Here is a 106,710-nt window from a genome sequence, read left to right as displayed (position 1 = left end):
ATTATTACAATACAAAACGGATAAAGGCAAAATTAAAAATGAGCCCGGTGCAATACCGGACTCATTTTTATCAAGCTGCCTAATGAAATAACCGTGTCTAACTTTTAGGGGTCACTTCAATTTTCCTTGGCTTTTTTCAATGTAGTTAATTAATTTTTTGAAGTCAAACCATCAGCTGCAGCGTGATCAGCATCTTCAATTGTTGTTTCGGGCATCCCGTATAAGCCGTTCATTGCTTGTTCTTCGATAGTAAGATTTGCAGTATTATTATTTTGAATAGATGTAGTGTTTTCAGTAACATTTTCTTTTTTATTCATATTTTTGTTATTCATGTATGTATCCTCCAAATTTCATTTGATTTATCTATAGTATGTGGATGGATTTCCAGAAATATGTGAATTGATTCTTACATATGTTATATAATTAAATGAATAATTAGGGTGAGTTGTAAACTGTTAGGAGTGAACAAGTATGGTAAGAGCAAGGGAATTAGCCTTCTAAAATAAAAAGAAAATTTTAGGAGGCTATTAGAATGAAGTTTCATGTAATTGATAGAGAAGATTGGAATAGAGAGCGGTATTTTGAGCATTATTTTAAGTTGAAATGTACATTTAGTATGACTGTGAATGTTGATATCACGATTTTATTAGAGGAAGTATATCAAAAGGGAATAAAATTTTATCCCGTTTTTATATATTTAATTTCTAGAGTAGTAAATAATCATAAAAAATTTCGAACATGTTTTAACGATGAAGGAGTTTTAGGCTATTGGGAGGAAATGATACCGAGTTATACAATCTTTCATAAAGATGATAAGTCTTTTTCAAGTATATGGACGGATTATTCAAGTGATTTCCGCACTTTCTATAAAAAGTATGAAGACGATATGAGATACTATGCTAGTGTTCATGGTCTTTTCACGAAAGAAAATATTCCGCCTAATGTATTTCCGATTTCTAGCATACCTTGGACTAGTTTTACTGGATTTAATCTTAATATTAATAATGATGAAAATTTTCTATTGCCAATTATAACTTGTGGGAAATATTTTAACGAAGGAAACAAGGTTATGCTACCAGTTTCATTGCAAGTACATCATTCGGTTTGTGATGGATATGATGCGAGTCAATTTATAGAAGATTTACAGCAGTTAAGTAATACTTGCAATGAGTGGCTTAAGTAATATCTAATTTTTAATTATATAAAGTGAAACTTTAATCAGTGGGGTGTCAGCCCCCGCTGATTATTAGCCCGACCCCCACCTAACTTCTTTGCTTTCGCTGAATTTTGAGGTGGGGGTCTTACTGCCCGGCAAATAGCGGGATAAAATTGAAAATGAATAAAAGAAGAGAACATGTTTATATTACATGGTCTCTTTTTATTATTCATTAATATTAAGTAATCGTGGAAAATATAGGGTGATTTGTAGTTTAATAGAAAAGAGAGTGATTAGTGTTAATTTTCTTTGTTTTTAAGAATTTAAGGATATAAATGTTTTAATAGGGGGAATAAAGTGAAATTCGTAAGCATTGAAAAAGATGAGATCTTAATTGGGAATATGGCAAAATTGTATTGTAAAGTATTTGAAAAAACAAATTTCAATGAAATGATCGAGCGAATGAATAGGCATATAGAATATACAGGTTTTAAAGGTATAGTAGCAATAAATGATGAAAATGAAGTAGTTGGCTTTACTTATGGTTATCGCTCAATGGAGGGACAGTACTATAATCAATTAATGAGAGAAGCGTTACATCTAGAGCAAGTAGACGAATGGTTACAAGATTGTTTTGAATTTGTAGAGTTAGCAGTCCACCCAGAATATCAAAATGAAGGTCTTGGAACGAAATTACATAATGAATTACTAGAAGGGATTCCAAATAGAACGAGTGTTTTAACAACACAAATAAACAATGAAAAAGCACGTTCGTTATATGAAAGATTAGATTGGGTAAATGTATTAGAACCATTTCATCCAAGTAAAAATGATGTTCCATATGTAATAATGGGAAAAGCATTAAAAACAAAAGTGAATTGATAATTATGCCATTCACAAAAATGGTTGGTTTGTAATAATGAAGGGGAAAACGAAAATGACGAAAATATCTATAGAAAAAGCTACAATTTTAGATGCTGAGAAATTAACAGAAATAATGAAAAGAACATTTGATGCAGAAGCAAAACAATGGCTATATGGCCAAGATGATGTCATTGATTATAACATTCAACCGCCAGGATATTCTTCAGTTGAAATGATGGAATATTCCATTGAAGAATTGGATTCTTTCAAAGTTGTAATGGATAAAGAAATAATCGGAGGGATAATAGTTACGATTTCTGGTAAGTCGTACGGTCGAATTGATCGTATTTTTGTAGATCCTGTTTATCAAGGAAAAGGAATTGGATCACATGTTATGAAATTAATAGAAAAGGAATATCCGAACATAAAGATTTGGGATCTCGAAACATCTAGTAGACAAATTAACAATCATCACTTTTATAAAAAGATGGGTTACCAAATGATTTTTGAATCGGAAGATGAGTATTGTTACGTGAAAAGAATAAAAACAAGCTCAAACAAAGCGAGTGTAGTTACAAATAAAGATATGAAAAATAGTCAATACGAAAACTGTAATTTAGCAAATACAGAGTATTATCAAGTGAATTTAAAAAACAGTTCATTTGTTGGTAGCAATATAATGAATATGAATATGAGTAATTGTAATGTAAGTCAATCCAAGTTTAGAAATATAAATTTTAGATGGTCATCATATGCAGATTTAAATCTTTCTGGTAGTAAATTTAATTTGGTGACTTTAGGTGGAGTGCAATTTAAAAATACAAGTCTTGGAGATGAGAAGGAACCTATTGTATTCGATAAATGTGATTTGGAATGTAGCACTATAAGTAATAGTAATCTGAAAAATATTGAAATAGAAAATTGTGATATAGTCGGCATGAAACTAAATGGTATTTTGATTGAAAATTTGCTTGATTTATATAACAAGGTGAAAAGTTAACCAAATCCATATCCATATAGTCTTTAATCTTTTTGGAAATTAAGTATTATATCGAAATAATTATGTAAAAATGACATAAAGAAATCCGGGCGAGAAGGTCATTCGTGAACGTTTCTAGAATACACACAAATATATTGTTATTTATATGGAGGAGAGAAAGATGGGAATCAACGTTAGAGCAGTAGAAATACAAGATGCTAGAGCAATTCATCGTATATGTATACAGGATGACGTTTTACCGTATATGGTTTTCTTACCTAGCATGCGTGTAGAGGCTATGGAAAATAGAATTCGAAATTTAGCACCAAATCAATTTGAATTTGTTGCAGAATATGATGGAGAAGTTGTTGGGTTTGTAGGTTTAACACAAAGTCCGGGCCGAAGATCTCATTCAGGCGATTTATTCATTGGGGTAGACAGTGAACATCATAATAAAGGAATTGGGAGAGCACTTCTTACGAAGATGCTTGATTTGGCTGATAATTGGTTAATGTTAGAGAGAGTAGAACTAGGTGTATTAGAAACGAATCCAAAAGCAAAAGCTTTATATGAAAAATTTGGATTTGTAGAAGAGGGAGTAAAGATAGGGAATTTGAAAGCTCATGGAAAGTTTATTAATGAAATTATGATGAGTCGTTTTAGACCGAATGGTTTAATTGTACATAATGAATAGTTAAAAGCATGACAGTATACTGTCATGCTTTTTTATTAGAACTTGGCTGCAATAAAAATAATACTAAACCAATAAAAATAACGGTAATTCCTAGTCCTTGTTGTAAAGAAATGGTCTCATGTAATATAAAGTACGCTAGTATACAAGTGCCAATTGTTTCACCTAAAATACTCATTGAAATTACAGTAGCACTCATCCATTTTAATAACCAATTAAAAATGGTTTGTCCTAAAATTGTAGCAATGAAAGCTAATCCAATAAAGCACAACCAAGTTTGTGTAGAGTAATGGATGAAAGATTCTTGTTGCGTGAAAGCAAATATGCCAAGAAAGCCAGCACTACTTCCATAACTAATTACTGAATAGGGTATAAGTGACAAATCTTTACGAACGTGTTGGCTAATGAAAAAATAAGCAGTAATGATACCGGCAGCAATAAATGCTAAAATATCTCCATATAAAGCTTCTCCACTAATTTGGAAATCTTGCCAGCCAATGATGATACTACCTGAAATAGCGATGAGGCAACCAATAACCGCTCCTTTCGTAAATCTTTCCTTAAATAAAAAATAACCACCAATCATTGAGAACAAAGGTTGTAACGTTACGATAACTGTAGAGCTTGCTACAGAAGTATATTGTAATGATTCAAACCATAGTACATAATGTGCAGCTAAAAATAGCCCAGATATGAATCCGAATGTCCATTGTTTTTTCGTTAAAGTTTTTAGCTCATTTCGACTATTTTTATTAAATAGTAATAACGGTAACAGGATCAGTGTGGCAAAGAATAATCGGTAAAAAGCAATGATTGTCGCAGGAGCATCTGCCAATTTTACAAAAATTGCTGAAGTTGATAAGGCGAATACACCAAAAAATAAGATGAAATATGAAAGAATAGGTGATTTCAAAGTTTGTCCCTCCTATAGAGTGTTTATTATAATAAACTTAATACGATATAATGTACAAAGGTAAGTATATAAGTCCCGGAGATAATAGGAAAGGATTATTTGCCTTTGTTTAGTATGTCAGCACAAAGACAATGAAATATGCATTATGATGGATGAAAGGAAGTTTTACTATGATACATGATAGGCTTGGACAAACAGTATTAAGTTATCGTAAGAAAAATAATATGACAATTCGTGAATTCGCTGATTATGCAGGAATTAGTACATCACTAATTAGCCAAATTGAAAGAGGACATGCTAATCCTTCTTTAAATGTTTTGGAGTTAATTGCAAAAGCATTAAATGTACCGCTGTTTACACTTTTTATTAATGATATCGATACAGATTCGCTCATTTCTAAGAAAAAAGATCGAAAAAAAGTATATCGGGAAAACAATGATCACATTGTATATGATGTATTAACACCTGATTTTATGAAAGCACGTATTGAAATGTTAATGATGGATTTAAATAAACGAGCAAACACAACAGAAAGCCATTATTCCCATGAAGATAAGGAAGAGATTGCTGTTATTATGAAAGGGGAAGTGTATGTGGAATTGGAGGGAAAAGAATATTATTTAGAAGAAGGCGATGTTGTACGTATTCCACCGAATGTGAAGCATCGATTTTTGAATAAAAGTGATGAATCGAATCACATTTTATTTGTACTGACACCATCTTTAGGATGAAAATATAGTGATTTTTAATAGGGGAGAAAGAAAATGGAAAAAAGTATTTTGAAAGGCGGTCTTTCAATTATTTCTCAATGTAAAAAAGAAACAAATGATATTTGGCATGCACATTTTGGAGCAGCTGCAATTGCTAGTTATTTTTTTATGAAAGATAATAATATTGATGAAGAAACAGCTCGTAATATGTATTCGCAAACAAGGATGATGCTGAACAAGAAAAAAATTGGTGAGATGATTGATGATAAAAAAGAAATAGATTTTAAAATTGCGGAAAATATGATTATAAAATCTTTAGAACAAACGATTGATGAGCTTCATTGGGTGGGGCATAACGTCATTTATGCGTCATTAAGTTTATTAGCTATGAAAGAGCTACAAAAATGGGGTGATAATCAAGCAATTGAAGGGATTACTACTCTTATTTTATCATTTCGAAAAACAATTCCAGGTAGATCGTGGATTGGTTATACGACGAAAGAAGTAAAACAATTAAGTTTTGAAGAGGAGATACAAAGTGAATTGAGTAATCCAACACAAGTATCTCAGTTCATTTTAAATGAGTTATCGAAATTTAATAGTATTTATCGAGCGGAATCACATCATGATTTAATTGGGCATTTGCTTACATACTCCCACGCAATTAATATAATGTACGATTTAGGACATATAGATATATTTCAACGAGGGATACGTCCGCTGTTAAAACTAGTATACGTACTAAGAGCTAGCCAAAAGCTCAAGCTGAATACGGAAATAACTTTACACTCACCTATAGATCGATTACCTTTAATTCAATCTAAACGTGCAAATATTTTACCAACTGAAAATATATTTTGGATAAAAGACTATAGTGAATTCGATTGGGATTTTGGTCATGTATTTAAATTCTCATATAGTTATTTTAATCATATACAGAGAGCTCCAAATTATAAAGATATCACATTAGAAAAATTCCGTTATGTTATTCATTCTTAATGAACGTTAATGATCTGTAAAAGGATGTTTAATCTAGTTTCTTTTTTTGTTAGTAGTATATTATTTTTTCAAATATGTAAGATTTTACATGCGTATTTTACTTTTACTAATTATGTAAGTAGGCTATACTGAAATACATACATTTTATTTTTGGAGAGATGTAAAACGACATGGAACTAGCGAAATTGGAAAAAGTAATTGAAATAAAAAAAGAAGAACTTTTATATTTAGTATCGGATTATGGAATTCAACATGAAAAAGTATTGGCATTGAGTCAAGAACTAGACAAATTAATCAATTACTTTATGTTTTTAAAATAAAGAGAACTATGACGGGGTTTGTAAATGTTATAGTTCTTTTTTATTAGGTAATTTGAAAATATATTAAAATATATTGTCTAATTTCTTACAGAATGCGCAACTTGCTAGTCGAATATAAGGACTTTTGGTTATAATAAAAAGGAATTATTAATTGTATCGGTTAGGAGCGCAGCACATATGAAAACAGTTGTTGTTATCGGTGGAGGTATAACGGGACTTTCTACTATGTTTTATTTAGAAAAATTAAAAAAGGATTATAATATCGATTTAAATTTAATTCTTATTGAGAAAGAAGAGTATTTAGGTGGTAAAATCCATAGTGTGGAAGAAAAGGATTTCATTATGGAGTCAGGGGCGGATTCAATCGTTGCTCGTAATGAACACGTTATGCCACTTGTAAAAGATTTAAATTTAGAAAATGAAATGGTATATAATGAAACGGGTATTTCTTACATATATTCTGAAAACATGTTACATCCGATTCCTTCTGATACTATATTTGGGATACCGATGAGCGCCCAGTCGTTGTTTAGCAGTACGCTAGTCTCAACGAAGGGGAAAATCGTAGCTTTAAAAGATTTCATAACGAAAAATAAAGAGTTTACGAAAGATACATCACTTGCTTTATTTTTAGAAAGCTTTTTAGGGAAAGAGTTAGTGGAAAGACAAATTGCTCCTGTGCTTTCAGGTGTATATTCTGGTAAATTGAATGAGCTTACAATGGCATCTACATTACCGTATTTACTGGATTATAAAAATAAGTATGGAAGTATTATTAAAGGTTTTGAAGAGAATAAAAAACAATTTCAATCAGCAGGAAATAAAAAATTCGTATCATTTAAAGGTGGACTATCTACGATAATTAATCGCTTAGAAGAAGTGCTGACTGAAACTGTCGTAAAAAAAGGTGCTATAACGACGGCTGTAAGTAAACAAGAAGATCGATATGAGATTTCTTTTGCAAATCATGAAACAATACAAGCTGATTATGTTGTTTTAGCAGCTCCACATGATATTGCACAAACTTTATTACAGTCTAATGAGTTAAATGAGCAGTTTAATACATTTAAAAACTCATCTCTTATAAGTATTTATTTAGGATTTGACATACTAGATGAACAACTACCAGCTGATGGTACGGGGTTTATTGTAACGGAAAACAGTGATTTACATTGTGATGCTTGTACATGGACAAGTCGAAAGTGGAAACATACATCGGGTAAACAAAAATTATTAGTTAGAATGTTTTATAAGAGTACCAATCCGGTATATGAAACAATCAAGAATTACAGTGAAGAAGAATTAGTACGAGTCGCTTTATATGATATTGAAAAGAGTCTCGGAATTAAAGGTGAACCAGAAGTAGTTGAAGTTACAAATTGGAAAGATTTAATGCCGAAATATCATTTAGAACATAATCAAGCGGTTCAAGCATTACAAGAAAAAATGACGAATCTTTATCCAAATGTATATTTAGCTGGTGCCTCATATTATGGTGTTGGAATTGGTGCGTGTATTGGAAATGGAAAGAATATAGCCAATGAAATAATGGATACATTAAATAAATAATACTGTAGAATAAATAAAAACTGTCCCTTCAGCAAAATGGAGGAACAGTTTTTATTTATTTTATTTGAATGGAAATTGTATTGTTTTTTGCATTGTTTTCTTTTATTGTTAATATTATTTCTCCAGACTCTTTAAATGAATACGGTGATAGTTGATAAATATCTTTTATATCAAGTTTTTCTTGTAATTTATTTACCGGTATTGATACGATATTTGACTTCCATGTTTCTTGTTTTCCTGAAGGATATTCTATAAGTATTACCGGATTTTTTAACTTTATTGTTTTCCAAGAGACGAAATATAGTTGTACTTCTGTATCTTTTTTTAATAATTCTTCGGAGAAATAACCGAATTCGCCTACATTACCGAAAACAGTATAGTTTTGATTTTTTAATTTAATATCTAAATAACTAGGTTGATATGTTACTGCATGATAAGTTCCATATGAAAGTGAGAGTATGGCAGCGATTAAAATACCGATTGAAAATGTCTTAAAGCTATTGCCTTTAAAGCTAGTCATCATGAATGAGTTTGGTGTGAATTTTTTTGCGAATAAAAAAATAAGTAATATGAGTAAGAGGGATAAGCCGATGAATATATACATAGATTTTTACACCTCCATAGCGTAAAATGGATTAACTATATTTTACCATAAATGTATGGGTTAGGGTGGTTGTTTAGAAGGAAAAAATGAAGGAACAAATTCTTTACAGTTCTTGATAATTTAAAATTTGATTTATGAAAATTATAGCGTCATGTTTGAGTCGCAATCAGAAGGTATCCAATTCGTGTATATAGAATAAAGAGGGAATGCGCCATTAGAAATGTTTGACTTATGGAACAATAAGGACTTTACTAATTATACATATTTTTTCTGATATAATGAATGAGTAGAGAGAAAGGAATGATCCTATGGCATTTCCTATATTAGAAACAGAACGCTTACGTTTAGTTGAAATAGAACAATCTTATTGTCAAAAAATATATGAAATCTTTTCATTGGATGAAGTGACGTGTTATTACGGTATGAATTCTTTTACGGAGTTTGGACAAGCTTCACGTATGATCGAATCTTTTTCAAAAAATTACTTTGAGAAAAAGGCAATACGATGGGGAATTGTGTTAAAAGAAACGAACGTTTTAATAGGAACAATTGGACTAAACAATTTACAATTATGGAGTAAACGATCTGAGATTGGATATGATCTGCATCCTCGTTATTGGGGAAATGGTTACGCTTCGGAAGCAGCTCGAGAAATTATTGATTATGGATTTAAAGATTTAGGTTTGTTTAGAATTGGAGCTATTACATATCCTGAAAATGATACTTCTTGTAGAATGTTATCTAAAATTGGCTTCCAAAAGGAAGGTCTATTGCGTGGATATATTCATCAAGGAAATAAGCAACACGATGCATTATTGTATTCTATAGTACGAACTGATATTGAGGACATAAATTTATAATAAAAAAAACCTCTTAATTAAAAGAGGTTTTTTTTATTATAAATTAACCTAATTTAGGTAATAAACGTTCTCCGCTTTTCATGCTACTTTTACATAAAGGGCATTTAGGCTCTTCTTCAAATGAAAAGTTCTTTCTCATCCATCCTAAACAATCCTCTGATTCACATTCCCAAACAGGGGTTTGTTCTGGTGGTACTTCTGCTACATCGTTCTTTCGATTGCGATACATGTAACCACTCCTTTTATGTAAAAAATTTTAGTTATATATTAAAAAGGTTGTTAACCTTGCTGGTAACAACCTTTTTATTGTTTGAATTATAGCTTTACAACGTTTTTAGCTTGAGGTCCGCGGTTACCTTCTTCAACTTCGAAGCTAACTTCTTGACCTTCGTCAAGAGACTTGAAGCCGTCGCCAGTGATAGCTGAGAAGTGAACGAATACGTCGTTACCGTCTGCAACTTCGATGAAACCGAAACCTTTTTCGCTGTTAAACCATTTTACTTTACCTGTTAATGTCATGGTAATGCCTCCTAAAAGTAGAAAAATTACAATATGATCGGCCTTATTTGAATGAAAATAAAAGTTCACATATTATCAAAAACCCATAAGGAATACAAAATGTCCCTGATTGATACTTGATAATATGCAAAGAAAATATAGTGTTAAATTGACCTTAATTACTATCTTACAACAAATGGTTGGAAATAGCAAGTGCTGGTAATACCACTGAGTAATCTGGGTGATAATAGTAAAGGCACAAAGGCACCTCTTTTATTTATATATTATTCCTAATTTGGATTTATGCAAAATCATGTAAGAAAAACTTAGAGTAAATATTAATATTGCATTTTTTATGGTAAAATATGGTTGTTAACTGTTGGTAGTTAAATATTATAAAAGGAGAAAAGAAAGTGAAAAATAATTCATTTATAATAATTGAAGCAGCAAAAGCAGGGAGAAAAAAGGTGCATCCAGTCTTTGCTGTAATATTAGCCATTATATTTTTGACTTTAGGCGAACTTTTTATGTTATTTATGTTATTTTTACCAAAAGCTGAAACGATATTCATGAAAGGTATTTATGACAATGTTAGAATGGTGTTAACGTTTGGCGGAGCTATATTTATTTTATTTATATGGGTTCGTTTTGTAGAAAAAAGACCTTTTTCATCCATTGGCTTTTGGAAAGAGAAATGGATGAGAAAGTATTTAAAAGGTGCGTTAATAGGGTTTGTATTTATTTCAACGCCAGTTATTCTACTATTATTAATGGGGAGTGTGAAATTGCAAGTACAACATATTACCTCAACAGTAATAGTAGGAATAGTAGGATCTCTAGTTGCATTTTTAATACAGGGGGCAACGGAAGAAATTATTGTACGAGGTTGGTTATTTCCGGTTCTTTCTGTTAGAAGTCGTATATGGGTTGGAATAATTGTAACTTCATTTTTATTTGGATTTCTTCATCTACTTAATCCGGGAATTACAATATTATCTATATCGAATATAATATTAGTGGGTGTTTTCGCAGCTTTATACGTATTGAAAGAAGATGGTCTGTGGGGAATATGTGCATGGCACTCAATTTGGAACTGGGCTCAATATAATGTATATGGCTTTGCAGTTAGTGGCACAACTGTATATTCTACTCCAATTTTTAAGTCTATAACAAATGGACCAGCAACATTGCATGGAGGCACGTTCGGAATTGAAGGTAGTATCATTACAACAATCATGCTCACTATCGCTTCAATTGTTTTATGGAGAAAGTTATGGGGAAGAAAAGCGAAACAACGAAATTTTAGTTAATGAAAGAGGGGGAAACTATGGGGATAATAGCATTTGAGGGAGCAAGCGCTGTTGGTAAAAGTACCACGTGCAGTGAATTAGAAAAGAATTATGGTGCTTATATAATACCTGAAGTGAATTCTTTATTTGAAAGGCCAAAAAATGAACATAGAACATGGTATTTTGAAAAACAAGTTGAGCGCTGGAATATAGCTGTTCAGAAGTCAGAGCAATATGAATTAGTAATACTCGATGGGGATATATATCAACCACTTAGTTATAATTGGTGCTTTCATTTTGGTATATTTAATCAGCCATTATCTTTAATAGAAAATTTTTATAAAGAAAAGATGATAAATAGGGAAATTGGTTTTCCGGATCAATATTTTTATTTATATACGAACGATGAAGAACTTAGAAAGCGGAAAGTATCTGATGAGACGAAAAGAAGAAGAAACTTTGAAAAACATTTACATATATCAAAATCGTTTCAGCGTTATTATGAAAATTTAAATACTGTTACAGATGGGTATTGTAAATTAATTGAGGCGAAAAGTGTAAGAAATAATGAATTAGAAATAGTGAGAAACTCAAAAAATTTGAATGTGTGTGAAGAAAGACGTTTTGATGTTTCGAGGTTAGATGCGATTACGAAGTGGTTAAAAGAAAATCGTGCATAAAGTAAAAACAACGAGTGTTGTAGAACGCGCTCGTTGTTTTTTTGTTTCTTTATAAATATAAAGGAAAAATTTGTAGAATATTTTCATTATTTAACAGAATAATCTTTCAATTTTAAAGAAAAAGAAATACAATATGAGGAAGTATATATAAATAATATGATAGGGGATGCGATATTTTGAATGAAGTAACAGTTTTTATATAAGAAATAATTAGGTAGTCAGAACAGAGATATTTGGGAGGAAACAAGCGAAATGAAAACATTTTTGAAAATAATAGGTGTTATAGCTGGTATGGCGGTAATCGGAGTAGGTTTAACATATGGTATGCTGCATTATTTAAATAATAGTAAACCAGCTGCGAAAAAGGCATCACCAGCTGCTCCAGCAGTAGAAGTATTAGCTGATAGTAACGTAAAAGCAGAAGATGCAAAGCTTTTAGAGAATGGCAATTATTCATTGCCAAATAGTGGTTTTAATAAAAATTTTAAATGGACAGATGAGAACATACAGACAGCATTACATGAAATGGCACATCAAAAAGCGAAAGCTGATCAAAAGTGGGGCTATATTTTTATTACACAAGAGCGGATTGAAAGCTTAATTGATATTGTAAAGAGTAATGATCTTGTGCAGGGAAGTACATATGTAGAAATTTTAGAACGATGGAAACAAGGGAAATATGAAAAGGTTGATGGGGATCACAATAAGATTTGGAAATTACAAAGTGGGAATTTAGGAGAAGGAAAAGGAGTAATGTCGGAAGCTGAGCAAAAAGAATTAATTAATCAATTGTTTATGAACAAAGGTACATATTCAGGTAGTAAATTAATTGCAGGTGGCGGACAGACTAATAAATAATATACTAATTAATGTAAGAGAGTAATTGCTTATTAGGCAATTACTCTTTTTAAATGTACTTCTTAATATCTTAATCTCGTTCAAGTAAGGAAAGAAACGACTGTAACACCGGGGAAATCCATCTGGATTTATGATAGATTACATGACTTTGAATAACGGATGGAGTTTCGATAGGCTGAAAACATAGTTGTTCTTTTTGACAACTTTCCTGTACAACGATATAAGGAAGAATTGAAATGCCTAACTCACACATGACGGATTGTTTAATGACTTCAACATTGGAAGTTTCAAATGTTTTAGCTGGAATATTTCCGCTTTGACGTAAAAAACGATCTACCATTGTCCTATAGCCGCAGCTTTGTTCTGTAAAAATGAACTGGGTTTCCTGTAATAACTGGAATGGATTTGTATGTGCAGCGGAATAAGCTGGTAAAATCCATCCAAATGTTTCATTACTAAAAGTACGCGTAATAAAATCATTATGTTCTATACTTTCTCCAATTATAAAGACAACGTCTGTTTCTCCTTCACGTAATTTTTGTAATGCTTGTTCATTTGTGTTTGTTTCAAGTACGATATTTACTTTCGAATTTTTCTGTTTGTAAGTACGTAATAATTGTGGTAATCGGTATACTGCTAATGATTCATTAGATGTAATACTTAATGTACCTTCTAAATAATCTGTATTTTGGGGGATTTCTTGCGCTTTTTCATATATTGAAAGTAATTCTAATGCATAAGGATGAAATTGATGACCGGCTTTTGTAAGTAGCACTTTTTTCCCTAACCGATCGAAAAGAGGAATATGTAAATCGTTCTCTAAAGCTTTCATATGTGCTGTAACAGTAGATTGCGCATAACCTAGCGCGTGCGCAGCTTTAGAAAAATTACCATACTTCACAATGGCGCAAAATGTTTTAACATGTCTCATTTCCATAAGCGATCCCTCTTTTATTATCATGATTTGTGAATGATTATATCATGTATTTTAATTTTCCAAATGATTAAATTCTGTATAAAATGAAATTGTAGAAATATTCATTCAGGTAATATTGGAGGAGAAAAGATGATCAAAAAGGGCTATCATGTAGCTGTTGTTGGGGCTACAGGTGCGGTAGGGCAAAAAATTATTGAACTGTTAGAGAATGAAATGAAGTTTAATATAGTTGAAGTTACATTGCTTTCGTCAAAACGATCCGCTGGTAAGAAAGTAAGATTCAAAGGACGAGAGATAATTATACAAGAGGCAAAAACAACTAGCTTTGAAGGTGTAGATATTGCCTTTTTTAGCGCTGGGGGAGAAGTATCTAGACAATTTGTAACTCATGCAGTTTCTAGTGGTGCGATTGTAATTGATAACACAAGTGAGTACCGAATGGCACAAGGTGTACCGCTCGTTGTTCCGGAAGTGAATGCGCACACTTTAAAACAGCATAAAGGTATCATTGCAGTTCCAAATTGTTCAGCACTACAGATGGTAACAGCACTTCAGCCGATTCGAAAATCATTTGGTTTAGAAAGAATTATCGTTTCAACATATCAAGCTGTATCGGGTTCTGGCATTCATGCGATTCATGAATTACGAGAGCAGGCTAAGTCTATACTTGCAGGTGAAGAAGTGAAGAGTGATATATTACCGGTGAAAAAAGATAAAAAACATTATCCAATAGCATTTAATGTACTGCCTCAAGTAGATATATTTACAGACAATGATTTCACTTTTGAAGAAGTCAAAATGATTCAAGAAACGAAGAAAATATTAGAAGATGAAAACTTGAAAATGGCAGCTACTTGTGTACGTGTTCCAGTTGTATCGGGGCATTCAGAATCGGTTTATATAGAACTGGAAAAAGAAGCAAGCGTTGCGGAAATCAAGGGAATACTAATGGATGCACCAGGTGTTATTTTGCAGGATAACCCTAGTGAACAGTTGTATCCAATGCCATTATATGCAGAAGGGAAAATAGATACATTTGTCGGAAGAATACGTAAAGATCCTGATACGCCAAACGGATTCCACCTCTGGATTGTTTCCGATAACCTATTAAAAGGTGCGGCTTGGAATTCAGTTCAAATTGCAGAGACTTTAGTGGAAAAGGGGATACTTTAATATAGTTTAAAAAACTGGGGAATCGTTAATGACTCCCCAGTTTGTATTTCATAATTGTTTTCTTTATTTCGGCCGACTTTAATTAAAATTAGTCGTTATTGAATTTTTATAAATGTCTACTTTATGTGCAGTGAAGCGTAAGGTTTTGGATTCTGCATGAATTGTAAGATTAATAATAATCGATAACGGCATTTCGACCGTTTTCACAATATCTTCTATAGCAATATACTCATTTTTTGCTTCCTTATAATAAACAACAGAACGAATTACGGCCTCGTCACCTTCAATATCAATTTCACACATCATAGGGAATTTTTCACCATTATGTAAGAATAATTCGCCTAGTACGATTGAACCGTTTAATTCTTCTGTAAAATTAGTAGTTGCCGCTGGTTTTACCCATGTTTCGTCATGTTCTTCGTTTTCCTCTTCATCTATTGCCCATTCCCAAATGGGGTTTTGTTTTAGGTCCTCAATAGTTAATTTATCAATTGGTTTGCAACTACTCATACATAAATTCTCCTTTTATTTTGATAAATAAGTTTTTTGATTTCATGAATTAGATGATTGCTTATAAGTGGGTTTAACAAAGTATTTTGCTCATTTGATATCCAAACTACTTTATTTTGAAATAAAGCTATTACAGCAATATTAACAAAACTTTAATTGTCTAGTAAATAATTATTAGTGGAGATATTAAAATGGGATGGTGTTAAAGAAAGATAGTAAAAAACATCAAGGATGAATGAAATCCATTTGGTACGATATGGATATATCCAATGTGAGGGGGAGTTTGATGTATCAAGTAAAGGGGTATTTTTCATCATTAAAAGGAAGTTATTATGAGATTGGAAAGCAACAAGGGGAATTCGTGAAACAAAATCCGTATCTCATCCCGCAATTTATACACGAAGAAAATGTAATATCTAATAACCATTGGACAGAATCGAGAAATATAATAAACAAACATTGTCCAGGCATAAATGAAGAAATTGAGGGGTTTTGTGAAGTGTTAAAAATTCCTTCAAAAAATATGATGTATTACTATCAAACACTATTGAAAGCAGGTTGTAGTCATTGTGCAGTATTACCTAAAAAGACCGATTTAGAGCACACATATGTATTAAGGAATTATGATTTGTCACCAGTAATAGATGATATGCGTTTTTGTTCAACTCATGTTGAAGGTGCGTATGCACATAGTGGCTTTTCTACTCAATATTTTGGCCGAACGGAAGGGATAAACGAGCATGGATTAGCTGTTACATTTTCAGCATGTGGTCAACCAGTAGGAAATATTGCAGGTTTAAGAAAGCCAATGGTGAGTGGTTTACAATGTTTTGCGGTAATTCGATTGTTGTTGGAGAAATGTAAAAATGTGCAGGAAGCTAAGTTACTAATAGAAGAAATCCCAATTGCTAGTAATATTAATTTAATAATAGCTGATCCTTTAAATGCAGCATATATTGAAATATTGGACGGTCATAAATCCACAATAACGATTGATGATGAAAAACAAGCTTTTATTGTATCAACAAACCATGCAGTTAGTTCATCAATTCAGAAATTAAATAATAGGAAATTAGAACAATCAACAAAGAGATATTACCTTTTACATGAGCATTTAAATAGATGTGAACAAGTAAGCATAGAGTCTTTAAAAAAGTTAGTAGAAGAAGAATATCCTGCTGGACTTACTGTGCATAACTATGAAGAATGGTTTGGAACTTTACATTCTGTATTATTCGATTTACATGATCGTACAATGAAGATTTGTTTCGGATCACCACTTTTAAACGACTGGTATTCATTGAAAGTTGGAGGAAGTATGCCGTTTTCTGAGGTGAACGTGAACTTTAAAAATAAAACTTATACTGACTTTTGGAAGGAAGATAAGAATGAATTGATACCTAAAAGATAAATGGGATAAGATGGTGATGTAAAGAGTGCATTTATACTGGAGGGATTACCAATGCTGAAAGTTATGTTACCATTTGTTCTTATCTTTTTTCTTATTATTGCGATGTATATTGCTTATCAAAAGAGAAAAAAATCTGGGATAAAAGGATTGAAAAGTGCGTTAACTTCTATTTGCTTCTTTTCACTTGCAATCTTAAATATGTTTGCATATTGGTTTCATTTTGGCGGTGCTTTTACTTGGTTATTTTCAATTGTATTATTGCTAGTTGGTGCATATTTTACTAAATATATTCCAATATCTAAAAGGGTACATTAAAGTTTATAGGAGTTAAATATAATGTTTACTTTGTTTTGAAAAGAGATTATTCTACTAGATCGTTGTGAAACGGTTTCATAGGATAATCTCTTTTGTTTAGTTTTGGAAAGAACGTACTGTGCTTTTTAGTTGCTCAATAAATTCTCGAGTTGCAGCACACATATATTTATCTTTTCTATAAATTAGCCCTATTTCAATTGTTGGAGTAGGCTTTTCTATTTTAATAGCTTGAATGTTATTATTTTGTAAAAAGTCTATATATGGTTTGGGTAACACTGTAATTCCCATTCCTTTGGAAACCATTTGGATTAAAGATTCCATCGTGCTAATTTCTAAAATTGGTCTTGGTTTAAAGTTGAATTTTTGACAATGAGATGTAATTAGTTCGGTTAAAAAGAAATTTTTAGGTAAAAGAATTAAAGGATAGTTCTGTAATTCAGCAATAGATACATGATTACGTTCAGCTAATCGATGACCAGTGGGCACGACTAATGTAAGATCGCTTTTGTATAGAGGGATGGAGATAATCTCTTTATCTTGCACCGGGAGAAATGTAATTCCAATATCTAGTTCGTTTTGTAATAATTTTTCACGAATATCTCCTGTACGAAGCCCTAATACAGAAAGCTCTATATTAGGATATAAATTATTAAAATTTAAAATAGCTGGTGGTAGTAAATAATTTACGACGGTTAACAAAGCCCCTATTGTTAAGGAACCTTGCTGTAATCCGTTTAGGTCTTGAATAGCTGAACGAGCTTGTTCGACTTCATGAAAAATGGTTTTACTATGTGATAATAAAACCTTCCCTGCTTCAGTTAAAGATATTTTTTTACCAATTCGATCGAAAAGTGGCATTCCTACTTCATGCTCTAATGCACGTATTTGTTGACTTAGTGAAGGCTGTGAAATATTTAATTTCTCAGCTGCTTTTGTGAAATGTAATTCTTTTGAAACAGCTAAAAAGTATTCAAGTTGTCGTAATTCGATTGGAATCACCTCAAGTATAATAATAGGTTATACCTATCATTATTATATAAATAATTGAATTGAACAATGATTTTAGAGGTTTTATAATCATCTTTATATAACAGAGAGGTTTGTAAAAATTAATCGAGAGAAAATACATGTAACACCTTTAAAGGAGGAAATAGAATGGCTAATGAATATCAATTATTATCTTTAAATATAGGATTACCAAAAGAGGTTACATACGGCGGAAAAGTAATTCATACAGGCATAAATAAGAAACAAGTAAAGGAACCGGTATATTTATCCTTTGTAAAATTTAATGGGGATGGACAAGCTGACTTAGTTCATCATGGAGGAGTAGATAAAGCAGTTTGTGTTTATACTGGTGATCACTATCCATATTGGGAAAAAGAATTGAATCAAGATTTTGTATATGGGGCTTTCGGAGAAAATATAACAGTTAGTGGTATGCGCGAAGAGGATGTTTGTATTGGTGATACGTTTGAGCTAGGACAGGCAATCGTACAGGTAACACAACCAAGGCAACCTTGTTTTAAATTAGCAAAAAAATATAATATTCCAAAGTTACCACTATATTTTCAAGAAACAGGATATACAGGATTTTATTTTCGTGTATTAAAAGAAGGATGGGTATCATCAGTCGATACCTTAAAAAAACTACAGTCTGATCCAAAAGGTGTTTCAGTAGCGTTTGCTAATCGTATCATGCATAAGGAAAAACAAAATATTGAAGGGGTAAAAAGGATATTAGAAGTAAATGCACTTTCATGTAGTTGGAGAAAGTCTTTTGAAAAGCGTATAAGTGGAGAAGAAATTAATACGAAGGAAAGACTTGAAGGAATAAAAGACTAAAAATATTTTATTATAAATAGTGTATTTCTATTAGTAAAAGCTAATTAGAAAGCGCTATTTTTGTATAATAAACTAATTAATATCCAAAAATCTTAATATCGTTTTATTCGACTTATTTTCAAATAGTCAAAACATAAAATTAATTAGACTTTTTTTTTATGTTTTGTGATAGTATATTGATTGGTAAGACCTCTATTTTTAAGAGTAGGTCATATAAGTATATCTAATTTAATGGAATTTAACATTTGGAGGTACAACATGGGGAATGTTGAAAAATTGGCAAGTCTTCTAATAGAAGAACCGAAAAGAGAGCAGTTATTTCCTTTATTTGAAGAAGTGTTTGGAATTACAACTCAAACATTGAATGATTTTTCGGATAAAGGATATTGGGATGATACATATAAAGCTTTATCATTTTTACAAGAAGATAAAGTGATTGCAAATGTTGCGGCATTTTCACTCCCATTATTAATTAATGGTGAAAAAATAAATGCAGCGGGTATTCAATCAGTAATGACACACCCTAATTTTCGTAGACAAGGGTTAATGACACAATTAATGGGTAAAATGATAGAAGAAATCGATAAGAAATGTGAATGTGCATTATTGTTTACGGAAAACCCTGAACTATATACAGCATTTGGATTTAAAGTTGTGCAGGAATATTTGATGACTATACCATATGATAAAAATATTAATAATAACGATTCACTACTTAAAAAGTTAGATTACTATAATATAGAGAATAGACAGTTAATACATGAAACTATTGATAGTAGCCAAAGACTTTCAAATAGTTTTTCAACTTTAAACTTCCATCCTTCATTTTATTTGAATATGTATGATTCGGAATGGAATGAGAAATTGTATTATTCAGAGAAACTAGATGCTCTAATCGTTTATGAAGTAGAAAATGAAAAGTTGAAATTATTTGGAGTATTTGCGCCAGTACTTCCGGTTTTAGATGAATTATGTGGAGAAATCAATGAAAGGTTTACGGAAATCGAATTTTATTTTTCTCCGGATCAATTAGGGGTTGAGGAAGTACAGTTTACAGAAGTACAGTCTAGCAAGTATTTAATGGTTCGAAGTGATAAAGAGTTAGATTTTAAAGGTTATAAATTCCCAGTATTAGCGGAGTTTTAAATGTCTATATAAATGCTTTATTATGGAGGAGCTATGAATATATCGTATATACCAGAACATATTGAGCAACTCACTATAATGAATGTACCTGAATACTATAAAATTAATGATAATCATGCGTTTATTGTCCGTTCGAAAGCAGAAACTGATTTTTGGCTTAAAACACATTATGGTTTTGAAGTAATGAATGGTCATGTATTTTATAATGAGATGATGACAGACTTTCAAGCTGAAGTTCAGTTACGTATGAATCCAAATTCAAAATTCGATCAAGCAGGTCTTTTTGTTATGATTTCGGAGAACTGTTGGCTAAAAACATCTTTAGAATATATCCCCGAAGGGCCATCTCACTTAGGTGCTGTCGTAACGAATAATGGATATTCTGATTGGTCAACGCAAGATTATCCAACTGAAGCAGCTAAGCAACAACTTCGTTTTCGAATTATTCGAAAACGCGGTGATTATACAATATATGTGAAAAAGAGACATCAATGGGAACAAATAAGAATCGCTCATTTAATGGAGGATATAGGAAATGAGCCTATTAAAATAGGTTTTTACACGTGTAGTCCTTCTAAAAATAAGGGATTTGAGACTGAGTTTTTACATTTTACAATTGAAGAATTATAGATGAAAAACCGTATTCTTTTCATTAAGAATGCGGTTTTTGTATTTACATAATATAAAGCATATGTATTGACCAGAAAGTCATTAATACTTATCATTTAATAATGTTAAATATTAATTTACATAATATAATAGAAGTAATGAAGAAATTACAAAAAATATCGCTTAAATAAGGAGGGATATGAATTATTCAGTGGTAATTTCATGGGAAAAGGAGACTATGTATGAAATCATTTCGTAAGTTATTACAGTATTTAAAACCATACATGTTCTTCGCTATTATTGGACCGCTATTTATGGTACTTGAGGTTGCGATGGACTTAATTCAACCGACTATTATGCAACATATCATTGATGTTGGGATTGCAAATCGGGATTTAAATTATGTAATAAAAATGGGGCTTCTTATGATAGGAGCAGCAGCACTCGGTTTAGTTGGAGGGCTTGGGTGTATGATGTATTCTACAAAAGCAGCTGTTAATTTCGCTACTGACATACGAAAAGATGTGTTTGCGAAAATAGAAACATTTTCTAGTAATAATCGTGATTCATTTGGAACAGGTAAATTATTAACGATCGTGACGAATGATATCACTTCCATTCAATCAGCAATGACGATGACATTACGTGTTCTCGTTCGTGGTCCGCTGTTATTTATCGGAAGTATAATTATTGTTTTTGTAACAGCAAGAGAGTTATTTCCAATATTACTTGTAGTTGTTCCGATTTTATTACTTGCGATTATTTTAATTGCAAGTAAAGCAAGTGGTACATTTAAAAAGGTGCAAGAGGCATTGGACAAAGTGAATACAAAGTTACAAGAAAATTTATCTGGTGTACGTGTTATAAAAGCGTATGTAAGACAAAAATATGAAATCGCTCAATTTGGAAGTGTAAATACAAATTTAACGAAGATAAATATTCGAGCTGTGCAGCTTATTTCTTTAATGATGCCAATCATTATGCTAGTTGTAAGTGGCGGGATTGTCGCAACATTATGGATTGGTGGAGAAAAAGTATTCAATGGAACGCTTCAAGTAGGAGCGATTTTGGCATTTATTAATTACTTGAATATCATTTTAATGTCACTTATGTCGATTAGCATGGTATTTATTCAAATTGCGAGAGCTTTTCCATCTGCGGATCGTGTACAGCAAGTGTTAAATACCGAGGTTGATATAATAAGCGAAGCGAATGCAATCGAACCTGAGAAAATCGAGGGGAATATCGAATTTAAAAATGTTAGTTATAGCTATACGAAAAATAATGAATACGTTTTAAAAGATATTTCGTTTAACATACAAAAAGGTGAAAAAGTAGGGATTATTGGATCAACTGGAAGTGGTAAATCTACCTTAGCAAAACTGTTACCACGTCTATATGATGTGGATCAAGGTGAAATATGTATAGATGGAATAGATGTTAAAACATATGATTTGCAAAAACTCCGTGCTTCAATAGGGTTTGTACCTCAGAAGGCTTTGTTGTTCTCAGGTAGTATAGAAGAGAATTTACGTTATGGTAAAGAAAATGCAACACATGATGAGCTGGAAGTAGCAGCTGCATCAGCTTGTGCGACTGAGTTTATCAATAAGCTGGAAGAATCTTATCAATATAATTTAACACAAGGTGCGACAAATCTATCAGGTGGACAAAAACAACGTGTATCAATTGCAAGGGCACTTGTGAGAAAACCACCGATTCTCATATTAGATGATTCTACATCAGCAGTTGATGCAAAATCAGAGGCTACTATTCAAACAGCTTTAAAAACAAAATATAAAGGCACAACGACTTTATTAATCGCGTCCAAAATTTCTTCCATAATGGATGCGGATAAAATACTTGTATTAGATAATGGTGAATTAGTTGGCAATGGTACACATGAACAATTGTTAGAACGAAGTGAGGTTTATCAGGAAATTTATCTTTCCCAAGGTGGTAATTTGCATAAAGAAGGTCGGGAAGAACATGCGTAATTTTCAAGGGCAATTTGCTAATAAAGGTGGACGAAACACGCCAAAGATGGGGAAAGCTAAAAATGCTCAAGGAACTGTAATGCGGATATGGAACTATATGGGCTACCAAAAAGCTGCTCTTATGTTTGTTATATTTCTAGTCGTTGTTACTACTTTACTTGGATTATTAGGTCCCTATTTTATGGGGGTCATTATAGATCAATATATTGTACCGAAAGATTTAAGTGGTACAGCAAGAATGTGTATGTTACTTATCGCAATTTACGGTGTAACTGTACTTTTAACATGGTTACAAACATTTGTCATGATTAACGTTGCATTAAAAACAATTCAAAAAATACGACAAGATATTTTTGAGAAAATCCAAACGCTTTCTTTACGGTTCTTTGATGTGCGTTCCCAAGGTGATTTAATGAGCCGTGTGACAAATGATATAGATAATTTGAATCAAGCTTTGACACAAAGTGTTGTACAAATTATTTCATCAGCGTTAACTTTTATAGGTGTAACGATTGCGATGTTCGCTTTAAATTGGATTTTAGCAATTGTAACTTTAATTACAGTACCTATTATGTTTTACGTTACAAAAAAACTAGTTGCATATAGTGGTAAAAACTTTGCGAAGCGTCAAAAAGATTTAGGTGAATTAAATGGATTTATTGAGGAAGCAATTACAGGTGCGGATGTTACAACGTTGTACGGAAAAGAAAAAGAAACTGTACAAAATTTCAATAAAATTAATGAACAGCTAAGAGTTTCAGCTACGAAGGCTGATACATTTTCAGCTTTTATTTTTCCAAGTATGAACTTTATTAATAATTTAGGTATGGGCCTTGTCATTGGGACTGGATCAGTTATGGTCTTAAACGGAATGACAACAGTAGGAGTTATTGCGGCTTTTATTAATTATTCTCGTCAATTCTCAAGACCGCTAAGTCAATTTGCGACTTTAATGAATACAATTCAAGCGGCAGTTGCTGGTGGAGAACGTGTTTTTGAAATTATGGATGAGGTACCAGAAATTCAAAATAAAAAAGACGCATTCGTTGTACAAAATTTACAAGGGCATGTTGCACTTGAGAATGTTTCATTTGGCTACGCAGAAAATAAAACGATTTTAAAAGAAGTGAGTCTTAAAGCGCAGCCAGGAGAGACAATTGCTTTAGTTGGTCCGACTGGATCAGGGAAAACAACAATCATTAATTTATTAACTCGTTTTTACGATATACAGCAAGGACAAATTCATATTGATGGAAAAGATATAAAAGATTATGATATTAATTCTTTACGAAGTAAAATAGGAGTAGTTTTACAGGATACGTATTTATTTGCTGGTTCGATTATGGATAATATCCGTTATGGACGCTTAGATGCTACTGATGAAGAAGTTATCACTGCAGCTAAGGCAGCATCTGCACATTCTTTTATTAAGCATTTGCCAAATCAATATGAAACAGAAATTGCTTCAGAAGGATCGAATTTAAGTCAAGGACAAAAACAACTTCTAGCGATTGCACGAGCAATTTTAGCAGATGCAGATATATTAATTCTCGATGAAGCGACATCAAATATTGATACAAGAACAGAATTACAAATACAAGCAGGACTAAATAATTTAATGAGAGGTCGCACAAGTTTTGTGATCGCTCATCGACTTAAAACAATTGAAAAAGCAGATCAAATTCTTGTTATAAAAGATGGAAATATTTTAGAAAGAGGGAATCATGAATCTCTCATGGAAGATAGAGGGTTTTATTTTGATTTGTATACGAGCCAGTTTAAAATATAGTAAAAGCATTGATATGTTGCGGTTTCTCTTGAGAGGAGAAACCGTATTTTTATATTTGTAAATGTTACTATTCGAATGGTCTTTCACTACATATTTTAACAGCACCCCCTTGTATTCTAGGAAAAACATGTGAATAACGATTTAATGTTATGAACATATCTTTATAACTGAAGTGTTTACTTACAGTCTTTGGATGTATACCTTGTTTCAAAAGTAGCGTAGCATGTGTATAACGTAAATCATAAAATCGAACTTTAAAAATTGGAATTTAAATAAAAAGAGCGCTGTTAAAAGCGCTCTGAGACAAATCATATATTTAGAGAGGAGTCAAGATAATATATGGATATTGTGTGAGAATGTTGTAGGTTTTAATGAAAAATAAAGCACACATATAAGTGTGCTTTTATGAACGCTTTAGATTTGTATGACTATATAGTCATACAATAAAATATGCTTGTTTAATATAAATGTGTGTCAAATCTATAAAAAGATATTGTGTATAAGGAACAATAAATGTTAATTAGCCAAGTCTTTTGTTTTTATCCTGCTATTTGCCGGGTAGTAAGACCCCCACCTCAAAATTCAGCAGAAGCAAAGAAGTTAGGTGGGGGCTGGACTGCCCGTAAAGTCCGATTGGTGAGGGCTGATTAAAGTTTCACTTTATTAACGAATTTGTGCAACTGTTAACGCTGCAGAACGAATATCTACTGTACCTATTACTTCAACGGGGACAATTTGAATTAAATCACCAGGGTTTAAGTTAATTAGAATGACACCACTTGATACATCGACTTCACCAGTTCCTATAATATTAGAACGGACTGCGGTTCCGGATCCTGCAATAACATTAGTCGATGAATTTAATGTCAAGAAAAAGCGTGCTGCTTCCGGGGCTAATGGAACGTTATCAAGGCTAATCGTTAATGTATAGCTAATTTGATAAATACCAGCTACCTGAATTTTAATACCAGTTCCAGTACTAATTGTATCATTGATTACAGGGACAGTAATATTAGGATTTGGGCCTGTACTAGGTAATAGTAGTGGTGTAAATAATGTTGCGAATTGAGGTGAAGTAGCATTGAATGCAAAACCTAGGGCAGGTAGTGTACTAGGTGCGTGTGCTTCACAATTAAAATTAGCGAATTTACGAATGGATGAGCGCATATTTTCACTCCTTTCTTGTATTTAGATTTCGTGAGTATTAACTTCACATTTTGGACAAGCATAATACAATATATGAAAATTTATAGTAGATAGTGCACAAGCTTCACTATTACGAATAAAGCAATGAATAATAATAAATACTATATGGAAAAGCAGTTAGCTAACTGCTTAGTAGGTTCTCCAAGAGCAAATAGGCGCAAAATTATTGCACTCTCAAAAAGATCAATACAGATAAGTGCTCTTTTTGAGAGTGAGTATAAATTTCTATCATTCTATCTAGTATTTGCACTGTATTATGTAGTTGCTACTAAAATTGATGTGAATTTTTAAAATTAGAGGTTTCTTTTAATGAAACCTCTAAAAAGACAACTAAATTTACGTTATAGTAAATTCAATTGCGATAGGAGTGCCTCCATCTAGGACTGCTCCTCCTACAATAGTAGCAGCTGTAGTAGTCACACCAGTAATAGTATCACCTGTTTGAATAACACCATTAATATAAAGTGTTAAAAAGGCATAAGAAGCAGGGAATGTTGTTACAGCACCAGTGTCATCAGTGAAGTCTGTGTTAGCAAAAGTTAAATCTGCTCCAGCAGCAGTTCCTGTTGCTGCTGTACTTACAAATCGTCTTCCTGCTATAAAAGGTTTAACGATAGGCATTTATATTCACCCCTTTTTGAGAATTAACTTAGACAAGTTTTTTGAAAGTTTTGTCCTGTATCGTATATTATGCTGTGCTTCTACTAAGAGATACGGCTTGTATACTAGTAAATAAATATAATTATTATGCGTTTTATAAGTTAGGTTCTTATAAGTAATTAAGTGGTTAAGGTTGGATTTTGTATATGGTATGTTTATGTTAAAAAAGAGAGCTCTTTTAGAAAGAGCTCTTAATCAAATTATTATCTTAGTGTTGGAGGGAACTGGCGGCCTCAGTGACAGATGGTAGAAATAATTTACGTGGTATTGTAATAAATTCAAGCGCAATTTGCTTTGGATAAAAAAGTATTTGAGTTAAATCTAGAGCATGTATTAATAGTATCATGAAGCTTGTAAGAATGATAAAACTACCCCAAAAGAAACTTTTTGAAGTGTTGCGGAAATCTTTTATTAAAGAAAAGAATGAAAAAAATGCGGTAACAATGAGAATAAAAAATTTATACTTATCAGCCATTGTGATCCTCCTAAAGAACAGTAATTTATATTATATCGTATTTTTCAATATTATTATAAAAAGATTTTAAAGTGAATAATAAGAAAAAAATAAAGCCATAACTTAAAATCTTAGTTTAGGTTCTATTGTTTGAATTCTTTGTTTTAGAAGGTATAAAATCTGAAATTGAAAATTTTCCAAATGAACTACCATTTTTTATTTCTGATCCAACATCAAGTGCTTAATGAAATGGTATGAAAGATTATAGGCTAGTGATACGAGATTAAATAAGAGGAATTTCCGTGCAGCAAGAGTTCTAGCTCAGATTTCTACTAGAGAAAAGTATTTAGTTGGAGTTGGTATGTTAATAAAAAACGGATGGATGTCGAAACTAAATATTCATGACATTAAGGACAAAGATCAGGAAATATAATTTGGTATTCTGGGAATAACCGGAGATCCGTAGTTAAGGTTGCATAGTATTTGTATTTTTTTTCTAATTTTTCAATTGTTGTTAAGTGATGAGAACCTAATCCACGTCGTACACTATGTTGAGAAAGAGTAGGCCCGATTTGTAATTTTCGTTTTTTCATTGCATCGTTCCATGGACTATAAAAAAATTTAAAAATAAAAGCAGGTTCCATGTAAATGCTATAAGGATAATGCGAACCATGTCTCCCGACTCTATAGTTCCCGTGCGAATTATTGTGAATTAATCTACCGTTAAGATATAGTTGGTTTGGATTAGGTTGAATTATTATGCCGTGATAACGTTGTTTAACAAGCGGAGAGCTATATCTTGGATTAGTGTAGCCATGAGTCGGTTCATCAATCATCATAATCATTCTTATTGAAAACATATTGCCGCCCATAGTGTTAAGTGATTTGAAAAATTGTTCTTTATTATAACAGCACAGGAATTCTGTCGTATTCAATACCATTTTCCATCCTGTAATTTCTCTTTCAATTTCCATAACTTCTTGATCAACTAAATAAGCATCAAATTCGAATGATTTTGAGTTTCGTATTTCCCAATTAGGAGCGAATGTTTTACAGATTTCAACTGAACGATCAGTGGATCCACGGTTAATAAGAATGCCATGATCAAATAGCTTTGTATGGTGCATTAACCACCACGGAAGTAAATATTCTTCATTGTAAAAATGAGAAATTAAAGTAGTCTTAATCAAAATCACCTCCGTATTTAACCTGCTTCTTATTTAATATAATATGGAAGGAAACCTATTGTTAGAAGGTTTCCTCTTAAAAGTTTTAAACCACATAGGGTATGTGGATGGATTAGTATGTAAAGTAGTCTGAATGATAAAGAGTGGTATTAAAAAGTACAAAATCTAAAATGAGCATCGAATTAGTGTATAACGATTGAAACGGCACTGAAAACTAATAAAACAGCCATAATGATGTTAAATAATTGATTATGTTTTAATAAAAGTTTTTGGAACATGGAACCAAAAAGGCTCCAACTAAATGTACTCAGTAAACCGACTATACCTAGAAATAATGAGAAAAGTAGAAAACTTGAATATGAATTGTAGTAAGGGAGTATAAAAGTAGAGACTACTGTGAGTCCGAATAATATTCCTTTAGGGTTAATAAATTGAAGGAAAATACCCACTGTAAATAAGTTTTTATTATTTTTTTCATTGTGACCGGCACCGCCTTTACTAGTAATTATTTTAAAGGCTAAATATAGCATATACGCGACACCTAAAATTTTTAAAGGAAATTCAATTATAGGGATAATATTAATTAATACAATATTAAAGAAACTGCATAAAGAAGTGAGGATGAAAAAACCGAATGCTACTCCAAAGCAAAAGTTTATGCTTCTCTTTAATCCATGTTGATTTGCGTATGTCATAGCTAAGAAATTGTTGGGACCAGGTGTGAAGCTACTTATAAATACAAATAACAAAAAAGAAAATATAGGCATTTCAAAACCCCCTATTTTTTGTGTGTTATAATGACCGAAAAGAACAATATAACGTGTGCTTTTTATTATACATAACGGTCGTTATATTGTATACAGTGTAGGAGTGTTTTTTATGGAAGAAATTCAACTTATTCTGGCAAAAAATTTAAAATCAATACGTGAAAAAGAAAAATTAAGTTTAGAAAAGGTCTCTCAATTAACAGGTGTAAGTAAAACAATGATTGGACAGATAGAAAGAGGAGATTCAAGCCCGACACTAACAACAATATGGAAAATTGCTAATGGTTTGAAAGTATCATTTACCTCTTTAATTAATAATCCACAGCCTGATACGAAAGTAGTTTTACGAAATGATGTTCAAGTATTGTCTGAAGACAATGGGAGATATAAGGTGTATCCCTCATTTCCTTTCCAAGATAATAGGAATTTTGAAATCTATATGGTTGAAATTGATACAGGAGGGAAATTAAGTTCAGAAGCGCATAAAGAAGGAACAGAAGAGTTTATAACGGTATTTGAAGGGAAATTGACAATTGACATAAACGATTGTCAATATACGTTAAATAATGGAGACTCAATTCGCTTTAAGGCGGATAGACCGCATACTTATACTAATTCAGGAAGAACATTAACGCGGTTAAGTATGACTATTTATTATCCAGCTTTATAAGCTGGCAATAATATAAAGAGTAAATGTGTATTGTTAAAACCATCTATAAGAGATGGTTTTATTTTTTGAATATAAAAAAAGACACTCAATTGAGTGTCAATATAGTATTGCTCTCGCGTATAGGATTGGAGATGTTCCTCAAATACATATTGAGATGGTCTGTAAAGAAGAAACGATCTTCATCTTTAATGTAACACCGACATGGGGGAAGTGTAAATTGATAATATATATACGGAAAATTTAGTATAGATGTTTTCTACTATGGATATAGTACAATTTATTTTTATTACGTCATCACTCTTGTAATATTTACCAATTGAGTATTTAGATTGTTTATTATAAAAAGAATGAATCATTTTTTAATCAATTCGTATAATTGTAAGAGAGGCACCTGTTGATCCACCTCCAACTAAATTCACGACAGATAATATACCAAATAATTGTAGTGAAATTGTATTACCAGCATTTAAATTAGTAATTAAATTATTACTATAATTTGAAGTTGATAAAGCGGGAGAAAAAATAGAGCCAGGAATTGGCGTAGAAGCGTTTAATAGTAGTCTAGTTCCAGCAAGTAGAGCGGTTGTCGTATTAACTTGATAGGTTAAATGATATCTTCCAGTTACAGGAATTGTAAATACGTCATTTGAAGCGTTAACTGTAAAATTACCAAGACTTTGGTTATTTGAAAGTGGAATGTTTGTTCCTCCTAATATGACTGAAACAGGACCACCTGATGTATTATTAGCGAACATAGAGTTTGTTGTAACGATAGACCCAGTACTTCCGGTAGGCCCAGTACTTCCGGTAGGCCCAGTACTTCCGGTAGATCCAGTACTCCCGGTAAGCCCAGTAAGCCCAGTACTTCCAGTAGGCCCCGTAGGTCCAGTAAGCCTGTAAGGGAAAATAATGTCAAGGGCCATTGACATTATTTCTTTTTTTCTAATTTCATTATTATCTTGAATATAAATCACCTCATCTTTTTAAATAAGAATGTAATAGATTTAGTACTTTTTAAATAGAATGATTAATTTATTATATTAATTAAAGCGGTTATAGCAACGGTAAAATGTTTAATATATGTAATAATTCTTTGGGAAGAAAAAAGAGAATAGTTATAAAGTTATTCTTTAATGATAGGGTCATAATGATGTGTATGAATTAAAAAACATGTGGAATGAGGTATTAAATTGAAACGCAATGACAATTTATCATTGAATAAGGGGATGATAGGCCCAGAAAATATTGGACCTACATTTCCGATTCTTCCACCAATTTATATTCCAACCGGAGCAACAGGCCCGACTGGAATAACGGGGCCGACCGGAGAAACGGGGCCGACCGGAATAACAGGCCCAACCGGAGTAACAGGCCCAACCGGAATAACGGGCCCGACCGGAGCAACAGGTCCAACTGGAGAAACGGGACCGACTGGAATAACGGGACCAACCGGAGCAACAGGCCCAACCGGAATAGCGGGCCCGACCGGAGCAACAGGTCCAACTGGAGAAACGGGACCAACCGGAGAAACGGGGCCGACCGGAGTAACAGGCCCGACTGGAATAACAGGCCCAACCGGAGCAACAGGCCCGACTGGAATAACGGGCCCGACCGGAGCAACAGGTCCAACTGGAGAAACGGGCCCGACTGGAATAACGGGACCAACCGGAGCAACAGGCCCAACCGGAATAACGGGCCCGACCGGAGCAACAGGTCCAACTGGAGAAACGGGCCCGACTGGAATAACGGGACTAACCGGAGTAACCGGGCTAACCGGAGAAACGGGACCAACCGGAGCAACGGGCCCGACTGGAATAACGGGACCAACCGGAGCAACAGGTCCTACCGGGGGGATTGGCCCTATAACAACCACCAATTTGTTATATTACACTTTTGCGGATGGAGAGAAGCTTATATATACAGATGCTGACGGGATACCCCAATATGGTACAACGAATATTTTGTCTCCTAGTGAAGTTTCTTATATTAATTTGTTTGTTAATGGAATACTGCAGCCACAACCATTATATGAAGTGAGTACTGGTAAATTAACTTTATTGGATACGCAACCACCATCGCAAGGATCTTCAATTATATTACAATTTATTATTATTAATTAAAAGGACAGATCCTTAATGAAAAGGAATCTGTCCTTTTTGTTTTATATTTAAATAGTTAAAATTAAGTGAAGGTACATTCAATTTCTAGCTGTCATAAATGGTTGAATGATAGGAATTTTAACTTCAATTCTTTTCATAGTGTATTGGAATAAAATATAAAATGAATTTTTCAATATAGTATATGAGAGTTCTCTATAATACAAAGGGCTTCATGTTTAAAAAGAGAACACAATCTTAGTAAAGAAATAATGTATATTTATATGAAAAAATGGCACTGTTAATTGTTGAGTATATTCAAATTAATATGTGTATTTAAACCTAAGAGATAAACGTGGAAAAATAAAATAAACCCGTAAGTTTAGGTATTTAATCTAAGCAGTCAATTATTAAAAACATATAATTAATATGTGAGTCATGAACATAATTAAATAACGTTTTTAAGTTTAATTATATTTCATGTTTCCTATTTTAAGTCAATATATAACACATACTCTTTTACAACTTTATGATCCTTATAATAGGAAAAACTCAAATATAAAACAAGTAAGGAGGACATAAATGACAAGTAATAATTGTTTCGGTCATAACCACTGCAATAATCCGATTGTTTTCACTCCAGATTGTTGTAATAATCCACAAACAGTTCCGATTACTAGTGAGCAATTAGGTAGATTAATTACTTTACTAAACTCTTTAATTTCGGCTATTGCAGCGTTTTTTGCAAATCCAAGTGATGCAAACAGATTAGCTTTACTCAATTTGTTTACTCAACTATTGAACTTACTAAATGAATTAGCACCTTCTCCAGAAGGGAATTTCTTAAAACAATTAATTCAAAGTATTATTAATTTACTACAATCTCCTAACCCAAATCTAAGTCAATTACTTTCTTTATTACAACAATTCTACAGTGCTCTTGCACCATTCTTCTTCTCTTTAATTATTGACCCTGCAAGTTTACAACTTTTATTAAACTTATTAACTCAATTAATTGGTGCTACTCCAGGAGGCGGAGCAACAGGTCCAACAGGTCCAACAGGTCCAGGAGGTGGAGCGACAGGTCCAACAGGTCCAACAGGTCCAGGAGGCGGAGCGACAGGTCCAACAGGAGCAACAGGAGCAACAGGAGCGACAGGTCCAACAGGCCCAACAGGAGCGACAGGTCCAGCAGGTACTGGTGGAGCAACAGGTTTAACAGGAGCAACAGGCCCAACGGGAGCAACAGGTTTAACAGGAGCAACAGGTTTAACAGGAGCAACAGGCTTAACAGGAGCGACAGGTCCAACAGGAGCAACAGGCCCAACGGGAGCAACAGGTTTAACAGGGGCAACAGGCTTAACAGGAGCAACGGGTGCAACTGGTGGCGGAGCTATTATTCCGTTTGCTTCAGGTACAACACCAGCAGCGTTAGTTAATGCGTTAGTAGCTAATACAGGAACTCTTCTTGGATTTGGATTTAGTCAGCCTGGTATAGCATTAACGGGTGGAACAAGTATCACATTAGCATTAGGTGTAGGTGATTATGCATTTGTAGCACCACGAGCAGGGGTTATTACGTCATTAGCAGGTTTCTTTAGTGCAACAGCTGCATTAGCTCCATTATCACCTGTTCAAGTACAAATACAAATATTAACTGCACCTGCAGCAAGCAATACGTTTACAGTACAAGGCGCACCTCTTTTATTAACACCAGCATTTGCCGCAATAGCGATTGGTTCTACAGCATCAGGAATCATACCTGAAGCTATTCCAGTAGCGGCTGGGGATAAAATACTGTTATATGTTTCATTAACAGCAGCAAGTCCAATAGCTGCAGTTGCTGGATTTGTAAGTGCAGGTATTAATATCGTTTAATTTGTTACATTTAGTAGGAAATTAAACAGGGGTTTGTATATAGTCCTTCCTAATAAATTTAGGAAGGACTATATTTTTTTGAGAAATAAGTAATAAATCCATTGAACAATTACTCTTTGTTAAGTTCGTATAAAAAAGTATAATTTACCCTTTCTCATTTAAGGCATAAGTTATGTAACTTTAAAAATTTCCAATCAGCAAAAAAAGATGAATTCTTTTAAAAAAGAATTCATCCATAAAATAAACTATTTATTTTTATTACAGTTACATCCTTTTTTCTTTACATAGCCTTGCTCGGCTAAGTCTCTTTGCGATTGGGAATTGGAAGATTGAGAATTGGAAGATTGAGAGGATGCTGAAGAGCTACTATTTTTATTATAAGAGTAGTTTTTTCGATAGTTATAATTACTCATAGTACTATCACCTCCAATTTAATATATAAATATTATATGTATGTACACTATCAATTGTTACTATTATTAATAGGAAGAGAACATACAATAAAAAAATCTCCTCGGTATTTTCCTAGGAGATAAATGATGATTCTTTTAAAAATTTACAAATTAATAGCCCCAGTAAAGAGGAAAGTAATAAGAATCTTGGGGATACGGATTATGTTGTTGAGGGAGGGGCTGGGTTGGGTAATTTTTCATTCCACGGTTTTGATTGCAGTTTGCCGGAGGGCCAATAACAGTAGTTGATTGAATAGGAGAAACCGCTTGTTTCCATTGTTGTTCATTGAGGCAGTAAGTATGGGCCATCATATGAGCCGGAGTTAATCTTAAAATATCAGAACCGAAAATAACTTCTGGCGCTGGGGCATTGAAAATAGCTAATAAATGAGTATTATCAGCTGTAGCAATTTCATAATGCCACCACGCTTGTGGAATGTTGGCAACTTGCCCCGGTTTTATCGGTAAGTTTAATATTTGATTCGTAAATGGATTAAGTAAAGAAACAACAGCAGACCCTGAAATACAATAAACAAGTTCAGCTGCATTTTGATGAATATGTGGTTCTACAACATTTCCTGTACTTAAATAAATATCTAATAAAGAAGTATTTTCTAAAGTGTTTAATTGTTTAATACCAAGTACATTTATATAATTTTGGGCATCTTTCCGAAAAAAATTACTTTTATTTACATCATAAGTAAAATTGGTTGAGGGGGAGGTATAGTCGATGTTGGCAGTCAATTGTATTACCCGCCTTTCTATAGGTAAGTTAGGTTACAAAATTAGGATATGTGTCTAGTCTTTGTTTTGTGCTGTTGTCGGTAGCTTAATAAATTCACTTATTCCATAAAGAATAAAGTATAAAGATTAAACTATATTCGTATTCCCATTCATACTTTGGATTGATGGAAAAAAGTAATGAAAATGTTAATTTAAAAGTACATCAATCATTTATAAGGAGTGAATGTTCATGTCATTTAGTGAAATGATTAGAAATGAAGTACTCAGCTGGGCGGGTGTTTCTGAAAAGCCGCATCGATTTGGTGGTATTGAAATAAATTATGGTAAGAAAGAACTTGGCCATCTTCATGGTGATAAATTAGCTGATTTACCATTTCCGAAGTTAAAGCGAGATGAATTAGTGAAGCAAGGATTGGTAAAACCACATCACGTATTACCTGAATCAGGATGGATCAGTTATTATATAAAGAGTGAAGAGGATATTCCATTTGCAATTGAGTTATTTCGTATGCAATATGACCGAATTAAAAAGTAATGAAATAAAGTAGGGTAATAAAAATTTATTTTCATGTCACATCCCTCCTTAATCGTTCGTCTTGTATGTAGAACGATAAGGAGGGATTTTATTATGAATACATTTGATGTAGCAATTGTTGGCGGTGGGCTTGCTGGATTAACAGCATCTATATATTTAGCGAAAGCTGGAAAGAAAGTGATTGTATTAGAAAAATCCAGTCAATTCGGTGGCCGAGGGATGACTATAAATAAAAATGGAATCTGCATGAATCTTGGTGCACATGCTTTATATAGAGGCGGGGCAGCGTTTATAACTTTTAATGAGCTCGGTTTGAATCTTCCAGGTGGAATACCATCTACAAAAGCACATGGAATATGGAAAGGGGATATATTCACCATCCCAACAGATTTTCGCTCAATTTTATCAACACCACTACTTTCGTGGTCTGCAAAAGTACAATTCTCACGTCTTATGATTCGTTTAGGAAATTTAGATGTAGGAGAAGTTCCGAAAATGAGTCTAACTACATGGGCAGAAAATGAAATAAAAGATCCAATGGTTCGTAATATATTTTATGCGCTATGCCGGACAACAACATATACGTTTGCTCCTACAATACAATTAGCATCATCTGTACTAAAGCAAATACAGCTTTCTATAAAAGAAGGAGTACTTTATGTAGATGGTGGTTGGGAGACGATAATAACAAAATTAAGAGATTTAGCGAATGATGTCGGGGTAAAATTTTTGGCTAAAAAGCATGTTTTGGAAATAGAGCATTATGAAGATAAACAAAGAATACATTGTGTTGATGATGAGGTTTTTGCAGTAGATACAGTCATCGTGACGACTCCGCCAAAAGAGGCTTGTAAAATAATAAAAGGTGCAGAAGGAACAAGTTTGCATAGATGGAATGAACAATCGGTACCGGTTACTGTTGCTGCATTAGATATTGGCTTGAGACAATTACCCAATCCTACACATCAATTTGTATTAGGATTAGATCAACCTATATTTTTCACAAATCAATCGAGAGCAGCTAAATTAAGTGAAGATGGATCAATTGCAGTGAGTCTAATTAAGTACCATAATCCTGTGCTAGAGATGAATCATATTCATGAAGATAAAGAACAGTTGGAAAGTACGATGGAGTTGTTACATCCAAATTGGAAAAGAGAAGTTGTTGCACAGCAATATTTACCGAAAATAACAGTAGTACATGATTTTCCTCATATTGACCGTGTTGAAAAGCCGGGTCCTAATATACCTGAAATGCCAGGTGTTTATGTTGCAGGAGATTGGGCAGGGCATGATGAAATATTAGCTGATGCTGCGGTAGCAAGCGGGAAACGAGCAGCGTTACACATTTTAAAGCAATATGAAAGTGAGGCAGTTCATCATGGAAACGGAGCAGTTATATGAAGCGTATCAACCATTATTATTTTCGTTAGCATACAGAATCCTTGGGAGTGTTATGGATGCTGAGGATATCGTTCAGGATGTATTTATCTCGCTAAATAATATAGAAGATCCTCAATCTATAGAAAATATGAAAGCATATTTATGTAAGATGGCGACAAATCGTTCAATTGATAAATTACGATCGGCAGCGCATAAACGTAACGTGTATGTAGGGATGTGGTTACCAGAGCCACTTGTAGACGAGAGTGATGAGCCATCAAAGTCATTTATAATGAAAGAATCCCTTTCCACCGCATATTTATTACTTTTACAACAACTATCTGAGGTAGAAAGGATTGTTTTCATATTAAGAGAGGTTTTCAGTTATGAATACGAAGAAATAGCTTCAATTGTTGATAAGAGTAGTGTGAACTGCAGGAAGATCTTTCAACGTGCACGAAAAAGCATGTTGGAGAAACCGAAGCAATCAAAATTAAGCACGGAGAAAATGGCTTCTTATGTTGAAAAGTTTGTAGCATCATTACAGTGTGGGGATACGGAAGGTATGTTGGAAGTATTAAAAACAGATGCTATACTCAAAGCTGATGGTGGAGGTAAAGTTACAACTGCGATCAATCCGATTTATTCTGCAGATCGAATTATTCGCTTGTTCTTTGGGATTGCACAACGATTGACAGAAGAGTACACTGTTGATTTTAAAATGGTAAATGGTATACCAGGAGTTATAGTTACAATAAATAATAAAGTAACGTATGTTCTTTCGTTTGCATTTGAGGATGAGAAGATTTCAAATATTTATATGATGGTTAATCCTGAAAAACTTATGCATTTAAATGTAAAAATATAAAAAAGCGCATTTCTTTAGAAATGCGCTTTTTTATTATTTTTCTAACATTTCAAGAGGTACATCTTTTTCGCCAGCTACCTCAAATTTAATTTCCCCGTCTTCTTCATAAATACGTGTAATAATCGGTATAGTAATCATTAATTTTTTATGCTGCTTTCGTTTTCGAGCAGCATCTAAGCTAATCACGTTCATTTGTAAGCATCCTTTCTTCTGGAAATATATAAACAAAGAAAATGCGTCCGAAAAGGGCGCTTAATTGAATTTGAAATACCGATTCATTTAAATGGGGTTTATATAATTTAATAACTGCAATTTTAATATGAAATAATATGAATGGAATAATTGCACGTAGAAATTAACTTTACCAAAAAAAGAAACAATATGCTATAAAAAATTATAAATCTTTGTCATATAACGGGAAAAAGGATTTCGTTTCGCATATAATAAAAGTAGACGGGCAGCAAGAGCTTTTTCATCATATTGCTTGGAAAGGCGATGAAAAGAATGGATACGTTAGATTCATTATTACTTCAACTTGAACAATATGGAGAAGAGCATGATCGGAATAAAAAAATACGGGAAGAAAAATTACGGAATATTTCTCGTGAGATGGGGCAATTTTTATCAATTTTAGTAAAAGGGTGTAATGCAAAAAACATTTTAGAAATCGGAACTTCTAATGGTTATTCTACATTGTGGTTAGCTAATGCGGTAGAAGAAACAAATGGAAATGTAACAACTGTAGAGCTTTCTTCAGAACGAGTTGGAGAGGCACTTGTCAATTTTGAAAAGGCAAACCTTTTACAAAGGATTGATGTTCACAATCAAGAAGCAGGGGCATTTTTAGATTCCCAATTAGATCATTCATTTGATTTTATTTTCCTAGATTCAGAGCGCACGCAATACATGTGGTGGTTTGAGCATATAAAACGTATGTTACAGCCAAAAGGTTTTCTTGTTGTTGATAATGCAACTTCTCATGCAAGTGAATTAGATGAGTTTATAAAAATGATTGAAGAAGATGATACGTTTGAAACAGTGTTATTAGCGTTTCAAAAGGGAGCATTTGTAGCTCGCAAAAATAAATAGAAGTGAGTGTAATAGAATTATCACATTGAAAACGGGTGAATGTCAAAAGATTGAGTGTAGCACGATTAAAAGAACGTAAATTATTTAGGAAATATATGAAGAATCCGCCTTCAGCATGTAGTTCTCTAGGTCTTAAGTCTGAGGAAAATTATGTTGATTACAGGTATACTTATAGTAAGAAACAGGGAATGACTGCATAAACAGACATTTCTAAAAAAATCGATTCAAGCAATCAGAATGTGTATGAAATACGATATAATTGATGAAATATAGTGCATATAAATTCGCACATATAAATAAAGGAGCGATTTTGTTGACTGAACTCGAGAAAAAAGAACCTGTATCCATTGTGAAAGATAATAATGTAGAAGTAGTGGTTGATACAGTTATAAAAGATGAAGAACTTGATGAATTAAATAAAGAAGCCGATCTTTATGTACAAAAGTTAAATAGCGAGCAAAATACAGATTTATCAAAAGTATTGTCGCAGCTAGGAGATTTGGGGGATAAAGAACAACAAGCAGCAGGACAAACGTTATCAGCATTAAAACGTCCTGTCACAGCGATGATGAATGGAAAGAATGAAGAAATTCCAAATACATTGTTAGAATTACGCAAAGTAGTATCAGAGCTTGATCCCAATTCACTTAAAGCAAGTGGTATGAAGAAAATTATGTTTAAAGTATTTAAGAAAAATCCACTTGAAACATACGTGCATAAATATCAATCTATAGATAAGCAAATTGAGGAAATTATTAGATCCCTTCTAATTGGTCGTGATAACTTACAAGAGGATACAGTTGGTCTTGAAATGTTAAAAGAACAATCGCACGATAAAATTCATGCTCTTGATAAACAAGTATACTTAGGGAAAAAGCTTGCTGGCATGCTTGAAGCTGAGAAACAAAACCCAGAGCGTCAAAGGGATATTCCGTTAATTAACGATGCATTAGAAAAGATACTTGTACGTACACGTAATATGCAGCAAGCGAAAAGTGTATTATTACAATCTATAGCTTCTGTAGACATCATTAAGAAAAATAATGAAAAATTAACAGAGGCGATACGTAATGCGATTACGATGACACAAAACGTTGTAACAGTTTCAGCTGCTATTCAGCTTGCATTAACGAATCAACGGAAAACAATTGATGCCGTAAATGCGACGAATGAAGCAATTGAATCGATGGTATTAAGTAATTCTCAAGCGTTAAAACAAAATACAGAAGAAACGACGAAATTGCTTGAAAACCCTGCTATTAGCATGGATAAATTACGTGAATCATTCCAAAATGTGTTCGCTGCAATTGAAGCATCTGAAAAATCGTCAGAACGTATTATTGAGTCAAGCAAGAAGTTCGTTATTGAACTAGACACATTTAATGATGAGATGAAGCAGAAACTCATTCAGCGTCCAAGGAAATAACGGATTATTAGAGGAGGTGAACAAATGAGTTTCATTCAAACAGTACTATTACTACTCGGTACATTGCTTTTAATAGCATTTACTGTCGTTGTTTTAGTCGTATACTTCGGGCGGAAACTGTATTTTTCATGGACGAAGCCATATAAAAGAGCGCAAGATTCTTTAGATAAGATATCAAACAAATCAATACCGTTTCTACAAGAATTTACACAACATCCACTGTTTTATCGCTGGATTCGCACCGAAGGAAAGAAAGAACAAAATACATTAAATACTCTATTTTGTGCATCAGGTCAACGTACGAGAGAGCAAGTCTTCTCGATGTTACCGAAAGAAAAGCAGAAAAAAGTGCATGTAATGGCAAAAACTACGAAAAAGCTTACAAATGAAGATATTGATGTGGCTGCGATGAAAGTGAAAGATTTCTTAAGACAAGAAGCGCAGCAAACTGTAAAACCGACAGACTTATCATTTTACAAATTGTATTTTTATGACCGTTATCCAGACGCACTAAATACAATTCAAGCGTATAAACGCTCAATAAATCCTTCATTACAAAGAACGGTTGATGATATTACAATTTCAGTATTAAATGCACTTCCGTACTATCAAGAGCAACGCATGTTTGAACAACAACATAAACTTGAAACGTTCTTAATGAAAGATTTAACGGCCATGTTATCGTTGGTAGTACAATTACCACCTTCACAAAGACCAGAGAAGGAAGAAGAACTGAAAATCTACTTGGAAAATTTCCAAAAAGAAATGGAAGTAGTAGAGCGAGATATTCGCGACTCAATTGATCACGATTTAAATGTGAAGATGAGAGCAGCGACTGAGAAGTTTAAGAATAAATAACAAAAAGCGCCTTAAAAGCTAAGTATCACGGCTTTAAGGCGCTTTTTTTATGAGGTTTTATTTTGCTCTAACGGTAGTATGACTAGAAGCCACACTTTCATTATGCAATCGATCAACTGCAGTTACGACATAGGTATACGTTTCTCCGGAAATAGCGGTTTTATCTACATAAATTTCTCCAAGTTTTGTTTTTCTTACAGTGGTAAGTAAATTTTTGGGATTTTGTATATCCACTTCATTTTTCCCATTCACGCGGTAAATAGCGTAATAAGCAGAATCATTATCTCTATTGTCAATGATACCGATTGCAATACCTTCATCTCTTGGAATGGCGCCTTTTAAAGTCGGTTGTTTTGGTGGATCATGATCAAGCCAAGGCATAGGCGGGATTAATGCAGGATGTTTATATATGTTTTTTGAAAGGCTATCTTTAACTCCGAGTGGATTGTTATTAATATCTTTTAAGCTAAAATGCATACTACCTTTTATATCAGGATATAGCCGGTTTAATGCAATTTGTTTTGGATATTCTTCTGGATCAGACCAAGCAGGGACGGAGTTATTATTAATTTTATAGGCCGCTTGACCGATGTATAGGTGAAGCGGTTTGTTATTTGTTTCTTTAACCCACCAATCTACTAATATGTCATATGCAGCTGGGGTGAAACCTATATTCCAATATATTTGCGGTGTAATGTAGTCAATATATCCTTTTTGTATCCACTCACGTGTGTCAGCATAAAGGTCATCATAGTTTCTTTGGCCTGCGGTTGTGTTAGAGCCAGTGGGATCGTCAGCTATATTTCGCCATACGCCGAACGGACTAATGCCAAACTTTACATATGATTTTTCTTGTTTTATAGCAGTATTTAAATCTTTTACAAGTTCATTTACATTATTACGTCGCCAATCTTCTATATTTGTAAATCTACCATTATTATATGTTTCGTATGTTTTCTGATCTGGAAATTCTTCACCGGCTACTTTATATGGGTAAAAATAATCATCCATATGCAGCGCATCAATATCGTAATTTTGTACGATTTCTAAAGCACCTTCTGTTATAAATTTTTTCACTTCCGGAATACCGGGATTGTAATATAACTTTCCGCCATAAGGGACAACCCAATCGGGATGTTGCCTTGCAGGGTGATTATTTGATAATCGATTTATATCGGTGTGATTCATCGTTATTCGGTATGGGTTAATCCAAGCGTGGAATTCTATATTTCTTTTATGAGTTTCTTCAATCATAAATGCGAGCGGGTCATAACCAGGATCTTTTCCTTGTGTTCCTGTAATGTATTCAGACCAAGGACCGTAATTTGAAGGATAGAAAGCATCAGCGGTTGGTTTAATTTGTACAACAACTGCATTCATACCAGTGCTTTTTACATCGTCTAATAATCTTATAAATTCTTGCTTCTGTTTTTCAATAGGTAAGCCAGTTTTTGAGGGCCAATCAATATTCAGAACTGATGCGATCCATACAGCACGTAATTCATGTTTTTTGTACGTAGTATTTACTTCAGCATAAGTAGAGTGAGGGGGAATGAAAGAGAAAGGGATGAACAAGATAACGATACAACATATCATTAATAAACGTTTAACGATCATTTATACGCCTCCCTATCATATGATTATTTAAAATAATATCTGAGGCGAGGTTGACCTTGCAATAGAGAAAATTGCATATTGAAACATTAATTTAATAAGAAAAATATTTTTAATGAAATTTACTTTCATTATAACTAAATTCATTTACTACTTCATATGCTTGTTAGTAAAGTGAAACTTCCTTTCATTTGAAGGGTAATAAATTATAAGTATAGGAGGATTAATAAATGAAAGTTTTGTTCGTCTGTTCTGGAGGAATGTCCAGTGCAATTGTTGTAAACGCTTTAAAAAAAGAAGCGGAGAAAAATGGTGTGAACATGGAAGTGCATGCAATTGGAACGAATGAGGTAGAGGAAGAAGTAAAGAATGGCTGGGATGTCGTAATGGTGGCACCTCAAATAAGACACCGATTTGACTCTGTAAAAAAATTTGCAGAGGAGGAATCTATTCCGTGTGGCATCATACCGCCGCAAGCATACACACCGCTTGGCGGCCCGACTTTATTAAAAACTGTAAATGAATTAATCAGTTAGGGGGAAACGTTATGAATAAGTTTGTCACGTTTCTTGATAAAAACTTATCTGGACCGATGGCAAGGCTTTCTGAGCAGAGACATTTACAAGCAATCCGTGATGGAGTTATTTCGGCGTTACCATTTATTATAGTAGGAAGCTTCTTTTTAATAGTAGCATTTCCACCACTGCCGAAAGATAGTTTCATATCAGTTTGGGCATTAAAGAATCAAACAAGTATATTGATACCATATCGTTTAACCATGTTTATTATGTCTTTATATATCGCATTTGGAATAGGATATAATTTAGCGAAAAGTTATAAGTTAGATGCTTTATCAGGAGCACAGCTCGCGGTATGTTCACTACTTTTAACATTAACGCCTGAGTTAATTGATAAAAAAGGATTCATGCTTCCGATGACAAATCTCGGAGGTCATGGATTATTTGTGACGATGATTGTTTCTATTTTATCCGTAGAGATTTTAAGATTTTGTAAGAAGAAAAATGTAATGATTAAAATGCCAGAACAAGTACCGCCATCTGTATCGCGTTCATTTGAAGCACTTATACCTGCAGCATTCGTTATTATTATAATGAGTCTAGTAACTGTCGTTTTTAGCATTGATTTACACCATGTTGTTGATAAATTAGCAGCACCATTAGTAAAAGCTGGGGACAGTTACTTCGGTGTAATGATTCCAGTGTTTTTAATTACGTTTTTTTGGTCATTCGGAATCCATGGTGTGTCGGTTGTTGGAACTGTTGCTAGGCCATTATGGGAAGTATACCTAGGGAAAAATGGTGAAGCAGTTGCTAGTGGAGCAGATCAGTTGCCATTTATTTCACCAGAGCCGTTATATCAATGGTTTATATGGATTGGCGGTTCTGGTGCGACGTTAGGGCTTGTATTAGCTATGATTATATTTGGTCGATCGAAATATTCAAAAGCATTATCAAGAACTTGTATTGTTCCAGGTATTTTTAATATTAATGAACCAGTCATATTCGGATTACCGATTGTACTAAATCCAATTTTAATTATCCCATTTATCATTACACCACTTGTAACAGCAACTGTTGCATATTCAGCAACTGCGATGGGATTTGTAACACCAACGCATATTATGCCGCCATGGACACTACCTGCTCCAATTGGTGCATATTTAGCAACAGGTGGAGATTGGCGTGCGATTGTATTAGTTTTTATAAATATAGCAATATCATTCCTTATTTATTTACCATTCTTTAAAATGTACGACAAAAATATGCTTGAAATTGAAAAAAATGGTGACGGGGAATCTGTTAATCCTTAATCTGCACGCTGTTATTTTGAGTGATAGACTTTTTGTCTATCACTTCTTTCACATTAAAACTAGAAAGGGGGAAATAGAATGAATATAAAATTTAGTTATAAAGGCGTATTTTTATTATTATTTGGAGTGATTTGTGCAAATTTACTTTTTGTCCCTTTATTAGGCATGCTAAATCTATCACAAATGCATAGTATCTGGCTTGTTACAAGTATTGCGGCAAGCGTTTTGCTTACGGTAGTTGTTTCTTTCATTGATGGATCGTTTGCATCGAAAGCTCAGTTGTTTTTTAGATTTATATTGTTTTCGATTTGTTGTACGTTCGTTACTTACATGATTGTTTTTTAGTAAATAGGAGGTCATGCACGTTATGTATATTGCAGGGGTAATGTCTGGTACTTCATTAGATGGAATAGATGTAGCGCTCGTTCATATAGAAGGAAGTGGTGTAGATTCTAAAATCCAACTCATCCATTTTACTACTGTTCCATTTTGTAATGATATGAAAAATGAGATCCAACAAGCGTTATCAATTGAAACTTCGAATGTCCAACTTATATGTAGTTTAAATTTTAAACTTGGTTTATGCTTCGCCAATGCTGTAAAGGAAGTTTGTAAAGAGGCCAATTTTCCTTTGAGACAATTAGATTTAATAGGCTCTCACGGACAAACGATTTATCATCAGCCAAAGCAAGAAGGGAATATTATTTCTTCAACATTGCAAATTGGGGAACCAGCAGTAATAGCATATGAAACGAACACGACGGTTATCTCGAATTTCCGAACGATGGACATGGCGGCAGGGGGACAAGGTGCACCACTTGTACCATATTCAGAGATTATTTTATATCGGCATCAAACTAAAAATAGACTACTACAAAATATTGGTGGGATTGGTAATGTTACAGTGGTTCCAAGTAAACGAAGTAAAGAGAGTGTTATTGCTTTCGATACTGGACCAGGCAACATGGTAATCGATGAAGTATGTCAAAAATTATTTCATGTACCATATGATCAAAATGGTTGGATTGCAAAGCAGGGGGTAGTTGTAGATGAAATTTTAACATACTGTATGAACCATCCATTTTTGAACATGAAACCACCAAAATCAACAGGTAGAGAACAGTTTGGAGAAGCGTTTGTGACTGAATTATTGAATCAATTTAAAAAGCATAGTAAAGAAAATATATTGGCAACTGTCACGATGTTTACAGCATGTTCAATTGTTCATCATTATAAGGCGTTTATTTTGCCGTATTATGAAATTGATGAGGTGATTTTAGGTGGTGGTGGAAGTTATAATAATACACTTGTTGAAATGTTACGGAATGGATTAAGAGAAGAGAAATGTAGCATATGTATACAAGAAGATATTGGTCATTCTTCAGCAGCGAAAGAAGCAATTGCATTTGCTATTTTAGCAAACGAAACGTATCATCGTAATCCGAGTAATGTGCCGAGCGCAACAGGTGCTAAGAATTCCATAATTTTAGGGAATATAACATTCCCTCCATACGCAAATGAAAATGAGGCGAACATATGAAGTATATGATTGGAGTAGATGGCGGGGGAACGAAGACCGAGGCAATTGCATTTGATAAAGACGGAAATGAACTTGTAAGGGCTACCAGTGGTTTTGGAAACATATTAATAGATTTTGAAGAAGCTCTTGTGCATATTATGGAAGCAATTAATCAATGCCAGAAGAGTTTAATAAATGGGCATTGTGTTTGTGTTTGTTTAGGATTAGCTGGTATAAGCGGAGCGAATACAAATGAATTAACATTACGTTTAAAAAAGAAATACGGAACAAAAATTGAAATTTTTAATGATGCAATGATCGCACATGCAGCTGCTTTAAAAGGTAAGGATGGAATATTAACTATAGGTGGTACAGGTGCAATTTGTATAGGAAAAAAAGGAGAAGTATATCAGTATAGCGGTGGATGGGGACATATTTTAGGAGATGAGGGGAGCGGATATTGGATTGCATTACAAGCTTTGAAGAAAATGGCAATTCAGTTCGATCAAGGAATCAGTCTTTGTCCATTGAGTTTGAATATTCAAAGGCAGTTTCAACTTTTGACACCGTCTCATATAAAAAGCTTAGTATATACTTCTTCTAAAGATAAAATTGCAGCAATCGCCCCATTAGTTATTCAGGAAGCGAGAGATGGCAATGATGATGCGCATGAAATTATGATGCAAGCTGGAAAGGAATTAGCAAGGATTACAGTAAATGTTTATAACAAGTTGAACTTTAAGCACTCAACGCCAATTGCAGTAAGTGGCAGTATATTGCGTTTAGTTCCTGAAATATTTGCTGTATTTAAGAAATGGTGTGAAGAAAGTATGAAAGAAATTACACTCGTATCACAAGCAGAAATGGCAGTGAAAGGAACATATTATTTAATGAGGGATATATATTTTTAAAAATAGGTATGAGAATTTTTGTATGATTTGTAAAAATATGATGTTAAAATGTATAAAGGGATGTATGTTAAAAACGTACAATATACGTAGTAATTGAATATTGTATATGTATTCCCATGTAGAAAGTGAATGATTACATGATTAATAGTATGCAGTTTTTATATTTGGTGGCTTCTTATTTAATTGGAAACATATTGACCGCTTATATAGTAACAAAATTGAGACATAACGTTGATATTAGGGATGAAGGAAGCGGAAATCCTGGCGCAAGAAATATGGGGCGCGTATATGGAAAAGGGTATTTCATTGCTACATTTTTAGGTGATGCAATTAAAGGGGCAATCGTTGTTGCTGTAGCAAAATACCTTTTTGAAGATCCTACATTCGTAATGTTAACATTATTGGCCGTTATTATTGGACATATTTATCCAGTTTTATTTAAAGGCAAGGGCGGTAAAGGTATTTCAACATTTATAGGAGGACTAATCGCATTTGATTATTTGATAGCGCTTACCCTCTTAGGCATTTTTATTGTATTTTATTTAATATTTAAAGGGTTTACGAAGCCAGGACTAATTACGATTGCTTGTTTACCAATTTGTATGATTCTTTATTCTTATTCTATTGTTACCACTATATTAAGTGGAATAATTATTGTACTCATTCTATATGTAAATCGAGAATAAAATGAATGTTTAATAAGTGGGGATAATCTCCACTTATCATTTTTTATTAAATAGATAAAGGAGATAAGGCATGGGGTTAATTTATAAAGTTGCTGATCAAGATTGGGAATTTGAAAGTATACATAAATTGAATTATAAAACTTTTGTAGAAGAGATACCACAACATGAAGAAACGAAAGAACGGTTTCGTATAGATCGGTTTCATATAGAAAATACATATTTAATTTGTTTAGATGAGGATAGATTAGTAGGTATGGTCGCAGTGCGGGGAAAACGACCATTCTCGTTAGATTATAAAATTTCAAATTTAGATATTTATTTGCAAGAGCATGGAGAAAAAGTGTATGAAATTCGTTTACTTTCAGTAGAACGTGAATATAGAAATGGAAGAGCGTTGTTAGGATTAATTCGTTTTCTACATCGTTATTTGCTTCTAAATGGATATGAATTAGCACTCATTTCTGCAACAACACGTGAACTAGCTTTATATGAGCAAATGGGATTCAAATCTTTCCATACGTTAGTTGGTACAGAAGAAGCAGCCTTCCAGCCAATGTATGTTACCCCTGCTATGTTTGAAGAGTCGAGTGTTGGGGGGATTATGACGAAAGAATATACGTTTTTACCTGGTCCAGTAGATATTGAAGAGAACGTTCGAAAGGCATTTTCTACGCGACCTATTTCCCATCGCTCTAAGTCATTTCAAGTGATGATGGACAATGTGAAAAAACGGTTACTTCACATGACAAAAGCAAAACATGTACAGCTTATGTTAGGAACAGGGACGTTAGCAAATGATGCGATTGCTTTACAGTTACGTTCTTTAAAAGGGAAAGGACTAGTATTAACAAATGGGGAATTTGGTAATAGATTAGTTGGACATGCAAAACGAGCACGGTTACATTTTGATACGTATAAAAAGGAAATGGGAGATCCATTTATTTATACCGAATTAGAAGAAATTATGACAACTGGAAATTATGAATGGATTTGGTTTGTTCATCATGAAACATCTACTGGAATGTTAAACGATTTAAACGAGCTAAATACTCTTTGTAACGAGAATCAAATGAAACTGTGTGTAGATTGCATAAGCTCAATTGGAGCAATACCATTAGACTTGAAGGATGTGTATTTTGCAAGTGGTGTTAGCGGTAAAGCGATTAAATCATATACAGGAATTTCTTTCGTTTTTCATAACCACATTGTAAAAATAAACGAGGCTGTGCCGGCCTATATGGACATTGGCATGTATGAAGAAAATGAAAGTATTCCATACTCACAATCATGGAATTTAATTTATGCATTGCAAGAAGCGTTGAAGAGATTTAAAGATGAAAAGGCATTTGTAAAAATTAAAGAGACATATGATTATGTTGAAGAAGTTATTACTGATATGGGTTTAAAGCTTGTTTCACCTAAAGAACATGCCGCGCCAATTATACTTACTATTGTATTGAGCGAAGATTATTCTTCTAAAGTAGTAGGCGATACATTAGCATTACAAGGATACATCGTTCATTATGAGTCATCTTATTTACAAAAGAATAATTGGATCCAAATTGCATGTTTAAATCATTATAAAGAACGCGATATGAAGAGGATGTTAAATTGTTTGCAAATGTGTTTATTTCAGAGTGGGGTACATATATAAAGACTTTTTCTTTTCGTATAAAGGAGCTACGACTTACGAAAACTTAGGAATAGAACATTGGAAGAGGTGTCAGTATGATAACTAGAAAACTACCATTACATATAGACGATATTAAAAAAGCTCACAAAATTCTAGATAGAAATGCTCGTAAAACGCCATTAGTAAAATCTTTTTACTTGACTAGTAAAACGGGTGGAGAAATTCATTTGAAATTAGAAAATATGCAATTAACGGGTTCTTTTAAATTTCGTGGCGCATTTAATAAAATGTCGCGGCTCACGGATCAAGAAAAAGAAAGAGGTGTAATTGCATGTTCAGCAGGTAATCATGCACAAGGAGTTGCATTATCTGCTCATTTACTCGGTATTAAGAGTAAAATTGTTATGCCAATTTCTGCACCTCAGGCAAAAGTTGAAGCAACAAAAGGATATGGATCTGAAGTGATTTTACATGGTGAAACCTTTGATGATGCAAAGGTAAAATGTGAAGAAATTATAAGGGAAACAGGTGAAACATACTTACATCCATATGATGATGTAGAGGTAATGGCTGGTCAAGGTACAATTGGATTAGACATTCTTGATGATATGTGGGATGTAGATACTGTCATTGTACCAATAGGTGGAGGCGGAATTATTTCTGGTATTTCTGTAGCATTAAAATCTTTTAATCCATCGATTAATATAATTGGTGTCCAAGCAGATAATGTTCATGGAATGAAGGCATCTTACGATAAAGGAGCAATCGTAGAACACTATGAGGCGCCTACTATTGCAGATGGTTGCGCAGTTAAAATACCAGGTGAATTAACATTTGAAATTGTAAAAGAATTAGTAGATGATATTGTAACTGTATCAGAAAAAGAGCTGGAAGTAGCGATGAAAGATTTATTACAACGTGGGAAAGCTGTTGTAGAAGGTGCAGGTGCATTAGCAACTGCTGCACTTCTTGCAGGAAAAGTTGATAGTTATATAAAAGGGAAAAAAGTAGTGGCTGTTATATCTGGTGGGAACGTGGACTTACAGCGCATATCAAGTGTATGTGAGCACTTTTTTGTCGCTAATGAAGTGAAATAGTTTTATGAAAGAAGAGCTAAGAGAAATGATCTTAGCTCTTACTTTTTGTCTACCGTTTACTGTAAGTAGAAATAAACTTGCAAAATTTGCTGTTTAAAAATTATTTTATTTAAGCGCCTATTTTCACACATATCTTTAATGTTATAATAATTATTTCAATATTGTCGAAACGTAAGCAGAAATTTAATATAATAGTTTTAATGTGCTAATGAGCGGTGAGGAGGGCAGGGCATGAATAAAGAAGAACAGGTCATGAACGGTTTCAGGGAATTATATAATAAGCTGGTTTGGCTTAATAAAGATAAGATGGAAGAGGGTCTTAAAGGTTTTAAGTCTTCTGAAGTCCACTGCATTGAATATATTGAAAACAATGCAGATTCTAACGTGACACAACTCGCAGAGGCTTTTTATGTGACTCGCGGTGCTATAAGTAGAATGACTAAGAAGCTCATACAAAAAGGCCTTGTTGAAAGCTACCAAAAGTCAGAAAATAAGAAAGAAATTTATTTTAGGCTTACCGAACAAGGGAAAGAAATTTATAAAATCCATGAAAATTTGCATAAAGAGTTTCAAGAGCGAGATAAAGCTGTATTTGAACAAGTGACTGAAGAAGAATTCAACAGTATAATTAGCTTTGTGGAAAAGTATAGTAGACATTTGGATGCAGAAATAAAGAAACAAGGTATACATATTAAATCGTAATATATTTTAATAATAAAGTGAAACTTTAATCAGTGGGGGGCTTCATCTCCACTGATTATCAGCCCTCACCAATCGGGCTTTTACGGGCAGCCTTACTCTAATGAGAATAGGCTGCTTTTTTATTATTTTATTTTTGTTGACTAATCAACAAAAATAGAGTTATTATTTTGTTGACAAAGCAACAAAATTTTTAGGAGAGAAGTTAAATGTCTATATTTAGATCGAAAAATGAAAGGGGAACTGAAAAAAGCATAGATAAACATGCTTTACTATTCGGACTTATTTCTGTATTTCTTTGTGGTATAGGTTTCAGTATCATCATGCCTGTAGTCCCATTCTTAGTACAGCCATATACAAGTAATCCGGAAGAACAAGCATTGGTTGTTACACTACTAACTTCCGTATATGCGGCCTGCGTGTTTTTAGCTGCACCAGTACTCGGAGCTTTAAGCGATAAGTATGGCCGTCGTCCACTACTTTTAATATGCTTATTTGGTTCTGCAATTGGGTACTTAGTTTTTGGAATAGGAGGAGCTTTATGGGTACTATTTGCTGGACGCATAATAGAAGGAATAACAGGCGGGAGCATAAGTACTATCTTCGCATATTTTGCAGACATCATTCCAAAAGAACAGAGAACGAAATATTTTGGATGGGTGAGTGCAGTTGTAGGTGCGGGAACTATCATTGGCCCAACCATTGGGGGGATACTTGCCAAGTTTGGTGATACTGTACCTATATATTTTGGTGCAATCATAACGTTAATAAATGTTGTATATGGGATCAAATATATGCCTGAGAGCCTTGAAAAAAATAATAGGTTGAAAGAGATTACTTTTGTAAGGTTAAATCCTTTTGTACAGCTAGCAAACATACTTTCCATAAAAAATTTAAAGTGGTTACTTGTCTCAGCGTTTTTACTTTGGATACCTAACGGATCTTTACAATCAATTTTCACGCAATTTACAATGGATACTTTCAGTTGGAAACCTGCATTAATCGGACTTATGTTTTCAATTTTGGGCTTTCAAGACATTGTTTCACAAAGTTTTATCATGCCAAAGCTTTTGATCAAGCTTAGTGATAAACAAATAGCAATTCTTGGGATGGTTTCGGAGATTATAGGATACAGTTTTATTGCGGCATCAGCTTTGTTTTCACTCTATCCACTACTTATCGTTGGGATGCTGATGTATGGTTTTGGGGATTCAATTTTCGGACCTTCATTCAACGGGATGCTTTCAAAGTCTGTCAGTTCTAGTGAACAAGGAAGGATTCAAGGTGGAAGCCAATCTATTCAAGCTTTAGCAAGAATGATTGGTCCTATTCTTGGAGGACAAATCTATGTATCACTTGGTCATGCCGCACCTGCTTTTATGGGTATGATTCTTATAGTAGCGGCAATAGCAGTTTTATATAAGGGAACGCATGAAACTGTATAACAGATAGATATAAGAATAAATAAAAGGGAGTCAGAACTTAGGAACAAGTGCTGATTCCCTATTTGTTTACGGTTTGAGGACTAAGAGAAATTCTTTTACTGTTTAGGAATTTATTCTGCAATGCTCTCATGGTAAATGACTAGATAGTTTCATTATGCTTGTGCTGAAGTAAATAATGACTCCATCTTTACTTTGCTCTTCTCTCGAATTTCAGCATCTGCGTGTCTCATCACGTATTTATGCGCTACAGCGATTGCTAAAACATCATCTAATAAGCCGATCCCAATAATAGCAGCTATATCTGGAATGAAATCAATTGTTAATACGTAATAAGATAAAGCGGCTAATATTATGAATTTCGCTTTATTAGGTAATTCTTTCTTTTTCATTGTATAGAATAAAATAATACTTTCATATACGCTGGATTTACCGAGGTTTACAGAGCTTTTTTTGAACTTTTTCCAAAGGGTCTGTTTCTCCATATAAACACTCCTTTTACAAAAACATAGATTTTTTAAAAGGATGGACAAAGAAGAGAGAGATTAATCAATTTTATTGTTTTTCTTAATTATATATTTCCATAAAAATAGGGGAATACCTGTTCAAAATATTATAATGTGGATTATTTTGAACAGTGTTCCGTTACATAGTATGTGTTCGTTCCAAGTAAAGGTACTACGCAGGTAACGTTTGGTGGTAATACGTATTAAAGTTCATTTTCTACATTAATCTCTGCATTCGTACAATATTGAATTACTTCTAAATAATCTAAGGGTGCATTTATTGATGAGAACTTTTGTAATTCTTAAATAGCCTCTTTACTCGCTGGTGATTCATAGGCTTCTAATGTAATTCTGGTATTAATTGCAAGATTAGCCACTTCATCTAGCATTTCAGGTGTTACTTTGGTTCGAACCATTTTTCCTCTCTATTCTCCCATTTTCTTAAAAGTTGTCGCTTCGGTGATGGCTTTTTTATTTTCTCAAATGAAGCCGATGAGTTTGAGTTTTAGAATTTTATCGTGGTATTATTTATGTAACAAGGGGATGTTGTAAGAAAAAATACAATTTGAGGGGAAAATGAGAATGGGAATTTATAACTATGAAGCGAAAGAGGATTTGCAAGTAGGAGAAGTTTGTTTAGAACGAGATATTTATGAAATTATAAATTTTTATAAGAAAGGGTCAATAGTTTTATGTGATTCAGTATCTCGTTTCAGTGCGAATTCAGACAGAATGTTTAAAGTGATAAATAGGATAGAAACATATATGCATAAAAATGAAGACTATACATATCAGGTTTCGGATAGACCCAATTTGATTTATGTAGTTGAGCAGGTAAGATAAGGAAGTATCCATAACGGGTGCTTTTTTCTTTGTTATATAGAAATTACACATTAAACGTGAATTCTAACAAAATGGATATTTGGATTCAAATTATTTGTGATATGTACAGTAAAATGTATGTGTATGATTTAGTTATTATTATGCATTTTATAAGCGGTATGGGGGAAGAAAAATGAAAATAATAGAACTACCAATTGAATTCGAATTTAACGGGCAAAAACAATGTATTTATCCAAGTTTAATTATATTACATAATGAATTAACGTTAGTTGATACAGGATATCCAAGTTTTTTACCTTTAATTGAAAATGCAATATTAAAACATGGATATGAGATGAAAAACTTAAAGAATATAATTATTACCCATTATGATGACGATCATATAGGGGCTGTATATGATTTTAAAGTGAAATATCCAAATATTAATGTTATTGCTAGTGAAATTGAATCTAACTATATTAATGGTGATATAAAATCAGAGAGGTTAGTTCAAGCTGAAGAAATGTTAGAACGTATGCCCAATGAAGAAAAAGAATTTGGCAAATGGTTTATACAACAGTTAAAAAATATAAAACATATTTCCGTCGATGAAAAAGTACATGATGGTCAAATGATTTTGAATAATGAATGTCAAGTAGTGGCAACGCCAGGACATACTTCGGGGCATATTTCATTATATTTTCCGAATTTAGACTGTGTAATTACGGGAGATGCGGCTGTTCAAGAGAATCGTGAGTTAGTAATAGCTAATCCGAATTTTTGTTTGGATATAGAAAAAGCGAAACAGTCTTTAAATAGGATTAAAAGTTTTAAAGCAGCACAGTATTATTGCTATCATGGAGGAAAGCTTACTGTATAAATTAATGAAAACCGGTCTTTCCTAAATCGAAAAGATCGGTTTTTTAGTTCATATATTTTGCGATTTCAACCAAATCAGTAACATTATATTTCGGTAAAATTGAAATATATATGTAAAGAAGAATATATATAATTTGAACAAGGGTATAGGGGGGGAGAAAATGGGTTCGTTATTTGATGTAATAGCAGATATCATTTTATTTTATCCTCGAAATGACATGAAATTGAAACACCATATCGCAAAATTAAGTGAATTAGAGTGGTTTCGAAATCTACATGAAGATCCGAAGTATACAAGTTTAATTTGGAGTAATAGAAAAATTAAGAAGTTCATTTTGTCTTCTACTAACATGGAAACATTAATAAAATCTGAGAAAAAGCAAAAAGAATTTGTTCATCTAGTACAGGATGAATATAAAAAAAGAAGATAAGAATTTTTTTATTTTTCATATTTGGCGAAACAAATGGTACAATGAAAGCTAATGTGAAAAATAAGGAAAAGAAGTGGTCTATTTGAAAAACTTTTTAGAATTAGGAATTAGTGAAACTTTTAATCATACATTACGTGAAAATGGAATTACAGAAGCAACACCAATTCAAGAGAAGGCAATTCCAGTTATTCTGTCAGGTAAAGATATTATTGGGCAGGCGAAAACAGGAACGGGTAAAACGTTAGCATTCGTGTTACCGATTTTAGAAAAAATTGATCCAGAGTGTAGTGATGTCCAGGCTTTAATCGTTGCGCCAACAAGGGAATTAGCCCTGCAAATTACAACTGAAATTAAAAAAATGCTTGTTCAAAGAGAAGATATTAATGTACTAGCGATATATGGTGGACAAGATGTTGCGCAACAGTTGAGAAAATTAAAAGGTAATACACATATTGTTGTAGCAACACCGGGACGATTATTAGATCATATACGCCGTGAAACAATTGATTTAAGTAATCTTTCAACAATTGTATTAGATGAAGCGGATCAAATGCTTTATTTTGGTTTCTTATATGATATTGAAGATATTTTAGATGAGACACCAGGTAGTAAACAAACGATGTTATTCTCAGCAACGATGCCAAAAGATATTAAAAAATTGGCGAAGCGTTATATGGATGAACCGCAAATGATTCAAGTACAAAGTGAAGAAGTAACGGTTGATACAATTGAGCAGCGTGTCATTGAGACGACAGACCGTGCAAAGCCAGATGCACTTCGTTTTGTTATGGATCGTGATCAGCCATTTTTAGCTGTTATTTTCTGTCGTACAAAGGTTAGAGCGAGTAAGCTTTATGATAATTTAAAAGGATTAGGTTATAATTGTGCTGAACTTCATGGTGATATACCTCAAGCGAAACGTGAAAGAGTTATGAAGAGTTTCCGCGAAGCTAAAATTCAGTACTTAATCGCAACGGATGTAGCAGCTCGTGGACTTGATGTAGATGGTGTAACGCACGTATTTAACTTTGATATCCCTGAAGATGTAGAAAGTTATATTCACCGCATTGGCCGAACAGGACGTGCAGGTGGATCAGGTCTTGCAATTACGTTCGTTGCAGCGAAAGATGAAAAACATTTAGAAGAAATTGAAAAAACGCTTGGTGCACCAATACAAAGAGAAATAATCGAACAACCGAAGATAAAACGTGTAGATGAAAATGGAAAACCGGTACCAAAGCCGGCTCCGAAGAAATCAGGTCAAAATCGTCAAAGAGATAGCCGCGAGGGTTCAAGAAGTGAATCAAGACGTGATTCGAGAAATAGCTCGAGAAGTGATTCAAGAAATAGTTCGAGAAATAGTTCTAGAAATGAAAATAACCGATCATTTAATAAACCAAGTAATAAAAAAGGTAGTACAAAGCAAGGTCAGCAAAGACGTGGCCGTTAAATAGTTATAATTGTAAAAGAGTCGCAAAATATTGTGGCTCTTTTTTTGTTTGTATACAACAAGGATGATGGTAAGAAAAAAACAAAAATTTCATTCACCGTATTTGGAATTTATAAAGGAAATTTTATAGTCCAAAACCATTAGAGCGAGGGTATTACTATCATTCAGCAGAACACTTTGGTTAAAAAAAGGTATTGAAGCGAGCGAGTATTTTCATTACACATTCCGCAATTATCGAAATAGAACAAGAGAAGTTTATGAAGGATTAAACTCGTATTGGTGTACGATCGTTGGAAACTGGAAAACTAATTTGTTAGTTTTGATCGATGAGGAACTCGAGAAGCAACACTGCCATCCTTATGAGGAAATTGCTTACGACGATGAAGGTAATGTAGTGATAATATGCGAAATAAGAAAAAAGGACTAGCAGTCGTACCTGCCGTCCTTTAATAGGAGAAAAAGTAATCTTGTTTAGAACTACGCATAAACAGAAAATCTGCTTGTAATTAGTTTTACCCTAAATATACGTGTCTATACAAAAAAGGGATAAGTAAAAAATACTTATCCCCGGAAGGGAAATCCCAAGCACAAAAATGGCTCGTATTGGTCTGCAGGTTCAAAAGTAGTATATGTAAAACGAAAAATCTCATACAAAAAGCAGACAACGATTTTGGTTGTCTGCCAGTGAGTTCAATGAGTTAGCTAATTGTGATAATTTGCATCCCCATTGCGAGAAGAGTGAAGCTGCTAGTTCAAACAGCTTGTTGGTATTATTTTCGATTTCTTAAAAAATATACAGAGAAAGCAGATAAGTGAAGAACCTACCTGCTTTTGCTGTAACAAAAGAAAGAGGTATTAGCCGTGGACACGGCGGCTTGAAAATAGTATGTATTTTTATTTGAAAAATATTCACGGGGTGAAGAAACGTGGAATGTTTGATAAAGGTGTTTGTGAAATTAATCAGCTAATTAGTAAAACAAAATAGTTATTTGGAAGAAAGGGAAAATGAATATGAGATGAATTGAAGTTGTTGAAGAATTACTTGAAGTGATGAAAGAATGCTTTTGGAACGGAACATCTTTAAAGGGTGATGCTAATGATTTTAATATTGTATCCTGGCTGATTGAAGAAGCGACGCGTAAAACAAAATAAAGATTTCATTTTGTAGTAATGGGGAATAGATAAGATATGTGTACTTATTAGGGGGAAAGTAGATAAAGAGTTCTTTAAGAGGCAAGAACCGGAACAAAATAAAAGAGCGGCTAGCAAAAGCTAACTGCTCAATACAAGGAGATACAGAGAAGACTACTTTAAATGAATGTTGGCATACAGCCTACATACAGTATTGACCGAATATTTATTTTAAATTCAATTTATTTAAAGTAAATATTCCAACAGATAAAATGGTTGCGCCTGCTACAGAACCTAGCCAGTCTCTCCAGCCTAATGTATTTAAAGATGCATCTGTTAAATCCGTAATTAAGAAGATAGCAAACATTAATACACCAAATGCTAAGCATCCCCAAAATGTTTGCAAATATTTAATCATTTTCTTTCGGAACTTGCTCATATAAATTACCCTTATCAATAATTATATTTTTATAAATAAATTATCGCATGTGCAAAAATTAAAAGTACAAAATATGCAATATTACATATCGGAACTCAACAAAATACTCCATTGATAAGAACATAGATCGAACGGAGGGGAACCGTGTCGTATGAATCAATTGTCATTTTTTGAAGTCATCGATGTAAAGGAGATGCGCTTACTTGTGGTGAAGGAGCTGAAAAACTACAAAGTGTTGTGCGTCTGGATGAAGAATTGAGAAAAATAGGATCAAGCGGAGGGCATCGTTCTTTTCCTAAAATGAAAGGTGACGATAAGAAACATGAGATACGTTTTAAACAAATTGAGCGGACGTTAAAAAATAAAAATTTATAAAGGAAATAGAAAGTATGGTGTTGTATATGTACGATAATAGGAAACTTTTTGCAAACTAAACATATAATTTTAATAGACCGACAGTCGGTCAGGTGGGAAGGAGAACTTGAATGCGAATTGTAAAGGAGTATGAGGAGCGTAGAAAGGAAATTTTAGAAACAGCTGAGCGTTTGTTTCTTACGAAAGGTTATACGAAAACAACCGTAAATGACATTTTAAAAGAAATAGGTATAGCAAAGGGGACGTTTTATCATTATTTTAAGTCGAAGGAGGAAGTAATGGATGAAATCATTATGAGGATTATTAAAGAGGATGTCACTAAGGCGAAAAGGATTGTCTCCAATCCCGATATCCCCGTTTTAGATAAGTTATTTAAAATTTTAATGGAACAATCACCAAAATCAGGAGATGTCAAAGAAAAAATGATTGAACAATTCCATCAACCAAATAATGCAGAAATGCATCAGAAAAGTTTAGTGCAATCCATTATACATTTATCTCCTGTATTAACGGAAGTTTTAGAGCAAGGAATAGAAGAAGGCATATTTTATACTCCATACCCACAAGAAACAATTGAATTATTACTCTCTTCAGCACAAGTCATATTTGATGATGGTTTATTTCAGTGGAAACCGGAAGAAATGATGAGAAGAGCTAAGGCTTATATTAAAATGATGGAAGTATCTGTTGGAGCGAAAGAAGGGTCCTTTGATTATATGATCGAGGTTTTAATGAAACAGAAATAGCTTTTTTCTGTTTGGGTGTTATAGACCGGCAGTCGGTCTAGACTAAATGAAGGATGTGATGAGGATGCCAGCAAGTATTCAATCTTCCTTGAAAGATTTTCACTTAATGGTAAGTGGTCAAATTATTACTATTTTAGGTTCAACACTATTACGTTTTGCTCTCTCACTATATGTGCTAGATATAACAGGGCGTGCAGATATATTCGCAGGGTTATATGCGGTAACGAGTATTCCGTTTCTGCTAGCACCTCTTGGCGGAGCAATAGCAGATCGTTTCAACCGCCGTAATGTAATGGTCATTTTTGATTTTATAAACGCTGCTATTGTATTAAGTTTTATAGTTTTGTTATTAACTGAATCGGTATCTATTTTATTGATTGGAACAATTATGTTTTTACTAGCAGTCATTAGTGCAATGTACGCACCAGTTGTAATGGCGAGTATTCCGCAATTAGTTCCAGAGAAAAAGTTAGAACAAGCAAACGGTATCGTAAATGGTGTGCAAGCATTATCTAATATAGTTGCACCTGTACTAGGAGGAATATTATACGGCATAATTGGTTTGAAAATGCTCGTAATAACAAGTTGTCTTGCTTTCTTTTTATCTGCGATTTTAGAAATGTTTATTACAATACCATTTATAAAAAGAATACAGGAAGGCCATATCGTACCGACAATTGTAAAAGATATGAAAGAAGGTTTTCTTTATGTTTTAAAGCAACCTTTTATTTTGAAAGCTATGTTACTTGCAGCTTTACTAAACTTAATTTTGACACCGTTATTTGTTGTTGGAGGACCTATTATGTTACGAGTAACTATGCAGAGTAGCGATACGATGTATGGAATTGGAATGGGATTAATTGATTTTGCAACCATATTAGGGGCATTGTCAATCGGTTTCTTTGCTAAAAAGTTACAGATGAAAACATTATATAATTGGATGCTTATCATAGCTTTATTAGTAATGCCAGTGGCACTATCAGTTACACCGTTTATTCTTAATTTAGGATACTATCCACCATTTATCCTCTTTATACTTTCTTCTCTTCTAATCGCAATGATTATGACAATTGTATCCATCTATGTGATTACTGTAGTCCAAAAGAAAACACCAAATGAAAATCTAGGAAAAGTGATGGCAATTATAACAGCGGTATCTCAATGTATGGCACCAATTGGGCAAGTCGTATATGGTTTTATGTTTGAAGGATTCAGTACGAAAATTTATTTACCTATATTTGCTATTAGTTTCATAATGATATTAATAGCTATAGTGACGAAGAAAATATTAAGAAATGAAGGGAACTAGCTTCATATGATTAGGAGAATGTTAAAAAGAGATTTCTCTAAAAATAAAATGATAATTATCATTTTATTTATGTTTATCAAGTTATCAAGTTTTTAATGGCTAGTGCTTCAAGTAACGTTATAAATCTATGATCGATTGTTTAAAGTATCAAGCGCACCGCACGTCGTACAGATTCATACCGGAGAAATAAATCAAAAGTCAATGGATTCATTTGTAGAAAAAACTCCTTTTGTAAAAAAGTAGCAAACGGCAGAGATGATCCAAGTACAAGTAAACGGGTATAACATTTTTATACAAAATAAAAATAAGGCGAACATAATAGCGTAATAGATATTAGTTCCGTGAAACAAAACGCTAATTTTAATTTTTTATTAGATTTAAATAATAAAGTGATACAGATTAGTAAAGGGGAAATAGGTGTACCGATTTATTTTATGCAAAAATACAATCTGCATATTGGAGATGAAATATGGATTATAAAAAATAATATAGAACAAGAATTTACGATATCAGCATGTGTTCGTGATGTTCAAATGAATCCATCAATCGTTAGTTCAAAGCGATTTGTAATAAGCAATGAAGACTTAGAAAGATTAAAACGAAATTTGGGAAAAAGAGAATATCTTATTGAATTTCAGTTAACAGATGTAAATTAGATAAATGAATTTGAAGATTTATACCAGTCATCGAACTTACCTCAAAAAGGATTAGGAATTTGCTAAATAGGAAGGGGAAAATAAAATGAACGCTATGGAAAACGGTGTATATGAAACAACCAGATTAGTTAGTGAATCAATGGAATGACAAGCTGTAATGAATATCAATCAAATTTGTGAATTAGATCAATATCAAGAAGCGACATTATGTACATGGAATACAAATAACGATTTTGGTAGAGTTGTTTTAAATGCAGCATTAGGGCTTACGGGAGAAGTTGGTGAGGTTGCTGATGTTGTAAAAAAGCAATTTTTCATGGTCATGGATTTGATCCAGCTTATTGTCCAGGAGAAGAAGAAGGAAATACACATAAAATCGCTTTAGAGATAGGGGACATCTTGTACTACATTTCAATCATGTCTCACGAAAGGGAATATACCCTAGGAGATATTGCTCAAATGAATATATCTAAATTAGCAACAAGATATCCAGACGGATTTAGTCGAGAAGCTAGTCAAAATCGTGTAGATGTGAAATGAAAATCGTAATAAAAAAGAGCCATGAGTGGAAAGGCTCATGGCTCCTTATATAAGGGTAATGATTTTATAGGTAAATATTATTATGAAATCCCAAAAAATTAAATATAAGTCAATTAATTGGTATAGAATTTGGATTTTATTTAAAAGAAGGAACGGAGGAATATGTAAAAGACTTTGAAAGGTCCATAAAAAAAGAATTCAGTAAAACTCTGAATTCTTCTACACGTGATTTTATTTGTTAATCCATTTAGAAATAATAGGATAATGAAACTCTTTTTCTTGTAGCGCATATAAAATCCCTTTTATAGACCCGAAAATTAACAAAAGGAACAGTATTAGATATAAAGGAGCTATGCCGAAAATAATCAAAGTATTATTTGAAGTCAAGTCTAAATTAGACAAGGATAGCATTAAGATTCTTATTGCGAAGAGATTCCAAATTACTGTAATTATCCAAATGAATAGTTGATAAAACACAGCTTCAAGGATATTTTTTTGAATGTTTTGTGATTTGTATACAAAATAAAAAATCAACGGTATATAAAAAATTGTGATGCTAAAGAAAATAAGAATAAAAAAAGATAATAAGGTAAGAAAATGCATAATTAATTTTATGTTCTTTTCTTGAGCTAGAATCATTAAGGTCCTCCTATATGTATGAGATTTGTTGTAGCTATTATATTTTAAGATTTTCATTATGGTAATAATGCGCTACTAAAAAAAATTACTACTGCCTACAGTTAAAGTTCCGCTTTCTGCTGCAGAAAATTGTATATCTATTGTTTGGCTAGCAACGGATACTAAATTTTTTCTTATAGTTATTCTTAGAGTAGAAGTCGTACCTAAAGTTGGATTAAATCCTATATTGGCACTGAATAAATAGATACCATTTATAGGGGCTGTAAATGTATTCGTTACTGAAGAATACCCTCCACCATTATTAAATATTATATTACCATACGATACTTGAATATCTGCAGGAGGAGTAAAAGACTGTGCACCATTTTTTTCTGCACGAAAATTAATGTTAAATGTGGGTCCGATAGGTCCAGTGTCGCCGGTAGCCCCAGTGTTGCCAGTAGGTCCGGTAATTCCAGTAGGCAGAGTAAATGATGGGATTGGTGGGAAAGTAGGCCCGACTAGGTCGGGAGAAATTGAAATTTCAGATTTTATTTTAGGTGAATTGAATCTGTCTTTTCTAGACATATGTATATCATCCTCTCTAAGAATAGCAGATTATATCCAGTAGATGCATGATATGAATTGGGTGTGATTGTATTTTGAGATAATAAGAAATAAATTTATCTAATCTAACTATAAAAATTAGAACTAAACAAAAGCGTTAATTTATTATAAAAAATGGGTGACTCAGCAATTGTGTCAGCCGAGTCACCCAATACTATTGATTTTAGATAATAATCTTTTTCTATATGTAGTTATAGTGAGTTCTAAGAGGTTAACTCCAAACCGCAGTTAAAGGACAAAGAAATTTATTTTAGAAAGTATTAGATTTAACTATGTTAATGCTACAACAGCAAGAGTCAAGCCCAATGTATTTAATGTATTAGAATATGGTCCTACATTAATAGTAAGAGTACTTGTTATACCTGAAGGTGTAGTGAAAATTGCGGGTGCTGATACAGAAGTGAATCCTGCAGTATATCCCAGAGAAGTACCAGATCCAATGATTGGATTATTATTAAGATACATAGTGATACCTGCCAAATTACCTCCTGGTTGAATGATAACTTGTACTTCATAGATTGCCAAATAGGTTCTTCCACCTTCAAGTAAAACAGTTGTTGGTGGTGTGAACGAGATTGCTGTACCATTAGAATTTACCACGGTATCTAGTGGAATCGCGGAATTTACAGAAACTATTGATGGGGTAGTTTGAACAACATTTAAGCTATTAGCCGTGGGGGATGGACAAGTGCAAGGTTTGTGAATGTTAGAGTTGTTATCATTTTGAAAATTCACAAATAATCAAGCTCCTTTGCGTAAAAAAATTTTTATCCTATATAAAACGTAGCTTTTTTGTATCTAAGTTATTTTTAATAAATTTTTAAAGATAAATCGAATATTGTTGGTCAGTCGACTCATAAAAGTATTCGATACTCTGGGATTTCAAAGTGCATCTGATAAATATATATGAATGTTTTTTTAAGGACATTACTGTAAGTTAGGAAAACATAAATCTGGAAATAAAACTTGATATTCCGGGTTTAACCGAAGATCAGTAGTTGAGGTTGTAAAGTGTATATAATTTTTTTCTAATTTATCTAGTGTTGCCAGATGATGAGTACCTAAGTCACGCTGGATGCTATGTTTAGAAAGAGTAGGCCCAATTTGTAATTTTCGGTTTTTCATAGCAGTATTCCAGGGACTGTAAAAGAATTTTAAAATGAAAGCAGGATACATGTAAACGATAAATGGATGAGGTGACCAATGTCGCCCTGCCCAATAGTTACCATGCGAATAATGGTGGATTAATCTACCACCATAGTATGGAGCAGGTGGATTAGGAGGGATTATTCTCCCATGATAACGCTGTTTGACAAGGGGAATTCCGTATCTGGGATTGGTATAACCGTGAGCAGGGTCATCCACCATCAGAATAGTTCTAATAGCATACATCTTTTGCCCTAAATTGGCAAGAGATGAGAAAAAGGCTTCCTTATCAACACAGCAAAGAAATTCAGTGGTATTTAGTACCATTTTCCATCCCGTAATTTCTTTTTCTATGTTCATTACTTCTTGATCAACTAAAATGGCATCAAACTCTAGTACCTTTGATTCACGGATTTCCCAATGAGGTGCAAATAATTTGCATAATTCAACCGAACGATCAGTAGACCCACGATTAATAAGAATGCCATGATCAAATAATTTTGTGTGGTGCATTAACCACCACGGAAGCAGATACTCTTCGTTATAAAAATGAGAAATTAAAGTAGTGTTAATAAAAAGTCCTCCTTTCAAAATTTTGTGGAATATATCCTTATCTAGTAAGATATGTTACTTGATCTAAAAAGAATGAAGAAAGATTTTTAACAAAATAGTTAGTTTAATAAAAACCGGAAAATGTGGGGGAGTTAAAGGAGAAGAACCCTTTATATAAAGGGTTCTTCTGGTGATTTAATCTATCAATTACATTCGTGGTAATATTTATCACATGAATCGTTATTATCGTTACAGCATATACAGAATGTTTTTTGAACAAATAAACTAACTACACTAGTAGAACCTTCTTGCTTTGTAAGAGTAAGACTTTGAAAATCTTCAACTTGAAATATTTTTGTTTGAACAGGTTGTAATGTAGTAGTAATTGGTACGTTAGATCTTCTTGTTAGAATAGTTACTTGAACGGGTGCACTCATACCGACAACGAATAACTGAATTAATGTTTTATTATGATTGTTTGTAAAATCCTCAAATACAGTTTGTGGAGCGGTGGTTTCAAGGAAAACAGATACAGGTATATTCCCATTTGCATTTTCTGCAGAACCAGCTATCGTATGAGTTTCAATAAAACAGTTGTTTTTTTGATTGTTGGAATGCGATTGATTTTTATAATATTTTTTACCATCTTTATAAAAGTAATCAGCCATATGAATTTAGAGCTCCCTTCTTTTAGATATCTATATAGTCTATTTAATAAAGTGAAGTAGTGCTTGTACGACATAATAAAATCCGCTCTCGTAATTACCTGAAAATGTTATTTAGAAATTAAAGAGCGCCATTCAAGGCGCTCTCGGATAAAAAATAATATTGAAAAAGAATACCACATTATATTTTATGCATGTTCTTAATAAATGTGTAGTTTTTAACAAAATCCTTATTTGAAAACAAGAAGCCCTAGATTTAGGGCTTCTTGTTTTGGTATTCTCACATGGTTTTTCAAAAAGAATAGAACATATTGAAGATAACATGTGAATGTTTCATAAATGTATCAAAAAAGTGAACAAAATCGTTATTTTAATTAGTTCAGCCCCTTGAAGGGCGCTCCAAGGGGCGAAGATTCGAGAACTTGTAAACTCTTGTTTAATTACATGAAAACTCCCTAAGGAGAATCTATGATATTTTAACACTCAACTAACTATTTTGACAAATATATATTGATAAAAGAAACCCCGATTGTCCGCGGGGCTTCTAAGGGGAAGTGCCAAGTAATGACGTACTCGACTAATTAACCATATCATGAATTTTTTGGTAAAAATACTAGTAAATCCGTCCAATTGTATGATCGTTAATTTGAACAAAAACTCTATTTTGTAGAGCTTTAATTCCATGGGAAAAGAGCACTTTGTAAAAGTGCTCTTCTGACCAAAATCCATTTTGTAAAAGAGAGGAATAATATCATATGAATTTATTTTTAAATGTGTTTAAAATCGTATAAAAACTTCATTTTGCACAACAAAGCAGCCAGCTTAATTAGCTAACTGCTTGTTGTACAAAAGAAGATTAGGCCCTACAAGTAAATGATATGTAACTTTAAGTTACAACTATATTATAAGCAGAATTAAACATGTTATGCGGTAGTAAAAATAAGCTTAATCAAACTTTCATTTTGTATTAAGTTGGAATATAAAAAGAGCACTTAGTAAAGTGCTCTCGTGACGAGTCTCATTTTATAACGACTATTTTATAAAGAAAGGAACTCAGGATATTATATGTGCGCCAGTCAATTGAGTACCTTGTACAAATAAAGAGCAGCTAGCAAAAGCTAACTGCTTATATAAGGAAATCGGAGAAAGATAACCATGTGTCTACAGTATTGACGGAATATTGGTTTTTATTCGTGAAGAACTACGATTAACTTAATGCATAGCCCACAATCAAAGTTAGTGTTAAAAACACTGATAATAACATTGTTAGTAGAACTGTTACTATGCTTCTAAGCATTGATATCCAATTATCTACTTTAGAGAATCCTTTAATACCAGCAAAAAAAGTTCCTATTGAAAAAATGAGTACGAAAAATAAAGGGTGAAAATAAACGGCGTTTATAAAAGATGCATTTATTTCAGGTGTACATACTTCAAGATATAAAAGAAAACAAGCAATACAAACGAATGAAAAAATAAAGGACCATAGATTTATATTATGTTTCATAGGTTGCTCCTTTGTTATCGGAATATTTCTATTAAATTTTAATGGGAAATATAAGAAAAAGATAGTGTTTATAAGTTAGAATGAATTTTTTAACAAAATAATCCTTTTAAAGTAAAACAAACAGAATATAGTCCGGCTAGAAAACTAGAGGGCACCAATTCATTAAAGCAGCAATTAAAGCTGTTTTAGGAATAGGTGTTCTTTTTATTTTGAAAAGAGGGATGGGGAAATATGAGGGCACTAAAAGAACAATTACGCGAGTGGAAAAAGCAATCCAAGCAAGGAAAGAAGAAAAATAAGAAAAAACAAAAAGAGAAATTAAGTACTCGTGAAATTGGTGATTTAATGGGAATACATAGACCTTGTTATGAACGAAGACACGGAGTATTAAGACAAAAATAATTTAAAAATAAAAAGGAGTGGTCTTACATGACTAAACAATTATTTTTCTTACCAAAAATCGATAGAGTAGCAACGCAGAAAAAATTAGAAGGTGCTCTCGAAAATGTACATTTATATAGACAGTTTGGAATGATGCGTGAAGAAATGAAAGTTACTCCTTCTTATGAAATTAGATATCACGGATCTACAAATGATGTAGGAAAGCCATTAGAAGATGTAGCGATGGCTAATATTCAACAAAGTAAAAGAGAAGAATGGATTAAGCAAACATCATTTCGTATTGACCAGTTTCTTAGTCGTTTGGGTAATGGGCGTGCAGGAAGGGAGCAAAGAGACATCATCATTAAGCGTTATCTAGAAGATGAAGATGTATGTGATTATATGGTATATAACGAAATCGGCATGAGTGAGCGTACTTATCGACGTGTTAAGGCTAGAGTATTTTATAAACTTGCTTTTGCTCTTAGATTAGAAGTTTATGAGACTGAAGAAACTGGAGGTAATGAATAATGAATTTTGTTTAGCCAATACGTGATCCAGAACAAATACAGCAGCTTAAAGAGTATTTTAAGGAAAAGAGCTTACGCAATTACATCCTCTTCATTATGAAAATCAATACAGGCCTGAGAATCTCGGACATTTTGAAATTGAAGGTAGGAGATGTTAAAAGTAGTCATATATCTATGAGAGAAATGAAAACTGGGAAACAGAAACGAATACAAATTACTGCAGCACTGAAAAGAGAGCTTAAATGGTTTATCGAAGAAAGGGAAGATAATGAGTATTTATTGCAAAGTAGACAAGGTAGGAATCGTCCAATTGGTCGTAGTATGGCATATAAGATATTAAGCGGAGCAGTGGCAGAGTTTGGATTAGATGAAATAGGAACACATACATTGAGAAAAACATACGGGTCTCACATGTACATGCAAACGAAAAACATAGCATTGCTCATGGAGATATTTAATCACTCGTCAGAGAAGGTCACGTTACGTTATATAGGTGTAAATCAAGATGCAATGGATAAGGCAATGACTAGGTTTAAAATTTAATCATTGCTTTTTCTTTTGGGATAGTTTAAAACCTTAGCCTGATTGCGATGGGATCGCCACATCAAAAAAATTCGCATGTTACGTTAAGACATATTTTAGGCAGAAAATCAGTAGTTCTCTGAAGAACTACCATTATCAATCCTGTTTTATTGGATAATCTTGAGAAAATATTTATCTGGATGAAAAATTAACATTTTTTCAATTTCCTGTAATTATAATTAAAGGTATTCTGTTAGTGTTATACAAATGTATCTTTCAATCTATTCCATGTATGAATCTAGTCTGGCTATCAACAGAATATTTCACACACAATTGAAAAAGGGGGAATGTTTATGCAAAGAATTTTAAAGTTCCTGTTCATGTTCGTTTTTTCTTTGATTTGTGTTTTGTATGTTCAAACGAACGCTTTTGCCGCACCAGCATACGAGGGAGTTGTCAAAATGAAGCAGCCGTCAGGCGAAACTTTTGAAGGCACGTTACATGGAGATGAATGGTTCCACTGGGTAAGTACAAAGGATGGCGACATACTTTTACAAGATCAGAAGGGATATTGGAATTACGCTGAGCTTACATCAGATGAACTGATATCAACGGGTACAAAATATAAAATCGATAAGAAGCCTTCAATCGCGTTAAATGAGGACAATTTGAATAAGTGGATAAAAAAATACAACCCTCAAGTAAAGAAAAAACAGGTGCACATGAATAAATTACAAAAAGAATCACCCAAAAATATTGATGGAACTGTCACTCCAGTTGTAGGAACCAAAAAATTACTTGTTTTGTTAATTGGGTTTACAGATGTTAATATTGCATATAACGATAACGACTGGAGTAACAAATTCTTTTCTACAAATCAAAAGTCAGTTAAGAATTACTATAATGAAGTAAGTAACGGAAAAGTACAGATAACTCCAGCTCCTGAAACATATGGTACTCAAAATGATGGAGTGGTTAAAGTGAAATTAGATTACGCTCATCCGAGTACATCGGGAAAAAGTATGGGTACGGTTATAACAGATGCACTGGCTAAAGCTGATTCTCAAGTGAATTTTGCTAGTCTTGATACTAATAATGATCAAGTCATTGACTCTAAAGATGGCTTCTACATTGTAAGTTTTCTTGCTGGTAATGAACAGGCTGCTCCTGGTGCTCCACTTCCTTATATTTGGGCACATCAGTCGTATGCTCCAAATACAAATCACGATGGTGTTACGGTATCAGGCATGTATACGGCGCAGGGTGAAAAACAATATGGTCATATGGCAACAATTGGTATCCCTGCTCATGAGTTAGGTCATTCCTTTGGCCTGCCAGATCTATATGGTGATAATAATCGTGTGGGTAGCCTAAGTATAATGGGTAATGGATCTTGGAATAGTCTACAAGGAGAAGATTATGGAGCTACACCGGGTCATATGGATGCTTGGTCAAAAGTAAAATTAGGATTTGTAACACCAAATGTAGTAAATACCACTAATAACTTTACTCTAAATGCTATCCCAAATAATTATAATGTGTTAAAGATTCCTTTAAAGGATAATACGTATTTTTTAGTTGAGAATCGCGCAAAGGTTGGGTATGATGCGAGCTTACCAACAAATTCTGGTGGTATTGCAGTTTGGCATATTGATGAATCCATGAATAATAATTCCAGTGATCCGCATCCTTTCATTGATATAGAACAATCAGTCAGTGAATACCAAGACCCGTTCTATTACACGAATCAAAATCATGCTGCTACCTTTGGTCCAGACACTAATCCGAATAGTAATACCTACACGGGAGAAAAATCAGGAGTAACGATTACAACGACAAGTACAAGTAATTCTGCTATGAATGTAGCAGTCACAACAAAAGAAGCTAGTTTAATTCCGCAAACAAACTGGACACTAAAATATGTAGATAGTTATAATTGGTACAATTTAGGTACGTATGCCTTTGATGGAAACAAAGACACATTTTGGCATACAAACTGGAGCCCCGTAGCTCCAATGCCGCACGAGATTCGAATTGATTTAGGTGCAACTTATAACCTCTCCAAATTCAGCTACTTGCCAAGGCAAGACGGCCAAATAAATGGAACGATTAAGGACTATGAGTTTTACGTCAGTAGTGATGGAGTAAACTGGGGAACAGCGGTATCCATAGGTGCTTTTGCAAACAATATTAACTTGAAAGAGGTCAGCTTTGTAAATAAGACAGGTCGTTATATTAAACTACGTGCATTAAGCGAGGTAAACAACAATCCATGGACAAGTGCCGCTGAAATTAATGTATTTGGGGTGGTTCAATAATATATTTGTGAGGTTATCTAATTAAATTATTGATACGCTAGTTCAAAGGGTTATCATCTGCTGAGAGTTCCCTCGGCATTTGATAACCTTTTGTTCTATACTAGCCAATATGCAAAAGAAAAACATGGATTGATAAAATTCATATTCTTAGCTTGGTAGCAATGTGGTGGTATTCCTTACAGTTACTCATAAATTTTGTACTATGTAACTCAAAAAAGAAAGTGTTATAAATTCAATGATACCAAGGGATTCAGCAAAGGGTTCAGTTACACACAATATAAGATATGGGTAAGTCATAGAGAAATTGAAATAATATATTAATTACTTAGTGAAAATAGTATGGATTAAGAAGATAATGATTTCAAATCGTCAAAGTAGAGAAAAAGATACGAATGATTAAATTTAAATGTGGGTTATAAAATTAGTAATATAAATATAACGATTTTAAAAATGGTCAATGACATTTTCCTCAAAAATGGAAAAGTTGATATAAAAGCACATAACCGTTTACAGCCCAATACATATAGTGTCAGTGTAGTGATAAGCAAGTACAACATGACTGCAATGAAAAATTATTTTTCTGTTAGCTTGTTTTCATTACGAGTTAAATTAATAGAACTTCTGTTAGTTATTATGAAACGCATCTTTGTTATAGGATCGGGGGGGAATATCTTGGCTGCAGAAAAAGGATATAGAAGTGGTTGTGGTTATGGCGGAGGATTTGCATTACTAGTCGTATTGTTTATCTTGCTTATTATCGTTGGCGCTGCTTGTTTTTGCTAGTTTATGAACTTCATTTTTTTCTAGAGAGGAGGAGTATATCTTGGCTGCAGAAAAAGGATATGGAAGTGGTTGTGGTGGTTATGGCGGAGGATTTGCATTACTAATCGTATTGTTTATCTTGCTTATTATCGTTGGTGCAAGCTGGTGCGGATATGGTGGTTTTTAAGTAACAACCTTCTTATATCACCAAGAATAAATAAAGGGTTGCTTCACGTAGTGTGAAGTAATCCTTCATTAATATAGTTTAATATATGTTTAGAATATATAATGTGTTCGTTATGAAAGGAGAAAAAAATGGGATCTAGCCCATATTTTAATAAAAATGTTTCGTATCAAACTTCATCTATTCCAATAACCGAAGTAACTCAGAAGAAAAGTCGAATAATAGCGGCCGAAGCTGTTACACTTTCCAAAACGAATAATGAAACAACCAATGAAGCAATCAATGGAACGACTGATGAAACATTAAAAAAACAGAAAAATAATTCATCTGATTATTCGCCATTCCAAATTAATATTCCTTATTTTAATATAAAAATAACTTCGACAGAGATATTAGGTGTTGCTAAATCCGTATTTATGCAAGCTCTTATTCAAAAGGTTCAAGATCCGGTATTTTTAATGAATCTTTTGAATAGTGAAGGTGGAAAGAAACTACTTAATTTAGCAGGTGATTTTTTTAAAGATACTGCTACGAAATCAGAAAATGATAAAGATGAAAACTAACATCAGCCTTTATTGATATACATCTCTTTGATAGCTCTAATTTCATAAATACTACAATCACAAAAGATAGGGATTAAAAATAATCCCTTCTTTTGCGAGCATAATTGCATTTTTTATTGTAATTATATGTAAATCAGATAATAAAAAGTGAAAGGGTTATGGCCGTTTTTTGGCAGGAAATGTGCCGGTCGTTTTGGAGTTAACGTGATATATTTGTATTGTGAGAAGTGGCGAAAAACACAACTCATAATATACCTTTATAATCTATAAAATCAATTAATGGATAATATGAGCCGTATGATGGCTACTTCCGCAAGCCAATTGGGAGGATTAAAGACCGTCATGAGTGGTGTATATGGAAGTATGTCAAACAGTAGACAAGCCATGACAAATAGTGTATCAAATCAAGTCATTAATAATTCTTTCGGATCATCTGGCGGTGGAGTTATTCCAATGCTTGGTGGAGATTTATTGAAGTACCCGTAAATTTAGAAGGAAGAGACGTGGCACGCGGTACTTATCGGCTATACAACCGAGTATCAAGAAAGAGAAGAAAAGAGAAACTCAGCCTTTTAGGTTTGGGTTTCTCTTATTTTATAAAAAAACGGAGTGTCAAAATGAGCTCTTTTACATTCAACAATCAACGAAAAGAATATATCCAACTAGAAAGAGGATGGAGCCCGCCAACATGGGAACCTCTAAAACGTAAATTCTTAAACACGCCTGGATATCCAGGCGCAAGATTATTAGGAATGGAAACAGATCCTCGTCGACTTTCTGTCCCTGTGGGAATTATCGTTCCAGATGGAACAGATTTAGAAACGTTAAAAGAAGAAATAGCGACATGGTTAATTACTGAACAAGCAACCGAGCTAACTTTTGATACAAAACTAGATAGAACATATATAGCTGTTATTGATGAAGATTTTAATGTTGATAATTTTATGAGTTTAGGAAAAGGCACCTTAAAATTCATTTGTCCAATGCCTTATAAACTAGGCCCAAGGAGAAAAATAGATTTCAAATTACAAGGAAGTAGATTAATTACAAATATATCGAATAATGAGAGTAAATATTCTGATCCTACGTTCATAGTTAAGGTAGAAACTCCCTCTACTTTTATTGATATTTCACGAAAAAAGGAAGAAGAAATTCAACATTTTCGTATGGGATACCCTGTTTCTGTGGAAGAACGAACAGTCGAGAAAGAACAGCTTGTTATGCACGATGAAATGAAAACAATGGTTGGTTGGAATCAAAATGGTCCAAACACTAACGAAGGTGAAAACACAGGAACTCTAAAGTCAGATAGTGAGCGCTTTGTTATAGATAACTTTGGTGCAGGTAGTACATGGCATGGCGGAGTGGCTAGGAAAAGTTTAAAAGAACCGCTACAGGATTTTACTGTTGAAGCAAACGAAGAAACAGGTGAGTATCTAACTTTTGAAAAGATTAACGGTGGGAAGTTATACGTCGCTGATGCAGATGCCTTACAACGTTGGACAGAAGATGGTTCACACAAATATGACATCTATAGTCCACAAACAGAAGATCAAAATATGTCAGCCGAAAGATTAAAACAACTAACGGAAGCGGAACTAAAGAAACGTATTAATAGCACTGTACAGTATGAAGTAACTCCAATTGCATTAGAAAAGATATTTGGTTTATCTCATGAAAAAGTAAATAAGGGCGATATTGTCCATTTCAAAGATACAAAATTTACGCCACCTTTGTTTTTAGAAGCACGTCTTATCGCAGCGGATGAATGTGATACAAATGCGGCAAATGATAAATATTATTTTGTTGATTTTAAAGAAGTAGAAGATACGAGAAGTCTGTTAGATCACATGTATGCCCAAGTTATGGGCAGTCTAGCTGGAAAAGCAAATAAAGGCTTGTTAGATAAGTTGGAAGAACTTGTGAAAGAGACAAATGAACAAGTTGATGTTGTGAAAAAGGAATCAGAAGCAGCAAAAAAGTTAGCAGAAAAAGTACAAGAAAACCTTAAAAATTATCAAACAAAAATTATTGAAAGCGCAAAACCACCGACAATCGGTTTAGAAAATGGAAAAACCTTATGGTTAGATATTTCAAACGGCAAGCCTGGCATCCTCAAATTATGGAAGAATGGCAATTGGGAGTCGGTTGTCCTGATATGGACAAAGTAAAGGAAGATACCTTAGAGCAAGTCAACAAAGATATTGAAACCACAAAAACAGAGTTGAATAAAAAAGTTCAAGAAGCACAAAATCAAGCAACAGGACAATTTAATGAAGTGAATGAAAGATGTTGAAGATTACGTTGGTGGAATTGGTAACCAAACGGTTTTACGCAATGTCTTGTAGAAGAACGACACGAAATATTGGCAATTAACTTCAAACGCAGTAAGAGATACACAAGTCACTTATAAGAGGTGCAATTCACTTAGTGTTATTACTACAGGTAATATGACTTATTTTTTATCCTGTTTCTTTCTTAGTTGTACCTAGCGCGTTTTTATAATTCTTTATTTAATTCCTAATTTAAAGAACAAACTATCCAAAATAACATGATTTATATGACTATGTATACTCTTTTTGAAAAATATTGTAATTAATTAACATTTGAAACTATAACACAAATTATTTAAATAATATATCTAAATTTATCGTCATCACAATGGTGCTTGTCTTTAAATTTTCAGCAATCATTATTCCAGGAAATCTTTTATGCCTCCCTTCAATTAGGGTCAGTATTATTCTATGTTTTAGTAAAAAAACTGCTTGTTTATTAACCTATTATTATACTTTTATATGATAGAGAGCTTTCTACTAGATATAGAATTCATAAAAACTATGCTAATTTTTAAGGGAGAGTGGATAGAACTACTGATTATGAAATTAATCAACACACATTTATCAAAGAAAATATTCTAATTTAAAATAATTTCTTATTTTGGAGTATACTGTCTTGAATGTATATTTCAAAATTGAATAGGTAAAAGATTTTATGTAACAACAAATAAAACTTCAGTATATGTAAAGCGATTTTTTACGAATATATAGCTTGATAAAAATAAAAATCATCATTTGGTAACCATGTTCATATCGTGATATCCAAAATTAAATTCAAGATAACTCATGTAATAAAGACTTCATGATTTTACCGAATCTGCGAGATACGTTGAAAACAGAATTTGTATTCCTCTAAAAATATTAATTTTCAGAATTTTCAATAAAAATGATTAGATTATACTAACTTAATGATAATGATTAAAAAGGCTACTATAGAACCCAAACATTAGTAGAAGAAAGACATATACAAGTATTATGAGTTTGAAAATTTCATAAACTCTAAAATCTTATGAAAAGAGGAGCATAAAACATGAGCGAACAATGTCCAATTAATGTACCATGTCAGGTAGCGGGACAAACCCAAACACCATTAAGTGATGAGACTGCAACACCAATTGTTACTCCAGGAGCACCTATTGTAAAGATTCCAGTTGTATTAGCTGAAAGAACGCTTCAAATTGTTGTAGAGTCCGATATTTCATTAGAGCCTCCAGCAGTCGAAATTAAACGCATCTTAAAAAACGTATTTTTAACACAATGTAAGTTAGTGCCTGTAGCATTCGTACCAGTACCAGGTACACCTTACCGACGAGTTACAAGAGCGAAATTATTTGTACAAGGCTATATTCGTAAAAATATTGAATATGCAAATGACGAGTGTAATGGAGTTCTATATGATCGTATTGCAAATGTTCCATTTTCTGGTTTTGCAGATCTGACAGAAGGTGATTTTCTATCATTAGCTTTAGTAGCTTCTTCTTCGGACACTACTTCTCATTTTATAAATCCTAAAAACGGTGATTTACCACGTCTAGACAAATATTTCTTTGAAAATGCAGTTTTTTATAATGAACAACCATATTGTGAATTAGTAAGCGCTCAATTTTTTGAATTAGACTTTTCACCTTGTCCTACAAACCTAAACGAACCATTTGATACGCTTCGTGAAAAAATTGTACTAGATCTTACTTTAAAAGTTTTACAAGTACAACAAGTACAAGTAGCACTATAAAAATAAAAAGAAATTGTCTTTGTTAAAAAGACAATTTCTTTTTTATTTTTATACAACATATATAATGATGAAATGGTCACATACAAAAAACAAATTTTTTGAATTTCATCAGACGGGGGGATGGTGATGAAAAATCCATGGATTGGTAAGGGGATATGGGATGAAATTTACAAGTATAAAAAACTGAATATACAAGATAATTTACACGAAAAAAGAGGGGGAAAAGAAGAAATACCACCTGAATTAAAGGGAGAATATGTAGCATCAAAATTAGAGAAAGAAGGTAAAGCGTCTGGATCACAAATAGGGCCTTTAATACGCTCACTGGTGGTCAAAACTCCATTTTCTATTTTTTCAGAAGTAACTAGTTTTAAAATATTTCCAAAAATAAATGTTAAAAATCAAGAAGCATTTGTATTTAGGAATGAAAAAGGTGTAGAAGGGCGTGAATTAGATTGTAAGTTATTAACTACAGTGCAACAATATTATTCGGATAGTTATTGTAAATTAGTTTCTTTAAATCTTCATGAGAAGAGAATTCATTTTGAATTATATAACCAAAAAAATAAAGGGAATAAAGAAGAGAATAAGGTAGAGGCATCTTCATGGATTCCTATTCACAGTATAATATTAGAGAGTGAAAATGGGGAAGACGTAAATAATTTTATTACAGCGAAACTACCAATAGAAATAGGAAGATATAAAGGTGAAATTAGTTTACGAGAAAAGGTTGTATTTAAAGAAAAAGTCATTGGAATAAAAGAGGTTGAACAGGAGATTATTTTGACAAAAACCGAATTTTTAATACCAAAGGTAAAAAAGAATGAGCAAAATACACTTACAGTTGAAAAAGGGAGCTTATTGGTAGAAGGGTATATATATCAATGTATTGAATACATATCAGAACAAAGTAAACTTCATGATAATGAGCATCAGTTAATACAAAATATTGTATTGGAGTTAATCATTCAAGTAATACAAGAACAAGAAGTACAAGTGCGAATTAAATAAAAATAATTATATTCCCTCGATTAGCTGATTATTTTTATTCGTAGTGTATCGATGGGTATTCTTTTGTAAATCATTCAGTGCTGCAAACTATTTGTTAAATGGTTTATCCTTGATAAATACAATTTTACATTGTTACTAAATTGTATGAATCTCCTCTGGTTTAAGTTTTAAAAAAGTGCTAACAAGTTTGCAAACGATCTTGCTAACACTTATACAGAATAGACATAAATTATCGCTGATATGTCGTTTTTAAAAATAGTCTTAATCAGTTAAATCACACTTATACGAAATGCTCATAAAAACCGTCTTAGTATCAAGAATATAACATGTTAGGTCAAACAAACCTTGATATAACAATGTTTGTTTAACTTGAATTTGTAAAACATTTACATTTTATAAATGCAAGTTATCCAAATCAACGTAATTATAAACATAAACATGATTAACACCAATCGGTTTACGTGACATTCGTATATTTTAAGTCTTTGATAAATAATACAATTTAAATTTTGCAGATCAGTAGAATGAGGAAATATGCTTAGAGTATTAGCGAAACCCAATCCTAATCAATTCTTTATCATTTATTTCAATTACGAATCTATATTCTTTGTCTAATATCCAGTAATAAAAACTGACTGCATCAACGTCAACTAGTGATTGGAATACTTTATCAAGATTTGTACTTACTACAGGGATTTCATAGTTATCCCATATTATAAAAATCTGTTCGTCAAAATCTAGTTGGTTTGCTCTAATAAGGGAAATTAGTTGTTCTTTGTTCGAAGCTATGAATTGGTTATCTATCTGTTCCCAATCTATTCTTCCCGAGACAGTTATAGGAAATGAATTCATTAAAATAATAGCAATCTGCTGGCTTTTTTCTTGGGAGAAAATGAGAGTTTCGTTTCCTAGGGATTCAAGGCATTCACTAAACAAAGGGTTTGTGTCATTGTTGTTTTTGGTTTTCAGTGCTCTTAACTTTTGTCGCAATTTCCATTGTCTTGACGATCTATCATCCATTTTTAACATTCCTTATACAATTATTTAAGAATGAGTATAGCATATAAGGGAAGTCTTTATGAAAAGGAACTTTTTAAATATAAATTAAATAAAAGCGTTATTTGAAAAAAAGCCTTTTAAGGAAAGATAAGAGGCCATCAAAAAATATAACAACATGAAAATTTTATATTATGTATATACAATTTAAAGAGTTAGTGGAAATAATAAAATGTATAAAATTCTTATAAAAAAGCCCTAGGATTAGGGGATCTAGGGCTTCCTCTGTTGGTATATCTCACACGACATTATAAAAAGAAAAGAACTTAATGAAGGTAACACATGAATGTTTCGTAAATGTATCAAAAAAGTGAACAAAAGCGTTATTTTATTAGAAAAGTATGATTGTATGAAATAACATGTATGAAAGAAGAGGCGTTAGCAAAAATATTCCTTAACGAAATCGGCTTTATTTTTCAGCAAAGTAACCTTCTTAAGTGACTCATGTTGTATAGGTAGCAGAGAAAACAGAAAGAGTTCTTTTTATGGAGGACGGAGAAGTTGTTAGTGAAATACAACTAGGCAAGTTTAGGAATGATGATTTAAAAGCGCGAGAAGAGAAATTGTTAAAATGGTTAGCTGTACTCGGATTTTAAAGACAAAAACTCCTATTGAATATAGGAGTTTTTTCTTTGTTTGAAAGTTCGAAAAGATATATAATAATTTTCTGACTATTAATTTATGGAGGGGTATTAATGAAAACTGAAACGTTACACACACAAGAAGACATTTTAAAAATGCTTGATTCATTATTAAGACCTGCAGAACCATTTTGGAATGAGTTTTATGAGAATAGAGAAAAGGATGTTCCGTTTTTTGAAAATGTTCCAGATGAGAATCTAGTTTCGTATATACAAAAAGAGAGAGTTTCAAAAGGGAAGGTATTAGAACTTGGATGTGGTCCAGGTAGAAATGCCATTTATTTAGCGACTCAAGGATTTGATGTAACAGCAGTGGATTTATCTGTAGAAGGCATTAATTGGGCTAAAGAAAGGGCATTGGCAAAAGGGGTAGCAATTCATTTTATTTGTGATTCAATTTTTAATTTAGAGGTTCAAAACGAATTTGATTTTGTATACGATTCGGGCTGTTTGCATCACATTCCACCGCATAGAAGAATAAATTATGTGGATTTAATTAAAAACTCATTAAAATCGGGTGGTTATTTCGGATTAACATGTTTTGCGGCAGGCGATTTAGATGAGCGAAATGGATCGGAAATAACAGATTGGGATGTATATAGAGGATGGAGTCTACAAGGTGGTCTTGCATACTCGGAAGAAAAGTTAAGAGAGATATTTAAAGAATTTGAGGTAATTGAGATTAGAAGGATGAAACAAATGAAACAACCGAAAGAAATGTTTGGAGAATCATTTCTTTGGACAGCATTATTTAAGAAGAAATAATAAAGTAGATAATTGACAAACTCATCGTTTTTATAGACAATACACTTATAGGAATGTACGTTCGGTTTTTTGCCGACTTATGTTTTACATAAATATATAACAAGGGGCTGTCTCCATATGAGTAACACAAATCAAAAAATTACTACGTTTTTAATGTTTGAAGGCAAAGCTGAGGAAGCAATGAATTTTTATACGTCGCTATTTGATCAATCGGAAATTGTAAGTATTTCTCGCTACGATGAAAATGGACCTGGTAAAGAGGGAACTGTAATTCATGCAACTTTTACGCTAAATGGCCAAGAGTTTATGTGTATTGATAGTTATGTAAATCATAATTTTACATTCACTCCAGCTATGTCTCTTTATGTAACTTGTGAGACAGAAGAAGAAATTGAAACGGTCTTTCATAAACTAGCGCAGGATGGAGCAATTCTCATGCCTTTAGGTTCTTATCCGTTTAGTAAAAAGTTTGGCTGGTTAAATGATAAGTATGGTGTATCTTGGCAGTTAACTCTTGCTGAATAAAAAAGAAAAAGCGTAGCTTATTTTTGTTTGTAAAAGATGTTCATCTTGTATGGAATGAAGTTTCTAGGGTTTTAAAGAATAAAGGTATTCTTATTGCTGGATTTACAAATCCGTTACTATGGATTTTTGATGATAACCAAGAGCAAAAAGGTATTCTTGATGTTAAACATTCAATTCCTTCATCAACATTGGATTATTTACCAGAGGATGATGTTCAAGATTACATCGATTCAAATCAAACAATAGAATATGCGCATACTTTAGAAGACCAAATCCAAGGCCAAATTGAAGCTGGTTTTGTTATAACAGGGTTTTATGAGGATGATTTTGGTGGGACAAGGATATTAGATAAGCATATTAAAACATTTATTGCGACAAAATCTATAAAGTTAAAGATGGATTAAGAATTTTTGCTTGTCATACGGGGCGTTAGTCGAAGAATGCTCTTAAAATAGAAAAGGATGGTGCTTTCCATCCTTTTCCTTATGTATTTTGAGTGTCGAAACTATTCTCAAAACAAGTTTTACACTACCAATTGTATAATTAGGTTATGCTTTTATATTAAGAATTTTGCTGACCAAATCTTTTCCCGAGTTTAGCTAACAATTCAGGTTGATCGCTTTGGCTCATTATAACTTCAATAAAGATAAGTTGATTCTTATTAAAAGTTATATTTGTTAAGACTTCTGCTAATTCTGCTTCATTTTCTACTTTAAATGTTAGACTTTTTTCTTCTGACCCAAATACCATTGATAGTTTATTGTAATCCCACATTTGTATATCATTATAAGGTTGGTTTTGGCCGTGAATGGCACGTTCAACGGTGTATCCGTTGTTATTGATTAAAAATATAATCGGTTTTAAATTTTGACGTAGTATAGTTGATAACTCTTGGGCAGTTACTTGGAAAGAACCATCACCAATAATTAAAATGTTGCGCCGTGATAAATTGGCGAGCTGTGTACCAAGTAGAGCGGGCAGTGTATATCCGATAGATCCCCATAACGGTTGTCCTACATATGCAGTGTTATTAGGTAGAGGGATAGCAGCACTACCAAAGAAAGGTGTTCCTTGTTCTACAATTAAGATGTCGTTTTCTTGTAAGAAATGGTACATTTGCTGCCAAAAACGTTTTTGTGTGACCATTTGTGCTTTTGGATTGAACTCTTCAGTAAAAGGTGATGGTGCTGAAATAAATGGCTTAATTTCAAGAGTATCTTTATTACGATGCGCAATTGAATCACTTAAATGTTGTAAAACATCCTGCATTACAACTGGACCGTATTTTTTATCTATAATTTTCACAGTGTAGGGATGGATTTCTATAACTTGTTCTTTTGTAAAACCTTGTGTGAAGCCGCCTGTAATAGTATCAGTTAACTTCACACCAATACTAATAATACAATCAGATTCATCAATTCTTTTTCTCAAGTACGGAGAACTTACATCACCAGTATAAATCCCTATAAATTGAGGGTGTTTTTCTGGGAATATTCCTTTTCCCATACTTAACGTCGCGATGGGAAACCCAGTTTTTTCTACAAATTGATGTAAATTTTCTTTAGCGTGAAATCGATCTACTTCAAAATCAGCTAAAATTACAGATTTTTTGGCGTTATTTATTATTGAAGTGGCATGTAGTAGCATTTTATCCAACGCTTCTTTATTACTTAAAATCGGTTTATATAAAATTGGTTCTGTAGGTTTATTAATTGGTTTATTATATACATCAATCGGCAAATTAATATGAACCGGGCGTTTTTCATTCCAACATGCACGTAAAACACGGTCAATTTCCTCAGCAGCATGCTCAGGTTTTACATTTGTTTGTGCCACAGTGATTTCTCGATACATATTGGAAAAGTGATCGAACTTTCCATCTCCTAACGTATGATGGACGATTGCTCCATTTTCCATTACTTTTGTTGGTGGCGTACCCGTGATTTTTATAACTGGTACGTTTTCCGCATATGAGCCAGCAATACCGTTAATAGCGCTTAATTCTCCAACTCCGAAAGTAGTAATAAGAGCAGCGATTCCTTTTATGCGAGCGTACCCATCTGCTGCATATGCAGCATTTAATTCGTTACAATTGCCAATCCACTTTAAATTTTCATGTGCTACCACATCATCTAAAAAAGCAAGATTATAATCACCAGGAACCCCAAATATATGTTCAATTCCTAATTCATGTAGTCTATCCAATAAATATGTACTTACAGTATATTGTTTTTTCAAATGAATCATCTCCTAATTATGCAATGAATGTTTCAATAGACTAAATAAGTTCTAATGCGTTGATTAAAATATTCATTACTAGATTGTGGTATAATTTACATACAGGGGGAAAGTAGATGAAACAACATAAAGAAGAACAGATGAATGAGGCATTAGCATTATTTTATTTTGCATATAAAACATTTACTGAAAAGCCAGATGAAATTATAAAAGAATATGGCATTCAACGAGTACATCATCGAATTTTATTTTTTATCGCACGTTTTCCAGGGATAAGTGTAAATGAGTTATTATCACTATTAGAAATAAGTAAACAAGCTCTCCACGGACCGCTACGTCAACTTGTGGAAAAGGGCTTAATTGAGAGTAATGAAGCTATGCATGATCGACGTGTGAAACAGTTGTCTTTAACAGAAAAAGGTACAGATTTAGAGAAAAAACTGAGTGATGTACAAAGACAACAAATGGGTGCTATTTTTTCAAAATTTGGTGAATCATGTGAGGACAATTGGCACCAAGTTATGAATGAAATGGCAAATAGCCGATCAGGTTTTGATGCTTGGATAACGAAACGTGAACTACCAGTCGATCAAAAATAATGAAAAAACTTCTGTTTTTATCGTTTGAAAAAGAACAAATTTTATCCATACATTTGGCAACTATGATTTGGTCATAGAGTGAATGGATAAAAAGATACATTACTAGATACTTTATACGTGTACGCAATGGAACAATAAAATTCACATTTCCGAAAGGGGAATTATAATGATAAAACTTGTACTTATTCGTCACGGACAAAGTTTATGGAATCTTGAAAATCGCTTTACTGGATGGACAGATGTTGATCTATCAGAGAATGGATTAAGTGAAGCGAGAGAAGCAGGAGCAATATTAAAGAAAAACGGATATACTTTTGATGTGGCTTATACATCTGTATTAAAACGCGCAATTCGGACGTTATGGATTGTACTTCATGAGATGGATCTTACTTGGATCCCAATACATAAATCTTGGAAGCTAAATGAAAGACATTATGGTGCATTGCAAGGGCTGAATAAAGATGAAACTGCACAAAAATATGGTGAAGAGCAAGTTCATATTTGGAGAAGAAGTGTTGATGTAAGACCACCGGCTCTTACTGAAGACGATTCTCGATATGAAGCGAATGATCCAAGATATAAAACACTCAAAAAAGGTGAATTTCCGTTAACTGAATGTTTAGAGGATACGGAGAAGAGAGTACTTGCTTATTGGCATTCAGAAATTGCGCCGACATTAAAAAGTGGTAATAAAGTAATTATTTCATCACACGGTAACACAATTCGCTCGCTAGTAAAATATTTAGACAACCTTTCAAGTGATGGTGTAGTTTCATTAAATATTCCCACTAGCATTCCGCTTGTTTATGAATTAGACGAAAACTTACGTCCGATTCGTCATTATTATTTAAGTATGGATGGAGAAGTACCTGAAGGGGAAATTCCGAAACATATTTCTTTTTAATACGAAAATTTGAAATGAATGCTTGTCTACATATACAATATAGACTCATGGTAAAGTGAAATTTTAATCAGTGGGGGTCTTACTGCCCACAAATAGCAGGATAAAAGAAGTGGTACTTTCTAATGTATATGCGATGTAGCTAATTTTAGAAGCTTGTCCACGTCTTTTGTCATAAAGAGAGCAGCTTGCGCATGTAATGATATCGTGAGTAGTTTTTGAATGGAGGGTGATGTGATTAATGATCTCTAACATTCGAATTGGCTTATTTGTTTTAGCGATTGTCTTTGTAGTCCTTGTTTTCTTTTATTGGAAAAATGAGGAGTTGTACGAGGAGAAAAAGCAACGTATTAGAAAGACTTGGTATGGTTTGTTTATCATATCTGTCACCGTGTATTTCATGATAAAAGGAATTGATTTAACCCTCTGGAAAAATCTTTTAATGTTTACTGCAATGGTTATTTTTGTTGATATTGCGTTCATTTTAACACCTAATATTTCAGAAATATGGGGTGCGAAATTTAGCGATATTGGCAAGACAGTTCAATCAATAAAACGATCATTAATTGCATCTAAAGCGAGAGGAGAAATATACACGACAATTATTCAAAATGTTAATCCATCAGTATTCGGTACGATGGAATGGCATACGGAAGAGGAATATACAAAGAGCTTAAATGCATTTTTAGATTCATATGGGGAAAAGATTGGTGCGAAAATTGTTGTTTTTGAAGCCGCGAAGGAATTAAATACAAACTTTCGTGGTATTCGCTCGCAATTTAGTATTATCGTTCCGTTAGAACATATCGAGCAATTGAATGAGCAGAAAGCGGTGCAAGTAGAAAATGTCGGGATTATACCAGCAAAAATAGTAAGTGACGTTTTCATTGTTATTGATGGAAAGAAAAATAACCTGCAAGATCGGGATTTTGAAAATGTATATAATTTAACAATACATCATAGTTATTTTAGTAAATAAGGACAGAATCTTTTTCTGTCCTTTTCTTATATACATAAATTAAAAACAAAATCCGACAAAGTTGAATAAAATTGGACAATCATTCCTACACTAGTATGTAGAGGTGATTGTAGTGGTAAAAGATTATGACAATGATTTTTTTAAAGAAGATAACGAAGATACAACAGATTTCTCTTTAATAAAAGGGGATACGTTGCAGCAAGTAGAAGAATTAGAAGAAGAATTAAAAAGAAAATCATAAGTGTACACTCTTTCTACATTTGCTATATAATATAAATAAAAGGTTGTATCTTTTTGAAAAGGGGGAGAAGAGATGGCTGAAGTCAATGTGCAAAAGTCTTCGTTTTTTAAAGAAAAAAAAGAAGAATCAAATACAGATTTCTCTCTTGTGAAAGGTGCATTAACGGAGAATATAAATCGGTTAGAGAAACTGATGAATAATAGTAGTTCAAAATATATACAGGTGAAAAGAACAAAAGAAAATGCATAGAGCATTTTCTTTTTTTTTTATTTAATAGTAAACTTTTCTCTTATTTTTTCAGGCAAATCTGCTTTCTGAATCTCTTCATAGGACTTTACTTCAATTGATGATATTTCATTTTTATTATTATCATCTTGATCTACATAAAGGCGTAAAAACGCGTCTGCATTTAATTTATGATTGTTTTCTTTTTTTGTACTTCTAAATGTAATTTGTTTTTTGACGCCATCTTCATCATATGCGGGCAGCGTATAGTTTCGTAAGTTTCTACCATCTACCTTTTCGATAGTTCCTTCGCCTTTTATCTGCATGTAATATACATCTTTACCAATTCTATTTAGTGACGCTCTCTCACAGCCAATAGTAAAACTAGAAAATAATAAACATAGTGTAATAATTGCTAAAAACTTTTTCATTTTCTTTATCTCCTTTAATGTGTTTCTTTAAAAAGTATACGGCTATTATTAAATGAGAAAAATCGATATAGATTACAATGCCCTTACAATGTTGTAAGAGTGTTTTACATAAAATGAACAATAAAAGTTAAAAGAAAGGTAAAATAATGAATCATGGTATAATGATAAAAGACTTACATACTATTTTTTCATTTTGAAAGGAGCTTGAAAAATGTATTCTACTTTAGAACAATTAACAAAGCACCCTGTATTTTATCATTTTGCAGAAATTTCAAAGATTCCTAGAGGATCAGGTAATGAAAAGGAAATTAGTGATTATTTAGTGGGCTTTGCAAAAGAGCGTAACTTAGAAGTCATTCAAGATGAAGCATTAAATGTCATTATTAAAAAAGAAGCAACAGCTGGTTATGAAAATGTACCAGCTATTATTATTCAAGGTCATATGGATATGGTTTGCGAAAAAAATCAAGCAACAGTACATGATTTTGAAAAAGATCCAATTGAATTAAGAATCATTGGGGATATGTTATATGCAAATCAAACAACTTTAGGTGCTGATAATGGTATTGCAGTTGCGTATGCATTAGCTTTATTAGATTCAAAAGAAATTACGCATCCAGCACTTGAAGTCGTTATCACTACTGAAGAAGAAACGACAATGGGCGGGGCTTTTGCTATTGATCCAAATCATTTTGAAGGAAAGATATTTATAAATATTGATTCTGAAGAAGATCATAAATTACTTGTAAGTAGTGCAGGTGGTGCGAAAGCTGTTGAAACAATTCCCGTAATTTGGGATGAAACGCCAGCGAATATGGATGCATACCGTCTATATGTTGGTGGTCTAAAAGGCGGACATTCTGGTATGGAAATTGATAAACAACGCGGTAATGCGAACAAAGTATTAGGACGAGTATTACGTGATTTATCGGCACATACGGAGTTTAACATAAGTGAAGTTCACGGCGGATTAAAAACGAATGCAATTCCGCGTGAAAGTGTAGCTACACTTTTAATTCGTACAGAAGATGTAGGACAAGTAGAAGAAAAACTAGAATCATGGACACGTGTATTACAAGAAGAAATGCGTGCTGTTGATCCAGATGTTCATGTTACACTGACAAAATTGGATGAAACAGTTGAAAAAGTATTTGCTAAAGAGACACAAAAGCAGCTTATTTCATCATTATTCTTAATTCCAAATGGCATTCAAAGCATGAGCATGGATATTAAAGGTCTTGTAGAAAGCTCAACGAATTTAGGTGTTATTGAAACATTGCGAGATGAAATTAAATTACGTAACGAAGTGCGAAGTTCTGTAAGTAGTTTAAAACAACATGTTGCAGAAGAAATAAAATATATTGCTGAATTAGTTGGTGCTACATTTGAAATAGAGTCAGAGTATCCAGAATGGCCATACAATCCAAACTCACAAATTCGTAATTTATTTGAAAAAGTACATCAAGAAAAATACAATAAAGAAATTGAAATCTTCGCTGTACATGCGGGGATTGAGTGTAGCGCATTCGTTCAAAAAATGCCTGAATTAGATGCAATTTCATTCGGACCAGACATCTTTAACGTCCACACTCCAGATGAACATATCAGTATCTCTTCTGTAGTGAATAACTGGGGATTCTTCGTTGATGTAATGAAGGCTACGAAAGAATTAGCTGAGTAATAACGACGGAATAAAAAGGAGCCTATAAAAATTTATAGGCTCCTTTTTTGTATTGGAATTTATCCCGCTATTTGCCGGGCAGCCCGATTGGTTCAACTAATAATCAGTGGGGGATGAATAAAACCACTACTGATTAAAGTTTCAATTTATGAGAAGTCATTTTTCGTTAGTATGTAATATTAAGCTTGAACAATTAATAAGGATGAATTGTTGATGTTTTTTAGTACTGATGAAGGGGTGGAGAAATGAAGGAAAGAAAGCATTTTATTGTTTGTATGTTTTTATTGTTCTTCACATTTAGTTTTATTGGTGTTCAGAAAATAATAGCAGAAGAAGTTGAATTTTCAGGAACAACAGCTCCATTGAATGTAAATGTTAGAGAGGCAAAAAGTTTGAATGCAAATATTGTAGATGTGATTCCCGGAAATACAACAGTATCTTTTAAAGGATGGGAGTATGGTGAAGCGGTTAAAGATTACTGGACAGGAAATTTAGATAATCGTTGGTTTTATTATTTTAAAGATGGAAAAAAAGTATATGTAACGTCAGCGTATATTAATGGAAATCCTCCAAATACATCAATAGATCGTAAATTATCTGTACCTAACATATTACAAGAAAGGTCAAATTGGTGTTGGGCAGGCACTTCGGTTTCAGTTTTAAATTATTTTGGAAAAACTCCTTCACAAGATCAGTACGTTAGGTATGTTAAGGGTGGATCATATAATAATCCTGCAACTTCACGTGAAATACAATACGGATTATCCGGATATGGGGTTAGCTCAGCTATAAGTTCTGGAGCAAAATCGTATGATTGGTTCAAAAGTCAAATTAATAGTAATCAGCCGATGATTGCACTCATTATGTGGCAAAATGGCGCTAACATCGGACACTTTTTAGTACTTGATGGGTTTTATAAAGGGACAAATGGAACAGATTATATAACATACATGGACCCTTGGTATGGTGATCATTATAATCATAATTTCAGTACGTTCCATAACAATAGTAATTTTTGGTGGAGTGAAACTGTTTATAATATCCATGCAAACTAATAATATTAAAAGCGGAGGTTCATAAATGGGAAAACTACTTAAGCTTGTGATACCGTGCATGTGCTTAATGACCGTTATTATTTTTGCTAGTAAAATTAGTTATGCATCAAAAAATAAAAGTGAATCAGTACAATCGATCGCATTAAAAGATTATCAATATAGTAAGGGAGGTTCTTCTGAAAATTTAAGTTTTGAAAAAATAACAACATCTCCATTTTCATTACCAATCTATGCAACTATTCCAGCACAGCAAATTTTAAATAGCTCTGAATTTAAGCATTTACTATTACCAACAAATGAAAAGCTGTGGTTTATTATGAAGGGTGAGCAGCCAGAAGGACTGATTGTTGCGAATGATACTGAACCGATTCGAACGGGCGGAGAAAATAGAAGTAAAGATTTATATGGATTATATAAAGCAATAAAAAATAATACAAATGAAACAAAAGATATTAGTTATTTCGAATTTGAAGGGCAAGGAATATTGGTAGTAAATCAAAATAATGATCAAGAAATATACCTTAGTAAAGGTGCCGCTGCCATATTAAAACTTCCTGCTGGTCAAAAAGTATTGAGCAGTGAAGTATTACAGAAAATGAAAGAGAGAATTGTAACTGGTTTTGAATAGTGTAATGTCTGATTCTTTTTTGTGTTTATATAAGGTTGAATAGGGAACAGGATCAATGGTAGCATTAGGGCATCTTTACTGTTTGAAACCTAATAGTGTATATAAAAAGGTTAGAGAAGTTAATTCTCTAACCTTTTTATATTAATGTATGAAATTTAAAAAGTGATGGAGTAAACCAAATAATAAAAGTTTGTCTGCTCTTCTATTCTTATTTGCAATTTAAACTCGTTATATTCCGCTATCTATTGTACAACCTTTTTACATAGCTGAATTTTTTTATTTGAAAATAAGGGTGCATCTATAAAACCATAATGATAAACTAAAATACCTAATTCCACTCTAGAATTAATATGCCATTTTTCTTTAATATGATTAATTATCGTTGAAATTCTTCGAGGGGTAACATATATTTTTTTGGAAATTTCTGCATCTGTATATCCTTTTGCTACATAAATAGCTACTTCTAACTCTCTTTCGGTCAACATTCTTTTCATAAAATACGCTCCTTCGAAATTATTTATATAAAAATCAAAAGAAACTATTAAAAGAAATAAAGGTGAAAAATCATATTTATTTTAATCAGGCTATTTGCGGATAGTAAGACTCCCACCTCAAAATTTAGATGTGGCAAAGAAGTCGAAATCCCTGTAAAAGCCTGCCTGGAGTGGACTGATAATCAGTGGGGGGGAATAAAACTCCCATTAATTATTAGTGAACCATATTTTAATAATTTCTCGTATTGTGATACAAGTTTGTAAAAGAAACTATAAATCCATATAATTAATAATTGTAACTATATTAATTTTACATTACATTAAAAGTTGGGAAATATTCTTATACTCATAAAGTGTTACATTTGAGGGAGGAAAGATGGAATTCTACAATCTTGGTATTATTATTAAAGAACTTAGAAAGAAAAAAAACATGTCACAATCTGAATTATGTCATGGAATATGTTCACAAAGTCAAATTAGTAAGATAGAAAAAGGTATTATTTATCCATCTAGCATATTGTTGTATCAATTATCTGAAAGACTTGGTATTGATCCAAATTATATATTCGCACTAACCAAAAATAAAAAAATAAAATATATTGAAAATGTAAAATGTGTAATGAGAGATTGTGTGAAACAAAAACAATATAATGAGCTTTACGAAATAGTAAAAAAAGAGAAAGATGAGAATAATTTTCAATCAAAAGAAGATAAACAATTTCTATTATGGCATGAAGCGATTGCTATATATTATGTAAATGGAGCAACAAGTAATGCCTTTGACATTTTAAATAGAGCACTAAAACAAACCTTAAGTAGTAGTAACTTTTTATCAGAAAAAGAAATAAGCATAATGAATTCAATTGCTATAATACATGCAGAAAATGAAGAGTATGAGAAAAGTATAAATATATTAAAACAAAGTTTAATTAATTTTAATAAGATAGAATTTCCTAGAGAAAAAGAAATTAAATTAAGACTCATTCATACGTTAACAAAATGTTTACACCTTGCAAATCAATATGAAGAAGCAATAAAGTATAGTGAAATAGGTATAAAATTAGCGATAAATATGAATACTTTATACTTATTAGGTGAATTGTTTTTTGAAAAAGGTGCAATTTTATTGAAAGTTCAGCACTCTAATGAAGTTGGTTTAACAGACATAAAAAAAGCATTATTTATATTTGAACTAACTGAAAGAAAACAATATATAAAAATGATCAAGGAAAAATATATTAAAAATCAAGAATAAACAAGAAAGAATTCTAACATAGACTATTCCTAATTGTTATTTATTTCTAAAAAAAGTACTGTAATACGAACTATTCCTAATTGTTGTTTATTGCTAAAATAAATACCGTAATATTAGATAAATATAAAGGGTGGCATTTTATGAAATCAAGAGGAATTACTCGTAAAGCAGATAGCATGGGGCGTATTGTTATTCCAATGGAAATAAGACGGAGTTTAGGAATTGTAGAAAAAGATTCTCTTGAAATGTTTATAGAAGAGGACCAGATTATTTTACGAAAATATCAATCTCCAAGAGCTTGTGCACTTACAGGGGATATTTCAGACAGCAATATTTCGTTAGCGAATGGGAAGATTATTGTAAGTCCAAACGGGATGGAACTGTTAATAAAGAAGTTACAGCAATATCTTTTAAAATAAAGTGAAACTTTAATCAGGGGGAGTTTTGTTCATCCCCACTGATTATCAGCCCTCACCAATCTTGCTTTTATGGGCAGCCCGACCCCCACCTAACTTCTTTGCTTCCGCTGTATTTCGAAGTAGGGGTCTTACTGCCCGGCAAATAGCGGGGTAAAAGGTAAGTAAGAACTTTAAAATAGAATATACTTGAAAAAAATCCCTCTATCAATTTAGGGTTTTTTTTTATTGTTATCAATAAAATTGAGGGGCCGTAGTTCGTTCAATGGAGTACGAATTACTTCATAAATAGTCTGACTATTTTTTATAAAAAAACTATTCATTTACATTTTTTGGTTTCGTGTTATATTTTTAATGTTAACATAGTTGTATTGAAAATTCTGATTTTAAAATTAGGAAAACTTTAGAAAATGAAAGAAATTTTTAAATTAAATTTACCAATTCAATAGAGGTTCGTCGGGGAAATGTACCTAAGAAGAAATCTCTTATAATCCACGTTTTTTATTTGTAAATCGGTAGTTCTAATAGCTCTGACGAAAAGCGAAGGAGCAAAAAAGAAATGGATAGTTTGTTTAATAGAAGATAGGGTATAAAAAATAAAACAACGGAGGTTTTATAATGAATAAAGGAATACTGCAGATTACAGAAATTGAAGAAATTAGCATTCCTAATGTATTGAAGGATAAAATGAAGAATCTGATAGAAAATGAATTGAAAACTCATAATCCTTATACTTGTGATCAAGAAATAGCAGCATATTTTTCAAAAGAGTGGCTTAATTGTTTGATTGACTATTCAAAGAAAAATCCGAATTCAGATATGAAAAACCTACTACATATAATAAAAATAGCGAATTGTGGTGGAAACGTACCACCTACTCTTATTAAAAATACTCCATGTGATCCTATGGAAACATTATTACCTGGGGAAAATCGCAGAGGTTTTAATTATGGTGAAGACGAACACGATAGAATGAAAAAATATTTTTATGCAGAATGGGTCACATGGCTTTTTGCTACACTTTTTAATTATGATGCTTTAATTCACCCATCCGAACATGCAGGGAAAAATAGATTTCATCTCATTTCACCTTTAAACAACGATGAAGTTTTGCGAAATGTCGGTGCAAGCACTGGTGGCGGGAACTTTTATCAACATAACGATGCCACAGTGTATACAGATATGAAAGACCAATCAGATATTGAAGCAAGATTGAAAACATTCAATACGAATTTAGAAATTGTATCAAATAGACTTAATAAATCCGTGGAACGAATAGTGTCTGAAATTACTTGTGGCAAATTTACTAGAGTTGATGCTCTTTTATTAAAAGGAGTGTTAAATTTAAAAACTCAAACTCATATTGGAACCCCAAAATTACTTCAAAAGCATCTTGAAGAAAATTTCTTCAGTAAAGATGACATATTGGCGGTAAGTAAAATGCCTATTGCTCATATCGCAGGAATGGCTGATGGTGAAATATCGGGATTTGTAGGGGAAATAAACCAAATTATATTTTTAGATGATAATGGTGATATTATTGCAACTTGTTTGAATGGAGCAGAAAATAGATTGATTTATGTGGGAGAAAGTGAAGAAGAAAAATTGAAATTTGACATGTTTTTAGAACTCTTACGAACAACGCCTACTTATAAGGTTCCACTTACATCTGAAGATTTATTACTTATACCAAATTCATACTATGGTAAACAAACAAATGTAACTCATGGTAGGGAAAGGTTATCTGAGGAAGAATATAAAATCCCGATTGGAAACAATAAATATGGAAGAAGAATTGTTTGCAGACAATACGTTTCCAGTCGATTACGTGATCAAAAAGAAAGTTACTTTACAGATATCATTAACTAGTTTAAAGAGAGGAGGGACGATGGGGAGGTTTGGGTTATAATAGCTCAAGCCTTCCCATATTCTTTGTATGGATTTTACTATTGAATTACTTATACTACTATTTTTAGTAGCTGTATTAGCAGGATGGATAGATACGATTGCTGGGGGCGGTGGTATGATAACTATCCCGATAATGTTATTAGTAGGTATGTCTCCTTCTGTAGCGATAGCGACTAATAAACTACAAGGGAGTAGCGGAACTCTCATGGCAACAGTGTTTTTTATTAAGAAGAAAGAAATTAATCTTAAAGAAATGCGTTTGTCCATCTTAATGACCTTTTTGGGATCAGTTTTGGGTGGATGGCTTGTTTTACAGATACGAGCAGAATATTTAATCATGATATTACCTTTTTTACTTATTATTATTGGTCTTTATTTTCTATTATCTCCAAATATAGCAAACGAAGATCGACCGAGAAAAATAAGTATGTTGTTGTTTGCGTTAACAGTGGCTCCATTCCTTGGATTTTATGATGGTTTCTTCGGCCCAGGAACAGGTAGTTTAATTGCTTTAGCATTCATTCTTTTATGTGGATATAGTGCTACAAGAGCAACTGCAAATGCTAAGATCTTGAATTTTACAAGTAATTTCGCTGCTTTGTTATATTTTATTATTTTTGGCCAAATCGATTGGACAATTGGGTTGATTATGATGCTTGGTCAAATTATAGGATCGTATATTGGAGCGAAGATGGTGCTTACAAAAGGGACGTCATTAATACGACCAATAGTGGTTATTGTTTGCTTTGTCATGGCAATTAAAATTTTTTTACAAAATATAAACTAAATGTAATCAATATATTATTTGGATCAAAGTTAGAGTGTTTTCACGTTCCTATTGCAGTATTACGCTGTTTAAGATGTGTTCAAAATTACACAATTTGACTAGTGTAATATATTGCGTTATGCTTTTTTATAGTATAAAAGAAAGGCTTGAAGATAATGATTCGTCGTTTGAGAAAGCTAAAAAATGTAGCAGTCGTAGTAAGCTTCTAAGTAAATAGCAAAATATATAATACTTAGAAGCGAGGAATAAAGTTATGAAGTATCCATTATTTAATCATTGGTCAGAAACAAAGTATATAAAAGATATAGTAACAAATCCACTCATTGAAGTAGGAGAGTACTCCTATTATTCAGGCTATTATAGCCATCAAAATTTTGAAGATGGCTGTGTAAGGTATTTGTGGGGAGATGCTAAGTCTCAAGCACTTTTCAATCCAATTGAACAGATGGGATGGCATCTTGATAAACTCATTATTGGGAATTATGTTTGCATTGCAAGTGGGGTAGTCATTTTAATGGGTGGTAATCATAATCATCACTCAGAATGGATTACAGTATATCCATTTGCTGAGCAAATCAAACAATCATATGAACCAAAGGGCGATACAGTCATTCAAAGTGATGCTTGGATTGGAATGAATGCTATAATAATGCCTGGCGTTACTATTGGTGAAGGTGCAATTGTTGCTGCAGGATCTGTCGTAAGTAAAGATGTTCCACCGTATACAATAGTTGGTGGAAATCCTGCTAAGGAAATAAAGAAACGATTCACTGATACAGAAATAAACATGTTAATGGAAATGCGTTGGTTTGATTGGGATAGGAAATTGATTGAGAAGGCAATTCCGCTGTTGTCTAGTCCATCCATCGAACCATTATTTGCTTTTTATAAAAATGAAGTGAAAAATAAATAAATCAGTTAGGAAAACTACATCCAGTATAGGGTGTAGTTTTTTATTTTTTGTAAATGTGGAACAAATGTATTATTTAGATTGTCTATTAACTGTAATCCTAAAAAATATGAAAGTGTGAATCATTTTGAAAAATATAAGGGGATTAAAAATAAGGATATGTGTGGGAATACAAAGTATTAGCGCACCTAAAAGTGTCGGATGAGGTGGTCTATATGAAAGCGATTCTAACGTTTTATATGTATATACAATTTGAGAACACTGTCTATTTTTTGCGGGATTATGTTAGAATAACGCTTTTTTTGAGTACAAAGAAATTGGAGGTAACAGAAGTGAAAGGTATGTTTTGCAAGAGAGTTATTGCAATAGTAACAGTGCTTACAATATTTTGTAGCATGGTCGTTACCATTGGAAAAGCAGCAGCGGAAACAGATCCTGCTATAGACGTTGAAGCAGGATCAGCAATTTTAATAGAAGCAAATTCCGGGAAAATTTTATATGAAAAAAATGCAGATGAATCATTGGCAATTGCTAGTATGACAAAAATGATGAGCGAATACTTAGTTCATGAAGCGGTGGATAAAGGAAAACTTAAATGGGATCAAAAAGTTAAAATCTCTGAATATGCACATAAGATTTCGCAAGATCGTTCACTATCAAATGTTCCATTAGAAAATGGTGGCTCTTATACGGTAAAAGAGTTATATGAGGCAATGGCAATTTACTCTGCAAATGGTGCAACAATTGCTTTAGTTGAACAGATTGCTGGTAAAGAGGTCAATTTTGTAAAAATGATGAACGATAAGTCAAAAGAGTTTGGTATGAAAGATTATAAGTTTGTAAACTCTACTGGCTTAACAAATCAAGATTTAAAAGGATATCATCTAGAAGGGACAACTCTAGAAGAGAAAAATAAAATGTCTGCAAGGGATTGTGCAATTTTAGCACAACGTCTTATTCAAGATTTCCCCCAAATATTAAATACAGCAAAAATTCCTAAAAAAACATTCCAAGAGGGTGGTAAATATCCAATTGATATGGCGAACTTTAACTGGATGTTAAAAGGCTTAATTAAGCAATATGAAGGTGTAGATGGTTTGAAAACAGGAACTACTCCAGAAGCGGGAGATTGTTTCACTGGTACAGTAGAAAGAAATGGTATGCGACTAATTTCTGTAGTGATAAAAGCAAAATCTCATACGGCACGTTTTGATGAAACAAAGAAATTATACGATTATGGATTTGCGAATTTTGAAGTGAAGAATGTCTACGGAAAAGATTCAGTAATAAAAGGACATGAAACAGTTCGAGTGGCAAATGCAAAAGAAAAAGATGTAGTAGTTCAAACGAAGCAAGCTGTTTCACTTCCAATGCCGAAGGGCAATAAAGACATTTATAAAAAAGAATTTAAAGTATCCAATATGGAACAAGGAGCGCCTATTAAAGAGGGGGGAACTATTAGTAAAATGATTATCTCTCCTAAAGATAATACAGATTCTGGTTTCTTATCAGGTAAATCATTACAAATAGACCTTGTAACAAAATCTGATGTCGAACAAGCAAATTGGCTTACACGTTTTATACATAAAACAGGATCTTTTTTTAGTGGTATGTGGGATCGTTCGATTGATATAGTAAAAAGCTAATTTTATAGGATACAACTAAATATTAGTTTGAAACAAAAGATTTCAAAGTACTATAGATTCTTATGTGGATAGCTTGGAATGTCAGGGTGTAATTTTTTCTTCTTACTTTGTGCATTGCAATGACACTACTTTTTTCTATAGTTTCATATCATTTAATCGAAAAGAAATGTATCAACTGGGTGAAACAAAGAACAACAAATTTTTTGAAAAAAGTATAATTCCTAGATAGATTTTATTTCTTTAGTAAATATATGAATATGACCGATTCTGAATGTAAATATAGTAAAGTGGAATATAATTGAAATCGAAAACCACTTAGAAATAACAATTACGGTGTGAGCTATTGTATAGTATAGATATGGTTAATAATAAAGGGGGAATACATATGTGGAAGCGATTTGTAGCAATTGGCGATAGTTTTACAGAGGGGATAGGGGATGAAGTTGAGGGAATTGCATTAAAAAGCTGGGTAGATCATTTTGTTCAACTGTGTGAAAACGATATAGAATATGCCAATTTTGCAAAGCGTGGGTTAGTAACTGAAGAAATTCGCTTGCAGCAATTGGAAAAGGCGTTAACTTTTAATCCAGATTTGGTTAGTCTCATTGCAGGGGCAAACGATGTTTTAAAAGGACGTTGGAATCATGATGCATATAAGAACGATATGGAATTTATGATAGATACATTAAGTAAAGCAGGGGCTGATATTATTATAGCAAACCTTCCAGATTTTACAGTTAGGCTCCCTTTTGCTTCTGAAAAAAAACAAGTAATAAAAGAACAATTATTAGAGGCAAATGAAGTTATACATTCACTGAGCAGAGAGTATAAGCTTCATCATGTTGATTTTTGGAATCATCATTTAGTTAATGACAATACGCTTTGGTCTAAGGATTTAATTCATCCAAACTCAAAAGGATATGTAAAAGTTGCTGAATTAATTTTTAGTAGTTTGCCTGTACAGAAGACAAAATAATAGTTTGCAATGTAGCGAATATGATATTAATTGTATTAAGCTATATTTTTTAGTAAATGGAGAGAACTAAAAATTTAGCAAACAAAGCGTATCTACGATATATTTCTACAGTAGTGCACAAATGCAGAATCACAAAGAAAGATCACTTATGGAAATAGGTGGTCTTTAAATGTTTTTATAACTAAATTAGTATATACTGTATTACTAACAGTTTCGTACTACATAAAAATTAAGTTCTCTTATAGAAAAACTGATTTTATATTATCTTAAAATATAATAACATGTTCAAATCATATTTTGGGTATGTATCCTAATTGTGAATGATGTGTAATTTTTTGAAGTATAAATATCCAATAAATAAAATAGGTAGTAGGTGCAGAAGTATTAATACTATATTATTCAATTCTTGTTATGAGTACATTAGTGATTGGTAGTATTATATTTTCATTATCAACTTTAGTTATTGGAATTAATTTGCATAGAAAATATGTAGGATAAGAAAAAAATATACTTTATTGTATATTTTTTTTGTTTAGTAGGATTTACGGTCTCTTTAAACTATTATGTTAATAAAATTAAAAAACTTAATTCTTGATACCCTTATGGTTAAAGCTATCTATAAAATGAAAATATAAATAAATAATAGTTTATTATGATTTGTGGATTTGGTTTTTTATCCGAATTTTCTGATTCAAATATTTCAACTTTATGAATATAGTAGGTGAAATATTTGTGTGATAGTATTTGAGATAGAAAAAAGCCAACTTTAAAAAGGATGTGAATTGAATGTGCAAACGACTGTAAAGGGTTATATTAAGGCAACGTTTAGCTGTTATTAGTGTAAGGTAAAGATATATTTTGTAACAGTTGATATAAAAATGAAGAAATAGGTACGTTTTCATTTGTCTGACTATTTTAAATATACGAAAAACAAGACTGGTTTGAGTTTTGACGAAGTTAAATTCTAGGTGAGATGTCAATAATGATTAATTAGGTTTAATAAAGAGGTACCTTATACGCAAAAGCGTTTATATTAGTAACCTAAGGAGCTTGCTTTTATGAAAACTACTGATTCAAAAGGCCTATTAGGAAATAGGGTTTATTTACAAGTTTTCTCTGCCTATTCATTGCTTATGCTTGGTGTTTTTATTGATATGTTAGCGATTATGACTATAGTTGGGTTTGAATGGGAAGTAGATCCTACTATGATTGGATTGATTCCTGTTGCATATGCACTTCCTGGAATTATTTTTGGCTCATGGGCAGGCGTTATTGCAGATCGTTTTAGAAAAATTCCAATTATGATGTTCTGTAATCTAATGGTTGGTCTAATAACAATTGCTCTTTTATTTGTACAAGATATCCACTGGCTCTTAGTGGCATTAATGATTCGTTCCATTTTTATTGTTTTCTATTATCCTGCACAGCAAACACTAACAAGACAGATTGTATCCCCGGACTTGCTTACTAAAGCAGTAAGTATCAACGGAATAGTAGAGCAGGGTACCAAGATAGTAGGCCCACTTATAGGGGGCATGTTGTTGAGCTGGTTTCAACCAGAGTTCTGCCTCATTATAAGAGCTATAAGTTGTTTATTAGCTACCTTAGTTCTCATACCCACAATAAAATTTAAAGAAACTATATCGAAAGAATTTGTTGAACAGCAAAAACAAAGTACTTGGACCGCTTGGGTACAAGGGTGGGGTTATGTGTTATCTAATCGGATAATATTATCAACCATGATTTTCGTTACAATAGCCATGGCAGTATTACAATTAGTAGACTCACAATTCCCAACTTTATTTAAGAGCTTATTCCCACATGATAAAAGTAAAATGGGATATATCATTTCTATTATTGGTCTTGGCGGAATACTTGGTGCATTACTAACTCAGAAATTAAAACAGTTTCAGTATGGCTGGGTAGTATGTGGAGGTATGGTTTTAATGGGAATTGGTTTTGGGGGGATTGGTTTGATAACGCCCGGTACGGTCTTTGTTTTAGCCTATTTAATTAGTTTTATCGCTGGTATTGGAAGTGGGCTGATGCTTGTATCTAATCAAGTCATATTACAAATAGAATCCGATCAAGATCAAGTAGGAAGAGTATTTGGTATTCAAAGCAGTTTAACAAACGCAGTTTTAATTATTTCTCCTGCTATGAGTGGTCCATTAGTGCATTTGTTTGGAGTAACTCAACTCTATGTTTATGGAGGGATTGGGCTTGTTATTATTGGAGTAATTGGAGTTTCACTGCAGAAATATTTATGGGCTAAACATAAACACGAACCTATAAGAGCAAATAATTTTTGAAGGGAAGATTTTTATGACCAATGAGGAATGCTATCCATTAAGCCATCCGCAGCGAAGAATATGGTATACAGAAGTCGTTTATTCTGATAAAGGAATATGTAATTTAAGATTTTTATTTAAACTTCATCGAAAAATGAATTATTCAAAATTAAACCAAGTTGTGAATCGCGTTATCAGTGAAAATGACGGTCTGTGCATTAGGTTAAAAGAAAATGGGCATCAGGAACCGAAACAATATTTTACTAAACATGAAGAACAAGAATTTGAGTTTTTTGATTTCAGTAATGTGGAGAATACAAATTTGCTTGAGGAATGGATTGAGCAGAAAACAAAAGAAACGTTTACATTATTTAATTCAAATTTATACTATTTCGCTTTAATAAAATTAAACGATAATGAATGTGCAGTCTTTGGAAATGTTCATCATATTATTATGGATGGTTTATCAATTCAAATATTTACTGAGCAGATTGCAAAATATTATTATGACATGCATAACGAGAATCAGGAAGGCGAAATTAAAAATTCATATGTTCAATTTCTGACCAACGAACAAACATACTTGAATAGTAGTCGCTTTCAAAAAGATCAAAAATTTTGGTTAGAGGAATTTAAAACACTGCCATCTGTGACTGGATTGAAGCCTTATAATACGTACCAAGTTAGTACAAAAGCATCACGTGAGACGTTTATATTAACGGAACATTTGAAGAGAAAGATAGAAAAATTTTCTGAAGATTACAAAATTAGTTTGTATACTCTTTTTGTTGCTGCTTTTTCGTTGTCCATGTATCGGTGGACCTCATCGCTTGATATTGGTTTAGGAATGGCTTACGGCAACCGTATGACTAAAATGGAACGAAAATTGATTGGAATGATGGTGAGTACAGTTCCTTTAAGAATGGATATTGATCCAGAAGAAGAAGTACTTTCATTTATTAGTAGAGTGTCCAGAAAACAAAGTAAATCATTAAGACACCAGAAATATCCATTTGATTTGTTATTAAAGCAGATTAATAAAGAGAATAACAGTAATGTGAGACTTTTCGGAACTACGATTGATTATAGGGATCGTGATGAAAGTGGTGACTCACTATGGATTCCAAACCGTGAAGAAGTACAAGATTTTGCAGTTCATATTGAAAATCTAATTGATATAGACTCTTTACATGTACATATTGATTATCGTGAGGAGCTATTTTCTAAGGAAGAGATAGAACGATTCTTTAACGTTATGCTAGTGATACTGGAAAATATTTTTGAAAACCCAAAGCAGAAGGTGGCTGAAATAGAAATCATTTCTGAGGAAGATAAAAGAAAAAGTTTAGTTGAGTTCAACAATCCTAAACTGGATGTCCCACCTCAAGTAACTATTCATGAAATGTTCGAACGGCAAGCGATGATTTATCCAAATGCTATTGCAGTTACGTATGAAAAAGAAAAAATTACTTATAAGGAGCTTAATGAACGTGCAAACCAGTTAGCTCATTATCTGCAGAAAAAGGGAGTAGGACCTGATACTTTAGTTGGACTGTGCGTTGAACGTTCCCTCGAAATGATTGTAGGTATTTTAGGAATTTTGAAGGCTGGTGGGGCTTATGTTCCACTTGATCCAACATATCCAGAGCAGCGACTTCAATATATTTTAGAAGATGCTAGCATTCAGTTATTCGTAACGCAAGAAAGTTTAAAAGAATTGAACTGGTTACCAGAAAATGTTGAGTCGATTTGCCTGGATCGTGATCAAGATGAGATTGGGAAAGAAAGTAAGACTTTGCCGGTTTCTAGTGTCGGTCCCAAAAATCTGGCATATGTAATCTATACTTCGGGATCAACGGGAAATCCAAAAGGCGTTATGATAGAGCATCACAATGTTATACGGTTATTTAAATCGACGGATTGTTTGTATCAGTTTAATGAAAAAGATACTTGGACGCTTTTTCATTCGTATGCATTTGATTTCTCAGTATGGGAAATTTGGGGAGCGTTATTATATGGTGGGAAATTAGTTGTTGTTCCGTACTGGATTAGTCGATCACCTAAGGATTTTTATCAAGTATTGGTGGAGGAAGAAGTCACAGTTCTAAATCAGACACCTTCCGCATTCCGCCAATTAATACGAGTGTGTGAACAAGAAGATAAGAATAAAAATTTGCAGCTGCGTTACGTGATATTTGGCGGAGAAGCGTTAGAACCTATTGGCTTGTTACCGTGGTTTCAAAGGTATGGGGAGAAAAAACCACAGTTAATTAATATGTATGGAATTACAGAAACTACAGTTCATGTTACATATTATCCAATTACTCAAGATGATGTGCAGCATGCTTCAAGAAGTAATATTGGAAAGCGGATTCCCGATTTAGAAGTGTATATACTAGACGCTTATCAACAACCTGTTCCTATAGGTGTTGATGGTGAACTTTATATTGGTGGAGCAGGATTGGCACGTGGATATTTAAATAGACCTGAATTAACAGCAGAGCGTTTTATATCTCATCCATTTAGTAGTAATCCGAAAGAAAGATTATACCGGACAGGAGACTTAGCTAGGTATTTGCCAGATGGGAATCTAGATTATCGTGGAAGAATTGATCATCAGGTTAAAATACGTGGTTTCAGAATTGAGATTGGGGAAATTGAGTCTACTTTAAATACATATGCATCTGTAACAGAGGCAGTTGTAATTGTAAGAGAAGATCAGCCGGGCGATAAAAGATTAGTAGCATATGTTGTAGGAGATGGAAATGTAGATGCGTGGAGAGAGTATCTTAAAGCGAAACTACCAAGTTATATGGTTCCTTCGGGATTTGTGGCGATGGAAGCTATTCCACTTACAGCTAACGGTAAAGTTGATCGTGAGGCCTTACCTATGCCAGAGGAAAAGCAGATTAATAGTGAATGGGTTGGCCCTCGGAATAGTAACGAACAGATACTGACTGCCATTTGGAAGCGAGTATTAGGTGTTAAAAAGGTGGGAATCTATGATAATTTCTTTGAAATTGGTGGCGACTCGATTCTCAGTATTCAAATCATATCTCAAGCAAGTCAAGTGGGGTTAATACTTACTCCAAAGCAAATGTTTGAATGCCCAACTATCGCTGAGCTGGCACAAGTGGCTATAGAAACGCAGGGAGTACAAGCGGAGCAGGGAATTGTGATAGGTGATGTGCCTCTTACTCCAATTCAGTGCTGGTTCTTCGAGCAAGAACATCCACATACAGAGCATTGGAATCAATCAATGCTTTTAAGAGTAAAAGAAAGATTGAATGTGAAATTACTAGAGGGAGCGATATTAAATTTACTGAAACATCATGATGCTTTACGTTTCCGGTACGAACAGTTACCAAACGGAACGTGGAGGCAGAGAAATGAAGGGACTGATGAGCTGTCAGTACTCCATGTTGTAAAACGTAATCAAGTTAATGAAAAAGAGTGGAATAAAATAATACAAGAAGAGATGAACATTAATCAAGCTAGTTTCAATTTAGTTACTGGTCCGTTAATGAGAGTAGTGTACTTTGAAGATAACTTGACTGGAAATGATCGAATATTCTGGGTGATTCATCATTTAGTAGTAGATGGAGTGTCATGGAGGATTCTATTGGAAGATTTACAGGTGGTATATAACCAGATGAAACAAGGTCAAGAAGTTCGCTTACCTGCGAAAAGTACATCTTTTAAAGAGTGGTCTGAACGACTCCAGACATACAGTGATTCGGGTATTTCAAAAGAAGTACAAAATTATTGGAATGAACAAGTAGAAAAAGAAACGATGAAAATTCCAATGGACTATCCAATACAAGAAACAACAGAAGAATCGATTGATCAAGTGACGAGGACTCTAGGAATAGAAGAAACACAAACATTGTTATACGAAGTTCTAGTCACTCATAAGACAAGGATTGATGAGGTACTATTAACGGCATTAGGACAAGCTATCGTTGATTGTATAAATCAGCAAACCGTTTCTATTCATCTAGAAGGACACGGAAGAGAAGAGATGATTGAAGGTATTGATTTATCAAGGACAGTGGGCTGGTTCACGAGTATTTATCCCGTTCATCTCAATTTTCAAGGAACTCAGACACCTATTGAAGGGTTAAAGGCTGTCAAAGAACAATTACGTCGAATTCCAAATCGCGGAGTTGACTATGGTATTTTACGTTACTTGAATAAAGGATTACTTCCGTTTTATCAGCAAAAGCCTTCAATAAGCTTTAACTATTTGGGCCAATTTGATCAGGTGTTTTCAAGGGACTCTTTGTTTATGCAAGAGACAGGATTTACATTTTTAGATCATGCTCCAGATTCCAAACCGTCTCATCTAATTGATGTTATCGGAATGGTGAAAGATGAAAAGTTACATTTTATTTGGATGTATAGTAGGGAACAGTTTTCTAAATTGAAAATTCAAGTGATAGCAGATGGTATGTTAAGGCATCTCCGTCAACTTATAAATAAACCAACAACAGAGTCTGCTTTTACGGTATCAGATTTTGCTGATGCAGAGGATCTTACGGAAGAAAGCTTAAGCAAAGTATTACTTAAATTAACAAAGAAGAGGGTGTAAAAATGGGAGACGTTATTGACATATATGGTTTATCACCTTTGCAAAAAGGAATACTGTTTCATACTTTATACGATCAAGATGATGAACATTCTTTTTCCTATATTGTACAAGTAGGTTTCTTGCTCGGGGGGCAATTGGATGTTGCCACTTTTGAAAAAGCTTGGGAATATGTTATTCAACGACATGAGGTTCTGCGCTCAGTATTTGTTTGGGAAGAAGTAGAAAAACCTCTACAAGCAGTTTACGAACGTCTTCCTTTTACTATTCATCAAGAGGATTGGAGTACCTATTCGCATGAGGAGAAGGAGAAGAAATTACAACAGTTTTTGACTGCAGATCGTAGGAAAGGATTTTTATTGGATGAAGCACCATTGATGAGAGTCACTGCGATTAAAGAAGCAAAAGAGGAAACGAGAATTATCTGGACACATCATCATATTTTGCTAGATGGATGGAGTGTGTCATTGGTCTTTAGTGAAGTGATGGAAGTTTATCTCAAGATGATAAAGGGAGAATTTTTGAATCTTCCTAAATCTCTTCCTTATAAAAAATATATTCAATGGATAAATAAACAAGATCAAAGTCAAGCAGAGGAATTTTGGAAAGAAGAATTAAAAGGATTCTATGCACCTACTCCATTAGCAATGGAAAGAAAGGATCAAGGACAAGAGAAGGGTTATGGGGAGTGTGCTTATCAAGTATCTGAGGAACTTACTGAGAATTTACAAGAGTGGGTACGAAATAGTCGATTAACGTTGAATACGTTAGTACAAGGTGCATGGGCTTATTTGATGAGTAGGTATAGCGGTGACAATGACGTCGTATTTGGCGTAACTAGCGCTGGACGTCCTACTGATTTAATAGGAGCAGAGAATATGGTGGGGCTATTTATTAACACATTACCTACCAGAATTCGATTAACGGATAATACATCAGTAGTAGATTGGCTTCGTAAAATACAAATGAAAGAAATGGAACGAAGACAGTATGAGTATAATTCGTTGATAGATATTCAAGGCTGGAGTGAGGTTCCGCGAAATAGCTCCTTATTTCATACCTTGTATGTGTTTGAAAATTATCCAATTCAAGGTGAGAGAAATGATGATTTAAGATTACTAGATGTTACAAGCACGGAACAAACAAATTATCCTTTAACACTCATTGTAATGCCCGGTAAGAAAATTACTTTAAAGTTGATGTATGATCGAAGCTATTTTAATGAAGAAACAATAAATCGGATTCAGAATCACTTATTGCAAATATTAATTCAGATGACGAAGAGCCTAGATTCAAAACTATTTGAAATTACTCATTTAACAGAAGAAGAACAGATACAGTTACTAGAGGAATGGAATCATACTCAAGTTAATTATTCGGCTGAAGGCATGATTCATACGATGTTTGAGGAACAAGTTAAAAAAACACCGGAAGCAATCGCGGCTAGTTACGAAAATGAACAAATTACCTATAAAGAGTTGGAGAAGCGTGCAAATCAGCTAGCTCATTATTTACAAAAGCATGGTGTAGGCCCAGAGTCTCTAGTTGGGGTATATATGGAACGTTCATTACAAATGATGATAGCGTTATTAGGTATTCTAAAATCAGGAGCAGCGTATGTTCCACTTGACCCTACTTATCCAGAGAGTCGACTTCGATATATATTAGAGGATGCTGGAATCGAAGTACTAGTGACGGAAGAGAATTCTAAAAATTTGTTTGTATCTGAAAATATTGAAACGATTTGTATGAATAAAGATTATACTGCAATTGAAAAAGAAGAAACAACCCCATGTATAAGTGGTGTAACAGGAGAAAATTTAGCGTATGTTATGTATACTTCAGGATCTACAGGGAATCCAAAGGGAGTAATGATTGAGCATCATTCAGTAATTAATTATCTAGAATGGATGCAACATAAATATCCGCTCTCTGAAAAGGATGTGGTCTTGCAGAAAACGCCATTCTCATTTGATGTCTCTGTTTGGGAATTGTTTTGGGGCATTCACGTTGGTGCAAGTGTATCTTTCCTACCTCCAGGTGGAGAAAAAGATCCTTCTATTATAGCTGAAGTGATTAAACAACATCAGGTTACTATAGTTCAATTTGTACCTTCGATGTTATCTGTTTTCTTAGATCACTTCAATCATATTGAAATGAACATGAATTGTTCGTCCGTACGCCATGTATTTTCTGGTGGAGAAGAACTAAGTTCAGGGTTAGTTAGACGATTTCAACAGAAATGGAATTATAGTGGACAAGTGAAATTAACCAACTTTTATGGACCAACTGAAGCCACTATTTATGTG

108 protein-coding genes and 6 pseudogenes (1 of these 114 cut by a window edge) are annotated in these 106,710 nt (G+C 33.0%); 85 read left to right on the top strand and 29 right to left on the bottom strand.

Annotated features, from left to right (window positions below; translation table 11 throughout):
- Positions 1-83, top strand: an 83-nt coding sequence (locus tag ACTFRM_RS29040; RefSeq protein ID WP_144465893.1) for an IS3 family transposase, incomplete at its 5' end; no start/stop codon positions are given.
- Between the two features lie 66 nt (positions 84-149).
- On the opposite strand, the gene ACTFRM_RS29035 is transcribed toward ACTFRM_RS29040, so the two are convergent.
- Positions 150-332 carry a DUF4021 domain-containing protein gene (locus ACTFRM_RS29035; RefSeq protein WP_001060658.1) on the bottom strand — a complete coding sequence of 61 codons (183 nt, stop codon included), beginning with the start codon at positions 330-332 and terminating at the stop codon, positions 150-152.
- 200 nt (positions 333-532) lie between these two features.
- Here ACTFRM_RS29035 and catA point away from each other — a divergent pair, with 200 nt between their 5' ends.
- The 4 genes from catA to ACTFRM_RS29015 all read left to right on the top strand — a co-directional run bounded on the left by catA (position 533) and on the right by ACTFRM_RS29015 (position 3,693).
- Positions 533-1,183 (top strand): type A chloramphenicol O-acetyltransferase, encoded by a 651-nt coding sequence (gene catA, locus ACTFRM_RS29030; protein WP_322373110.1) that lies wholly within the window; start codon positions 533-535, stop codon positions 1,181-1,183.
- Between the two features lie 330 nt (positions 1,184-1,513).
- The gene (locus ACTFRM_RS29025) at positions 1,514-2,038 is read left to right on the top strand and encodes a GNAT family N-acetyltransferase (RefSeq protein WP_322211088.1); all 525 of its coding nucleotides are present in this window, start codon (positions 1,514-1,516) and stop codon (positions 2,036-2,038) included.
- A 37-nt stretch (positions 2,039-2,075) separates the two neighbouring features.
- Positions 2,076-3,020, top strand: a complete 945-nt coding sequence (locus tag ACTFRM_RS29020) for a GNAT family N-acetyltransferase (RefSeq protein ID WP_002025165.1) — start codon at positions 2,076-2,078, stop codon at positions 3,018-3,020.
- Between the two features lie 160 nt (positions 3,021-3,180).
- The gene (locus ACTFRM_RS29015) at positions 3,181-3,693 is read left to right on the top strand and encodes a GNAT family N-acetyltransferase (protein WP_322373111.1); all 513 of its coding nucleotides are present in this window, start codon (positions 3,181-3,183) and stop codon (positions 3,691-3,693) included.
- Positions 3,694-3,715: 22 nt separating this feature from the next.
- Here ACTFRM_RS29015 and ACTFRM_RS29010 read toward each other — a convergent pair whose 3' ends face one another.
- Positions 3,716-4,603 carry a DMT family transporter gene (locus ACTFRM_RS29010; RefSeq protein WP_000841810.1) on the bottom strand — a complete coding sequence of 296 codons (888 nt, stop codon included), beginning with the start codon at positions 4,601-4,603 and terminating at the stop codon, positions 3,716-3,718.
- A 170-nt stretch (positions 4,604-4,773) separates the two neighbouring features.
- On the opposite strand from ACTFRM_RS29010, the gene ACTFRM_RS29005 reads away from it, so the two are divergent.
- From ACTFRM_RS29005 to ACTFRM_RS28990, 4 genes are all read left to right on the top strand, one after another.
- Complete coding sequence (locus tag ACTFRM_RS29005; protein WP_000581032.1) at positions 4,774-5,334, top strand: helix-turn-helix domain-containing protein; 561 nt, start codon at positions 4,774-4,776, stop codon at positions 5,332-5,334.
- Positions 5,335-5,367: 33 nt separating this feature from the next.
- Positions 5,368-6,312, top strand: coding sequence for a hypothetical protein (locus tag ACTFRM_RS29000; protein ID WP_000415694.1), 945 nt, complete (start codon positions 5,368-5,370; stop codon positions 6,310-6,312).
- Between the two features lie 170 nt (positions 6,313-6,482).
- On the top strand, positions 6,483-6,632 hold the full coding sequence (locus ACTFRM_RS28995) for an aspartyl-phosphate phosphatase Spo0E family protein (RefSeq protein WP_000417698.1): 150 nt from the start codon (positions 6,483-6,485) through the stop codon (positions 6,630-6,632).
- A gap of 177 nt (positions 6,633-6,809) precedes the next feature.
- Positions 6,810-8,201, top strand: coding sequence for a protoporphyrinogen oxidase (locus ACTFRM_RS28990; RefSeq protein WP_048538736.1), 1,392 nt, complete (start codon positions 6,810-6,812; stop codon positions 8,199-8,201).
- A 55-nt stretch (positions 8,202-8,256) separates the two neighbouring features.
- Here the strand turns inward: ACTFRM_RS28990 and ACTFRM_RS28985 are convergent, their stop codons facing one another.
- Entirely contained in the window at positions 8,257-8,805 is a 549-nt protein-coding gene (locus tag ACTFRM_RS28985; RefSeq protein WP_322373112.1) for a hypothetical protein, read from the bottom strand.
- Positions 8,806-9,113: 308 nt separating this feature from the next.
- On the opposite strand from ACTFRM_RS28985, the gene ACTFRM_RS28980 reads away from it, so the two are divergent.
- Positions 9,114-9,665 carry a GNAT family N-acetyltransferase gene (locus ACTFRM_RS28980; RefSeq protein ID WP_000885396.1) on the top strand — a complete coding sequence of 184 codons (552 nt, stop codon included), beginning with the start codon at positions 9,114-9,116 and terminating at the stop codon, positions 9,663-9,665.
- 43 nt (positions 9,666-9,708) lie between these two features.
- Here the strand turns inward: ACTFRM_RS28980 and ACTFRM_RS28975 are convergent, their stop codons facing one another.
- Positions 9,709-9,894 carry a cold-shock protein gene (locus ACTFRM_RS28975; protein WP_000286203.1) on the bottom strand — a complete coding sequence of 62 codons (186 nt, stop codon included), beginning with the start codon at positions 9,892-9,894 and terminating at the stop codon, positions 9,709-9,711.
- A gap of 86 nt (positions 9,895-9,980) precedes the next feature.
- The gene (gene cspD, locus ACTFRM_RS28970; RefSeq protein WP_000176366.1) at positions 9,981-10,184 is read right to left on the bottom strand and encodes a cold-shock protein CspD; all 204 of its coding nucleotides are present in this window, start codon (positions 10,182-10,184) and stop codon (positions 9,981-9,983) included.
- Between the two features lie 392 nt (positions 10,185-10,576).
- On the opposite strand from cspD, the gene ACTFRM_RS28965 reads away from it, so the two are divergent.
- From ACTFRM_RS28965 to ACTFRM_RS28955, 3 genes are all read left to right on the top strand, one after another.
- On the top strand, positions 10,577-11,473 hold the full coding sequence (locus tag ACTFRM_RS28965) for a CPBP family intramembrane glutamic endopeptidase (protein ID WP_322373113.1): 897 nt from the start codon (positions 10,577-10,579) through the stop codon (positions 11,471-11,473).
- Positions 11,473-12,132, top strand: coding sequence for an AAA family ATPase (locus ACTFRM_RS28960; protein WP_025689403.1), 660 nt, complete (start codon positions 11,473-11,475; stop codon positions 12,130-12,132). Before ACTFRM_RS28965 ends, ACTFRM_RS28960 begins: the two co-directional genes overlap by 1 nt.
- Positions 12,133-12,384: 252 nt before the next feature.
- Complete coding sequence (locus ACTFRM_RS28955; protein WP_000846980.1) at positions 12,385-12,990, top strand: PRK06770 family protein; 606 nt, start codon at positions 12,385-12,387, stop codon at positions 12,988-12,990.
- A 70-nt stretch (positions 12,991-13,060) separates the two neighbouring features.
- Here ACTFRM_RS28955 and ACTFRM_RS28950 read toward each other — a convergent pair whose 3' ends face one another.
- Positions 13,061-13,927, bottom strand: coding sequence for a LysR family transcriptional regulator (locus tag ACTFRM_RS28950; RefSeq protein ID WP_227077880.1), 867 nt, complete (start codon positions 13,925-13,927; stop codon positions 13,061-13,063).
- 129 nt (positions 13,928-14,056) lie between these two features.
- Here ACTFRM_RS28950 and ACTFRM_RS28945 point away from each other — a divergent pair, with 129 nt between their 5' ends.
- On the top strand, positions 14,057-15,100 hold the full coding sequence (locus ACTFRM_RS28945; protein WP_000591709.1) for an aspartate-semialdehyde dehydrogenase: 1,044 nt from the start codon (positions 14,057-14,059) through the stop codon (positions 15,098-15,100).
- Positions 15,101-15,178: 78 nt separating this feature from the next.
- Here ACTFRM_RS28945 and ACTFRM_RS28940 read toward each other — a convergent pair whose 3' ends face one another.
- Complete coding sequence (locus ACTFRM_RS28940) at positions 15,179-15,610, bottom strand: hypothetical protein (RefSeq protein WP_000093107.1); 432 nt, start codon at positions 15,608-15,610, stop codon at positions 15,179-15,181.
- 286 nt (positions 15,611-15,896) lie between these two features.
- On the opposite strand from ACTFRM_RS28940, the gene ACTFRM_RS28935 reads away from it, so the two are divergent.
- Both ACTFRM_RS28935 and ACTFRM_RS28930 read left to right on the top strand, forming a co-directional pair.
- The gene (locus ACTFRM_RS28935) at positions 15,897-17,021 is read left to right on the top strand and encodes a C45 family autoproteolytic acyltransferase/hydolase (RefSeq protein WP_139847282.1); all 1,125 of its coding nucleotides are present in this window, start codon (positions 15,897-15,899) and stop codon (positions 17,019-17,021) included.
- A 51-nt stretch (positions 17,022-17,072) separates the two neighbouring features.
- Positions 17,073-17,336: a hypothetical protein gene (locus ACTFRM_RS28930; RefSeq protein ID WP_000921854.1), complete on the top strand. Its 264-nt coding sequence runs from the start codon at positions 17,073-17,075 to the stop codon at positions 17,334-17,336.
- 96 nt (positions 17,337-17,432) lie between these two features.
- On the opposite strand, the gene ACTFRM_RS28925 is transcribed toward ACTFRM_RS28930, so the two are convergent.
- Positions 17,433-18,335 carry a LysR family transcriptional regulator gene (locus tag ACTFRM_RS28925; protein WP_000612247.1) on the bottom strand — a complete coding sequence of 301 codons (903 nt, stop codon included), beginning with the start codon at positions 18,333-18,335 and terminating at the stop codon, positions 17,433-17,435.
- 156 nt (positions 18,336-18,491) lie between these two features.
- Here ACTFRM_RS28925 and ACTFRM_RS28920 point away from each other — a divergent pair, with 156 nt between their 5' ends.
- The 5 genes from ACTFRM_RS28920 to ACTFRM_RS28900 all read left to right on the top strand — a co-directional run bounded on the left by ACTFRM_RS28920 (position 18,492) and on the right by ACTFRM_RS28900 (position 24,722).
- A complete protein-coding gene (locus ACTFRM_RS28920; RefSeq protein ID WP_001262990.1) occupies positions 18,492-19,181 on the top strand; it encodes an MOSC domain-containing protein in 690 nt (229 codons plus the stop codon).
- A 258-nt stretch (positions 19,182-19,439) separates the two neighbouring features.
- Complete coding sequence (locus ACTFRM_RS28915) at positions 19,440-20,327, top strand: GNAT family N-acetyltransferase (RefSeq protein ID WP_000528674.1); 888 nt, start codon at positions 19,440-19,442, stop codon at positions 20,325-20,327.
- A 33-nt stretch (positions 20,328-20,360) separates the two neighbouring features.
- The gene (locus tag ACTFRM_RS28910) at positions 20,361-20,957 is read left to right on the top strand and encodes a DUF1349 domain-containing protein (protein WP_001027672.1); all 597 of its coding nucleotides are present in this window, start codon (positions 20,361-20,363) and stop codon (positions 20,955-20,957) included.
- A gap of 221 nt (positions 20,958-21,178) precedes the next feature.
- Positions 21,179-22,933 (top strand): ABC transporter ATP-binding protein, encoded by a 1,755-nt coding sequence (locus ACTFRM_RS28905; protein ID WP_322371375.1) that lies wholly within the window; start codon positions 21,179-21,181, stop codon positions 22,931-22,933.
- A complete protein-coding gene (locus tag ACTFRM_RS28900; protein WP_001243554.1) occupies positions 22,926-24,722 on the top strand; it encodes an ABC transporter ATP-binding protein in 1,797 nt (598 codons plus the stop codon). The genes ACTFRM_RS28905 and ACTFRM_RS28900 overlap by 8 nt, the downstream gene beginning before the upstream one ends.
- Positions 24,723-25,385: 663 nt before the next feature.
- On the opposite strand, the gene exsF is transcribed toward ACTFRM_RS28900, so the two are convergent.
- A complete protein-coding gene (gene exsF, locus ACTFRM_RS28895) occupies positions 25,386-25,889 on the bottom strand; it encodes an exosporium protein ExsF (protein WP_001257869.1) in 504 nt (167 codons plus the stop codon).
- 144 nt (positions 25,890-26,033) lie between these two features.
- Between exsF and ACTFRM_RS28890 the strand changes: the two genes are divergently transcribed.
- Positions 26,034-26,219: a hypothetical protein gene (locus tag ACTFRM_RS28890; RefSeq protein ID WP_228546501.1), complete on the top strand. Its 186-nt coding sequence runs from the start codon at positions 26,034-26,036 to the stop codon at positions 26,217-26,219.
- A gap of 45 nt (positions 26,220-26,264) precedes the next feature.
- Here the strand turns inward: ACTFRM_RS28890 and ACTFRM_RS28885 are convergent, their stop codons facing one another.
- The 4 genes from ACTFRM_RS28885 to ACTFRM_RS28870 form a co-directional block, all read right to left on the bottom strand.
- Positions 26,265-26,549: a DUF4183 domain-containing protein gene (locus ACTFRM_RS28885; RefSeq protein ID WP_001123247.1), complete on the bottom strand. Its 285-nt coding sequence runs from the start codon at positions 26,547-26,549 to the stop codon at positions 26,265-26,267.
- A 247-nt stretch (positions 26,550-26,796) separates the two neighbouring features.
- Positions 26,797-27,063: a hypothetical protein gene (locus ACTFRM_RS28880; protein ID WP_000774117.1), complete on the bottom strand. Its 267-nt coding sequence runs from the start codon at positions 27,061-27,063 to the stop codon at positions 26,797-26,799.
- A gap of 386 nt (positions 27,064-27,449) precedes the next feature.
- The gene (locus ACTFRM_RS28875) at positions 27,450-28,232 is read right to left on the bottom strand and encodes a glycosyltransferase family 2 protein (RefSeq protein ID WP_000598280.1); all 783 of its coding nucleotides are present in this window, start codon (positions 28,230-28,232) and stop codon (positions 27,450-27,452) included.
- Between the two features lie 179 nt (positions 28,233-28,411).
- Positions 28,412-28,996 (bottom strand): LysE family transporter, encoded by a 585-nt coding sequence (locus ACTFRM_RS28870; protein ID WP_001121273.1) that lies wholly within the window; start codon positions 28,994-28,996, stop codon positions 28,412-28,414.
- 55 nt (positions 28,997-29,051) lie between these two features.
- Here ACTFRM_RS28870 and ACTFRM_RS28865 point away from each other — a divergent pair, with 55 nt between their 5' ends.
- Positions 29,052-29,666 carry a helix-turn-helix domain-containing protein gene (locus tag ACTFRM_RS28865; RefSeq protein WP_002197759.1) on the top strand — a complete coding sequence of 205 codons (615 nt, stop codon included), beginning with the start codon at positions 29,052-29,054 and terminating at the stop codon, positions 29,664-29,666.
- Positions 29,667-30,025: 359 nt separating this feature from the next.
- Here ACTFRM_RS28865 and ACTFRM_RS28860 read toward each other — a convergent pair whose 3' ends face one another.
- Positions 30,026-30,640 carry a BclA C-terminal domain-containing protein gene (locus ACTFRM_RS28860; RefSeq protein WP_322371362.1) on the bottom strand — a complete coding sequence of 205 codons (615 nt, stop codon included), beginning with the start codon at positions 30,638-30,640 and terminating at the stop codon, positions 30,026-30,028.
- Positions 30,641-30,856: 216 nt separating this feature from the next.
- Between ACTFRM_RS28860 and ACTFRM_RS28855 the strand changes: the two genes are divergently transcribed.
- Both ACTFRM_RS28855 and ACTFRM_RS28850 read left to right on the top strand, forming a co-directional pair.
- Positions 30,857-31,786 (top strand): DUF4183 domain-containing protein, encoded by a 930-nt coding sequence (locus tag ACTFRM_RS28855; protein ID WP_440043823.1) that lies wholly within the window; start codon positions 30,857-30,859, stop codon positions 31,784-31,786.
- 558 nt (positions 31,787-32,344) lie between these two features.
- A complete protein-coding gene (locus ACTFRM_RS28850; protein ID WP_000203318.1) occupies positions 32,345-33,640 on the top strand; it encodes an exosporium glycoprotein BclB-related protein in 1,296 nt (431 codons plus the stop codon).
- A gap of 563 nt (positions 33,641-34,203) precedes the next feature.
- On the opposite strand, the gene ACTFRM_RS28845 is transcribed toward ACTFRM_RS28850, so the two are convergent.
- The gene (locus ACTFRM_RS28845; RefSeq protein WP_000126322.1) at positions 34,204-34,836 is read right to left on the bottom strand and encodes a cupin domain-containing protein; all 633 of its coding nucleotides are present in this window, start codon (positions 34,834-34,836) and stop codon (positions 34,204-34,206) included.
- A 229-nt stretch (positions 34,837-35,065) separates the two neighbouring features.
- Here ACTFRM_RS28845 and ACTFRM_RS28840 point away from each other — a divergent pair, with 229 nt between their 5' ends.
- The 3 genes from ACTFRM_RS28840 to ACTFRM_RS28830 all read left to right on the top strand — a co-directional run bounded on the left by ACTFRM_RS28840 (position 35,066) and on the right by ACTFRM_RS28830 (position 37,622).
- A complete protein-coding gene (locus tag ACTFRM_RS28840; RefSeq protein ID WP_000010317.1) occupies positions 35,066-35,371 on the top strand; it encodes a luciferase domain-containing protein in 306 nt (101 codons plus the stop codon).
- 93 nt (positions 35,372-35,464) lie between these two features.
- Positions 35,465-36,775 carry a phytoene desaturase family protein gene (locus ACTFRM_RS28835; RefSeq protein WP_001091208.1) on the top strand — a complete coding sequence of 437 codons (1,311 nt, stop codon included), beginning with the start codon at positions 35,465-35,467 and terminating at the stop codon, positions 36,773-36,775.
- Positions 36,753-37,622 (top strand): sigma-70 family RNA polymerase sigma factor, encoded by an 870-nt coding sequence (locus ACTFRM_RS28830; RefSeq protein ID WP_000447148.1) that lies wholly within the window; start codon positions 36,753-36,755, stop codon positions 37,620-37,622. The genes ACTFRM_RS28835 and ACTFRM_RS28830 overlap by 23 nt, the downstream gene beginning before the upstream one ends.
- Before the next feature lie 33 nt (positions 37,623-37,655).
- Here ACTFRM_RS28830 and ACTFRM_RS28825 read toward each other — a convergent pair whose 3' ends face one another.
- Positions 37,656-37,814 carry a hypothetical protein gene (locus ACTFRM_RS28825; protein WP_001100984.1) on the bottom strand — a complete coding sequence of 53 codons (159 nt, stop codon included), beginning with the start codon at positions 37,812-37,814 and terminating at the stop codon, positions 37,656-37,658.
- 303 nt (positions 37,815-38,117) lie between these two features.
- Here ACTFRM_RS28825 and ACTFRM_RS28820 point away from each other — a divergent pair, with 303 nt between their 5' ends.
- The 3 genes from ACTFRM_RS28820 to ACTFRM_RS28810 all read left to right on the top strand — a co-directional run bounded on the left by ACTFRM_RS28820 (position 38,118) and on the right by ACTFRM_RS28810 (position 40,995).
- Complete coding sequence (locus ACTFRM_RS28820) at positions 38,118-38,711, top strand: O-methyltransferase (RefSeq protein ID WP_016124554.1); 594 nt, start codon at positions 38,118-38,120, stop codon at positions 38,709-38,711.
- A 313-nt stretch (positions 38,712-39,024) separates the two neighbouring features.
- The gene (locus ACTFRM_RS28815) at positions 39,025-40,137 is read left to right on the top strand and encodes a toxic anion resistance protein (RefSeq protein WP_000137402.1); all 1,113 of its coding nucleotides are present in this window, start codon (positions 39,025-39,027) and stop codon (positions 40,135-40,137) included.
- 24 nt (positions 40,138-40,161) lie between these two features.
- On the top strand, positions 40,162-40,995 hold the full coding sequence (locus tag ACTFRM_RS28810; protein ID WP_000008371.1) for a DUF3974 domain-containing protein: 834 nt from the start codon (positions 40,162-40,164) through the stop codon (positions 40,993-40,995).
- A 57-nt stretch (positions 40,996-41,052) separates the two neighbouring features.
- Here ACTFRM_RS28810 and ACTFRM_RS28805 read toward each other — a convergent pair whose 3' ends face one another.
- Positions 41,053-42,612: a glycoside hydrolase family 10 protein gene (locus tag ACTFRM_RS28805; protein WP_000636017.1), complete on the bottom strand. Its 1,560-nt coding sequence runs from the start codon at positions 42,610-42,612 to the stop codon at positions 41,053-41,055.
- A gap of 227 nt (positions 42,613-42,839) precedes the next feature.
- Between ACTFRM_RS28805 and ACTFRM_RS28800 the strand changes: the two genes are divergently transcribed.
- The 10 genes from ACTFRM_RS28800 to ACTFRM_RS28755 all read left to right on the top strand — a co-directional run bounded on the left by ACTFRM_RS28800 (position 42,840) and on the right by ACTFRM_RS28755 (position 52,430).
- Positions 42,840-43,145, top strand: a complete 306-nt coding sequence (locus ACTFRM_RS28800) for a PTS sugar transporter subunit IIB (protein ID WP_000865907.1) — start codon at positions 42,840-42,842, stop codon at positions 43,143-43,145.
- Positions 43,146-43,156: 11 nt separating this feature from the next.
- The gene (locus ACTFRM_RS28795) at positions 43,157-44,440 is read left to right on the top strand and encodes a PTS sugar transporter subunit IIC (protein ID WP_001032277.1); all 1,284 of its coding nucleotides are present in this window, start codon (positions 43,157-43,159) and stop codon (positions 44,438-44,440) included.
- A gap of 78 nt (positions 44,441-44,518) precedes the next feature.
- Positions 44,519-44,785, top strand: coding sequence for a hypothetical protein (locus ACTFRM_RS28790; protein WP_001021962.1), 267 nt, complete (start codon positions 44,519-44,521; stop codon positions 44,783-44,785).
- A gap of 22 nt (positions 44,786-44,807) precedes the next feature.
- Positions 44,808-45,980 carry an anhydro-N-acetylmuramic acid kinase AnmK gene (gene anmK / locus ACTFRM_RS28785; RefSeq protein WP_000274978.1) on the top strand — a complete coding sequence of 391 codons (1,173 nt, stop codon included), beginning with the start codon at positions 44,808-44,810 and terminating at the stop codon, positions 45,978-45,980.
- Positions 45,977-46,870 (top strand): BadF/BadG/BcrA/BcrD ATPase family protein, encoded by an 894-nt coding sequence (locus ACTFRM_RS28780; RefSeq protein ID WP_000876589.1) that lies wholly within the window; start codon positions 45,977-45,979, stop codon positions 46,868-46,870. Before anmK ends, ACTFRM_RS28780 begins: the two co-directional genes overlap by 4 nt.
- Positions 46,871-47,007: 137 nt before the next feature.
- Positions 47,008-47,556, top strand: a complete 549-nt coding sequence (gene plsY, locus ACTFRM_RS28775) for a glycerol-3-phosphate 1-O-acyltransferase PlsY (RefSeq protein ID WP_000610870.1) — start codon at positions 47,008-47,010, stop codon at positions 47,554-47,556.
- Between the two features lie 70 nt (positions 47,557-47,626).
- Positions 47,627-49,210 (top strand): aminotransferase class V-fold PLP-dependent enzyme, encoded by a 1,584-nt coding sequence (locus ACTFRM_RS28770; protein ID WP_000523057.1) that lies wholly within the window; start codon positions 47,627-47,629, stop codon positions 49,208-49,210.
- A 74-nt stretch (positions 49,211-49,284) separates the two neighbouring features.
- Positions 49,285-50,286, top strand: coding sequence for a bifunctional threonine ammonia-lyase/L-serine ammonia-lyase TdcB (gene tdcB, locus ACTFRM_RS28765; RefSeq protein WP_000632959.1), 1,002 nt, complete (start codon positions 49,285-49,287; stop codon positions 50,284-50,286).
- 231 nt (positions 50,287-50,517) lie between these two features.
- Entirely contained in the window at positions 50,518-50,988 is a 471-nt protein-coding gene (locus tag ACTFRM_RS28760) for a MarR family transcriptional regulator (RefSeq protein WP_001030904.1), read from the top strand.
- A 206-nt stretch (positions 50,989-51,194) separates the two neighbouring features.
- Complete coding sequence (locus tag ACTFRM_RS28755; protein ID WP_322356374.1) at positions 51,195-52,430, top strand: MFS transporter; 1,236 nt, start codon at positions 51,195-51,197, stop codon at positions 52,428-52,430.
- 152 nt (positions 52,431-52,582) lie between these two features.
- Here ACTFRM_RS28755 and ACTFRM_RS28750 read toward each other — a convergent pair whose 3' ends face one another.
- Positions 52,583-52,912, bottom strand: coding sequence for a YkvA family protein (locus tag ACTFRM_RS28750; protein ID WP_000415079.1), 330 nt, complete (start codon positions 52,910-52,912; stop codon positions 52,583-52,585).
- 603 nt (positions 52,913-53,515) lie between these two features.
- Between ACTFRM_RS28750 and ACTFRM_RS28745 the strand changes: the two genes are divergently transcribed.
- The 4 genes from ACTFRM_RS28745 (at position 53,516) to ACTFRM_RS28730 (ending at position 56,515) form a co-directional block, all read left to right on the top strand.
- Positions 53,516-53,776: a hypothetical protein gene (locus tag ACTFRM_RS28745; RefSeq protein WP_000513517.1), complete on the top strand. Its 261-nt coding sequence runs from the start codon at positions 53,516-53,518 to the stop codon at positions 53,774-53,776.
- Positions 53,777-53,948: 172 nt separating this feature from the next.
- Complete coding sequence (locus ACTFRM_RS28740; protein ID WP_000691158.1) at positions 53,949-54,635, top strand: MBL fold metallo-hydrolase; 687 nt, start codon at positions 53,949-53,951, stop codon at positions 54,633-54,635.
- A gap of 160 nt (positions 54,636-54,795) precedes the next feature.
- Entirely contained in the window at positions 54,796-55,065 is a 270-nt protein-coding gene (locus tag ACTFRM_RS28735; protein ID WP_000535037.1) for a hypothetical protein, read from the top strand.
- Between the two features lie 73 nt (positions 55,066-55,138).
- A complete protein-coding gene (locus ACTFRM_RS28730) occupies positions 55,139-56,515 on the top strand; it encodes a DEAD/DEAH box helicase (protein ID WP_002164545.1) in 1,377 nt (458 codons plus the stop codon).
- 1,357 nt (positions 56,516-57,872) lie between these two features.
- Here ACTFRM_RS28730 and ACTFRM_RS28725 read toward each other — a convergent pair.
- The gene (locus ACTFRM_RS28725) at positions 57,873-58,085 is read right to left on the bottom strand and encodes a hypothetical protein (RefSeq protein WP_000033157.1); all 213 of its coding nucleotides are present in this window, start codon (positions 58,083-58,085) and stop codon (positions 57,873-57,875) included.
- Positions 58,086-58,322: 237 nt separating this feature from the next.
- Here ACTFRM_RS28725 and ACTFRM_RS28720 point away from each other — a divergent pair, with 237 nt between their 5' ends.
- The 5 genes and pseudogenes from ACTFRM_RS28720 (at position 58,323) to ACTFRM_RS28700 (ending at position 61,711) form a co-directional block, all read left to right on the top strand.
- Positions 58,323-58,460, top strand: a complete 138-nt coding sequence (locus tag ACTFRM_RS28720) for a hypothetical protein (RefSeq protein WP_171840951.1) — start codon at positions 58,323-58,325, stop codon at positions 58,458-58,460.
- A gap of 110 nt (positions 58,461-58,570) precedes the next feature.
- Positions 58,571-59,206 (top strand): TetR/AcrR family transcriptional regulator, encoded by a 636-nt coding sequence (locus ACTFRM_RS28715; protein ID WP_001223581.1) that lies wholly within the window; start codon positions 58,571-58,573, stop codon positions 59,204-59,206.
- 64 nt (positions 59,207-59,270) lie between these two features.
- The gene (locus tag ACTFRM_RS28710) at positions 59,271-60,515 is read left to right on the top strand and encodes an MFS transporter (RefSeq protein WP_001111720.1); all 1,245 of its coding nucleotides are present in this window, start codon (positions 59,271-59,273) and stop codon (positions 60,513-60,515) included.
- Between the two features lie 6 nt (positions 60,516-60,521).
- Positions 60,522-61,231, top strand: a pseudogene (locus ACTFRM_RS28705) (ABC transporter permease); the annotation flags it as partial.
- Positions 61,232-61,256: 25 nt separating this feature from the next.
- Positions 61,257-61,711, top strand: a pseudogene (locus tag ACTFRM_RS28700) (nucleoside triphosphate pyrophosphohydrolase family protein).
- Between the two features lie 231 nt (positions 61,712-61,942).
- Here ACTFRM_RS28700 and ACTFRM_RS28695 read toward each other — a convergent pair.
- The 6 genes from ACTFRM_RS28695 to ACTFRM_RS28670 all read right to left on the bottom strand — a co-directional run bounded on the left by ACTFRM_RS28695 (position 61,943) and on the right by ACTFRM_RS28670 (position 66,826).
- Positions 61,943-62,350, bottom strand: coding sequence for a DUF4870 domain-containing protein (locus tag ACTFRM_RS28695; RefSeq protein ID WP_000599417.1), 408 nt, complete (start codon positions 62,348-62,350; stop codon positions 61,943-61,945).
- Positions 62,351-62,425: 75 nt separating this feature from the next.
- Entirely contained in the window at positions 62,426-62,917 is a 492-nt protein-coding gene (locus ACTFRM_RS28690) for an exosporium leader peptide-containing protein (protein WP_440043821.1), read from the bottom strand.
- Between the two features lie 309 nt (positions 62,918-63,226).
- A complete protein-coding gene (locus ACTFRM_RS28685) occupies positions 63,227-63,691 on the bottom strand; it encodes a hypothetical protein (protein WP_001010966.1) in 465 nt (154 codons plus the stop codon).
- A gap of 192 nt (positions 63,692-63,883) precedes the next feature.
- Positions 63,884-64,615, bottom strand: a complete 732-nt coding sequence (locus tag ACTFRM_RS28680; RefSeq protein ID WP_000546544.1) for a hypothetical protein — start codon at positions 64,613-64,615, stop codon at positions 63,884-63,886.
- A gap of 242 nt (positions 64,616-64,857) precedes the next feature.
- On the bottom strand, positions 64,858-65,322 hold the full coding sequence (locus ACTFRM_RS28675; RefSeq protein WP_000796389.1) for a hypothetical protein: 465 nt from the start codon (positions 65,320-65,322) through the stop codon (positions 64,858-64,860).
- A 1,204-nt stretch (positions 65,323-66,526) separates the two neighbouring features.
- Positions 66,527-66,826: a hypothetical protein gene (locus ACTFRM_RS28670; protein ID WP_000682208.1), complete on the bottom strand. Its 300-nt coding sequence runs from the start codon at positions 66,824-66,826 to the stop codon at positions 66,527-66,529.
- Between the two features lie 231 nt (positions 66,827-67,057).
- Between ACTFRM_RS28670 and ACTFRM_RS28665 the strand changes: the two genes are divergently transcribed.
- The 12 genes and pseudogenes from ACTFRM_RS28665 (at position 67,058) to ACTFRM_RS28610 (ending at position 77,165) form a co-directional block, all read left to right on the top strand.
- The gene (locus ACTFRM_RS28665; protein ID WP_001202056.1) at positions 67,058-67,228 is read left to right on the top strand and encodes a hypothetical protein; all 171 of its coding nucleotides are present in this window, start codon (positions 67,058-67,060) and stop codon (positions 67,226-67,228) included.
- A 27-nt stretch (positions 67,229-67,255) separates the two neighbouring features.
- Positions 67,256-67,738, top strand: a complete 483-nt coding sequence (locus tag ACTFRM_RS28660) for an ArpU family phage packaging/lysis transcriptional regulator (RefSeq protein WP_000166127.1) — start codon at positions 67,256-67,258, stop codon at positions 67,736-67,738.
- A 17-nt stretch (positions 67,739-67,755) separates the two neighbouring features.
- Positions 67,756-68,280, top strand: coding sequence for a tyrosine-type recombinase/integrase (locus ACTFRM_RS28655; RefSeq protein ID WP_232306852.1), 525 nt, complete (start codon positions 67,756-67,758; stop codon positions 68,278-68,280).
- Between the two features lie 332 nt (positions 68,281-68,612).
- Positions 68,613-70,577, top strand: coding sequence for a M6 family metalloprotease domain-containing protein (locus ACTFRM_RS28650; RefSeq protein WP_001188933.1), 1,965 nt, complete (start codon positions 68,613-68,615; stop codon positions 70,575-70,577).
- Between the two features lie 672 nt (positions 70,578-71,249).
- Positions 71,250-71,360 carry a YjcZ family sporulation protein gene (locus tag ACTFRM_RS28645; RefSeq protein ID WP_000718602.1) on the top strand — a complete coding sequence of 37 codons (111 nt, stop codon included), beginning with the start codon at positions 71,250-71,252 and terminating at the stop codon, positions 71,358-71,360.
- Between the two features lie 40 nt (positions 71,361-71,400).
- Positions 71,401-71,526, top strand: a complete 126-nt coding sequence (locus ACTFRM_RS28640; protein WP_000718599.1) for a YjcZ family sporulation protein — start codon at positions 71,401-71,403, stop codon at positions 71,524-71,526.
- A gap of 128 nt (positions 71,527-71,654) precedes the next feature.
- Positions 71,655-72,086, top strand: coding sequence for a hypothetical protein (locus ACTFRM_RS28635; protein ID WP_000535863.1), 432 nt, complete (start codon positions 71,655-71,657; stop codon positions 72,084-72,086).
- A 270-nt stretch (positions 72,087-72,356) separates the two neighbouring features.
- Positions 72,357-72,662: pseudogene (locus ACTFRM_RS28630) on the top strand (phage tail tape measure protein); the annotation flags it as partial.
- 41 nt (positions 72,663-72,703) lie between these two features.
- Positions 72,704-74,257: a distal tail protein Dit gene (locus ACTFRM_RS28625; protein WP_440043820.1), complete on the top strand. Its 1,554-nt coding sequence runs from the start codon at positions 72,704-72,706 to the stop codon at positions 74,255-74,257.
- Positions 74,245-74,382, top strand: a complete 138-nt coding sequence (locus ACTFRM_RS28620; protein WP_240522987.1) for a hypothetical protein — start codon at positions 74,245-74,247, stop codon at positions 74,380-74,382. Before ACTFRM_RS28625 ends, ACTFRM_RS28620 begins: the two co-directional genes overlap by 13 nt.
- Positions 74,383-75,452: 1,070 nt before the next feature.
- Positions 75,453-76,154 (top strand): CsxC family protein, encoded by a 702-nt coding sequence (locus ACTFRM_RS28615; RefSeq protein WP_001294982.1) that lies wholly within the window; start codon positions 75,453-75,455, stop codon positions 76,152-76,154.
- A gap of 126 nt (positions 76,155-76,280) precedes the next feature.
- The gene (locus ACTFRM_RS28610; RefSeq protein ID WP_000795504.1) at positions 76,281-77,165 is read left to right on the top strand and encodes a BC_2427 family protein; all 885 of its coding nucleotides are present in this window, start codon (positions 76,281-76,283) and stop codon (positions 77,163-77,165) included.
- A gap of 546 nt (positions 77,166-77,711) precedes the next feature.
- On the opposite strand, the gene ACTFRM_RS28605 is transcribed toward ACTFRM_RS28610, so the two are convergent.
- Complete coding sequence (locus ACTFRM_RS28605) at positions 77,712-78,185, bottom strand: CDI toxin immunity protein (RefSeq protein WP_000342724.1); 474 nt, start codon at positions 78,183-78,185, stop codon at positions 77,712-77,714.
- Between the two features lie 491 nt (positions 78,186-78,676).
- Between ACTFRM_RS28605 and ACTFRM_RS28600 the strand changes: the two are divergent.
- The 4 genes and pseudogenes from ACTFRM_RS28600 to ACTFRM_RS28585 all read left to right on the top strand — a co-directional run.
- A pseudogene (locus tag ACTFRM_RS28600) lies at positions 78,677-78,817 on the top strand (ABC transporter ATP-binding protein); the annotation flags it as partial.
- Positions 78,818-78,916: 99 nt separating this feature from the next.
- Positions 78,917-79,627 (top strand): class I SAM-dependent methyltransferase, encoded by a 711-nt coding sequence (locus ACTFRM_RS28595; RefSeq protein WP_000846301.1) that lies wholly within the window; start codon positions 78,917-78,919, stop codon positions 79,625-79,627.
- 117 nt (positions 79,628-79,744) lie between these two features.
- Positions 79,745-80,152 (top strand): VOC family protein, encoded by a 408-nt coding sequence (locus ACTFRM_RS28590; protein ID WP_000072495.1) that lies wholly within the window; start codon positions 79,745-79,747, stop codon positions 80,150-80,152.
- 23 nt (positions 80,153-80,175) lie between these two features.
- Positions 80,176-80,556: pseudogene (locus ACTFRM_RS28585) on the top strand (SAM-dependent methyltransferase); the annotation flags it as partial.
- Positions 80,557-80,713: 157 nt separating this feature from the next.
- Here ACTFRM_RS28585 and ACTFRM_RS28580 read toward each other — a convergent pair.
- Positions 80,714-82,390 carry an alpha-keto acid decarboxylase family protein gene (locus ACTFRM_RS28580; protein ID WP_404509400.1) on the bottom strand — a complete coding sequence of 559 codons (1,677 nt, stop codon included), beginning with the start codon at positions 82,388-82,390 and terminating at the stop codon, positions 80,714-80,716.
- Between the two features lie 116 nt (positions 82,391-82,506).
- On the opposite strand from ACTFRM_RS28580, the gene ACTFRM_RS28575 reads away from it, so the two are divergent.
- The 5 genes from ACTFRM_RS28575 to spoIISB all read left to right on the top strand — a co-directional run bounded on the left by ACTFRM_RS28575 (position 82,507) and on the right by spoIISB (position 85,359).
- A complete protein-coding gene (locus ACTFRM_RS28575; protein WP_440043819.1) occupies positions 82,507-82,989 on the top strand; it encodes a MarR family winged helix-turn-helix transcriptional regulator in 483 nt (160 codons plus the stop codon).
- A 166-nt stretch (positions 82,990-83,155) separates the two neighbouring features.
- Positions 83,156-83,893 carry a 2,3-diphosphoglycerate-dependent phosphoglycerate mutase gene (gpmA, locus tag ACTFRM_RS28570; RefSeq protein ID WP_161114235.1) on the top strand — a complete coding sequence of 246 codons (738 nt, stop codon included), beginning with the start codon at positions 83,156-83,158 and terminating at the stop codon, positions 83,891-83,893.
- Between the two features lie 238 nt (positions 83,894-84,131).
- On the top strand, positions 84,132-84,869 hold the full coding sequence (locus tag ACTFRM_RS28565) for a type II toxin-antitoxin system SpoIISA family toxin (RefSeq protein WP_000624982.1): 738 nt from the start codon (positions 84,132-84,134) through the stop codon (positions 84,867-84,869).
- A 112-nt stretch (positions 84,870-84,981) separates the two neighbouring features.
- Complete coding sequence (locus ACTFRM_RS28560) at positions 84,982-85,110, top strand: hypothetical protein (protein WP_000237818.1); 129 nt, start codon at positions 84,982-84,984, stop codon at positions 85,108-85,110.
- Positions 85,111-85,182: 72 nt separating this feature from the next.
- Complete coding sequence (spoIISB, locus tag ACTFRM_RS28555) at positions 85,183-85,359, top strand: stage II sporulation protein SB (RefSeq protein WP_000852629.1); 177 nt, start codon at positions 85,183-85,185, stop codon at positions 85,357-85,359.
- A 17-nt stretch (positions 85,360-85,376) separates the two neighbouring features.
- Here the strand turns inward: spoIISB and ACTFRM_RS28550 are convergent, their stop codons facing one another.
- Positions 85,377-85,766 carry a YxeA family protein gene (locus ACTFRM_RS28550; protein WP_000713869.1) on the bottom strand — a complete coding sequence of 130 codons (390 nt, stop codon included), beginning with the start codon at positions 85,764-85,766 and terminating at the stop codon, positions 85,377-85,379.
- Between the two features lie 211 nt (positions 85,767-85,977).
- Between ACTFRM_RS28550 and pepD the strand changes: the two genes are divergently transcribed.
- From pepD to ACTFRM_RS28535, 3 genes are all read left to right on the top strand, one after another.
- A complete protein-coding gene (pepD, locus tag ACTFRM_RS28545; RefSeq protein WP_440043818.1) occupies positions 85,978-87,447 on the top strand; it encodes a beta-Ala-His dipeptidase in 1,470 nt (489 codons plus the stop codon).
- A gap of 245 nt (positions 87,448-87,692) precedes the next feature.
- Positions 87,693-88,502, top strand: coding sequence for a papain-like cysteine protease family protein (locus tag ACTFRM_RS28540; protein WP_000664546.1), 810 nt, complete (start codon positions 87,693-87,695; stop codon positions 88,500-88,502).
- A 25-nt stretch (positions 88,503-88,527) separates the two neighbouring features.
- Positions 88,528-89,130: a hypothetical protein gene (locus ACTFRM_RS28535; protein ID WP_000517267.1), complete on the top strand. Its 603-nt coding sequence runs from the start codon at positions 88,528-88,530 to the stop codon at positions 89,128-89,130.
- A gap of 242 nt (positions 89,131-89,372) precedes the next feature.
- Here ACTFRM_RS28535 and ACTFRM_RS28530 read toward each other — a convergent pair whose 3' ends face one another.
- On the bottom strand, positions 89,373-89,624 hold the full coding sequence (locus ACTFRM_RS28530) for a response regulator transcription factor (protein WP_000827560.1): 252 nt from the start codon (positions 89,622-89,624) through the stop codon (positions 89,373-89,375).
- 376 nt (positions 89,625-90,000) lie between these two features.
- Here ACTFRM_RS28530 and ACTFRM_RS28525 point away from each other — a divergent pair, with 376 nt between their 5' ends.
- From ACTFRM_RS28525 to ACTFRM_RS28475, 11 genes and pseudogenes are all read left to right on the top strand, one after another.
- Positions 90,001-90,879, top strand: coding sequence for a helix-turn-helix domain-containing protein (locus ACTFRM_RS28525; protein WP_000397979.1), 879 nt, complete (start codon positions 90,001-90,003; stop codon positions 90,877-90,879).
- Between the two features lie 140 nt (positions 90,880-91,019).
- A complete protein-coding gene (locus ACTFRM_RS28520) occupies positions 91,020-91,298 on the top strand; it encodes an AbrB/MazE/SpoVT family DNA-binding domain-containing protein (RefSeq protein ID WP_000842216.1) in 279 nt (92 codons plus the stop codon).
- A gap of 615 nt (positions 91,299-91,913) precedes the next feature.
- A complete protein-coding gene (locus tag ACTFRM_RS28515) occupies positions 91,914-93,164 on the top strand; it encodes a hypothetical protein (protein ID WP_001032357.1) in 1,251 nt (416 codons plus the stop codon).
- A 67-nt stretch (positions 93,165-93,231) separates the two neighbouring features.
- Positions 93,232-93,990, top strand: coding sequence for a TSUP family transporter (locus ACTFRM_RS28510; RefSeq protein ID WP_000347994.1), 759 nt, complete (start codon positions 93,232-93,234; stop codon positions 93,988-93,990).
- 253 nt (positions 93,991-94,243) lie between these two features.
- Positions 94,244-94,903 carry a CatB-related O-acetyltransferase gene (locus ACTFRM_RS28505; RefSeq protein ID WP_000876938.1) on the top strand — a complete coding sequence of 220 codons (660 nt, stop codon included), beginning with the start codon at positions 94,244-94,246 and terminating at the stop codon, positions 94,901-94,903.
- 329 nt (positions 94,904-95,232) lie between these two features.
- Complete coding sequence (locus tag ACTFRM_RS28500; RefSeq protein ID WP_440043817.1) at positions 95,233-96,546, top strand: D-alanyl-D-alanine carboxypeptidase family protein; 1,314 nt, start codon at positions 95,233-95,235, stop codon at positions 96,544-96,546.
- 92 nt (positions 96,547-96,638) lie between these two features.
- Positions 96,639-96,764, top strand: a pseudogene (locus tag ACTFRM_RS28495) (acyltransferase family protein); the annotation flags it as partial.
- A gap of 167 nt (positions 96,765-96,931) precedes the next feature.
- The gene (locus tag ACTFRM_RS28490; protein WP_000265875.1) at positions 96,932-97,522 is read left to right on the top strand and encodes an SGNH/GDSL hydrolase family protein; all 591 of its coding nucleotides are present in this window, start codon (positions 96,932-96,934) and stop codon (positions 97,520-97,522) included.
- A 1,058-nt stretch (positions 97,523-98,580) separates the two neighbouring features.
- On the top strand, positions 98,581-99,834 hold the full coding sequence (locus ACTFRM_RS28485; RefSeq protein WP_000858621.1) for an MFS transporter: 1,254 nt from the start codon (positions 98,581-98,583) through the stop codon (positions 99,832-99,834).
- A gap of 13 nt (positions 99,835-99,847) precedes the next feature.
- Entirely contained in the window at positions 99,848-104,404 is a 4,557-nt protein-coding gene (locus tag ACTFRM_RS28480; RefSeq protein WP_440043815.1) for an amino acid adenylation domain-containing protein, read from the top strand.
- A 2-nt stretch (positions 104,405-104,406) separates the two neighbouring features.
- Positions 104,407-106,710, top strand: partial view of an amino acid adenylation domain-containing protein gene (locus tag ACTFRM_RS28475; RefSeq protein WP_440043813.1) — the 5' portion only. The gene runs 4,167 nt beyond the window's last position; only the first 2,304 of its 6,471 coding nucleotides appear in the window; the start codon lies at positions 104,407-104,409; its stop codon lies off the right edge, out of view.

This window comes from Bacillus cereus group sp. MYBK227-1 (assembly GCF_051916325.1).
GTDB classification, from domain to species: domain Bacteria; phylum Bacillota; class Bacilli; order Bacillales; family Bacillaceae_G; genus Bacillus_A; species Bacillus_A cereus.
The sequence above is the reverse complement of the archived record's forward strand: the minus strand, read 5'-3'. Positions and strand labels throughout refer to the sequence as shown.

Bases quoted from the DNA above. Each gene is read 5' to 3' on its own strand.
- ACTFRM_RS29035 (WP_001060658.1), bottom strand. From the start codon at position 332: ATGAATAACAAAAATATGAATAAAAAAGAAAATGTTACTGAAAACACT.
- catA (WP_322373110.1), top strand. From the start codon at position 533: ATGAAGTTTCATGTAATTGATAGAGAAGATTGGAATAGAGAGCGGTAT.
- ACTFRM_RS29020 (WP_002025165.1), top strand. From the start codon at position 2,076: ATGAAGGGGAAAACGAAAATGACGAAAATATCTATAGAAAAAGCTACA.
- ACTFRM_RS29015 (WP_322373111.1), top strand. From the start codon at position 3,181: ATGGGAATCAACGTTAGAGCAGTAGAAATACAAGATGCTAGAGCAATT.
- ACTFRM_RS29005 (WP_000581032.1), top strand. From the start codon at position 4,774: ATGATACATGATAGGCTTGGACAAACAGTATTAAGTTATCGTAAGAAA.
- ACTFRM_RS29000 (WP_000415694.1), top strand. From the start codon at position 5,368: ATGGAAAAAAGTATTTTGAAAGGCGGTCTTTCAATTATTTCTCAATGT.
- ACTFRM_RS28995 (WP_000417698.1), top strand. From the start codon at position 6,483: ATGGAACTAGCGAAATTGGAAAAAGTAATTGAAATAAAAAAAGAAGAA.
- ACTFRM_RS28990 (WP_048538736.1), top strand. From the start codon at position 6,810: ATGAAAACAGTTGTTGTTATCGGTGGAGGTATAACGGGACTTTCTACT.
- ACTFRM_RS28985 (WP_322373112.1), bottom strand. From the start codon at position 8,805: ATGTATATATTCATCGGCTTATCCCTCTTACTCATATTACTTATTTTT.
- ACTFRM_RS28980 (WP_000885396.1), top strand. From the start codon at position 9,114: ATGGCATTTCCTATATTAGAAACAGAACGCTTACGTTTAGTTGAAATA.
- ACTFRM_RS28975 (WP_000286203.1), bottom strand. From the start codon at position 9,894: ATGTATCGCAATCGAAAGAACGATGTAGCAGAAGTACCACCAGAACAA.
- cspD (WP_000176366.1), bottom strand. From the start codon at position 10,184: ATGACATTAACAGGTAAAGTAAAATGGTTTAACAGCGAAAAAGGTTTC.
- ACTFRM_RS28960 (WP_025689403.1), top strand. From the start codon at position 11,473: ATGAAAGAGGGGGAAACTATGGGGATAATAGCATTTGAGGGAGCAAGC.
- ACTFRM_RS28955 (WP_000846980.1), top strand. From the start codon at position 12,385: ATGAAAACATTTTTGAAAATAATAGGTGTTATAGCTGGTATGGCGGTA.
- ACTFRM_RS28950 (WP_227077880.1), bottom strand. From the start codon at position 13,927: ATGGAAATGAGACATGTTAAAACATTTTGCGCCATTGTGAAGTATGGT.
- ACTFRM_RS28945 (WP_000591709.1), top strand. From the start codon at position 14,057: ATGATCAAAAAGGGCTATCATGTAGCTGTTGTTGGGGCTACAGGTGCG.
- ACTFRM_RS28940 (WP_000093107.1), bottom strand. From the start codon at position 15,610: ATGAGTAGTTGCAAACCAATTGATAAATTAACTATTGAGGACCTAAAA.
- ACTFRM_RS28935 (WP_139847282.1), top strand. From the start codon at position 15,897: ATGTATCAAGTAAAGGGGTATTTTTCATCATTAAAAGGAAGTTATTAT.
- ACTFRM_RS28930 (WP_000921854.1), top strand. From the start codon at position 17,073: ATGCTGAAAGTTATGTTACCATTTGTTCTTATCTTTTTTCTTATTATT.
- ACTFRM_RS28920 (WP_001262990.1), top strand. From the start codon at position 18,492: ATGGCTAATGAATATCAATTATTATCTTTAAATATAGGATTACCAAAA.
- ACTFRM_RS28915 (WP_000528674.1), top strand. From the start codon at position 19,440: ATGGGGAATGTTGAAAAATTGGCAAGTCTTCTAATAGAAGAACCGAAA.
- ACTFRM_RS28910 (WP_001027672.1), top strand. From the start codon at position 20,361: ATGAATATATCGTATATACCAGAACATATTGAGCAACTCACTATAATG.
- ACTFRM_RS28905 (WP_322371375.1), top strand. From the start codon at position 21,179: ATGAAATCATTTCGTAAGTTATTACAGTATTTAAAACCATACATGTTC.
- ACTFRM_RS28900 (WP_001243554.1), top strand. From the start codon at position 22,926: ATGCGTAATTTTCAAGGGCAATTTGCTAATAAAGGTGGACGAAACACG.
- exsF (WP_001257869.1), bottom strand. From the start codon at position 25,889: ATGCGCTCATCCATTCGTAAATTCGCTAATTTTAATTGTGAAGCACAC.
- ACTFRM_RS28890 (WP_228546501.1), top strand. From the start codon at position 26,034: ATGGAAAAGCAGTTAGCTAACTGCTTAGTAGGTTCTCCAAGAGCAAAT.
- ACTFRM_RS28885 (WP_001123247.1), bottom strand. From the start codon at position 26,549: ATGCCTATCGTTAAACCTTTTATAGCAGGAAGACGATTTGTAAGTACA.
- ACTFRM_RS28880 (WP_000774117.1), bottom strand. From the start codon at position 27,063: ATGGCTGATAAGTATAAATTTTTTATTCTCATTGTTACCGCATTTTTT.
- ACTFRM_RS28870 (WP_001121273.1), bottom strand. From the start codon at position 28,996: ATGCCTATATTTTCTTTTTTGTTATTTGTATTTATAAGTAGCTTCACA.
- ACTFRM_RS28850 (WP_000203318.1), top strand. From the start codon at position 32,345: ATGACAAGTAATAATTGTTTCGGTCATAACCACTGCAATAATCCGATT.
- ACTFRM_RS28840 (WP_000010317.1), top strand. From the start codon at position 35,066: ATGTCATTTAGTGAAATGATTAGAAATGAAGTACTCAGCTGGGCGGGT.
- ACTFRM_RS28835 (WP_001091208.1), top strand. From the start codon at position 35,465: ATGAATACATTTGATGTAGCAATTGTTGGCGGTGGGCTTGCTGGATTA.
- ACTFRM_RS28830 (WP_000447148.1), top strand. From the start codon at position 36,753: ATGGAAACGGAGCAGTTATATGAAGCGTATCAACCATTATTATTTTCG.
- ACTFRM_RS28825 (WP_001100984.1), bottom strand. From the start codon at position 37,814: ATGAACGTGATTAGCTTAGATGCTGCTCGAAAACGAAAGCAGCATAAA.
- ACTFRM_RS28820 (WP_016124554.1), top strand. From the start codon at position 38,118: ATGAAAAGAATGGATACGTTAGATTCATTATTACTTCAACTTGAACAA.
- ACTFRM_RS28810 (WP_000008371.1), top strand. From the start codon at position 40,162: ATGAGTTTCATTCAAACAGTACTATTACTACTCGGTACATTGCTTTTA.
- ACTFRM_RS28805 (WP_000636017.1), bottom strand. From the start codon at position 42,612: ATGATCGTTAAACGTTTATTAATGATATGTTGTATCGTTATCTTGTTC.
- ACTFRM_RS28800 (WP_000865907.1), top strand. From the start codon at position 42,840: ATGAAAGTTTTGTTCGTCTGTTCTGGAGGAATGTCCAGTGCAATTGTT.
- ACTFRM_RS28795 (WP_001032277.1), top strand. From the start codon at position 43,157: ATGAATAAGTTTGTCACGTTTCTTGATAAAAACTTATCTGGACCGATG.
- ACTFRM_RS28790 (WP_001021962.1), top strand. From the start codon at position 44,519: ATGAATATAAAATTTAGTTATAAAGGCGTATTTTTATTATTATTTGGA.
- anmK (WP_000274978.1), top strand. From the start codon at position 44,808: ATGTATATTGCAGGGGTAATGTCTGGTACTTCATTAGATGGAATAGAT.
- ACTFRM_RS28780 (WP_000876589.1), top strand. From the start codon at position 45,977: ATGAAGTATATGATTGGAGTAGATGGCGGGGGAACGAAGACCGAGGCA.
- plsY (WP_000610870.1), top strand. From the start codon at position 47,008: ATGATTAATAGTATGCAGTTTTTATATTTGGTGGCTTCTTATTTAATT.
- ACTFRM_RS28770 (WP_000523057.1), top strand. From the start codon at position 47,627: ATGGGGTTAATTTATAAAGTTGCTGATCAAGATTGGGAATTTGAAAGT.
- tdcB (WP_000632959.1), top strand. From the start codon at position 49,285: ATGATAACTAGAAAACTACCATTACATATAGACGATATTAAAAAAGCT.
- ACTFRM_RS28760 (WP_001030904.1), top strand. From the start codon at position 50,518: ATGAATAAAGAAGAACAGGTCATGAACGGTTTCAGGGAATTATATAAT.
- ACTFRM_RS28755 (WP_322356374.1), top strand. From the start codon at position 51,195: ATGTCTATATTTAGATCGAAAAATGAAAGGGGAACTGAAAAAAGCATA.
- ACTFRM_RS28750 (WP_000415079.1), bottom strand. From the start codon at position 52,912: ATGGAGAAACAGACCCTTTGGAAAAAGTTCAAAAAAAGCTCTGTAAAC.
- ACTFRM_RS28745 (WP_000513517.1), top strand. From the start codon at position 53,516: ATGGGAATTTATAACTATGAAGCGAAAGAGGATTTGCAAGTAGGAGAA.
- ACTFRM_RS28740 (WP_000691158.1), top strand. From the start codon at position 53,949: ATGAAAATAATAGAACTACCAATTGAATTCGAATTTAACGGGCAAAAA.
- ACTFRM_RS28735 (WP_000535037.1), top strand. From the start codon at position 54,796: ATGGGTTCGTTATTTGATGTAATAGCAGATATCATTTTATTTTATCCT.
- ACTFRM_RS28725 (WP_000033157.1), bottom strand. From the start codon at position 58,085: ATGAGCAAGTTCCGAAAGAAAATGATTAAATATTTGCAAACATTTTGG.
- ACTFRM_RS28715 (WP_001223581.1), top strand. From the start codon at position 58,571: ATGCGAATTGTAAAGGAGTATGAGGAGCGTAGAAAGGAAATTTTAGAA.
- ACTFRM_RS28710 (WP_001111720.1), top strand. From the start codon at position 59,271: ATGCCAGCAAGTATTCAATCTTCCTTGAAAGATTTTCACTTAATGGTA.
- ACTFRM_RS28695 (WP_000599417.1), bottom strand. From the start codon at position 62,350: ATGATTCTAGCTCAAGAAAAGAACATAAAATTAATTATGCATTTTCTT.
- ACTFRM_RS28690 (WP_440043821.1), bottom strand. From the start codon at position 62,917: ATGTCTAGAAAAGACAGATTCAATTCACCTAAAATAAAATCTGAAATT.
- ACTFRM_RS28680 (WP_000546544.1), bottom strand. From the start codon at position 64,615: ATGCACCACACAAAATTATTTGATCATGGCATTCTTATTAATCGTGGG.
- ACTFRM_RS28675 (WP_000796389.1), bottom strand. From the start codon at position 65,322: ATGGCTGATTACTTTTATAAAGATGGTAAAAAATATTATAAAAATCAA.
- ACTFRM_RS28670 (WP_000682208.1), bottom strand. From the start codon at position 66,826: ATGAAACATAATATAAATCTATGGTCCTTTATTTTTTCATTCGTTTGT.
- ACTFRM_RS28665 (WP_001202056.1), top strand. From the start codon at position 67,058: ATGAGGGCACTAAAAGAACAATTACGCGAGTGGAAAAAGCAATCCAAG.
- ACTFRM_RS28660 (WP_000166127.1), top strand. From the start codon at position 67,256: ATGACTAAACAATTATTTTTCTTACCAAAAATCGATAGAGTAGCAACG.
- ACTFRM_RS28650 (WP_001188933.1), top strand. From the start codon at position 68,613: ATGCAAAGAATTTTAAAGTTCCTGTTCATGTTCGTTTTTTCTTTGATT.
- ACTFRM_RS28635 (WP_000535863.1), top strand. From the start codon at position 71,655: ATGGGATCTAGCCCATATTTTAATAAAAATGTTTCGTATCAAACTTCA.
- ACTFRM_RS28625 (WP_440043820.1), top strand. From the start codon at position 72,704: ATGAGCTCTTTTACATTCAACAATCAACGAAAAGAATATATCCAACTA.
- ACTFRM_RS28620 (WP_240522987.1), top strand. From the start codon at position 74,245: ATGGACAAAGTAAAGGAAGATACCTTAGAGCAAGTCAACAAAGATATT.
- ACTFRM_RS28615 (WP_001294982.1), top strand. From the start codon at position 75,453: ATGAGCGAACAATGTCCAATTAATGTACCATGTCAGGTAGCGGGACAA.
- ACTFRM_RS28610 (WP_000795504.1), top strand. From the start codon at position 76,281: ATGAAAAATCCATGGATTGGTAAGGGGATATGGGATGAAATTTACAAG.
- ACTFRM_RS28605 (WP_000342724.1), bottom strand. From the start codon at position 78,185: ATGGATGATAGATCGTCAAGACAATGGAAATTGCGACAAAAGTTAAGA.
- ACTFRM_RS28595 (WP_000846301.1), top strand. From the start codon at position 78,917: ATGAAAACTGAAACGTTACACACACAAGAAGACATTTTAAAAATGCTT.
- ACTFRM_RS28590 (WP_000072495.1), top strand. From the start codon at position 79,745: ATGAGTAACACAAATCAAAAAATTACTACGTTTTTAATGTTTGAAGGC.
- ACTFRM_RS28575 (WP_440043819.1), top strand. From the start codon at position 82,507: ATGAAACAACATAAAGAAGAACAGATGAATGAGGCATTAGCATTATTT.
- gpmA (WP_161114235.1), top strand. From the start codon at position 83,156: ATGATAAAACTTGTACTTATTCGTCACGGACAAAGTTTATGGAATCTT.
- ACTFRM_RS28565 (WP_000624982.1), top strand. From the start codon at position 84,132: ATGATCTCTAACATTCGAATTGGCTTATTTGTTTTAGCGATTGTCTTT.
- spoIISB (WP_000852629.1), top strand. From the start codon at position 85,183: ATGGCTGAAGTCAATGTGCAAAAGTCTTCGTTTTTTAAAGAAAAAAAA.
- ACTFRM_RS28550 (WP_000713869.1), bottom strand. From the start codon at position 85,766: ATGAAAAAGTTTTTAGCAATTATTACACTATGTTTATTATTTTCTAGT.
- pepD (WP_440043818.1), top strand. From the start codon at position 85,978: ATGTATTCTACTTTAGAACAATTAACAAAGCACCCTGTATTTTATCAT.
- ACTFRM_RS28540 (WP_000664546.1), top strand. From the start codon at position 87,693: ATGAAGGAAAGAAAGCATTTTATTGTTTGTATGTTTTTATTGTTCTTC.
- ACTFRM_RS28535 (WP_000517267.1), top strand. From the start codon at position 88,528: ATGGGAAAACTACTTAAGCTTGTGATACCGTGCATGTGCTTAATGACC.
- ACTFRM_RS28530 (WP_000827560.1), bottom strand. From the start codon at position 89,624: ATGAAAAGAATGTTGACCGAAAGAGAGTTAGAAGTAGCTATTTATGTA.
- ACTFRM_RS28525 (WP_000397979.1), top strand. From the start codon at position 90,001: ATGGAATTCTACAATCTTGGTATTATTATTAAAGAACTTAGAAAGAAA.
- ACTFRM_RS28520 (WP_000842216.1), top strand. From the start codon at position 91,020: ATGAAATCAAGAGGAATTACTCGTAAAGCAGATAGCATGGGGCGTATT.
- ACTFRM_RS28515 (WP_001032357.1), top strand. From the start codon at position 91,914: ATGAATAAAGGAATACTGCAGATTACAGAAATTGAAGAAATTAGCATT.
- ACTFRM_RS28510 (WP_000347994.1), top strand. From the start codon at position 93,232: ATGGATTTTACTATTGAATTACTTATACTACTATTTTTAGTAGCTGTA.
- ACTFRM_RS28505 (WP_000876938.1), top strand. From the start codon at position 94,244: ATGAAGTATCCATTATTTAATCATTGGTCAGAAACAAAGTATATAAAA.
- ACTFRM_RS28490 (WP_000265875.1), top strand. From the start codon at position 96,932: ATGTGGAAGCGATTTGTAGCAATTGGCGATAGTTTTACAGAGGGGATA.
- ACTFRM_RS28485 (WP_000858621.1), top strand. From the start codon at position 98,581: ATGAAAACTACTGATTCAAAAGGCCTATTAGGAAATAGGGTTTATTTA.
- ACTFRM_RS28480 (WP_440043815.1), top strand. From the start codon at position 99,848: ATGACCAATGAGGAATGCTATCCATTAAGCCATCCGCAGCGAAGAATA.